This window comes from Shewanella sp. M16, from assembly GCF_018224605.1.
Classification (GTDB): Bacteria; Pseudomonadota; Gammaproteobacteria; order Enterobacterales; family Shewanellaceae; genus Shewanella; species Shewanella oncorhynchi.
On the sequence record NZ_JAGTUL010000003.1, the window covers coordinates 1 to 115343 of the forward strand.

The window sequence follows — 115343 nt, forward strand, 5'->3', positions numbered from 1 at the left end:
TATAAGTAACGTGGGCTCGGAAATGTATATAAGAGACAGATTTAATTGCATGAAAATGTCTACTTTAGCAACGACTAAAGCGAAGTGATGTTTAATACTATTCGCAAATGAGATATGTTGCATGGCGCAGTGAAGGATTATGCAAGGCCGTCAATCAATTTAGTCATAACAAGCCGTGGTAAGAGATGCACATTGGCAAGAAAATAATGGTATTTATTGCGGGCTTTTGTCTCCCTGCGGTGGTAATTGTCTCCTATTGTCTTGGTTATTGGTACGACCATCGCGTCGAGCTATTACGTCAAGATAGTGCTAACCGTGAGCTTGCCAATATCCAGCAGCAGTTTCAAATTGATGTCGATCGCTTAACCTTTCTCACTAATATCTATGCCTTACCTTTGTCTCAATTAGATGAAGACCAACTTAAAAAGCTTGAATCCTCGTGGCGCGATAGCTCAATGTCAGCCAATCTGAGTTGGTATATTCTACGGCAGGGTGAATTGCACCCTTTTTTCCCCAATGAACGCCCCTTTGAGAATGATAAGTTACGAGAAATCGCCAGTGCTATTGTCAGTGCCGATAAGCCCAGTGTTGCTGGCGCTTATTTGATGGGTAAGTATGCTTATGTCGTTACTTCCGTGGCTTCTGCGCCCAATGAATCTGTGCTGCTGGTACGCCAACTGACTGATAAAGACTTACTGGAATATGCTCAGGCCTTATTGGTGACTAAGGTGAGCATGAGCCATTCTCGCGAAGTTACACCAACGGTTGATGGTGTGCACAGTGACGCGATTAACATTCCAAGTCTGTTAAAAGATAAGCCTGTCTACCTGCAAGTGCTGTTTTCCGATGGTCCCTTTAGAGAGGTTAAATTTCAACTCGATTGGGTATCGCTCGGATTTATTCTCTTTGGTGTGTTTATTGTTGGTCTTGGTTATATTTGGCTGCGTTCGGGCTTACTCAAACCCTTTAAAAATCTGATGCATCAATTGGCGCTGGTCGATCCTATGTCCAGTGTCTATCAACCCGTTACAAGCGAGGGTAATGAAGAATTAGAAGTGCTCGCCAGCCGTGTTAATAGCTTGCTGGCAAGAATTTATCAGCAAAAAGAACGCGCGAAAATCACCTTAGAATCCATTGCTGAAGCGGTGATTTTGACCGATGTCGATGCCAACGTGATTTATATGAATCCGCGGGCCGAGTTGCTTCTCGATGTTGCTAGTTGCTATGCCATAGGTCAGAGCCTTGCGAGTCTGTTAAAGGCTGGGGAGCAGTTGAATCAGGCGGTTTTTACCTGCATTCGTCTCGAAGAATCAGCGCCGCAGGTCGAGAAAATCAAGCTATTAACTGCTTCGCCTCGGATTATGGAGCGCAGTATTAGCAATCTGCGTAATCACGATAAAGAAATTGTTGGTACTGTCGTGGTATTGCGGGATATCACTCAAGAAGAGTTGCTTAAACACCAGCTACAAAAAAGGGCAAATTTCGATAGCATTACAGGGCTGCTAAACCGTCAGGCATTTGATGAGCAGTTACCCCAATTTGCCGCCTCAGCTAAAACCATCGCCGTTTGTTACCTCGATTTGGAGCAATTCAAGTTGATTAACGACAGCTGTGGCCATACTGCAGGCGATCGTATGCTTGCTATGGTGGCTAAGGCAATGCAGGCTTGTCTTGGGCCACAGGAGCTATTGGCGCGCCTTGGTGGCGATGAGTTTGGGTTAGTGATTTGTAATCGTAGTGCCTTATCTGTGGCGCAATTACTGAAGCAAATGATCGCACAAGTCTCCATGCAAGTGTTGAACGATAAAAACTGTAATTATAAAGTTGGTCTCAGCATAGGTGTCGCTTTTGGTCGTGCGCCCTATATTGATGCGCAAGAATTATTAAAAGACGCTGATATCGCCTGCATTGCCGCTAAAGCTAAGGGCGCCAATCAAATTCATTTTTACGATGATAAAGATAAAGAACTCACCTACCAAAGAAATGCGCCTAAGTGGGCGGTACGTATCGCGCAAGCGATTGAAGAAAACGAGTTGATCCTGTATTACCAACCGATCCGCGGACTAGGCAGTGGTCCGCAGCGACAACGAATGGAAATTCTGTTACGAATTCAAGAACCCTGCGGCCGTATTTTGGCGCCTGCGCAGTTTATTGCCGCGGCTGAGCGCTTTAAGCTGATGCCTGACATAGATAAAGAAGTGATCCGCAAAGCCTTTTTATGGTTGTCTTTGCACCCCGTGCTTTGGCCTGATCATTGTATTTCGATCAACCTTTCGGGCAATAGTTTAGGCGCCGAAGGTATGGTGGAATATATCGCCCAGCAGCAACACATTTTTGATATTCCAAGCCAATGTATTTGTTTTGAAATTACTGAAACCACCGCGATTCAAAATCGCAATCGTGGTATGGAAATGTTGAAGCAGTTACGTAAACTCGGTTTTTCATTTGCACTGGATGATTTTGGCAGTGGTTTTGCCTCTTATGGCTATCTGCGTGAGCTGCCGGTGGATTATGTCAAAATCGACGGCTGTTTTATTAAGAACCTCGCCGTGAATGCTAAAGACTACGCCATCGTTAAATCGATTCAGGATGTTTGTCGGGTTATGGGAATCGAGACTGTTGCTGAATTTGTTGAGAATCAGGATATTATTGACAGGTTGTTGAGTATAGGCATTAACTATGCGCAAGGTTATGCGATAGGGCGCCCGCAACCCTTAGCTAATTATCGTGAGCAATACGAGATGAGGCTTGCACAACGCGCGTGAAGGATTGCGCTTTTAGCGTGATTATGCCAATTTAGCAAAAGGCGTAATTAACATAGCGATAACAAAGGAATGACTATGGATGGACTCACAGGCAAGGTCGTGATCATCACGGGTGCCTCAGAAGGTATTGGTCGGGCGCTCGCAGTGGCAATGGCGCGAATGGGCTGCCAACTGGTGCTCAGTGCGCGTAATGAAACACGTCTCGCCTCACTCGCTTTAGAAATCGCTAATTATGGTCCGCCTCCTTTTGTATTTGCCGCCGATGTCTCCAGCCCAGAACAGTGTGAAGCCTTAGTTGAAGCTGCAGTTGCGCATTATGGTCATCTCGATATTTTGATTAACAATGCTGGCATGACTATGTGGTCACGTTTTGATGAACTGACTCAGCTCTCGGTGCTTGAAGACATAATGCGGGTGAATTATCTTGGTCCTGCGTATTTAACCCATGCCGCGTTACCGCACTTGAAAGCCAGTAAAGGCCAAGTGGTGGTTGTGGCGTCAGTCGCTGGATTAACGGGCGTTCCTACTCGCAGCGGTTATGCCGCTTCTAAACATGCTGTGATTGGTTTTTTCGATTCTTTGCGGATTGAATTAGTGGATGACAATGTGGCCGTAACTGTCATTTGCCCCGATTTTGTGGTGTCACAAATTCACAAACGCGCCCTTGATGGTGCAGGTAATCCTTTAGGCAAGTCACCGATGCAAGAAGCTAAGATACTGACGGCTGAGCAATGCGCTAATATGATGTTGCCAGTGATTGCAACTCGAGGCCGTCAACTGATTACTTCACTTCGCGGTCGTTTGGGGCGTTGGCTTAAGCTGATCGCACCAGGCTTAATCGACAAAATTGCCCGTAGGGCGATCGCCTCCGGGCACTAAATTTTTTGCCATTACAAGCTATTTGCCACTCTTATTGAGATGCTTAATGATGGATTGTTCAGCCTCACTTTGGGTCGCTTTGTCCCCATTGATATCGATAGTCACAGTCGCGTTATGGCCCGTCATATCCTCTGCAATATGAAACCAATCTGGATGCCAGTAAAAGCTGGCTCCTTCTAGGGTTTGCCAGTTATGTACGCCTGATTTTTCACCTTGATAAATAAGATCTTTTATCGAATAACCCATATATTTACCCCATTAATTTCATGATTGTTAAAAATATAAGAAGCTAGATGGTGCACGTCATCTGAACCTAGGTATGTGCTTTACATCACATTTTCAGGCAAACATAAACCCCGCCAGAGCGAGGTTTATGATCTTAGCGAGATTAAGGTTTAGCACACTTATGGTTTGGTGCACTGGGTTGGCGAACCCACGCCTTTCCACTGTGTAGTGCCATCAGTGAGTGACAGGGGCACAAAGGTCAAACCTTGGCTCATATTGGCGGGTGGCAAGTCGGTTTCTAACTCATACATGCCCATGGGGATAGCCCCTGATGTGGCATTGGCGGCAGTTTGCGAGGCCGCAAGGCTTGAGTAGTGTAGGCCTAACATATCGAAATGGCTGCGCCAATCTTTGCCTGTGAGTTTACTCAAAGACACCAGCATAAAGTCGTTGCCCGGAATATCTTTCACCGTTTTGCCACCGTAGACACTATTGCCTTCAAACGAAAATTGGCCAAAGCCCAGTTTGCTACGATTCGCTTCCCAATCACTGGCGTTATTCGCATATTTACCGAAAATACGACTGTGTTGATACAGCAAGGTAAAGAGATTAAAGCCATTGTTCAGAGTGGTGCCGTCACTGAGCGTCATGCCGTGAGCCTTAAGCGCCATTTGGATGTAAAACGCCATGCGATAACCGTTATGCACTGCATAAGCATTGCTGGCCCAAGGCGCAGTGTATCTGTCTTCACCAGCATCGAGCACCTTACAATTGGCGCCAAACACTACGCGTTTACCACTGGTGTCTGTTGTACCTGCGGCATCGGACATAAACACATAAAAGAGATCCTTGTGGTTCATGTGACCATCGGTCACTGTGCCTGTATTGCCGTCGCGCAGATAATGGGTTTTCCACTTCACCACATAGGGGAAAATATTGTTGGAGTTTTCCCCTGCGCGGCTGCCATAACCTGCCCAGATATCATGATCACTTGCCGCAGCATATTGCACATTGAGACGGTTAGTTTGTAGATTGTGGCCTAACTCATGGTTATCACCCCAACCCGTTGGGTCGATATTCCATGCTGCGTCCCAAGGATTACCGCTACAACCTCCACCACACTGGGCATTTTGGTCATAATTCGCGTGTTGAATGATAGTGCGGGTATGCAGACTATTATCGATACAGTTGTCGCCAAACAGTCCTTTGCAGACCGCTAGTACATCGGCGGGTAAGGATTCACTTAAGCTCTTGCCTTGGATCTTAAGTCCCGCAAGGGTGTAAACGCTGTTGATATGGTCATCGACAATACTTTTGAGTAGCGCATTTACATCGGGCACATCCCCGCCGATGGCGTTTAAAAAGCGGTCGCGACGCAGATGCTGCTCGGCACCATCGGTACGCAAGTCCACATGGGGTAATTCGGTATTTTGGATGCGATCGTTAAAGGCTGCTATTTCTGCAGGGTTTGAAAAATCCATAATGGTCGGATGTTTAGCCACATGCTCAGCGTTGACTTCGACACTTAACGCGCCGCCATCAGCACTCGAAGTATCACCACTGATATACAGATAAATCGGCCCACCGTAGGGGGAAGAAAATTCAAGACTTTGTCCTTGAGCTAAGCGTAGGCGTTGCTGCGCCAACTCCAATGGACCGCGGTAGATTTTCTGCTCATAGGCACGGTTAGTATTACGTCTGTGGTAGTTGAGTTTGATCTCCACATTTGCAGCGCTGCTATCGAGACGAGTCAGTTTAATGGTTTGTCCTGGCAGCGCATACCAGCCCGTGGTCGTCCATTGGCCTGCATAGGGCACGCTAATGGTTTTACGTTCAGTGACAGTCGCAGGATAAGCGTAGTGTGCATTGCTGCCATTGCTGAGGTTAGCTCTGTCGGTAACATATTCACCTAAATCTGGCTGGGCTAAGTTATGGCTACGGGCATAGCTGACGGTCCAATCGGCAAATAGGGCCTGCTGCCATTGGGCGTATTCGCTGTAGGCTATGGGGTAGTCAATCTCGCTGCGATACTTATCGGCGAGCAGCAGTCCGGCCTTCATCAAGGGGAAGTCTGCTTTGGTAAACACATCGATAGCATGGTTATCTAAGGTTTCAGCATTGGCTCGATACCAATCGGCACCCGCTTTGAATGAGTCAACAAAGGCGGCAGTATTACAGCTCAAGTAATTACCGCCGCAGTCGTTGAGTACTGAGGTGTCGAAGCGCCCTTCGTTAAGCTTACCGAGCAAATTATTCACCTTGGCCAGGGCGGTGTCTTCGACCAAAATATCGGTCACACTGAGGTTATTGGCATTGAGTTTTGACCAGTAATTGCCAGAGGTAGAAAGCCCCATCTCAAGGTAAAGTGGCGACAGTATTGGGCTTTCATTACGCCAGTAGTTAGAGAGCAACAAGGGAATTCCTGCCGCTTTGGCCTTGGCGATCGCGGCTTTTATGCCTGCAAAACCGAGTGACTGACGGTCTAAGTCACTAATGATAATCAGATCCGGTTTCAGTGTGTTGATACAGTTGCTTAACTCGCTGTAGTCACAGGTATTTGCTGTATTAATGCTATGGGCTGCGGGGTAGTTGTTTGTAAGCCAAGTGCGGATCCCTTCATTATGGGGAAAGTACCAACTGTCAACCTTGCTCGGCATTTGGGCGGTCACTATGCTGAGGCCGTCTTTTTTATCGGCACCTTTGGTCAGCCAGCCTAAAAGATTTTTCAATAAAGTATCAGTTTGCGCCGAAGTGTTGACAGAAAATAGATTTCCTCCCATGGCCGCATATCTTTGCCCCTGTTGCTCGCCCGCCATCACTAACCCACGAACGGCGCTTTCCCCACTGCCATCGACATTTGATGGCAAGACTGTAAAAGTGTTCTCCGGCATAAAGCTCGAAAAGGTAATTGAGTCATGGGTTGGATGCCAAGAGATGCTGCTACCGACACCTTGATATAGCTGATTTATCTGGGCTTTACGTTTGATGTCGATATTAGCGAGTTCGGCGATGCTGAAATCAATTAACTCACTCGCATTGGCAAGCCTGTGGTCTTGGTGCTTAATGGCATTTTCGGCATTACTGATAAATGTCGGCGTGATAGTGCAATCGGCCGTCATGGCCGCAGTGGTGTAAGTCAGCACATTGAGTGTGCCACCACAGCCAGTAATGCCCTCAAGTGTAAAGCCGGTATCGGCTGTAATGCTAAAAATAGCGCTTTTGCCAGACTCCACTTTTTGGCTGCTTGGACTCAGTGCGCCACCTATTACCGATAGGCTGCTGGCGGTGTATTGCACCAGCGCGGGAGGTTGGACTGGCGGCTGAGTGGGTGTTGTCGTGCCAGTATCTTCTGAGCCGCCACCGCATCCGCTAAGCAGTATGGCAATGTAGGCATAAAGTAGTCTAATCCTCATGGGGAGTCCTTGAACCTTGTGTATTTAACATTTGGTTGACATTGTATCTTGTTGCTCCTGTTTTCAATAGAATTAATTATATAATTTTATTGAAAATCATGATGTTATATTTGACGCTTGTCAAAAAACAGGCACAAAAAAACCGGCTTCTTGCCGGTTTTTTAATAGAGATATTAATTAATCTTGCTGTTCACGTGCGATTGCGCGATAACCAATATCGGTACGGAAATACACATCATCCCAGTGAATTTCATCAACCAATTTATAGGCGGCTTTTTGCGCTTCGGTGACTGTGTTACCCAGTGCCGTCGCACACAATACGCGACCGCCGTTGGTAACGACGTGGCCGTTTTTCATCTCAGTGCCCGCATGGAACACTTTGCCATTGTTATCGCCAAGGCTGAGACCGTCAATCACATCAAATTTGCGATACTCATCTGGGTAACCGCCAGCGGCCAATACCACGCCCACGGCTGCGCGCTCGTCGTATTCAGCTGTCACTTTATCTAACTCGCCACGGGTGGCGGCTAAACAAAGTTCCACTAAGTCAGACTTTAAACGCATCATAATCGGCTGAGTTTCTGGATCGCCGAAGCGGCAGTTGTACTCGAGTACTTTGGCGCTGCCATCGGGCGATATCATCAAACCCGCATACAGGAAGCCTGTGTAGATATTGCCTTCTGCCGCCATACCATCAACCGTTGGGCGAATGACGTTCGCCACAGTCCAATCGTGTACCGCTTGGGTTACCACAGGTGCTGGCGAGTAAGCGCCCATGCCGCCCGTGTTTGGGCCGTAATCGCCGTTATCACGGGCTTTATGATCTTGGCTGGTGGCCATTGGCAGAATGTTTTTACCATCGACCATCACGATAAAGCTGGCTTCTTCGCCCTTGAGAAACTCTTCAATCACTACGCGCGAACCCGCCTCGCCAAACTTGTTACCGGCGAGCATGTCATCAATTGCGGCATCGGCTTCAGCTTGGTCTTGGGCAATAATCACGCCTTTACCTGCGGCTAAACCGTCGGCTTTAATGACCACTGGATAACCAGTGGTGGCCGTTAATTCACGCACGAAGGCTTTAGCATCGCTGATTTCAGTGCAGTTTTTGTAACCCGCTGTTGGAATATTGTGGCGGGCTAAAAAATCCTTAGTGAAGGCTTTTGAACCTTCGAGTTGGGCTGCGGCCTTAGTTGGGCCAAAAATCGATAAACCTGCGGCATTGAAAGCATCGACGACACCGATCACGAGCGGCGCTTCAGGGCCGACTATGGTCAGTTCAATCTTATTAGTTTTCGCAAAATCGAGCAGAGCAGGGATGTCGGTGGCGCTGATCGCCAGATTTTCAACATTAGGTTCTAGGGCTGTGCCCGCATTGCCGGGTGCTACATAAACGGTATCAACTTGAGCCGATTGAGCGGCTTTCCAAGCTAGGGCATGTTCGCGGCCGCCGCCACCAATGATTAACACTTTCATGGTTAAAACTCCCACACATCGCAAAGGAAAAGGCCCTAATCGCTAGGGCCAAGTTTAATTTAAGTTGTTATCAATGACGGAAGTGGCGCATGCCTGTCATCACCATGGCCATGCCGTGCTCGTCTGCAGCAGCGATGATTTCAGCATCGCGCATTGAGCCGCCCGGTTGGATGATACAGCTAATGCCCGCAGCCGCTGCGGCATCGATACCGTCACGGAAGGGGAAGAAAGCATCGGACGCCATCACAGAGTTCACCACTTCTAAGCCTTCATCTGCGGCCTTGATGCCGGCGATTTTAGCGCTGTAAACGCGGCTCATTTGGCCAGCGCCGACACCGATAGTCATGCCGTCTTTGGCATAAACGATGGCGTTAGATTTAACGAACTTCGCCACTTTCCAGCAGAACATTAAGTCTTTCAGTTCGCTTGCAGTCGGTTGACGTTTAGAAACCACTTTGATGTCTTCTAAACCGACCATGCCTTGGTCGCGATCTTGTACCAGCAAGCCGCCGTTAACACGTTTGTAGTCTAAGGTTTGGGTCTTAGTATTCCATTGACCACATTCTAATAAACGCACGTTGGTCTTTTTCGCAACCACATCGCGCGCCGCTTGGCTAACGCTTGGGGCGATAATCACTTCAACGAATTGACGCTCAACGATCGCACTCGCCGTCGCAGCATCTAATTCGCCGTTGAAGGCGATAATGCCACCGAAGGCTGAGGTTGGGTCAGTTTGATAAGCGCGGTTATAGGCATCGAGTAAGTCTTTACCTAAGGCCACACCACAGGGGTTAGCGTGTTTAACGATAACACAGGCGGGTTCCAAGAATTCTTTTACGCACTCAAGGGCGGCATCGGTATCGGCAATATTGTTGTAAGACAAGGCTTTGCCTTGCAACTGAATCGCGGTAGCCACAGAAGCTTCATCAATTTTAGTGTCAACATAGAAAGCCGCTGCTTGATGGCTGTTTTCGCCATAGCGTAAGTCTTGTTTCTTCACTAATTGGGTGTTGAACGTGCGTGGGAACTTAGAATCAGCAAAGCATTCGTCCGTGCTGTGTGCAGGAACCATAGTACCGAAGTAGTTGGCGATCATGCCATCGTAACCCGCAGTGTGCTCAAAGGCCGCAATCGCTAAATCGAAACGCGTCGCATGGGTCGTGCAGCCATTGTTAGCCGTCATTTCTGCAAGTACGCGATCGTAATCGGCCGCATTCACCACGATAGTCACATCTTTATGGTTTTTCGCCGCAGCGCGCACCATAGTTGGACCGCCAATATCGATATTTTCGATAGCGTCTTCTAAGGTACAACCGGCTTTAGCCACAGTTTCAGCGAAGGGATAAAGGTTAACCGCAACTAGATCGATGGCATTGATATTGTTATCGGCCATCACGCTTTCATCAAGACCGCGGCGCGCTAAAATGCCGCCGTGCACTTTAGGGTGCAGCGTCTTAACGCGACCGTCCATGATCTCAGGGTGTCCTGTGTAATCAGATACTTCGATAACAGGCACGCCGTTATCCGCTAACAGGCGAGCGGTGCCGCCAGTTGATAACAGCTCCACACCTTGGGCGTGAAGTGCTTTGGCGAACTCGAGAATTCCGGTTTTATCTGAAACGCTTAACAGCGCGCGACGAATGGGTCTGGCATTATTTGCAGCAGTCATTTGGGTACAGGGTCCAGTTATTTTAGTTTCAAGGATCTTTCGGAAAACAGAACAGCCTTAACGCTGTACTGCTTTCCAAAAGTCCCTTGGTCCTATTTTTACTTTATTAGTTAACTTTTTATCCCTTCGTCACAGCGCGCGTATTCTAGCGTAAAACTCGATTTACGGGTGTTTTTTCTGCGTGATTTCACAATATTCATATCAGAACAAAGCGGCATTGCCGTCTTGGCTTTCAGTAAAGTTAAAATTACCTCTTGACCTTGGAGTAGGCTCCAAGGTTTATACTTGCATTATTGAGTTGTATGCTGGAAATGATCCCTGAGTTGTGGGCTATTTCGCAAAGGATGAAGACATGTATCGTATTGGTGAATTGGCGGATTTATGTGAGGTGAAAGCCGACACGTTAAGATTCTACGAGAAGCACGGCCTACTCGCGCCGTCGAGCCGTACTGAGTCTGGCTATCGAGTATATACCGAGGCCGATGCTGCGCGATTACGCTTTATTTTACGGGCGAAAGCTGTGGGTTTTACCCTCAATGAAATCAGTGAATTGCTGTCAATTGAACTCGATAAATCTAACCGAGTCTGTGCCGATGTAAAAGGCATGGTTGATTGTAAATTGGCTCAAGTACAGGCCAAAATTGCTGAGCTGAATCATTTTCAAGCGAGTTTACAAAGCTTGTCTGATGCTTGCTGTGGTGGGCCACGTAGCGCCGAACATTGCTCTATTTTAGAGGCGTTGGAGTCCAGCACTGAGCGGGTACGCGTTGAGCATCACTCTCATAATGTAAATCAGTACCAAGCGCACCAGAATCATCACGGCAAAGCCATTTATGAAGAGTCAGGGAATTAATTATGTTACTGAAGAATTTTATTGATCTGTTTTTAGACTCGGCGCCTTGGCTGTTACTAGGCCTGATTTTAGCTGGGCTATTAAAAGTATTCGTGCCAATGGCGTGGATGCAAAAGCAGCTCGGTGGTCACGGTTTTAAAACCGTAGTGAAAGCGGCGCTGCTTGGCGCACCTTTACCTTTGTGTTCTTGTGGCGTTATTCCCGCAGCAGTTGGACTGCGTCGCTCTGGTGCATCTAAAGCGGCCACCACCTCCTTTTTAGTCTCAACCCCTGAAACGGGCGTCGATTCCATCGCGGTTTCTTATGTGTTACTTGGCCCCTTTATGGCAATCATTAGACCGATTGCGGCCATTACCAGTGCGATAGTGGCGGGCTTACTCGTTGGTCGCGATGATGACGATGGCAAGTCAGTGGTTAAGGTAGATACTCAATCAGATAAGCCATTAGAGGGGGAGGCATCAGTGGCGTCTTGCTGTGCCTCAAAATCAGTGGCTCAGCCAGAGATGGTAAAAGCCGAAGCGGTTAAAAGCTGCTGCTCATCGACTACGCCTACGATAACGCCCGTAAAGTCTTCCTGCTGTGGTAATGACGGTGTTGATGCTCCTGCAGCCGAGCCAAAGCCGAAGATCAAAATGACGCCTATGGTGGCGCCGAGCTTAATGGCAGGTTCTTCAAGTGTTATGGCTGTTGGCGGTCAAACCATGGGATCTGTTCAAACTATGGGTTCTGTGGTTAAGGTTAACGCTGCTAAAGCAGAAAGCGTGGGGTCATGTTGTGGCAGTCAAACCACAGAGCCTGAAAAAATAGTGGTGGTGAAAAAAGGCGCTTGCTGTGGTGGCAGTGCTAAGGATGCTGAGCAGGTTAGTGCTAACACTGCAGGCGATAGCTGCTGTGCGTCTACTCAAGATATGGCGACTGAGTTTAAGTCGCAATCGGTACTCAGTCGTGTTGGAATTGGTCTTAAATATGCGGCAACGGATTTAGTGCGTGATACTACGCTGTGGCTGCTAGTGGGCTTATTTTTCGCAGCTCTGGTACAAACCTATGTGCCGGCTGACTTTTTAGCTAAATGGGGCGATGGCATTCTGGCTATGCTAGTGATGGTGCTCGTTTCTGTGCCTATGTATATTTGCGCGACCGCATCGACACCGATTGCCGCTGGATTATTATTGGCGGGTGTGTCACCGGGTGCTGTACTCGTGTTTATGATGGCAGGTCCGGCAACCAATATCGCGACTTTAGGCATAGTGGCTAAAGAGCTAGGTAAACGTGCGCTGTGGGGCTACCTTGGCGGTGTGATTGGCGTGGCCTTAGTGGCCGGTATGTTGGTCAATTATCTGGTTAATACCTTTGGTTTTGTGGTGATGCCACAAATTGGTGAAGAGCACCAAATGTTACCTCAATGGTTAGTGGCAACCTCTGGCATAGTGCTGGCGTTACTCATGGCAAAAGTGGTTTTTGAGAAGATCCCAAGAAGCTGGGTTCGCCGCAACGATTGCTGTTCTTAGTCGATTCATATTCCGCTAAGCAGTATCAAACACATAAACATCCCAGTGTTGTTGCTAACACTGGGATTTTTTATGGGATTGATTTGCAAACCTATCAGTATTTGTTTGCTTTTTTAACGTCGATAAACGTAGGCGGCCTGTCGGCTTCAGCCTTGTTAATTGATTAGGATGGGAAGGAGCTTATCTCTGCCAAGGTTAAGTTGCGCCATTTCCCTACATCGATATCTAAGGCCACTGCGCCAATTTGCGCCCTGTGTAGGGCAACCACTTTATTGCCCACGGCGGCAAACATCCTTTTGACTTGATGAAACTTGCCTTCGGTGAGCGTGAGTAGCACGGTTTTTTCATCCACTTGCTGCAGTGTTGCTGGCAGAGTGAGGGCGGTTTCGCCCTGTAGATTTAGCCCTGCGGCAAACTTTGCGGCTATGGCTGCAGTCGCTTCGCTGTTGAGTGGATCTCGCAGTTGGACACGATAGATTTTTTCGCACTGATATTGAGGCGAGATAATATTAAACGACCAGCGGCCATCGTCAGTCAGTAGCACTAAGCCTGTGGTATCAGCATCTAGGCGGCCAACGATGTGCAGGTCAAATGCGCGATCGATATCGAGCAGATGAAATAGCGAAGGGTAGGCTCCATCCACATTTGAGCACAAGGTATTAGCTGGTTTGTGCAACATGATATAGCGAGATGGGCGTGGCGCTAGCGGCTTTCCATTAAGACTGACAGTATTATTTTCATGCACTTGCATTGCGCAGTCTGTCACGATAGCGCCATTGACTGTGATTGAGCCGCTAAGAATGGTGACTCTTGCGGCTTTGCGATCAAGATCTGTGCTTTTACAGAGGAATTTATCGAGGCGCATAGTGAAATCTCAGGAAAAACAGTCAGCACAGGTGTTTAAGTAAGCTGCATTATCGCGACTTAGGGAGGATAAGCAACTGCTCTGTCTGAATGTTAAAACTAAGCGTACTGATTTTTAACATTATGACCTTTGTGGATCATCTTGCTGTTCGTTTTGTGTTGATTTGACCGCAGATGTTTTCTATTTGAGCCACTCGATGAGCATATCGTTCATTAAGTGGCTGCTTATTGAGTTGCAGTGCAATGTATTTTATGGGACTTGTTAAGGCGAGGAAAAACTTGGCTTAGTGTTAATAAGTAATTGAGCAAAAATGTAAATACTGCTCAGAATACAGCATATTCCTAAATAAATGAGTAAGCCGAACTCCGTTTGGCCAAAACTGCTGGCCACTAATGGGCCTATCACTGACCCCACCGAATAGCTCAGTAGCATCACTTGAGTCGCTGAAACAATTTGGCTAGCAGGCAAGTCGTCACAAGCTAAGCTGATTGCAATCGGGTAAAGGGCAAAAGCGCTGGCGCCAAGCAAGAGAAATCCAATAATCAGTGTCATATTTGAATGCTGAGTGAGTAGCAATAATGCTGCGACACCCAGTAGGCAAAAGCTTACTATCAAGCCACTTTTGTTAACTCGAGGAGATAAATAACTGACTAAAGGTTGTACCAGCATGCCACCTACAATGATGAGGGCCATAAATTGTCCTGTTTGCTGATCAAGCCCCATATCCAGTGCCACATAGATGGGAAGTAAACCATAGATAGGGCCAAGCAATAATCCAGAGACTAAACATCCCATAATGGCAGGCTGACTTAGGTTTTTTAGCGCAGACAATGACATTGATTGTTGTTCGCTTACCTGAGGTTGACCACGTTTTACCAGTAGTGCGGGTAAACTTGCCGCGGCTAATAATCCCATGATCACTAGGTAAGGTAGATTGCCCTTTGTACCTAAATAATCAATGGCTAATTGTCCTAAGGCAGTGCCTCCATAAAGCGCTGTCATATAAAGTCCAAGCCGCTTAGCGCGTTGCTTTTGGGTATCGGCCATTAATAGCCATGATTCAACCACCACAAAAATTCCTGCAACCGCAAATCCCGCTATAAGTCGAGAGGCTAACCAGACTCCACTTTTGGGGATTAATATCATAGCGACAACGCTGCAAAGAAGGATATTCAAAAAAAGGATAAAGGCTTTACTGTGGCCGATACGGGCAACAACAGGAGCAATACAAGGCGCCCCCAGTAATAAACCTAAATAAAAAATACTGGCCAGTAATGGAGCAAGTGAGGTGCTGAGTTCGAAAAAAGTGAGCGACAGTGGGATTAAGCTCATCAGGTAGCCTGATGCCAAAGCAAACAAACTTAACCCTGCTACGGGGACGAAAAGGCTGGGCTTTTGAGCCGACTGAGTTAAGGCAATTTTTTCCACGGCGGTTCCGAAAACAGACAAATATTATACGCTAGGCGGGGTTGCGGTCGCGACTTTAGGCTGGATCGCTGACAGGGTAAAGTGAGTTAGATTGACTGTGGTGGTGAATAATATTTGTGTTTACTATTCATGTAGATATTGGGTTTTCTATGTTGCCTTGTTGCAATACGTTTGTGTTGGTCGCTTGCTGTTCACTGCGTCGCAGTTTTAGTGCACATTCAACGATACCTAGATTCGATTTAGCGCTACACACATTCAATTTTGTGCCAAATTTGGGGAATAATACCTAATCCTACCAATGATCAGAAGGTATGATTAATTAGTTGATTATCACCTTGGTAGAAAGTGTGGCGTGATCTATATCTCAGTTTTAAACATTAATTAAATTACAACGTGGGCAAGGTTTTGTTCGATCTTTGTCCGTTTGAAATTTTAAAACAAAGGTGTCGATCAGAATTTGGTGATTATTGTCGCTAATCGGCCGTTTGTGCGTGCTAGCCCAGCAATAAATGTTGTTGCCAAGTGATAAAATTACAAAATAAACCGCTTTGCCAAGTGTGATCTATGCCCTAAATTTGCGTCAAAATAAAATGGTATTAAGGTTGTAACCATGTCTTTAACAGATTCAAGTACTGCTCCACCTAATAAAGCTCCCGTCAGCGAGGGGCTCGATAAGAAAAAAATGCTGATCCTAGTGGCTGATATTGTGCTGTTATTTGCACTTTATTACGGTTTACCTTTCGAACAAGGGGTGAATACTGGGCTGGCCATTTTGTTCTTTGCAGCGATTCTTTGGCTGACCGAAGCGATTCACATCAGTATCACTGCGATTCTCGTTCCTATACTCGCCGTATTCTTTGGGGTGTTTGAAACCAAGGAGGCGATGAGTAACTTTGCCAATCCCATCATTTACTTATTCTTTGGTGGTTTCGTATTGGCTGCGGCCTTGCACCATCAAAAGATTGATACCCTCATAGCGCAAAAGCTGCTGCTAGCCTCTAAGGGCAAACTCAGTATCGCTTGTTTGATGCTGTTTGGAGTAACTGCGCTGCTATCTATGTGGATCAGCAATACCGCGACCACGGCGATGATGTTGCCATTGGCACTCGGGATTTTGCAGCAGCTCGACCGCGAAAAATACCACAGCACCTATGTATTCCTTCTGCTTGGTATTGCCTATTCGGCCAACATAGGCGGTATCGGTACTTTAGTGGGTAGCCCACCGAATGCGATTGCTGCGGCTCAAGTGGGCTTAAGTTTTAGTGATTGGCTGAAGTTTGGTATTCCAACCGTTATCCTCATGCTACCTATGATGTTGATTGCCTTGTATTGGTATTTTAAGCCTGATCTTTCTGCCAAATTCGATGTGAATGTTGAAGCTCAGAAGCTGACATTTCAGGGGAAATTTACTCTGCTTATCTTCCTGACTACCGTATGTTGCTGGATTTTCAGTGTGCCGTTAGCCAAGGCATTAGGTGGCATCACTCAGTTTGATACCATAGTCGCCTTAGGGGCCGTCGTTTTACTCTCGGGCTTAGGTTTGGTCGGCTGGAAGAAAATTGAATCGACCACAGATTGGGGCGTACTCATATTGTTTGGTGGTGGTTTAACACTGAGCGCAGTACTAAAAACGACTGGCACCAGCGTATTTTTAGCTCACTGGATGACAGATATTTTCGGTAGCACTCACATGTCGTTGTTCGTTTTTGCTGTGATTGCTTTTGTGGTGATGTTGACTGAATTTGCCAGTAACACCGCCAGCGCTGCACTATTAGTGCCTGTATTTGCTGCGATTGCTGAGGCATTAGGCATATCGCCTGTAATGTTATCTGTGCTGATTGGTATTGCAGCTTCTTGCGCCTTTATGCTGCCGGTGGCGACACCGCCCAATGCTATCGTTTATGGTTCTGGCCATATCAAGCAATCGGAAATGGTGCGAGTGGGTATGATCATCAACTTTATCAGTATGATAGTCTTGGGTATTATCGCCCATACCTTCTGGGATATTTAACACTGATATAGTTCATGGAAACTTTGTGTTTTAACGTTGCCGCTATAATAGTATTCGCCTTATGAAGAGCATAGGGCGGATACGCATTTTGTTTGTAGCAGAGTCGTTGTACCGAGTTTTTGGGCTTAGTGTTTCGAAGCTTACTCTATGCTTATGTTTTGCACTTAATTTGAGGTTAAGTTGCGACTAAAAGTATTTGCGCTATAAATTGCTTGATGTTGATAACGTAGATAAAAGATTTCTTTTACGTTGATGATATCAATCTGTTCAATATCATTTTTATATAATACGGGAGTGGTATCGCCTTCAGTGACAGTAACGGCTTGTAAAATAATAGGCTTATCTGTCATGGCAAAAAACACTTCTGCTTGCTGTAAATTCTCTGAAAGATAAACATAAGCTGTCTGCGGCTCGGCAGAATTATGATCACTGCGAGTAAAGGCGATCCCTTGCTCGAATGGGCGAATGCATTGCTGAGTTTCATCGTTCCAAGTCCCTCCCTTGTCGAGACAAGTATCAATTGTGAGATGTTGTTGTAAACCCCATCCTGTCACCACTAGCAAGAGTACTGCGCCCAGTAAGAACATTGCTTTTTTCAATTTTCGTTACCTTTACAAAATTAGCTCGGCTGAGCGTTTGTATCTTAGCTCAATCCTCTTATTTATAGGCATTTAACCATTGGTTAAACGCTGAGGAGGGTAAAGCTCCGGCTTGCTGGGTGAGTATGTGGCCTTGTTTAAAAATCATTAAGGTTGGAATAGATCGAATATTAAATTGAGCCGCGAGGGCTTGCTGTTCTTCAGTATTGATTTTACCGAAGCGAAATTGAGGCTCCCAAGTTTTAGCTGCTGCAGAAAATATTGGCGCAAAACTTTTACAGGGCCCACACCAGCTGGCCCAAAAGTCAACGACAAGGGGAAGCTCTGATTTATTAGCATGGTTGGCAAAGTTTGCGCTATTGAGTTCAATTGGCGCAGCCGTAAAGACACTGAGCTTACATTTACCGCAAGTGGGTTGTTGGTTTAAACGCTCATCGGGAACGCGGTTTAACGTATCGCAATGGGGGCAGGCAATAATCATGGCAAAGCTCCAAAATAAAACGTTTATATGACTTATATATTGGGCTAACCGACAGTAATTTAAAGAGCGAGTGATGATGTTATCGCCCATGATGACCTTATTATTAAGGATAAAGAAGTGAACCGAGCTGCAGAAATGTTTAGATTGCGCCGACAAGCCCGCTCTTCGGTGATAAAATCCTGCGCAAAGTTGAATATCACGCCCTAAGTGCGAACAAGAAAAGAGAATGAAGATATGACTGAATTAGAAGTAATCGATCTGCAAGTGGGCGAAGGAAAAGAAGCGGTAAAAGGCGCACTAATCACCACCCAATATCGTGGATTTTTGCAGGATGGTACCCAATTCGATTCATCCTATGATCGGGGTCAGGCGTTTCAATGTGTAATTGGTACTGGCCGTGTGATTAAAGGCTGGGATCAAGGTATTATGGGGATGAAAGTCGGTGGCAAACGTAAGTTGTTAGTCCCAGCTCATTTAGCCTATGGCGAGCGTCAAGTGGGGGCACATATCAAACCAAATTCTGATCTCACCTTTGAGATCGAATTGCTCGAAGTGCTGACTCGCGACTAAGCGTGACAGGACTGCGAGAGTCTGTGTAAGCTCGATTGAGCCAATATGATTCTGGCTCATCTTGTACTCCTCGCTATGTTGCTTCGGCATAGGGTGATTTACACTAGACTCAATTTTCCCACTTAAAGGAAAGAGATTTGTCGTGGCTTCGGATACTGCAGCAGAGTTAATTGCGCAACTTCAGGCTGAGATCACTCAGCTAAAAAGTGAAAACGCTCATTTAGCAGCGTTGAATTATCGTGCCGAAGAAAAACTCTTTGCGGCCCTCGATGGTAATGGTTTATGTCTATGGGAACAGCATATTCCAAGCGGAAATTTAACCATATTTAACATGCGCTGGGGTGAAATGCTCGGGTTTAGTCCTGAAGAGTTTGTTGCCCATGTTGATATCTGGAAAAGTAAATTACACCCCGAAGATAAAGAATGGGTGATAAAAGCCTTTGAAGATCATGTGAATGGTCAAGCCGATTACTATCAAGCAGTTCACAGAATGCTACACAAAGATGGCAGTATAACCTGGGTGTCCGATCGTGGGCGTATTGTCGAGCGCTTAGCTGATGGAACACCATTGCGAATGATGGGCAGCCATATCGATATTACTCAAGAAAAGCGCTACGAAATAGATTTAGCCCGCTTAGCCCACAGTGATCCACTCACCAACTTAATGAATCGCCAAGCTATTGCCAAAGTATTCGATGAATCCTCGCAACCAGGTATTCGCGGTGCGTTATTTTTTATCGACCTTGATGGTTTTAAAGCGTTAAATGACCGTCACGGCCATAAGTTTGGTGACAGCCTGTTGATGCACGTTGCGCATACTTTGGTATCTCATGCAGGTGAATTTGCGCATATCGCACGGTTAGGGGGTGACGAGTTTGTGATATTACTGCCGTCATTTGATCGTGAATCTTTAGGGGCACTCGCACAATCATTGCTCGATGTTTATCGAGATAAATTCCTGCTAGAAGGTTGTGAAGTGGAGGTAGGCCTGAGTATCGGTATTGATATATTTGGCTCTGGTGATAGTTTTGCCGAGAGTTGTGATCGCGCGGATGCCGCCATGTATCGCGTGAAACACCAAGGAAAGCATGGATATTGTTTTTATCAGTCGTCGGAATAATGTTCCAAGCCTGCTGATCTTAGTAATACTTAATTTAGATTTGATTACAGTGCCTTATTCGAACAAAAAACCACCTTTAATGGTGGTTTTTTGTTTTTTAGCTTTTTAAGCGTAGTGTCATCAGCTTATGGAGTTACAAAATTAAATGGTTGATGGCAACTGACACAATAGTTTTCAGATTTTTTGTGTACATGGTGGCACTTACTGCAATCAGTTTCGGTGTCGAAGTGGCGATTTTTATGGGGATTGGTTGGTTTTACATCCGCCGTTTTTTCCGCTAATTTCTTAGTGTTGTGGCATTGTACACACTTGAGCATAGGGACTGCTTGTCGTTCTTCTGCACCATGGCAGCTTGCACATTTAAGGCCTTTCGCCATATGAGTTTGATCGAGTAAAGTACTCTCTTTAGCGAACGCGCTGCCAGCGAAAATACCCAAAATAATAGCCAATATAATTGTTAAGTTTTTCATTGTTTGATCCCATTATTCATTTCACAGGATGCCAAAATGTGAGGCATCCATTATTGATGACTATGTGTTCTATAGCTTTGCTACATATTTGCCAGCTAAATAGCCGAAGGTGTAGCAGCGACCTAAAGACAAGCCAAATACCGTTAATGGGTAGTCAACGCCACCGTAGAAACCTGCTCCTAGGTTACCAACAATGAATAAACCTGGAATTTCCTTACCATCGGCATCAAGTACTTGGTGGTTGTCGTTAACGAGAATTCCTGAACATAAAGTAGAAATACGCATACGACGGTGAATACCGTAAAACGGTGGTTTGAGCACTGGTACCATTTTGCTTCTAGGTTTACCGAAGTCCTCATCTTTACCTTTTTTGCACAGCTCGTTATAACGGTTAACGCTGGCAACAAAGGTTTTTGGATCGCACTCTAACTTCACAGCCAATTCTTCTAATGTGTTAGCTGAATGGGTGTTGATCAAAGAGGGAAATACTCCTGTTTTCTCATCAGGAACTTCAGGCATATAAACTTTAAGCTCTTCAGGAGAATAGAGGTGGCCAGGCCAATCCTTCGCTTGCGTCATATAGTCAGAATCAAATACTTGTGAGTAATGCCCCGCATTCTGCTCATCTTTCAAGTAGTTATTCATTAGAGACATCTCAACCTTCTCATTCACAAAGCGCTCACCTTTACGGTTTACCGCTAAGAATGGCATGTCACACATGGAAGCCGGGCCGGCATCGAAGTCGTGCAACATTTTGGTATGTCCAACAGGTTCAATAACGCCGCCAGCCCAATAGGCCATAGCAAAACCGTCACCGGTACGATCCATTTGTTTACGTTCAAAGTTTTTCAGTTCGGGGATGAAGAAGTCACACATGGCTTTGTTATTTTGATAGTCGCCAGAGGACAGAATGACACCTTTCTTCGCCATGTATTTGTGGTACTTACCATCACGAGTTTGAGCAATGACGCCGATGACTTTTCCTGACTCATCCTGGATTAATTGTTGTGCAGGAGTATTAAAGAAAAACTTAACGCCTGCTTTTTCCGCTGTTTTAGCTAATGCGCGGATAGCATCACCCGTGGTGTAGGGTTTAGGGCCGCAGAAAGAAGTGATAAAATTTAAACGGTCATCAGTATCAGCAATTCCGCGAATACCGTGCTGCACTTTAGTTCCTTGGTCAACAATCTGGCCGCCACCTTGTTTAACTCTATCGATAACCCAAGTGACAGCTTCACCTGAATTGTAAGCCCATTGCTTAAGAAGACCGGGATGTGAACGGTGCGCGTTATCCGCCATTAAACGGCTAACTAAAGCTTCAATTGCTGATTTATCACTGTTTTTCAGGTCAATCCCTGAACCAGTGTTTCCTTGAGAGACTGGAATGGCTTGCTTTTGTAAACACGCAACGGTTGCACCACTTTCTCTGGCGGATAGAGCCGCAGGCACACCAGAGGCTCCAGCACCGACGACGACGACATCAAAGGTTTGGGTTGTTGCAATATCTTTATCAGCAATAGGTTTTGGCTTAGGTAGAAAATTGAGCGTTGCGCCGCCAATTTCGCCATATTCAGTGCCAACTTGAAGTGGTGCAGCACTCGCTGAAGCAATACCAAGACTTGCAAAGGCTAAGCCACCACTTCCCACTGCAGCTCGAGTTAGGAAACTTCTTCGAGATATACCATTCTGAAGCACGCTAGCAGTGTATTGATCGATTTCTTTCGGTTTCTGTGAATGCTCTTTACTCATTTTGATACTCCTTGGGTCCTCATTGCTAAGGTCGATATGACATCGTTAGCAACGACAATGGATCTGGCCATAACCGCATGTGATTTGTTTGCTTTAAAAACTAGAAGTGCAGTTGCGTGAAAGTGATTAAATTCTCATTCATTAACAACATACGTTTAAATGTATGACATATGACAATAAACCAAAAGAGGTATTAATTACATCTTTGCAGTGCTTCACAAAATGCTGGCATTTTGAGCGATGAATGTGATTATTCTTTTTAAAACAATCTAATATAGGACTTTATTGAATGAATAAGTTTGGCGACGCGGGAAATATGAGCGTCTGATTTTATGCATGTTTAAGTAGTTAACAAATAGGGACTATTTATAAATAAACATGATTTGAGGTAGGCCACCTCAACAATATTGAGGTGGCCTTTGGGCTTTAATGCCCTAGGGATTATTTAGGTGTTACACAGGTAAAATTGGCGGCATCTTCAATATTGCCTATGCCATTATATTTTGCGAATTGGGGGTATGGGCAGAGGACCCGAGTTCTGCTTTTTGACCAATCACTGGGTAATTCGGCATTTTCAGGGCGGACTGAAGCCGTGATGTTTTGGGGTTCGACTCCTTTTTCAACCCAGTCAACCAATGCGCGGATCATGTTAAATTTATCTGTGGTAGGACCGCTGCCGCAATGATTCATCCCAGGGATAAGGAATAAACGGGCGAAGGTTTCTGCGTGCCCAGCATTGGCCTCGGCTAATTCGTTATACCAGTTCACTGTATCATTGGCTGAAAATACGGGGTCAGATGTTCCATGGAACAACATCATCTTAGCGCCGCGATTTTTTATGACCGAAAGATCCGTTGGCTGGGGCGGTGTCATAAAGTCTATACCCGATTCGGAGTAAATCGAATCCGTGGCATAGATCCGTTGGGTATCCTCATCCATGCTAAATGATTGCACAAATTCCAAACTGGATTGTTCAGTTGCACCATTAAAGGGGGTTGGTGGCGAACTAAAAATAAAACCAACGGCACCAGGGTCTCGATTGAGCGCCATGTTATATTCCCAGGAAGCCCAACCAGATGCGCCGATACCCGCATCGTATGGGAAGTCAGTATAAATGGCTTCACCTGTCTTGCTGTTATGGGGCCCTGCCATGATATTGCCGAGTACCTGCTTTTGCTCTGCTGTTAAGCAGGTATTATCTCTGTCACTTGAACAGGTTGGAACATCACGTTCAAGGTCAAAGGTCTTTTGACAGGAATAGGTGTCGGTAATAATGCCATCGCTCACACCGTCAAGGGCATCACACTGCTCGAGGACTTTTTGGGAAACGAGGGAGAATTCTTCAGGGGTAATGGCGGTTTGTAGTGTGGCTAAAATATCAGGACCATCAAATTCAACCAGCTTTGAATACTCTTGAACACCATACATTTGCGCTACTGCAGCTTTAGGTAAGTTAAATCCAGGGTTGCCTACTAGAAAGCCATCGTACATATCGGCAAAACGACTGGCCGCGACCATAGTGTGTCTACCACCGTTAGAACAACCGGCAAAATATGATCTATCAGGTTGCTTACCATATGCTTTTTCTATTAAAGCTTTCGCCATTGGCGTTAATTCGGCCACAGCATTGTAACCATAGTCAAGCCTTGCTTGAGGATCTAAACCAAAGAAAGGGATTGGTGCTGGATGCCCCATATCAGAACTTATCACAGCGAACCCTTCATTGAGGGCGGCAGAATCTGGGCCTGCGGAAAACACTAAGCGGCCAACCGCCTTAGCGATCGAACCGTCGAGGCCGCCATTGGCTTGATAATAGAATCGACCATTCCAGTTAGTGGGTAAACGCATTTCAAAGCCGATCGCATAGCGGGTTTCTCCCGCAATGCCAGTTCCCATCCTTTCATTCATATAACCCGTCACTAAACAATGTTCTGGTGCTCGGTAACGTTCAGTAGCGCTATATTCAACATTGCCAGCCGCAATAATTTGTGAGTTCGTTATCACAGTATTTTTGAAATTATATTGTGAAGCAATTTCACTACATAGATTCAGTGTGGCGGGTGTGGCCGAGGCTAACTGTGGTAATGGGGTTTCGGCGTTATCGTTATTTCCACATCCGCTAAATAAAAAACATGACATAGCAACGGCTGGAATAAGTAAGAAATTCTTTGTTTCCATTTAATCTCAATCCTTAAGTCAAAGTGTTTACCGCAACTTTTAGTTGGGTATGGGTAATTTTGCGGTACAAAAATTGGGTGTATCGAACAAGGCTGATACACCCATATAAGTTTTGGTGCAGGGGAGTTAAAACTGATGAACTATTTACCTAAGGCAAATTTATAAGTGACATATAAACGCAGATCGTCAAGATCTTCAGCTTGATCAAAATCGACCATGGCATAACGCGCCTTAAGACCTAGGCCCGATAACATGCCTGAAAATTTATAGGCGATTGAAAAGTTTGTTTCATTAAAATCTGACGCAGTCCCCTCTGGCACATCGTACTGCCCATAGAAGGCATAGGCTTCTAATCCACTCGCCCCTAATTTTTCAAAGTCATAGGCCAGCTTTAACGCGTTGACCTCTTCATTCGCCCGTGCAGATTGATATACCTGTTGAATGACCACTTTTTCATCGCCCCATGGGGTCAGCACTGTGTCATCCCCGGTTTTGGCGTACATATAAGTGAGATCTGCCCCCGCCAATTTGGCGCCTAGATGGAAGCCATATTGATAGGTATCGAGTGGGCCGCCGGTTTCTTCACCTATTGCCTGTTGAGTTAAATAGGAAGGTGTTAAGTACAAATTCGTTGGACCAACATCAGCGGCTAATTTCACTTTGGCATAGGTTTGATTGAAAACATCTTCCATGCTGTAGTGCCAAAGATGGGCTTCAGTTTGGACTGTCTTAAAGGGCAATTGATATTTAGCACCTAGGGCATAAACTGGGTTATCGGCAACATCTGCCACAATACCCGCTCTTGCTAATTCGCTTTGTACCGCCTCTTTTACGGATACGAAGCTATTGTCAGACCACCCCATGGAATCTGTAATATAGAGTGCTGATAACGTTAGATTATCAACACTCTTATTTTCTGCTGAAAAGCCGCGAAAAGTTCGTGGGATCGCACGAATGTCATGGGGATTCATCATTGGTGTGCGCAGTTCTTGTGCACCTAATTTGAATTGAGTATCCCACCAATTACCTTGGACAAAATACTCCTGTAAACGGTTGACGTTGTCATGATCGCCAGCGGCATCGCGAGCAACTAGGCCGTAGACATCATCTGAATCATTGGTCCAAATGGGATTTGCAGATGCGAAGCTGGTCCCAAAACTGAGGCCATTCACTTTTGCGGTATTGTAATAAAACAGTCCGCCAAATGACGTATCGTGTTTAGTGTTCGTCGTATTATCAAAGTCACGGGTAAAATCGAATAAGCGTAATTCCCCTTTTAACGTACCTTGGCTAAACATTTGATCAATGCTGGTATCTGCTGTAGCTGGAATCGCTAGCGTAGATAGCACAAGCAAAGATAAATAAGATTTTTTCATCATCATCTTCCCTATTATTAGTAAGCCCTGATCAGAATTGTCTGAGCTAGTTAAAGAAATTATGTTTAACATTCTTAGGTTAAATGTATGACGTATGACTAATGCCGACAACGAAGTTAAGATGAATATGAGAAACTAGTTACGAAATTCGCACAGATGTTACTTGGATCAACAAAGATGAATGTTTTTTAATCACTAATGTAGGAAAGATGAGAGTACTTTTTCTGCGTTAATGCGGTTTTATGCTAGTATGGCGACACTAAGCATATTTGGGATAATCAAGTGCATATCTTCAAGCCAATTAAGCAGATAAGAGCATCGAGTGAAGTCGGGCAGCAACTGAAAAATGCTATTTTAGACGGCGAATATAAGGCTGGCGATAAATTACCCTCTGAGCGCGAATTAATAGAATTATTTCAAGTTAGTCGCACTGTGGTGAGAGAGGCGATCAAAAGCCTCGAAGCGGGTGGATTAGTGGAGATTCGCCAAGGTGCAACAGGCGGCGCATTTGTTAAGCACTTAACCTTTGAACGTTTAAGTGATGCTTGCCAAGATTTATTTCTAATGGGGAAACTTTCCCTTCCTGAACTGTGTCAAGCACGCATGCTGATTGAGCCGCAAGTGGCTAGAATGGCTGCTAAAAATTGCACTCCAGAGCAAGCTAAAGCTTTGCAAGAGGCGAATAGTCATGAAAGTGACTCATTGGCTTATCCCGAAACTGTCATATTGCGATCTCAAGTACATTATTTGCTCGCTGAAATGTCTGGAAATCGCTTTTTAGAAGCGATCGTAAAATCCTTGTTGGTTTTATTAAGTAATCAAACGACTAAGTTTCAGCCACCGACTGATGAAATTCATCCTTTAGGTTTGCATGATGTCATTGTCGAAGCGGTTATCGCAAAAGATGGGGCGAAAGCTGAGGCCGAAATGTTTGCACACCTTGAGGATTTTAATCGGCGCCTAATAGAAATTGAGCGTAAATATATGGATAAACGCGCTTAAGGCAAAGAGTTGCAACCCCAAAGTTCAACCGCGGCTGTTTGTTTGTTGGGTACGCCAATCCAATGACTCATGGCTTGGCATTGCACTTTTCCTGAGATTTGAGTGAAGCAAAGTTCAAAATCCCCTGCTTCGGGCGTGCGACCTAAGCGCAACACAGGCAAAATGGGCAGCTTGGGCTGATAATGCCAGCTGCCATTTTTAAGATAGGCATCATCTGGGATTTCCATTCCAGCACCCGTACCTTTCACTCTTGCTTCGACCAACACTAATCCTTGTGGCGTGACGTTATAGTCTTCCTCCCAGCGAATTTTTTCTATGCTGTGGTTCCATGCCAAGGTGAAGTTGTCTGTGGGCACTTGTGCCCACAGTGTGCCCGCTAGGCCTAAGCACAGGCCTAGCATCTGTTTACCTTCAATGGCTGATTAATAACCAATAATATCAAGGGCTTATCCTTGCTCTGCAAGACGTTTGAGTTTGCGTGCTCGCCAGCTGTGTTGCACGATAAATAGCAGCGCGAGCCCAAAGCCAATTTCATCACTCAACGGCGTAGCAAGAATTAAGCTCGCACCCGCAAGGAAGCCGATAACGCGTTCCCACCAGTAGAGTTTTTGTAATAGATATCCGGTAAAGATGACGCCCCAAATACCAATACCCACAGTCGCTTTTAGCAAGACAAACCCAGTGGCTAACCAGCTATCACCTTGAAGCATCAAAGCGGGATCGTAAACCGCCATAAAGGGGATCACAAAACCTGCAATGGCGATACGGATTGCCCAAAGGCTGATCTTAAGGCCTGATTCCTTCGCGATTGGTGCTGCGGCAAAACAGGCTAAGGCAACGGGAGGCGTGAGATCGGCCATGATGCCGAAATAAAATACAAACATATGCGACACAATCAGTGGCACACCGAGGTCGAGTAATGCGGGAGCGGCAATCGAGCTAGTAATAATGTAGTTAGGGATTGTGGGGATCCCCATGCCGAGCACTAGGCAAGTGACCATAGTTAACACGAGTGATAAGAACAAGTTATCTTGGCCAACGGCAAGAATATAGCTCGCGAAGGTCGAGGCAATTCCTGTCAGTGACACTATGCCGATAATTACACCGACTAAAGCACAGGCGATACCCACAGGCACGGCATGACGGGCGCCTTCTACCAGTGCATGCAAGCAGATGGTGAGAGTATCTCTGCCGCCTTTAATAAACCAACAAATGGCGACTAATAAGGCGATAACCCCAAATACGACCCCGATCCCGAGTTGGAAGAAGCCAGCGCAAAGGATGCCAAGGGCAATCCAAAAGGCAATGCGCATTGCCATTGAGGAAAGCCGCAGTACTATGGCTGAGCCTAAAATTACTATCGATGTGAGGGCGAGTCCTACCATGCCTGAGAACAGCGGCGTTCTACCCGAAAACAGCAAGTAGACTAAAATAAACAAAGGGATAAGGAGATACCAACGCTCTTTAATTGCCGCCCATGGATTCGGGCACTGATCTTTAGGCAGGCCACATAGATTGGCGCGTTTGGCTTCTAAATGCACCATCCAAAATACGGAGCAGAAATAAAGTAGCGCAGGGATCAATGCCGCTTTGGCTATCTCGATAAAGGGGACGTTAATGGTTTCGGCCATGATAAAGGCCACTGCGCCCATGATCGGCGGCATGATTTGGCTGCCCATACTCGATGTTGCCTCTACCCCGCCGGCGAAGGCTGGGCGATAACCGAATCGTTTCATGAGTGGAATGGTAAATTGGCCCGTTGTGACCACGTTGGCAACACCTGATCCTGTAATCGTCCCCATCAATGCCGATGACACTACCGCAACTTTTGCAGGACCGCCGAGCTTGTGGCCAAATAATCCCATGGCAAAGTCGGTAAATAAACGGATCATTCCGGCTTGTTCTAAAAAGGAACCGAAGAGAATAAACAGGAATATATACGTCGCCGACACATAGGTTGGTGTGCCGTATAGCCCTTCGGTACCGAAGGCTAATTGATTGATGATCTGATCGAATCCATAGCCGCGGTGCATTAAGTCACCGGGTAAATATTGGCCAAATAAGCCATACATCAAAAAGATGCTACAGATGATAGGTAGCGCCCAGCCCATGACTCGGCGCGCTGCTTCAAACACTAATACGATCAAAGTGATACCTATCACTATATCCGCATCGGTCAGATCGCCTGAACGTTGAATTAAGTCGGCTTCGAAATACCACTGATAAGCCGCTGTGGCCATGCCAGCTAGACCGAGTAGCCAAGCGAGTGGCTGCCAAGGCTGAGATTTTCCTTTAGCGGGATAACTTAAAAAAACCACTAACAGTAAAAAGCCCACATGGGTGGCACGCAGTACTTGAGTCGAGACGGGATGAAAAGCGGCAGTGATGATTTGAAAAATAGAAAAAATTAAGGCTGTATAAAATAGAGCCTTGGGCCAATCGCCAGTATTTGCGCTGAGACCTTGTTGGGGATCACTCATATTATGCCTCACAGCATTAGACTACAGAGATGATATAAACGAGATGCCGTTATTTAACGGCATCTCAATTGCTTAGTTTGGAATAGGATGCACAGATATCAGTAAAACTTAGAGTGCACCAACTTCTTTGTAATAACGTTCTGCACCTGGGTGCAGTGGTATTGGCAGATTTTTCGTCGCTTTATCTACGCTGATGGTCTTCGCGGCGGAGTGCGCGTTACCGAGTCGGTCTAAGTGCTCGAACATGAGTTTTGTCATCTGATAGGCTAAATCATCCGATACACCGCTTTGAGTCACCAGTAAATTTTGAATGGCGACGGTAGAAACGTCGGTGGTTTGGCCTTCATAGGTCGATGCTGGGATCACGCCATGTTGATAGGCGGGATTGTTAATCTTAGCGATCACATCTTCTGGAATTTCAACAAAGTTGATTGCCATAGTCGCAGCTAAGTCACGGATAGCAGCCATGCCGAGACCGGAAGATTGTAAAGTGGCGTCTAATTGACGATTTTTGATTAGCTCAACGGATTCGGCATAGGGTAAAAACTCGACTTTCCCCATGTCTTCGTAACTTAGTCCCGCAGCCTTGAAAATCGATCTGGCATTGAGTTCTGTCCCTGATTTAGGGGCACCCACTGAGATACGTTTTCCCTTTAAATCGGCCAAGGTTTTAATACCAGACTCTTTATTGGCGACGATTTGAATGTAGTTAGGATAAGCCGAGGCAAGTACTCGGATTTTATCCAGCGGCGTTTTAAAGCCTGCATCAATATCACCTTGATATGCTGCTGCGACTGAATCACCTAAAGCGAACGCTAATTCACCACGACCCGCTTGCAATAAATTGAGGTTTTCTACTGAGGCTTTAGTTGCTTGAACTGAGGTTTTAGAACCTTCGATTCCGGTGCCGTAGAGTTGCGACAGCGCAACGCCAATAGGGTAATACACACCACTGGTGCCGCCTGTGAGAATGTTGATAAAGGCGGGGGCAGCAGCCATAGCGGCAGCACTGAGTGTGAGAGTCACTGCTGCGCCGACGGCGACAAAACGTTTTTTGATTTTCATTATGAAATATCCTTATTTTTTATAGTGTTATGTAGGGTCTTTCGAGCGGTAAATACCGTAATCAGCTCAATATAACTACATAAAACCTGAAAAAGGTCAATTAGGCTATAGTCGATAGCTGCTACTTTTGTATCACAAAACTGAGATCTGAGACTGTTTTGAGCAAGGTTGTATTGTGAGGTAAAACTTGGTTGGTTCAATGAAGCGGGCAATAAAAAGGGCTAACCTAAGTTAACCCTATTTGTGTTATTAGAGGACAAACCTCCTAATAACAAGACATTATTTAGTGTTATCTAAGAAACCTTTAGTTGCGTTTTTCGCATGTTTTGCTGCTCTTTTCTCTTTAGGAGACATCAGCGGTTGTTTCTTCGATTCTTTACGGTTTTTTTGCTCTTTACTCATATAAAACTCCATGTACTCTTTGGTTATTCATCAGGCTAATCATGTAAGCCGTACTTAATTGAACCTATTCCATGACGTCCTGATTGAAGCGAAATTTTTATCTCGAATTACAACATTTTAAATTACAAATATCTAAAATCATTGATAATTATCTGTGAATTTATTTGCCTCAATGAGCGATTACAGCAAAATAATCTTATCACCGAATTCCGTACCATGATCCATCTATCACTTAGAATAATTAATGCTAATGCTAGCGTTAACCTGTATAAGAAATATGCGAACAAGGACACAGTACCTCTATTTTCGTCATTGTTTGTGGTTTTAGTGGGCCCTAATTGGAGGCTTAACTAAGTACCATATGCCTAACGTCTGCTCGATTTACCTAACATGCCACCTAATATACCGCGCAAAATTTGTTTACCTAATTGGCTTCCAACCGTGCGTGCCGCTTGTTTTGATAATGTTTCAGCTAACCCTTGACGGCGCTTATTACCAAAAATAAGTTCACTGAACCAACCTTGTTCTTCGGCTTTTTGGCCCGTTTGAACATCACTTGCTGTGGATGTGGTGTCGCTGGTGGCGTTACCAACTCGTCTTTGGTTAAGGCGTTCGTAGGCCGATTCGCGGTTGATTAACTGATCGTATTTACCTCCAATCGGGCTTTGGGCGCGGACTTGTTGTAACTCCTCACTTGTGGCGGGTCCCATGCGGCAACGTGGCGGTGCGATGAGCGCGCGCTCGACCATAGTTGGCACGCCTTTGTCGGCTAACATAGACACTAAGGCTTCACCTACAGCGAGCTGGGATATGACGTCGCTAACAACCAGTTTGGGGTTAGGCACAAAGGTTTCTGCGGCGGTTTTAACGGCCTTTTGATCCCTTGGCGTGTAAGCTCGCAGGGCATGTTGAATACGATTGCCTAATTGTCCGAGAATTTCGTTTGGGACATCATCAGGAAATTGCGAGCAAAAATAAACGCCTACGCCTTTTGAGCGAATTAGGCGCATGATCTGTTCGACGCGTTTTAATAAACTCGGTGGGCAACCCTCAAAGAGTAAATGCGCCTCATCGATAAAAAACACTAGCTTAGGTTTTTCGGGATCGCCGACTTCGGGCAGATTCTCAAATAATTCTGAGAGTAGCCAGAGTAAAAAACTTGAATATAAACGGGGAGTTAAAATCAGTTTGTTTGCTGCTAATAAATTGATAATGCCGCGCCCTTGCAAATTAGTGCGCATTAAATCTTCAAGCTGTAACGCGGGTTCACCAAAAAAGTCTTTGCCACCATCGCGCTCTAATCCTAGTACCGAACGTTGAATTGCTGCGAGGGATTGGGCGCTGATTAAACCATATTTGGCGGAGATTTCTTTGCGTTCCTCGGCAACTAAGGCCAGCATGGCCCGCAGATCATCTAAGTCGAGCAGTAATAATCCTTGGTCGTCCGCTAGTTGAAAGACTATGTCTAAAATACCGCTCTGGGTGTCATTCAATTCTAAAATTCGGCCGAGTAAGGTTGGGCCCATTTCGCTGATGGTGGTACGCAGTGGATGGCCTTGAACGCCCGCTAAATCCCATAACACCACAGGATTGGCTTCGTTGTGATAATCCTCAATGCCAATTTGAGTTGCCCTTTGTAATAGCTTTTCACTCGGAGTGCCGGCCATCGCTAGACCCGAGATATCGCCTTTAACGTCTGTGATAAAAACTGGTACGCCTTGGCGTGAAAAACCTTCGGCAATACTCATCAGCGACACGGTTTTGCCTGTCCCTGTGGCACCGGCAATTAACCCATGGCGATTGGCATACTTAAGATTTAAGTGAACCTGTTGTTCACCTTTTCCTATTAATAGCGTATTCAAAGGCATTCCTTATGTTAACGGTAGGGCTTATATTGGAGTCGTTGCAGCATCCTTATTTTAGCCACTGTGTATTTAATCCACTTTAGTGTCGTCGTTCATGCGTATAAAAATTCATCATTGAGTGTTGGCCTTAGCGTAATTTATGTCAACATGGGGCCTGAATAAGCTTGATATCACTTAGCAAAAATGTGTGATTGACAATATGGGCGTTACCTATGAATAAGGTGTGTTATTTTTGTCATTCACTGAGGCGTGCTTGATGGTGAAATTCCCTTTGATTATGCTGCTCTTGTTCTTTACTGTGCTGACATCTGCATGCACCGAATGAGTCTGTGGTGCAAGAACCTGTGTTGAATCTTATGAGCCTATGCGAGATAAACAGCGCTGTGTTGCTGAGGTGGATAAAAACCTTTATTTGTATGAAAAACTAAAAGCATTAGAAGAAAATCAACGGCTGAAAATGGCCATAGAACAAGCCACTCAAAAATCGTTAATGTAGAAAGGATATCTATGAAAGGTGCGGGCGGAACACAGGGCGGGACGGGACAATTTTTTATGGGTCTTGCCATGATGTGTGGCGGATTTTATTTATTGTTCAATGCAATACAGGTGAGCTCTAGTTTTGGACTGGGCTATGGCTTATATCGAGTGAATGCCTTTGGGCAAGGCATGTCGATTACCACAGGCATGGTGATGCTACCGTTTATTATCGGTATTGTGATGGTGTTTTTTGACGCTAAGAGTAAGTTAGCTTGGCTGTTGAGTTTAGGTTCGCTTACGGCCTTGGTTGTGGGGGTTATCAGCTCGATTCAATTCCACTTTAAATCTATGTCGGCCTTTGAACTTATCGTGATCCTCGTTTTGGCCTTTGGTGGTTTAGGGTTGTTTTTACGCTCACTGAAAGACGCGCCCACAAGCGATACACAAGCGAAATAACCACTGGACACTTAATCACTAGGCTCTTAACCACTAGGCGCTAGAGTGCAAATACGAAATCAGAGTTTTGCATCTAAGCGACTTTAATAGCGGTTTAATGAAAGTTTTAACTACAGAGTGAAGGAATGCGATGCGCTGGCGTGACACTGATAGAAGCTCCAATATCGAAGACAGACGCGGCCAGCAAATGGCATCTGCGGGTGTGCCGAGTGCCTTGTTACTCAGGTTCTTGCCCTTTTTGCTGAGAACTAAACTTGGTCGTGTGGTGTTGCTCATCGGCGGCATTTATATTGCTTTTCAGTATTTTACCGGTGGTCTGTCACTCGACCCGAATACTCAAGCTCATCTTAGCCAATCCCAATCTAGCTCAACGACCGCGGTACAGGATGAGAATGCCCAGTTTGTGGCGGCCATTTTAGGCACCACAGAAACCGTTTGGGGCCAGTTACTCAAAGGGCAATATCGAGAGCCGAAGTTAGTGCTTTATCGCAATATGACCTCCACTGGCTGCGGTATGGGACAGGCGCAGTCTGGGCCTTTCTATTGCCCCGCCGATAGCAAGGTGTATATCGATCTTAGCTTTCTTGATGAGCTTAAAACCTTAGGCGCGCCCGGTGATTTTGCCTTTGCCTATGTGATTGCCCACGAGGTAGGCCACCATGTGCAAAACCTGCTGGGCACTAGCACTAAGGTGCGCCAAGCCCAGCAATCTGGCAGTAAAGTGCAGGCGAATCAATTGAGTGTCGCGCTTGAATTACAAGCAGATTGCTACGCAGGTATTTGGGGGCATTATGTCAATCAACAACTTAACTTACTTGAAGCGGGCGATTTAGCGGAAGGTATTGCCGCCGCCAGTGCTGTGGGTGACGATCGTCTGCAAAAGATGGCGGGTCGCGCCGTACAGCCCGATGCTTTTACCCACGGCAGTTCGGCGCAGCGGGTGAAATGGTTTAAGACAGGGTTTGATTCGGGTAATCTCGCCAGTTGTAATACCTTTGCGGCGAAGTGATTTTGTGTGATATCTCAAATACGTACCGAACAGAAATGCAAGGATAACTGAGTGGCCTTTAACGATACCTTTAGATTGAGCAGCCACGCGGTTATCACTAATGCGCAGGGACAAGTGCTGTTGCTTAAGGCCAATTACGGTAACTTTGCTTGGGGCTTGCCCGGCGGCGCACTCGAGCCCGGTGAAACGATTCACGAGGCTTTAGTGCGCGAATGCCAAGAGGAATTGGGGTTAAGTGTGCGGGTTAACTATTTGAGCGGCGTGTATTATCACAGTGCCTATCAATCCCAAGCTTTTATCTTTCGTTGTGAACTGTTGTTGCCTGATGGGCCTGAGGTGGCAAAAAATGTGGCAGAAGGTGAGCCATTGCCGATCCACTTAAGCCACGAACATTCAGAGTTTGCCTTCCACGATATCGATACCCTTAGCGCGGTGCAGCAGCAAAGAATTAAAGATTGCCTCAATTTCAACGGGATTGTCATGAGCGCAAAGTTTTAATGCTTTACTGGCAAACCGCCGGCCGTTAATCGGCTTGGGTTTGCGCGAGCAAGGTTTCTAAGCAATGTTCCTTGATCCCGTAATAGGCTTTGATGTCAGCAATTTGCGCGAGGATTGCGGCGCTGTCTTTCTGATTATTTTGTGGCTTTTTAACGGCCAAAATCATCTTATTTTTATTGGTATGTTCTAGGCTGATAAATTCAAACACCTTAGTCGCATAACCGTTGGCTTCCAAAAATAGCGCACGTAATGAATCCGTCACCATTTCAGCCTGTTGGCCCATGTGCACCCCATATTGCAGCATAGGTTTAAACAATTCTGGGCTGTGCATCTGCGGTCGAATTTGTTTATGGCAGCAAGGCGAGCACATGATGATGTCGGCATTGGCGCGAATACCATAATGAATCGCATAGTCAGTGGCGATATCGCAGGCGTGCAGGGCGATCATCACATCGGTTTGCTTAGGCGCATGGGTTCTCACATCGCCGCAGACAAACGACAATCCTTGATGATCGAGCGTTGCCGCCGTTTCATTACATAAATCGGCCAAGGCTTGGCGTAATTCCACCCCAGTCACCTGCGCATCATTGTGAAGGCTGTGGCGCAGGTAATCATGGATTGCAAAGGTGAGATAGCCTTTGCCTGACCCAAAATCGACCACATTGATCGGTTGGTCATTCTTGTGGGGTGAGGCTTCGAGTGCTTGACTGAAAACCTCAATAAATTTATTGATTTGCTTCCATTTACGCGACATCGCAGGGATAAGATTATGTTGGCTGTCCGTCACCCCTAGCTTGGTCAGGAAGGGACGTTCGATATCCACAAAACGCTTTTTCTCACGGTCATGTTCTAACTGCGCCGCGACAGCTTGTTTAACGTTATGTGTGCTGATTTGGACTTTGCCTTTTTTGCTGATCTCAAGCTGAACTTCTGCCTGCGCCGTAGCTAAGTGGGCACTTTTAAAATCGCTACCGAGTAACAGTTTTATGCTGGCTAACCCTTCGTCATAACTCAGGTTTTTAGTGATGTGATTTGTCTGGTGTTGGTACACAAACGACAGCACAGGTTCATTCTGCAAACTGATCGGCCGAATCGTAATGCGCTGCAGGCTTTTATCAGCCCCTCGGTACTTACTCAACAATAGTTTGATCAGACTATTCTTCGCCAAGCTGTCAGCCAAAAGCTGGTAAAAATCATCAAAAGAATTAAGCGCTGAATGGGACATTATTGTTTCCGAAAAAGTAACCAAGAAAAACAGGGTGAGTATTCTAACCGCGATCCGCCGCTACCTAAAGTTATTCTCATCGAGAATGAGGGTTGAGGCAGAGCTTCGCTGCTGATCTATCTGTTGAAATTCGTAATCTCGTGTAGGTTTTTGGCAAGCGGGATTTTGTCCCAACTCTTGTTTGAATTATTTAATCAAAGTCAACGTCGTGGGGCTTCACCCCACCCCCGACCAAGGAGGACTGCTCGTCCTATCCTCCTTGGATGCTCCATGACGCCCCCAACGGAGTTGAAAGCCCCTTGCTCTGCGGCAACTCCGAGGGTATGGCGTATTCCGTCGATTTTTGAGTTGTCTGATTGGTCACTTAAAGCATTAAAGAGTTGTGGATGTCCTTTTCTTTTTTTTGGAGAAGCTATGCAGCGTCCAAGCGCTTTGATTTGTTATTAAGCGCTCACGGCCTCAGTGAACATTTTCCTACTAATTCCCCAACAATCCAACAGACAGCCAACTACACTTCTTACCTCAATGGAAGACTCAGAGTGAGTTCTAAATAGTCTACTCATGGCCAAATTCTCTAGCTCTTTCGCTGATGAGAAAGTTGTTTTTCCAACTTCTGCTTTAGAAAAGTATTCGCCAAGTATGTTGGTTGGTAAAGAATCGAAATCAGCCATTACCTTAGTACGGACTTGCGAAGATATAGCTTTTCCTTCTGGTGCAAATTGCTCGACCAATGACAAGGATAGAGATAACATTTTGGCAACTCCATTTCTTCCTTTTGTTCCAAATGTAAAGCCTTCAACAAGCTTACTCACTCTATTGTCATGATCTAAAAATGATAACTCCTTTAGAACAAAGTCGACACCAATACAAAATAATGATATCGAATAATAAAAACACCTAATAGCAACTTTTAGCTGACTTGGTTTCGTTAATATTTGCTCTGCAAAAAATCTAGACACTTCAAGCCATTGGTTACATTCATCGAAACCAATCTCTTTAGAGAGCAGGCTCTTGCATTTAACTATTTGCCCCTTCCAATCGCCGTCAATTTTTCCAAGACTGTATTTTTCTATCTCAGATATAAACTCTTCATCAGAGAGCCGATTATTCAAAAAAACTTCAGATCTAGTTAGTTTGGATAAAAACGTTCCATCTAAAACTAATACATCTAAGTCAAAACCGAAATCTTTAACTTCTTTTCTTTTATCCGTTGTAGCAACAATTACTTTATTTGCTTTAACTGCCTTAGCCAACCCTTTAGCCCAGAATATTCTTTCTATTGCTTGTGGTGTTTTTTTATTCTTCACATCGACAATAGTAATGCTTCTAGTAAGTGATGACTCTCTACTGTAAAGCCAGAGATCAATATCGGTTACATCAAAACCTTCATAAACGAATGGAACTCCACGTACAACAAAGTAACCGGATTGTAGGAAGTAATTTCTAAGTTGCTCTTCCATTTCGAAGCCTTTAGGTAATTTATCAGCCATTAGAAATGACCTCCTGTTCTTAAAGCACTAATCATATCGTTAGTCTCAAATGGGCTTCTTTGTATTTGCTCTCTCCTAATTATTTCGCGATTAGCTTCCGGTCCTCTAAATTTAGTAATTGCAGCACCTGGCAATGATAGGATTGATTGCTCGCTAACATCCCCTTGCCTTATAGCTTGCAAAGCCAACTCTCCTACTTCTTTTTTCAGGAGTCTCATAAGTGGACCGCTGCGGCCACCTTTCGACCCATGTCGTATTGCAACAACTCCCTTTAACTCTAAAATCTTATAGTCTTGACCAATAGCACTTACTGGACCAACTTCTCTGCCGTCTATTAATGCTCCAAGTAAGCGATCAATCATGGAAATTTGACCCCGTGCATAATGGCTTTTAGTCATACCATAAGTCAGGGAAGCCACAAATGCTTTAGCCAAATCGAAAGCATCATCAACCATAGAGCTACTGTATTTTGAAAATGCTGAAGGTAATGTCAAATAGCCAACTTCTTCTTGGGTGTTGCTCACTACATTTATGTCAAAAAAACCTATTGAATTTACCTTTTTAAATAGAGGTTCACCCAAAATTCTCACAGAATCAGCGTATGATACACATGCATTTCTCTTCATAATATCAGTTAGTTCTACAAGAGATGTTCGTTCTTGAACGTTTAAAGAATCTAATACGTTCTTAGTTTTTATCGCAGAATCACGTCTAAACAAGTTACCATTAAAGATCAAATTCTCACTTTTAGTTATGGGCTCGACATCAATAAATCCAATTTTCTCAGAATCGTAAAATAACTGTTTTACTTCGTTGCTCGCCAACTTATACGTGTCTGAAAGTTCTTCCGAAACCTCACTGCTGCTTACAGGTTTATTTGAAGCGATTTCTGCTAGTTCAATAGCTGAAAGCTCAATACTTTTGGGGTTAAGTGATTCAAAGATATTTGCTGTATGTTGGAGAGCAGATATTGTTGTTATACCCAAGACTCCTACACCATTACCTGTTACATCAATCAACTCCTGATCTTTTAGAATATCGAGTAGTTTAGGAAGCTCAAAAGCTGTATTGATATTTGATGCATTTGCTAACACAAGCAGTCTTTCATTTGTTACAACACTTTGATTAGTTTCTGATATTGCAGATAGCAAAATGCCAGCTTTTCCGGCAACAAAAGTATTCTGGTACTCACCTTGATTAGTTACATTCTGCAGCTTATTTGTGTGGTGAATTAACCAAGAACCTTGTACTTTTTTATCCATTTAGCACATCCCTATTTTAATGGCGCTTCAACGCCTTAGTATTTATGTGCTGCACTGTTTGCAGGGCATAAATCGCTTGTTGGACTTGGTCGCTGCCACATCCATGTCAATTGGTATAAATGATGCTATAGGAATCTGCTATTTTGCGGTAGCGGTTTTTTATACAGTTTGATGGGTAATCACTTGATATCGTTTTAGCTTTATCATTCTTTGCAGACTGGCAGAGATACGCAAAGGTTAATAGGATTAAGCACTGTCATGGAAGTGACCGTTGACGGCATGGATGTCGTCGTCGAGCCCTCAGGGATGAGTTAATGGCGTGTCACTGGAATGACAGTGCGTAATCGTTGAAACAGAATGATGAACACTCTCTCTATGAGTAATTAATACAGCCTTGCTCTTGTTTAATACCTACCCTAAACAAAGATCTAACGGATAGTTGTTACTTAAAAGCTGGATTCCCGCCCACAAGCATTGCGTGAATGACAGTGCTTAATCAATGTAGTTCGACATCAGTGCAAATCAAGGTGCGGCAACTTGTCATTCGTCTTGTGGCTCTTGTCTTGTGGATCAAACGCGCAGGCGGGTTTTCTTCTGTTATAATGCCTCCTCGATTTTTTGGAGGCGAGAATGGACGTATCTTCTTTACTAGACGGCCTGAATGATAAGCAGCGCGAGGCTGTCGCGGCACCGCAATCTAGCATGTTAGTGTTGGCGGGCGCGGGCAGTGGTAAAACTCGGGTGTTGACCCACCGCATTGCGTGGCTGATGCAGGTCGAACAGCAGAGTCCTTACTCGATTCTTGCGGTGACGTTTACCAATAAAGCTGCGGCTGAGATGCGCGAGCGAGTTGAAAAAGTCGCTGGCACCAATATGGGCCGCATGTGGATTGGCACTTTCCACGGCTTGGCGCATCGCTTATTACGCACTCACTTCCAAGATGCGGGTTTACCGCAAAGCTTCCAAATTCTTGATTCTGACGATCAAGTACGTTTGATCAAACGTATTCTTAAAAGCCTGAATTTGGATGAGAAACAATATCCTCCACGCCAAGCTCAGGGTTATATCAATGGTAAAAAAGACCAAGGATTACGCCCTAAACATATCGATGCGGGCGGTTTTCCGCTTGAGCAAAATCTGTTAAAAATCTATCAGGTTTACCAAGAGTCTTGTGACCGCGCGGGTTTAGTCGATTTTGCCGAAATCCTATTACGTGCCCATGAGTTATGGCTCAATAAACCGCACTTGTTGGCCCATTATCAAGACAGATTTAAGCATATTTTGGTGGACGAGTTCCAAGATACCAACGCGATCCAATATGCGTGGATCCGCGTGCTTGCCGGTCAAACTGCCAATGTGATGATAGTCGGTGATGACGACCAATCGATTTACGGTTGGCGTGGTGCTCAGGTTGAAAACCTACATCAATTCTTAAAAGATTTTCCGACGGCGACCACGATTCGCCTCGAACAAAACTATCGCTCTAAGGGCAATATTCTTAAAGCGTCCAACGCCTTGATCGCCAACAACCCAGAGCGTATGGGCAAAGAGTTATGGACGGATGAAGCCGATGGCGATCCGATTTCGCTCTATTGCGCCTTTAATGAAATGGACGAGGCGCGCTTTATCGTCGGTCGAATTAATGATTGGCACGAAAAGGGCGGCAACCTCAGTGATTGTGCGATTTTATATCGTTCTAACGCTCAATCGCGGGTATTGGAAGAAGCCTTATTACACAAAGGCTTAGCCTATCGAATCTACGGCGGTTTACGCTTCTTCGAACGCCAAGAAATTAAAGATGCCATGGGTTACCTGCGGCTGATTAATAACAAAGACGACGATGCTGCGTTTGAGCGTGTAGTGAACACGCCGCCCCGTGGCATTGGTGATCGCACTTTGGATATTTTACGCTCCACTGCGCGCCAGCATGAATTAACCCTGTGGCAGGCGAGTGTACGTCTGCTCGACGAGAAAGTGCTTGCGGGCCGCGCGGCAAATTCTGTGCGTGGTTTCATGGACTTAATCATGACACTGCGTGAAGACACCCAAGATATGGTGCTGTATCGCATGGCCGATACAGTGATCCAAGCGTCTGGCCTTAAGGCCATGTATGAAGCCGAAAAGGGTGAAAAAGCCCACGCTAGAATCGAAAACTTAGAAGAACTCGTCACGGCGGCGCGTACTTTTGAGCTACCAGAAGAGCTGGAGGACATGGGCGAACTTAACGGTTTCCTATCCCACGCGGCGCTCGAAGCAGGTGAAGGCCAAGCCGATGCCTTTACCGATGCGGTGCAGCTAATGACACTGCATTCTGCCAAAGGGCTAGAGTTCACTATGGTGTTCATGGCGGGGGTCGAAGAAGGGATCTTCCCGAGTAAAATGGCGCTCGAAGAGGGCGATAGACTTGATGAAGAACGCCGCCTCTGTTATGTGGGCATGACCCGCGCCATGGAAAAACTCTACATTACCTATGCGGAATCGCGGCGCATTTATGGCCGCGAAGATTACGCGCGGCCGTCGCGTTTTATCAAAGAGATCCCGCCGCAATATGTGGATGAAATTCGTCTTAAGGCACAGGTTTCAACGCCGATGGCGAATAATCGTTTTAGCGCCCCAAAATCGGCTGCGACAAACGATACGGGTTTTAACGTCGGCCAACGAGTCAATCACCCTAAATTTGGTGAAGGTAAAGTGACCAACTTTGAGGGCAGCGGTGCCCAAGGGCGAGTACAAGTGAGCTTTACTGACTTTGGCAGCAAGTGGTTAGTGGTGGCTTACGCTCGGTTAGAGGCGCTTTAATACCAGCCCTGAACGCGATGAATGTCAGCTTTTTATGACACGCTTTCAGGGCGTAAATTCGCATCGGGAGAAGCATGGGTATATGATGCTAATCCTGAAACCGAGTGGAAACTTGAGGGTATTGGGAGTACCTAGTTAATGAATTTAAAGCAGAAGTGGGATGTGTATTCCCGTCTTACTCGAATCGACCGTCCCATAGGTACGCTATTGCTGATGTGGCCATGCTTGATGGCGCTGATGTTAGCGGCGGGTGGTATGCCCGATCTTAAGGTATTGATCATCTTTATTATTGGCGTGGTGATCATGCGTGCCTGTGGCTGCATTATTAACGACTATGCCGATCGCGATCTCGACTCTTTTGTGGAACGCACTAAATCTCGGCCGCTGGCCAGTGGCGAAATCAGCACTAAAGAAGCCTTGATACTGTTTATCGTTTTAGGTTTATCTGCTTTTGGTTTAGTCTTATTACTCAATGGATTAGTGGTTAAATTATCCGTTGTTGGTATTATCCTCACTATCATTTATCCCTTCACTAAACGCATCACCAATATGCCGCAGATGTTTCTAGGCGTGGTGTGGAGTTGGTCTATCCCTATGGCTTACGCCGCGCAGACGGGTGAAGTACCCATCGAGGCTTGGTGGTTATTTGCGGCCAATTGGTTTTGGACTGTCGCCTACGATACCATGTATGCCATGGTCGATAGGGATGATGATTTAAAGGTGGGCATTAAATCCACTGCAATTTTGTTCGGTAAATACGACCGCCAAATCATAGGTTTATTTCAGCTTGCTGCGCTGGCTTGTTTTATCGCCGCCGGTTGGAGCGCCGATCGTGGTTTACTCTATGGCCTAGGTTTACTGACTTTTGTCGGTTTTAGTACTTACCAGCAAATGCTGATCTTTGACCGCGAACGAGCCCCTTGTTTTAAAGCCTTCCTCAATAACAATTGGGCAGGACTCGCATTATTTGTTGGGCTGGGCGCCGATTATTTAGTTTAGTGAGCATCATTTTTGTTGTGGAAGATCCTGATGGATCATCCACTGATTCTGTGGCGCTAATATTTGTTCTAAATCAATCTGGTGGATGTTGTCTTGGGAGATAACCTTGATAACAGGGCTTACTCTGTGGGGATAAGGCGCACCTTCGAGTGCGCGTATTGCGAGATCGATGGCAATCCGAGCCTGCAATACTGGTGAGTCGCTGACCGTCGCGAGTAACTGTTTTTTCTGCACTAATTCTATGGTCTGTGCATTCGAGTAGAATGCGATGACTTTTCCCGTTTTATTCCTACGCCCGTCTAAATAGCGCGCCGCGAAAGTGGCGGCAACTGCATTGGCGATCACATAATCTACACTTTGTTTAGTAAGCACTTTTCGCACTAAATCAGCTTGAATAAATAACTCCGTAGTGCCAAACCCTCCTTCAATCGTGTCGAACTCTTGTTTGGCTGCCGCCCGCCTAAATCCTTGTTCCGCCGCCATAACCCAAGAGGCATCCTTAGGCCCTGGAAACCAAGCAACTTTAAGTTTCGCAGGCGCTTTATCGACAGGGTCTCGTTGCTGCGATGCAATATACTCAATCGCCGCCGCAGACATATCTTCAAAGCTGACTAAGGAGCGACTCGTGAGTTTGTCGGTCGCGATACCATTCACTAAATCAATAACAGGAATACCCGCAGCAGAGAGTTGTTCGATATCCGCAATCAGTCCGTCAGCCGTATTTGCAGCAATAATATAGGCTTGAGCTTTGAGGGCTTGGCAATCATAGAGTTGTTGTTTTTGTTGCTCAATATTGTCATATCCTCCAGCATCATAAATGCCGAGAGTTACACCTTGGCGCTCGGCTTCCTGCGATAACCCAAAGGCGACGCCCCACCAATATTGGTCTTTACCATGGGGAAGTAAGGCACAGATCCGCCATGGTTTATTGGCTTGAGTGAGTGGTGTGTATGCCGTTTTTTTGCCATCAGCAATCACATCGGCGGGATACCAAGTTGCCTGCACTGCAAAGGCGAAACTATAGAGGATTAAGGTGAGGCAAATCCTGAGGGAGTAAGCGAAGAATGCAGTAAAGTGCATAGGATCATCATGTTAAGTTAACAATAGATTAAGCATAGATGAATGATCCATAGTTGCTAAGTCGATGCTAAATAAAGCTGATTTATTCTTAATAACCAGTGCCATGAAGTGTTATGGCACTTTTATGATGGGCTGCAGAGTGGTTGAAATTGTAGGGGCGTATTACATTAGCAGGCTTTACGCTTTGACTTGTTCACTGAATGCTTAAGTTTACATTTCACGCTTAAGGCTTAATTGCCACAGCTGGTTTTTGCTATAGTGCTTAGTCTATAGTCATTGGCTTATAGTGGTTTTTTATGATCAATTTCATGCTTAGGTAACAAGGAATCGTTATGTTTATTCCGTCAGGATTTGCACGGGTTAGCCCGTATATGATGATCGCTGATGCTGATAGTTTAGTGGTTTTTTTACAGCAAGCCTTTGATGCTAAAGCGCTACATATTTCCCGTCGGGCTGATGGCAAAATAGCTAATGCACAGATGCAAATCGGCGACTGTTTATTTATGTTGAGTGAGGCGAGTGAAGCTTTTCCGCCTATGCCCGCATCCTATTATTTATATGTGGAAAATGCCGATAAAACGGTGGCTCAGGCACTCGCCGCTGCGGGTGAATTAGTGATGGAAGTGGCGAATATGCCCTATGGCGATCGCCAAGGTGGAGTGCGGGATCCCGTGGGCAATCTGTGGTGGATCTCCCAGCGTTTAGCCGCAGGGCCATATCAGGATTGAGCATCAAGTGATAACAAGTCAAAGGAGGTGATGTATGCCGTGCAAGTTAACCCGATTATTTGGAATCGAATTACCGATTATTCAAGCGCCGATGGCGGGTGTTCAGGGCAGTGCCTTAGCGATAGCTGTGTCGCAAGCGGGTGCGTTGGGATCTTTGCCCTGCGCCATGTTATCCCTCGAAGCCTTAGATACCGCTTTGACACATATTCGCACCCAGACGACTAAGCCCATCAATGTAAACTTCTTTTGTCATCACGAACCTGAACCGCAAGCAGCGAAACAAGCCGCATGGCTTAATCAACTCGCGCCTTATTTTTCTGAGTTGGGTGTCAATCCTGATAGCCAAACCGTGGGGGCACAACGCGCGCCATATACCAGCACCCAGGCTGCAGTGTTAGCTAAATTTAAACCTGAGGTGGTGAGTTTTCATTTTGGCTTACCGAATGAAGATTTGTTGCTGGAGATAAAGTCTTGGGGTTCAAAAATCATTTCGACAGCGACAACTGTAGAAGAAGCCCTATGGCTTGAAGCGCGTGGTGCGGATGCCATTATTGCGCAGGGTTTAGAGGCTGGAGGTCACAGGGGGCATTTTTTATCCGATGATTTAACCGAGCAATTAGGCACTTTTAGTCTATTGCCGCAAATCATTGCCGCCGTTGATATTCCTGTTATTGCAGCGGGTGGCATAGTCGATGCAAAGACAGTGCGCGCCGCTATGGCGATGGGCGCCTCGGCGGTGCAAGTGGGGACGGCATACTTACTCTGTCCCGAATGTACCACCAGTGATATTCACCGTGCCGCCCTGCAAAGTGAGGCCGCGCAGCATACGGCTCTGACTAACTTATTCACTGGTCTACCCGCCCGTGGAATTATGAATCGTTTTATGGCAGAGCTTGGCCCCATCAATAATGCCGCACCGGATTTTCCGCTCGCCTCAAGTGCCGTCGCAGTATTGCGAAGCGCCGCTGAACAACAAGGATTTGGTGATTTTAGCCCACTTTGGTGCGGCCAAAATGCAACAGGTTGTCAGGCTATTCCCGCCGCAGAGCTGACGAGGCAATTGGCGTTAGGTTTGATGGTCTAATGATCAGTTTGAGCGTTTTTAAGCCAGCATTGTATTCATGGTTTTATCCATCATGTTATTGATAAGCCAAGCTACTTTTTTGGGTTTTCATTATCGCATAGGCTTGGCTAGATCAACTGACAAGGATGTTAAATGCTAAAAATTCGACTAAGACGCCCAGCTAAATATCGAATTTATTTTCTCATTTTGATGATTATTGTGTATTGGCTTGGGTTTAATTTACTGCCAGAACAGTTAACGCAAACAAGTGAGCAGTTGCCCTTGGCACTCGTCAGTGCGCTATATTTTGTGTTGTTACCTCTGCTCTATTGGTATTGGATTATCAAAATTGGTGCGCAAAAAAGCTGGAGAATATTGGTTATTCTAAGTTTGAGCAGCCTAATGGCTCGCCTCAGCTACCCTCCTCAAATTGCAGAGTATTTCGAGTTTGTCGCTTGGCTGCGTTTCCCTATTATTGCGATATTGTTGCTCATCGAATTGTACTTGATGGTGAGTATTATTAAGGGATTGTGGCAGGCGAGGAAGGCTTTAGGCGATCCAAGATTAGCGATCATTGCTCAGTATGCTGAAACAGTGGAGCAAGAGAAAGGTGATGAGGCGAATGAACTTAGAACACTTAACATTAAGGGTGCATCAAACACTGATTTGCCAAAGAATCAAATGCTTGACGATAAAAAGCTGACCTTAGGTTTAATACTCGCCACTGAACCCGCGAGCTGGTATTACGCTATTCCTTATTTTTCCCGTCGCCACCCTTTATCCATTACGCCGCTTAAGTTGCTCAGTGCCCAGCCTTGGCATGCATTAGTCATCATAATATGTTTAATAGCGGCTTCGATAGTGAGTTACACACTAGTCGATAATGTGAGTCATATTGCTGCCGTATTCGTTTCTGGTTTGATCTTGTATTCAGTGGTATTAATTGCTGCCAATTACCGTATCAGTCGTTATTACTCCCTGTATCAAAGGGAAGGTAAGCTCATTATCAATAATGGTATCTGGGGTTTTATGTCGATCGATTTAACCCAGATAAGTGAACTGAAATTGGGAACATTTTTGACTCATTTACAGCCACTGCAAATGGGGGGGAAATCGGTAGGTGATTCAACTGCAATCAATGCACCAGAAATCTTGACGATAGGACGGGGTGATACCGCGAATGTGCAGCTGATTTTTAAGCTGCCCCAAACTTATTATGGTGGCATGGGACAATTGCCTGAGTCGTTGACAGTGATCAACTTAGTCGTGGATGAACCTCAAGTGTTAGCTGATGCATTGGGCATACTCCAAAATTACAAAAAAGTTTCTTAGAATAGATTTATAACCATGAAATTACATGCTAATTAGATGATTTATCGACCAATCTGAGTTAGTCTGCTTAGCGTTTATAAGAGTGTATTTGCGCGCTCAATGTGGCGTATAGCCTATTGTTTAATCATCTAAGTTTTTGGGAGCCGTACCACTATGACGCCGATTTTCAGTAATGCCGCTATTGGTCGTAGTTTGTTGGTTTTGCTCTTGTGTGCTGGCGTATTCTTTTTTATCGATTTTTTAGTGCCCGCCTTAGCTGCATTGATTGTGTGTTTTTCAAGTTGGCCTCTCTATCAAAAACTATTGGCAAAATGCGGTGGTCGCTCGGCGTTGGCGGCAACCATTGCCCTATGTTGTATTGTGCTCGGGCTGATTATTCCGCTTGTGTTTGTATTTTCCTATGCGTTACAAGAGATTAGAACTTGGGTTGATTGGTTGGTGTTTACTAACCAATACGGTTCGCCCGTGCCCTTGTGGATCAAAGATTTACCTTGGATGGGTGAATGGTTAACCCTGCAATGGCAGCAGTTTATTGGTGAACCCCATGAATTAGGCCAAATTATCAGTGCCATTAGTGGCCAGAATTTGAGTGGCATTTCCCGTTGGGTGCTTCAATTGGGTTGGAATACTTTAGGGTTGTTATTGACCTTACTTTTTATGCTGATCACTTTGTTTTTCCTCTATAAAGATGGTCCGCAAGTGGCTAAACAGTTGGATATCGTGGGTGAGCGAGTGCTGCCTGCTCGCTGGCATAGTTTTTCCCGTGTGGTGCCTGCAACAGTCAGTTCTACCGTGATAGGTATGACGCTTATCGCAATTGGTGAGGGCATAGTGCTGGGGATTGCCTATTGGATTGCGGGTGTACCTTCAGCCGTGGCTTTTGGGGTGTTAACCGCCTTTATGGCCTTGGTTCCCGGCGGCGCGCCAACCATGTTTACCTTGATTTCACTCTATCTTGTCGGCACTGGCGATATGACGGCGGGGGTCGGCTTGTTTCTTTGGGGCAGCATAGAGTTGTTTATTGTTGATAAAACCCTGCGGCCCAATCTTGTCGGTGGGCCGATTAAATTGCCTTTCTTACCGACTTTTTTCGGTCTGATCGGCGGCGTAAAAACCATGGGTTTTGTCGGTTTGTTTGTTGGTCCAGTATTGATGGCCCTGCTGGTGGCCATTTGGCGTGAGTGGTTAAGGGAAGAGCCCGAAACGATACCATTGGATAAACAGGCAGATAGATAGTCGCTAAAGCTTCATTTCTCTAAGGTATTTTTGCGCTCATCGGTGTAAAACCACCAAGGTTTAGGATCTTCACCTGCCATAAAACGGGTGATGGAGATAAACACATCGAGCATACAGGGGTCGTGTCTCTGGCCCGTTTTGTCGCACAGCGTTTGATACAGCTCGTAGGGGTTTCTATCTAACAGCTGCTCAGGCTTATCTATGCCAAGCAAACGTAAATCCGCCGCACAGGCTTTGCCAATATTGGGTAAATCAGTCAATTGCTTAACCTCGGCACGCACGACTTTTGCTGGATTCATTTTTATCTCTTGGGGTGTAGTCATACTTGATAGATTAGTCTATTGGCCCACAGTTAACCGCGTTAACCTGTTAAGATATTTCGCCTTCCTTGGCAAAATTGGTGTAGCACTTCTAACGCTTTATTAAGGTTACAGTTTTTCTATATCAACATTTAAGCTATTAAGATGTTCAAGCAAAGCTGGATTGACATTATTATCCACTTTTCCGCCTAAGTACTTACCAAAGAAACGTTCAGTCGCAATTATCGAGGCGAGCTTGTTGGCACGTTTGATAAATCCATGACCTTCATCTTTGGCGAGTAAGTATTCAACGGGTAACGATTTTTGGTACATCTTTTTCGCAATATTATCTGATTCAACTTGAGTCACTCGCGGATCATTCGCTCCTTGGATAAGCATCAGCGGTGCTCTTATGTTATCGACAAAATTAATTGGGGAGCGGTTCTCCATATCTTGTTTTTGTTCAGGAATTAACGGGTCTCCCACTGATTCAAACCATTGACCTAAATAGGGGCGCCAGTAATCGGGGAAAGACGCCATTAGCGTGACTAAGCTTGACGGCCCCACATAGGCGATCACGGCTTGGTAAAGATCTGGGGTAAAAGTCGCGCCGGATAAAGCCGCATAACCACCGTAAGATGCGCCAAAGATCCCCAAGCGATTTTTATCCGCAATCCCTTGTTCAACCAAGTAATTGGCACCATCAGTCAGGTCATCTTGCATACTGCCAGTGCCCCAATTGTTATTGCCTAAGTTGAGGAAGTGTTTGCCAAATCCTGTCGATGCGCGAAAGTTTGGCTGTAACACGGCATAACCACGGTTGGCATAGAACTGAGCAATCGCATGGAAGTAACCAGAGTCTAGCGCCCAGTAGTCCCGAGCCCAAGGGCCGCCATGGGGCAGAATGATGGTGGGTAAATTGCGCTGGTTTCCCTTTGGTAATGTCAAATAAGCCTGAATTTTTACACCATCCCTTGCGGTATAGACTAGGGATTGTCTTGGTGATAGCAGTTCTGGTTGTATACTTGGAGGAATATCCGCGAGTAAGTGGATATCACCATTAATGGCATTGTATTGGTAATCTAAGCTCGATGCCCTATCGCTCGCGACGTTGATCTGCCAGAGATTATTTTTCTCGTTACGTTCGGTAATGGTTATTTCAACATCTTGATTAAAATGCTTATTGATCACATCCCAGTGCTTAGCAAACTCAGTATCAAGTGGATAGGTTCTTAAGCGACCGCCGTAATAGGAAATGGCTAAAGGTTCACCAGCATCGTTAAACAATACCTGATAAACATCCGCTTCATCCTTAGGATCTTTATGTAAGGTTTCATATTTTCCCGTCATAAGATCAACTTTGAGCAGTTGTTGTTTATCCCGCTCACCGATGTTGGCACTGATATAGGCGAGTTTTTTCGCATCGTTTACTTTTAAGATATCAATGCTTTCACCCTTAGCTGTGTGGATTATTTTACGCCAAGTGCCATCAATGAGTGTGTAGAGGCTATAGCTGTTATCTAGATTAGTGCTACTGCCAATAACGGGATGCCCTTGTTTGTTAAACTTCATTTGCACTAAGTTTAAGTGGTTTTCAAAAATAGGCGTTAGCTTGGCATCATGGGTGTTGAGCCAATAGATATCCATCCGACTCGATTCATCGTGGTTCGCCATCACAACCAGCTGCTCAGGGTTATCCTTGGGCTGTTCCATGACGCTGTATTTCACCTTGTCATTGTGCGTCAGTTGCTGCTCTTTTGGATCTATTTTGCCTTGGGGAGTTTCAAAGCTGAGTTTAAAAATTTGGGTGTTTTCATTTCCCCCTTTATCTTTCATAAAAAAGAGTTCGTTACTGTTTGATGACCATTCAAATTCTTTAATGGGTTCAATGGACTGCGTTAAGAGTGTCGCACTTGCAAGATCGCTTTTATCCGCCATTACATAAATATTGCTCGCACCTTGGTATTCCTTTGTGAAGGCTAACCATTTACCGTCGGCGGACATTTTTAAATGGTGAATATTTTGCTCATTGAAAAAATCTTCGATGGGAATGAGCGGCACTTGGGCTTGCTGGCTGTTAAGCCTATCCGTATTGGCTTTTTGCTCAGTGGTTGAGGCTGAACAGCTTGCGAGTAGCATAGCGGCAATAGCAGCACTGCATAACTGGCTTGTGAAGGAGGATAATCGCATTGTTGTAACCTTGAGTTGTTAGAAGTGACATCATGTTAATACGAAAATTAATTATCGTAAAACAATAAAATTATATTTCTTTGCAATATATTTTACCGAACGAGTATACTAGCCAAGGTTAAAGAGCACTGGGATTGGATTAAATTTAGGATTGAGTGATGAATAAAAACATAGAAAAGTTAATAAAAATCAGTGCATTTTTCCGGTGGGTGATTTTGTTGGCCGCTACGATTGTGGTGGTGTATCTGGGTTATAGCTACTTAGTCCATGATGAGATACGTTTTGGATCGAATAATGGATTGTTCCAAGCGCTATGGGTATCGCCTGATGCGAGTCAAACCCTGTTGCTGTTAATGTTAAGTCCATTGTTTATCACGTTTTTACTGGGTGTTTATTGGCTGCAAAAATTATTAGCCTACTATCAAGACGGCTTGTTTTTTAGCGACGAAAGTATGCATTGTTATCTGTGGTTGGTTTGGCTTAAGGTTGCCGCCTTAGTGATAGAGATACTGCAAACCTTAGGCGTAGGTTACTATCATAAGTCGCTTTTTGAGGATACCCGTATCGACTTGGCGCTCGATTTTGGCAATATCACCACGATTTTATTGATGTTGCTGATTGTTTATTTGCTTAAAGCTGCCCGAGATTTTGAGGCAGAAAACAAAGAGTTTGTGTAATTTTGGACATTATCGTTAATTTAGACGTCATGATGGCGATACGGAAGGTGAGTTCTAAGGAGCTTGCCAAAGCGGTTGGCATTACCGAAGCGAATTTATCCCTGCTAAAACGCGGCAAGGTGAAAGGCGTGCGTTTTGAAACACTGGCGAGTATTTGTGAGTACCTGTCGTGCCAGCCTGGGGATATTTTAGAATATCGTAAGAGTGATACATCGGACTGAGTTCTGCCGTTTTAGCCTTGTTCAACGCATCCTAGGACGCACTTAGTTAAGTGCTATCCTAGGCTTGCCGTGGTTAGGCTTTAACCAGTGTTGTCAGATCCGCTGGGCGATAGTAAACCGATTTTAGTACCTTGCCTTGGCGAACCACTTTACCTGCCATTTCCACATCTTTAGCGCATTTGGCTATGATGAAATCACCTTGCTGACTACCGACAATTTCAACACCTTGTTTGGCATAGAAGGCAATGGTCTCGGCCAGTTCTTGCTCGTTACGGCACACTTTACTCATATTGCTCGAGTGGACTTCATCCCAGCAGCGAATAAAGTCGATTTCACGGTTTTGAGCCACGCAAAGCAATAAGTCAATCAGGTAACTGATTTCGAGTCTGTCGGTCATGGCCTGTGCGCCTAAATGCACCAAACGCCCCATTAACACATATACAGAATCGACTATGGCATCGGCCTGTTCGATACGGCTATCGGCTTCTGCAAGTTCAGTTAACTCCTCAATAATCAGTGAAGTATGTAAGGTATCGGCCTTGTCATCTAAAGAATCAACATCATTAACGGGCAAGTCGAAGGTGCTACGAAACTCACTGATATCACGATATAAGTGGTCATAAATAGGTTGAGTTAAGCGGGTGAGTTTCATCTGATTTGCCTTGAAATAAAGAGTTTGGCGGCAATTTTAAAGAAATGCGTCGCAGAATACAAAGATGGGGTAGAGATAAAAATACCCGCAGCCAAATCGGCGGCAGCGGGTTTCGGTAAATTTTGGCGGATGACCGAATGGAGAAATATATTGTGAGCCTGTGCCTCCCGCTGAATGAACAGATATTTAATACGATTGGTATTATTGGCCGTATTTTGCAATCAGTTGATCAAGATAAGGGCCAACGTCTTTATCAGCCCAATCGAGATATCCCCGCACAAAACCGACAAGATTACCTTTAGCATCAAAAATATAACTGGCGGGTACGACATTCGCGGGAATGATTTGTTCTATGTTTTGCTCCGGGTCAAGCCAAGTGGCATAGCCGCTAAAGCCATGTTGGTTAAGAAAAGGGCGTACATCTTTAGATTCTTCATCGATAGAGATTGGAATGATGGCGATATTCTTCCCTTGATACTGCTGCTTAAGTTTTTGGAGTTCTGGAATTTCCCTTAAACAGGGGGCGCACCAGGTTGCCCAAAGATTAACTAAAACCAATTTTCCTTGGTGCTGTTTTAGGGTTTGGGTTTGTCCTGATTCATCAATAAAGGGAACTTCTGGTACGCCGCGTGCGTGCTGCATTTCTATAAAACCAGTCATCACAAGGGGCTTAGGGAGGGGCTCTCCCGTACTGTAGAGTTTATTGTCTAGTGAGTGGGCTGAGCTGCTATTAGAAAACAGACCTAAACACGCGAGTAGAACAAAGGGAAAATAGTGTGATTTCATCTGGTTATCCTTTACTTTCAAATAGTCGTTTGTGTTTTTCTACGGGTTACCAATGCGAGACACAACCCAATTCCAAGCACTAATAACAGCAGTGGCCCAAGCCAAAGTGCGAAGGTGGAGGCCTTAAATTCAGGTTGATAACGGATTTTTTGACCATAGCGTTGCACCATAAAATCGATAATCTCATCTTGGCTTTGCCCCTGTTCTAGCATCGAGAATATTTGTGCTTTGAGCTCGTTGGCGATAGGCGCCTGTGATTCAAATAGGCTTTGATTCGTCGCCATAGGGCAACGCAGCACTTTACTGATATCCATTGCCTGTTGCTGGTGGGAAAGGCCAGATATGGACTGTTCCTGCGCCATGGATAAGCATGGGATCCCTATCCCACATAAGGTGATAGGGAGCAGTAAGACTAAAAAGCGCAATATTGGATTCATTAGGCAAGCGTCTCCTGTGGTTTGTGATGGGATAGGGTAACTAAGGTTGTTAAATCAGCTTGGTAGCTAAAGCGGCGAGTAGGCCAAGCGGCAATCGCTCCACCTAGCATCATAAATAGGGCGCCCAGCCAGATCCAACTCGCAAGGGGTTTATAGCTGATACGGATAAGATATTCGCTGTCACTTAATTGCAGCCCCATAGACACATAAATATCCCGCCATAATCCATGATCGATACCCGCGTGGGACATTTCCATCCCATTGCTTTTAAAGGTTTGCCGTTGTGGTGTGATATAGCCTAAAACCCGTTCATCATTCGCTGCATCGCGGATACTGATATTGGCCTGAATGGCGGTAAAGCTGCTCGTTTCAACATTCTCAGTGCTTTCATACACTAAGATATAACCCGCCAACGGTTTACCTTGGCCAGGGCCCATTCTGAGGAGGGCTTCCTGTTCAAAAAAGGAGACGGATGTTGCTCCAATAATAGTGATAGCCACCCCAAAGTGAGCGAATAGCATGGCTATAAACCCTTGTTTTGATGATTTAACGGGAGGATTTAAGCCGTGCTCATTGCGGTTTTGGGTTAATTGCCGGGCATATATTCGTCTCCCTAATCCCGAGGCTGCCAATATCGTGAGCAATAAACACACTAGCAACCAAAGTGCTGCGGCAGTGCCAAGGAGTAAAAATAAGCTACTGCCCGAGGCGGCCTGTAAGCTTACCCAGCCTGCGACGGCTAATATCACTAGGCTAGGAATGAGCAAGGAAGTGATACGAGTCTTTGAGGCATTTTGCCATTGCGCTATTTGCCATTGCACTATTTGCCATTGCACTAAGGGTGCAATGCCCATTAACAGGACAAGCAAGAAAGTGAGGGGGACAAATATAGCGTTGAAATAAGGGGCACCCACTGAAAGTGCACCTAAATCGAGTAGCTCATAGATCAAAGGGTAAAATGTACCGAGTAATACGGAAAACGCTGCTACGACTAAGATAACGATCCCGAGCAGTAACAGCGTTTCCTTACTGAAAGGCGCGAAAGCCACATCCTGTTTTAAATGATGGGCTTTGAGTGCAAAAATGAGTAACGCAACCCCAACAAAAATCACTAATAAGCAGAGGATTGACATGCCACGGGTCGGATCGGCGGCAAAGGCATGTACCGATTGCACTATGCCGGAACGCACCAAAAAGCTGCCGAGTAAACTGAGTGAGAATGCCAATAAGCACAGCAGTAAAGTCGTGAGTTTAAAGCCATGAGTACGTTGAGTGAGAATGAGGGAATGCACTAATGCTGTTGCCACAAGCCAAGGAATAAAGGAGGCATTTTCTACCGGATCCCAAAACCACCAACCACCCCAACCCAGTTCGTTATAGGCCCACCAAGATCCAAAGGCATTGCCACCCGTTAGAAACACCCACGCTAATAATACCCAAGGTCGTAAATAGTTAATTTGACGAGTATTAAAACCACCACCGAGCAGTGATGCTAACGCTGCAGCAAAGCAAACAGTGAGGCCAACATAACCAAGAAAGAGCATGGGCGGATGCAGTATGAGCCCTATGTCTTGCAAAATGGGGTTAAGATCTCGCCCTTCAATCGGAATGTTAGGTAATAAGCGGGCAAAGGGATTAGAGGTAAAGAGTAAAAATAAGTTAAAACCAAGGATCACTAATGCCAAAATGGCCAACAGCCTCGCAAAATACAGGGCGTCTTGATATTTATCGCTGGCCTTATCTTGAGTGCAATCCGCCATCTTTATGCGATAACTGATGATCGCGCCCCAAAGGGCAATCGCAAATATCCAAAACAGCATTGACCCTTCGTGGCTGCCCCAAACGGCGGCCACTTTATAACCCAATGCTAATTGGCTATTCGAGTGGTTTGCGACATAAGCAACAGAAAAATCATCAGTCATAAAGCAATAAATTAAGCAAAGAAGTGAAGCAAATACTGAGGTAAATATGGCTCTAAAGAGTGTCGGGCTTAATCCCACCAGATAGGCATTATTCTGCTTAACACCGATTAAGGTCAGTGCTGCAGAAAATAATGCCAATACGCTACTAATGATCAGTAATATATGTCCAATTTCTGGAAGCATAGTTGTCATTTATTATGCCTTAGAATAATGTGGTCGCGGTAATATAGTGTTTACAGTTGGCTATTTTACCTATGTGATTTTCACATGCTGATTTTTATTAAATTCGCTCAGAAACTTGAGTTATTTTCTTATGATTTTAAATGTACATATAAGTTATTCGTAGTAAAAGTCAGTTTAATCACAAGCTTTAATCACTGTTGATTTTAAGATTAGTCGAGTTTTGCATTTAATAATGTGATCTTATCCGTTATTAAATCATTCCTTTTTACGCTTGATATTTTTTGAAAAATCAAACGAATTTTTAGTTTTTTTTATAACTGAAATGTGCTTTTTAACTTCTAAAAAATAAATGACATTAATTTTGTAAGTTATTGTATTTAATTTGTTTTAATTGATTTTATTCATCTTGATTTATCAGCGGGAATTTAGTGTGCTCTAGCTCTGATTTTTAATGGTTTTTTGCCTCCACCATGCTGTAACTGGTCAATTGTTTATGTCGTTCAGTGAGCAGTTAGGTTCAGTGGAAAATATAAAACTAATGATAATTAGGAGTGAATGATGAAACGATGGAAATCCAAAATAGCACTCAGCGTGCTGTTTTGTTTAGGTACTATCGTCAGTGTGGCCGGAATAGCATCCGATGCTAAACCGGGTGAGATAAAGCCTGGCTATGGTAATAAACAACAGAGTGCGGAAGCTCAGGGAATTATGGCTAATCCCGATCTAACACTAGAGTCCCGTGGTGTAAGAACACTGCAGGATTATATTGTTCAGGAAAAAGAGTTGTTTGATTTTCTTTTTGAAAATCATCCGGTATTTAAATATGCCGAGCAAGGTCGTTTAAAAGGAACCTATAAGGTCAGTGACCGTGGTGAAGAATACTTACACGGTGGTGATAGCCAAAAATATAGCCAACATCAAGAGGGCAATCGCCCTATGGCATTGCAATATCGCCTTGGTGCCAAGTCGATTTTGGATTTCCCAAATAAGTTTGTTGGTCCTGAAAAATGTGGTGAGTGCCACGGCCCACAATATGAAAAGTGGAAACGTTCACGCCATTCAAAAACCTTACGTTTTCCGGGGAGTCATCCCGAAGTCGATAACGATTTAAACAAAACCATGTATGGCACTAAGGATACTTCTATCTTGCCAGACGGCATTACCCCTGATGCAATTTATGCGACGGTGGGAACACCAAGAACCAAATACGGCTTTATCGATAGCTACTTAGTACGCGGTACTTTCCATGTGAAAGACGGTTTACTCAAAGATGGTACTGGCACTATGGTCGCCGGTGGTAACCAATTCTCCCGTGGTTGGGCTGAATGGTTAACCCCTGAAATGGCGAAGAAAATTCAGAAAGTTATTCCTGAATTTCCAACTAAAATGGAAGATTTTGGCGCGAGTGGTTCACACCAGTGGGGTATGAGCTCCTATGGTGCTAAATACGAGAAGGAATTCTTATTCCAACCTGCGAGTTCCTATTGCGAAATGTGCCACACCTTTAAGTTTGATTTTAAAACTAAAGATGAGTTTTTTGCAGCCCTTGGTAATCCTAAAGAGCTCCAAAAACATACAGTGTCACTCGGTATTACCTGTGAAGAGTGTCATGGCGCAGGTGGTCATTTAGACGGCGGTATCGGTGGTGGTATGCCTTCTAACTGTGAGCGTTGTCACCAGCGTTTTAACTTCGTAGAAGAACTTGCGCAAACCCCACAGGGTAAAGAAAAACTGGAATATGCCTTTAACGTGAAGATGAAATCTTCGTGCCCATCTTGTGGTACAGAAGGTTCGCAAATGTTTGCCTCATCTCACTACGATAAGGGTATGCGTTGTTCTACCTGTCATGATCCACACGAAGTGACTGATGGTGATTGGAAATCCGGTATTACTAAACCAAAACTCATCAAAGAATGTACCGATTGCCATACGGCACAGGCTGAAATTGCGAGTAATACCAAGACCCACAGTAAACAAACTTGTCAAAGCTGTCACATGCCAAACATGGGTAGTTGTGAAAACTTCACCGCGATCCAGTTCCCTGATATGGCCGGTTTCGACAACGTTCGTAAGTCGCACATGTGGAAAATCGATGTCGATCCATTGCGTAAGACGCTTAACCCACCTGAAGGTAAGTCTCGCGACTCATCCACTAAGGGCTGGACTGTGGCGAAGGACGAAAATGGCCATAACTACCTCGATCTCATGTGGACCTGTGCTCGTACTTCCGCTTCTGATCACGATGTAGTGGATAACAAAGGTTGCCATAGCCAATTCCAATCTAAGTTGGGTGAGGGTCTGCACTTTAAAGATCAACAGCAAATCTACGGCAAAGTTCAGAAGTGGCAAAAACCAGTGAAAGAAACCTATGCCAAAGTAGAAAAAGCCCTTATTAGCATCGATAAGTCGCCCAATATGGCGAAGTTATCGGTAGAAGATAAGACGCAAGTGCTGTTGTTGACCGATAAAGCTCAAGATGTCCTCAAACTGATTAAAGCCGATGGTTCATGGGGTGTTCATGGTGCGCGTTACTCACAAAAACGCTTAGATGCCGCCTTGACCTATGTGACCCAAGCCCAAGCCATTATTGATGGTAATGCGCTGAGTGCGAAGAAAATATAATTTAACTTGAGTCCTAGTTATCCCCGACACCTTTGGGTGTCGGGGAATATGAGAGCCTAATTATGCATAACATGCTTCGTCAAAGTGTAAGCCGAATATTGATGGTGTTGGCCTTAGGCGTGACTGCTATGCCAGTCATCGCCGGTGGTGGCTCAGAAATGTCTGAAGTGCCCTATAACGAAATCCAATTAAATCCCATTTCGATGATGGAAGCGGAAACCTTAGTCGGCAAACAAGGCGTTTATTTTTTCGACGTAAATACACTGGAGATATGGGCAGAAGGTTTTATCCCCGGAGCAGTTTTTTTCAATGTTCAGAATTGGAGAGAGTTACTTCCAAAGAATAAAGATGCAGTCATGGTGTTTTACTGCGCTAACCGCCTTTGCACCAGCAGCAATATGGCGGCGAGAGAAACCATGAAGCTAGGTTACACAGGTGTGCGTCATATGGCCGATGGCATTTATGGCTGGCGTATGTCAGGTCGAGTAACAGAAAAACCTTAGTAACACACAGGACCGATGTTTTATCGGTTTGGTTTGCAGGGCCAAAAGGCGAAACCCACAGGGTTAACATTGTAGAGAACATAAAATGAAAACACGTATGCCAGCTTCTTTTATCCCCAAAAGCATCACAGTGGCGACTTGCGCCGCATTATTTGTTTCGGTAGCCAGTTTTGCTGGCACAAGTTTGAAAACCGATGCAGATAAAACCTCTTACAGCATTGGCGCTTCTATTGGTAATTACATTTCTGGTCAAGTCTACAACCAAGTTGAATTGGGTTCAGAGGTGAATGTCGACTTAGTCGTGCAAGGTTTTGTGGATGCGCTTAAAGATAAACAGCAATTAACCGACGAAGAAGTGCTGACCTACCTGAACCAAAGAGCAGAACAACTCAATGCCGCAAGAACTGTCGTTGCTGAAAAACAAATGGCAGAAACTAAAAAGGCAAGTGCGGCATATCTTGCTGAAAATCAAAAAAAGTCTGGCGTTAAAGTCACCGCCTCTGGTCTTCAATATGAAGTCTTAACCCAAGGTAAAGGTCATAAACCCAATCCAGAAGATGTGGTCACAGTGGAATATGTTGGCACTCTTATCGATGGGACTGAGTTTGAAAATACGGTTGGACGTAAAGAGCCCACTCGGTTTGCATTAATGTCGGTGATCCCCGCTTGGGAAGAGGGATTAAAGTTGATGCCTGTGGGGTCTAAATACCGTTTTGTGGTACCTGCAAGCCTTGCCTATGGCACTGAAGCCGTAGGTATTATCCCTCCAGAGTCAGCACTTATCTTTGAAATTGAACTGAAAAATATTGAGAAACCCAGCGAAATGAAAGAGATGAAAAATAAAAAGATGATGCCTGCACACGGTTAATCTGGCTCCTAAAACGAGTTGTTTGGAGAGTGAAATGGAGACTGGAATGGTGAGCTTAGGACTAGGCATTGGCATCAGTTTACTGTTGTTTGTTGCTTACATTTATTGGCAGCACATGCGTCTAAACCTAGTCATGGGAATCGCACAGTTGCCAAACATGTCGAGCAAAGTGCCCTTTGCGATGGGAATCGTTCTAGTGCTGCTGACCCTTGCTATCTACAGTCAAACAGGCCGTTTTAGGGATTGGGATCAAGGTCGGCTTGATGAAAATATTGATTATTTAGTGGCGGCCGAGATCACCAAAGCCAGTCGTTGGGCTCAGAGTGAGCCGCAAAACACCTTGGCACTTATGTCATTAGCTCAGGCTTACAATGCGGGAGGTTTGTACTCAGATGCGGTGCTGACCTTAGATAAATTACTCGAAATAGGGGGAGATGATGCCGAAGTGTTAGGGGCAAAAGCTAACGCGCTTTATTACCGCGAGCTTCGGCAAATGACACCTGAAACCCAAGGGGTGATTGCCAAAGCATTAGCACTTTCTCCCTTTGAGCCTCAAACCCATATGTTACTCGCGGCAGATGCTTACTTGCATGCTCGTAACCAAGAGGCCATTGACCATTGGCAGCTCCTGCTCAAACACCATGGGGACAGTATCAACCGTGAAGCAATCGATAATGCGATTGCAAAAGCACAAAGCAAAATGAATGAAAGATGAAACCCGTTTCTATCAACCCTCGCCGTAAAGATCTGTCCCTGCAAGGAATCTGGCGAGGCGTTGATATTTTAATAAAAGGATAAATAGGATGAAGAAATACTATGCATTGTTGCTGTTAGTGCCCTTGCTATTTGGCTGTAATAAAAGCGAGGCCACAGACCATGTTCATAAAGCCGAGATGATCCACGAGCATGACCGTTGCCATTTATGCGGCATGGTGATCACTAAATATCCCGGACCTAAAGGGCAAGTGCACCTTAAGGCCGAGAAAATGGTGCCTAAGTTCTGTTCTAGCCGCGATATGTTTAACTTTGCATTACAGCCTGAAAATAAAAGACAAATTGATTACATGATGGTGCATGACGCGGGCACGACCGATTGGGATCAACCTGACGATGGCGCCTTTATTGATGCTCAAAATGCCTTCTATGTTTACGGTACGACTAAGAAAGCTGTGATGGGACCTGCCGTTGCCCCTTTTAGTACCAAAGCTGCCGCCGAAGCCTTTGCTAAGGAATACGGTGGCCGAGTGCTGAGATTTGATGACATCACCCTAGAACTGCTCGCGGGTGATAAATAAGGTTGTGATGATGAAGCTGCGTCTCGTCCTTATCTGGCTGCTGTGCTTTGCCTCTTTCGGTACTTGGGCAGCACTTATTCGGGTAACAGATACAGATTCACTCACTCTTGCCCTTAACAAAGCTCAAGAAGGTGACACCCTAGTGCTGGCCACTGGGGTGTATGAAGGCTCCTTTAAGGTGACGCAATCCATTTCGCTAAAGGGGGAAGTAGGCGCGACATTAGATGCACTGCGCCAAGGCAGTGCATTGGTCATTGAGGCGCCTCAGGTGAGTATTGAGGGGCTCAATATCCGCCACTGGGGACGGGATCTGTATTACCGTGATGCCGCCATTTTACTCAAAAAAGGGGCGGATAATGCGTTGATTAAGGGAAACCGCTTGGTGGGTGAGGGTTTTGGTATTTATGGCGAACAGCTAAACTCACCCATCATCACGGACAATAGTATTAGTGGCAACGGTGCCATTCATGTGCTTGATCGGGGTGATGGCATTTATCTTAAGCATGTTAATTCGCCACAAATTGACCGAAATCAGCTCATTTTTGTCCGTGATGGTGTGTATTTAGAGTCCGTTACCCACAGCCGCATTTATGAAAATCAATTCACTAAGCTTCAATATGGCATTCACTACATGTATACCCAAGCCGACGAAGCGTGGCAAAACCAAGCGATTGCCGTCGATGGCGGTTATGCCCTAATGAATTCAACCCATATTTACCTGCACCACAACCGTGTGACTCAGGCGCGGGACTTTGGCATTTTACTCAACATTACTGAGGCATCCCATGTGCAAGCCAATGTTGCGAGTCAAATCCATAACCCTAAGGGCACTGTGGAGCTTGGCAATGAGGGGAAAGGTATTTTTATTTACGCTGCTCAACATAACCGTATTCAAGATAACGAGTTTAGCCACAGTGATACTGGGATCAGTATGGCCATGGGCGGAGAGGAAAATCGCCTTTGGCATAATCGTATTATGGCCAATCAAACCCAAGTCAAATATGTCGGTGAAAGCCAACTTGAATGGAGTTATCAGGGGCAGGGGAATTACTGGTCGGAATATCAAGGCTGGGATCTGAATGGCGATGGATTAGGGGATATTGTCCATAGGCCGAATGACAGTTTAGATAAACTGTTTTGGCTTTATCCTGAAGCCAAACTGTTGATGGAAAGCCCTGTTGTGTTGTTACTGCGCTGGGTGGAACGCCAATTTAAGCCCCAAGTGACGAGCGGTATAAGTGATAGTTTTCCCCTAATGCAAAGTGGCGCGCACGTACTGATTGATGGAGGTTCGCGATGAATCATCAAACTTTGACCTGCTCAGCAAATAAGCCTATAGCGAGTGCTGATGTGGTTGTTAAAGCGACAAATATCAGTAAATGCTATGGCAAGTTTAAGGCTCTGGATGATGTGAGTTTTGAGGTGTTAGCTGGTCAAGTGATCGCACTCCTTGGGCATAATGGTGCGGGTAAATCTACATTACTCAAGCTTATTTTGGGATTACTTACCCCCACAAGTGGTCTGCTCCAAGTTCAAGGTCATAGTGTGAGCTCCCAACAAGTGCGGCAGAGTTTGTCTTTAGGCTATTTACCTGAAAATGTGAGTTTTTATGACAATATGACCGCTAATGAGCTGCTGCGATATTTCGCTAAGCTTAAGGGCGTTTCCTTGCCTAAAGTACATGAATTACTCGCTGAATTTGGTTTAGAGGCCGCTAAAGATAAGCGTTTGAGTACTTTTTCTAAGGGGATGCGGCAACGTCTTGGGCTCGCGCAGGCGATATTGGCTGAGCCTAAGGTACTGTTACTCGATGAACCGACAGTTGGCTTAGATCCCTTGGCATCGGCTTTCCTGTATCAAAAAATCGCTCAGCTCAGGGCGCAGGGCTGCGCCATTATTATCAGTACCCATGAGTTGGGATTAGTGCAAGATCAGATGGATCGCGCTTTGATCTTAGGTCGAGGGCGAATGTTGGCTTCGGGAAGCTTAACCTCCCTGAGGGCGGCGACTCAGTTACCAAATCATATCTTGTTGCATTTTCTATCTAATACTCAAAGGCAAGCATTGCTAGCAGATCCCATTTTAGCGGCATGTGTTAAGGCAAATGCGGGGCAGGGACTTATGCTAGCCGTGCCACAGGAGCAAAAGTCAGCCGTGTTAAATCACTTATTACAAAAAGTGCCCGCGGGGGATTTTTCTATTGAACCTCCTAGTTTGCAGAGTGTGTTTCATCATTACATGGAAAGTCTTTGCCCCCTTCAGTCGTCAAAAATGCCTACAAAGACTATTAACATAACAGATATAAATCAGGCGATTAATTTGGAATCAGTCCTATGAACCGTTCTGAGGTTTTGCACCATCGTTTAAGTGCTCTGAGCATAGTGAGCACCATAGCCGCCAAAGAGTTTAAGGATAATTTACGTAATCGTTGGTTATGGATGATGGCGGGAATCTTGTTGCTGCTATCTCTGTGTGTGAGTTTTATGGGCAGCGCTGTGTCCGGCAACTTAGTGGTATTTGAGCCTGCCCAGATCCTTTCTGGGTTAGTCACTTTATCGGTATTTATGCTCCCTTTAGGTGCGATTTTATTGAGTTATGACAGCTTTGTTGGTGAAAAAGAATCCGGCACTCTGCTGTTACTGCTGACCTATCCATTAGCACGTTGGCATCTGGTGTGCGGCAAGTTTTTAGGCCATGCCTGCGTGATGACCATTGCCTGCATTTTGGGCTTTGGTTTAACAGGATTAATACTGATATCACTGGGCGATACTCTGGCCCAGTTATCCATAGCTATCGGGTTTAGCCATTTGATTATGAGCAGTATTTTACTGTCATTAGTGTTCGTGCTCTTGGGTTATTGGGTTAGCTTGTGTGTGCGAGAAAAAGCCAAGGCACTGGGGATATTACTCATTTTATGGTTTGTGTTTGTGCTGGTTTATGATCTTATTTTACTCAGTGCTGTGGTTGGAATGAGTGAGATGTTTAATCGTACAGTATTCAATCTACTGATTTTGTTGAATCCTACTGATCTGTTCCGTGCTTTAAATTTACTCGTGACTCCCTCGGATACACTCGCGGCTAAAAGTAGTCTCACTCTGCTTGCTCAAACTGGGCTTGGCTTACCCTTAATGTATGGTTTGCTGGGTGGCTGGATTGGTGCATTACTTTTGTGTTGTTCTTGGATCTTTAAATACCAAGAAATCTAGTTTAGCGACCTCTGTATTAGTCTAACTTTGTACTTATTAAACAATGACTAAACTGAGTATAGAGTCACACTCTTATATGTTGTTAAAAGGTAAAATAAACCATCTTGACTTGGTGATTGCATATCATCGTTTTCTTGGAAAGAAACAATGTCACATGATGATTGCATGTTGTTAGTGTAATCAAACTTTATCAGTATTGGCTGATCTTTCAGGCGTTTAACATGCATAAAATCACATCTTATTTAATGTTAGATGAACAGGCTAAGGAATTAGTCGATCATGTGAATGGGGCAACCATCAGCCTGACTTTTTCCGAAACGGCCTTATTAGTGCTGCTGTTATCATCCACGAATGCCATTTTTACTAAGGAAGAATTGCTGCAGGTCGGCTGGCCTGAAAGGGTGGTTGCTCCTACCTCTTTAACGCAATGCATCAGTACCTTACGTAAAAAGCTCGAACCCTATACCGAAGTGCAGCTTAAAACCGTGGCACGCCGCGGGTATCAATTGCATATCTCTGAACAATCCCATGTAAAGATGCTGGCGATCAATGATGCGAATGCAATTCGTGATGCCTTAGTGGGGGTGTCGGTTTGGACTAAAGTTGCTGGTATTGCCCTTTTGTGCGCTATCTTGGCAATCGTTTGGTATGTGAGCGACCACCATGCGGTGGTTAAACAGGTGGCTAAGTGGCATGCCGATAAATATATCAGCCTCAATATTGGTGGCACGCTGGGGACGGCGCGAACCTTCTATATTGGTGATGAGGATCGTTTACATCCTTCATGGTGGCAAAAACATTTAGCGCCAGAGGGAAATCACATCAATAACCTTAATTACTTCAGTGCATTTACCTCAACTGATGGCAAAAATTATTCGATGGCGATTTGCCCTGAGCTGGACGCCGATGCCTGCAGTGGTCACGGCATCATCAATATCACGGCGATAGATGCAAAACCCGCAGGATTAAATATGGCGGAGTTTATTCCGCTGAGCCAAATAATGGAGCAGCGCATTCGCTATAACCGTATCGTCCTCCCTGCGGATGATAAAGGAATGGGCGAGTTACTTGAGCATAATTACCATGCGGATATTTATTTTCCCGTCGCGGGCGAACTCCTAGTTCGTAACGATCTCAGTATGTCTCTGGTCTATGAAGGGCAAAATAAGGGTAAGTTTTATTCGACCTCCTGTATTACAGATCAAGATTGTTTAACGACACCGATTAAATACACTATCCGCGGTGAGTTTGAGCAGTACCAGACCACAATTGATGACCTTAAAGTCGATGTTTTTCACGTTAAAGTGTTACAAAAAGAACTGACAAAACCGGATGAAGTCAGCCATTCTGCTATGCAGTTCTACCGTGAAATTCGTAAGCATGATATCCGTGATGAAGATTTATTTTATTATCGTGTTTATCAAAATGAGCACACGGCAGTATGGATCATTCCTCAGATGGGACAAGTACTTGCGTGGACTCAGTACACTCAGATCAAATTATAAAGTAGTCGTTAGCCAAACTTGATTAAGCCGACATAGCGTCGGCTTTTTTGTGCCTGCAGTTGAGCGCGGTCGTGATGATGCTAAGCTGCGTGTTTAAGCGTCTGGCTCAAATTGTTTGCATTAACTTTCTATCATAAAAATTGGCTTTGTTTTACTTCTTCATTCAGTGCCAGTTACACTGCCAAACTTAGCAATCACACTATAAATACAATAATAAAAAAGAGAGGAGTCATTCATGTCGGACCGTCTTATTCCCGTGCTATTACTGTCAACTTCAGTACTGGCTGGGCTCACTGCTTGCAGTGATAACACCACAGAAAACACCGTAAAAACCAGCGAAAACGCGCCAAAAAGTCAAGACGTTGCGGCTCAAATGCCGATTGGCATTAATGTCGCGGCTATGACGCCAACGGTAAAACCAGGGGATGATTTTTATACCTACGCCAATGGCGAGTGGATGAAAACGACGATGATCCCAGCCGATCGCTCCAGCACTGGCGCTTTCCTCGTTGCCTTTGAAGCAACCGAAAAGCATAAAACCAGTTTGATTGCCGATCTGGTGAAAGCGCAACATGCGGTGGGGAGCGACGAAGCGCGTATCGCCGATTTCTACAAGGCTTACACAGATACCGCCGCTATTGATGCCGCAGGAATGAAGCCTGCCGAGGCGGATATTGCCCGTTATGAGGCCATTGCGAGCAAGCAGGATTTATCTGCGGCGTTAGGCGGAAATCTGCGCGCCGATGTCGATCCTCTCAACGCGACTGACTTTTATACCGAAAACCTATTTGGGATCTTCGTCACCCAAGGTTTAGCAACGCCGGGCGAAGTCTTACCTTACTTTTTACAGGGCGGTTTAGGCTTACCTGAGCGTGAATATTACCTGTCTGCCGATCCTAAAATGGTCGACATTCGCACCGCTTACCGCGCTTACATTGAAATCTTGCTCAAAGATGCTGGTGTGAGCGATGCCGCTGTTCGTGCCGATCGTATTTTTACCCTTGAAAACAAGATTGCCGCGGCCCACGCCAGCCGTGAAGCAAGCGAAGATTTTACCCAGTCTTCGGGGGTATGGAACCGTGCTGACTTTGATACCAAAGCACCGGGCATCGATTGGACTGCCTTTCTAGCGGCGGCGCAACTGGGTAATCAGCCTAAATTTGCGGCCTACCATGCAACGGCGATTACGGGACTTTCTGCGCTTGTGGCCTCTGAGCCTTTAGAAGCATGGAAAGATTGGCTCGTGTTCCACCATATCAACAGCCATGCTGATGTGTTGCCATCGGCAATCGACAACGCTTCGTTTGCCTTTAATGGCACTAAGCTTTCTGGCACGCCAGAGCAGCGCAGCCGCGATAAACGTGCCTTAGCGGCACTCGACCAATATTTAGGTGATGCCGTAGGCCATGCCTATGCCGAGCAATATTTCCCTGCTTCGGCCAAAGCAGAAGTCAGCACTATGGTGGATAACATAGTGGCCGCCTTCGGTCAGCGAGTGGAAAAACTCGATTGGATGGACCCTTCAACCAAGAAAGAAGCCCTAGCAAAAGTGGCCACTATGGCAGTGGGCGTGGGTTATCCCGATAAATGGCGCAATTACGACAGCTATGCAGTGACTGCGACCAATGCCTACGCCAATGCCATCAATGGCGAAAAAGTGGAGTACAGCCACCAGTTAGCCAAGATTGGCAAACCAATGGATAAAGGCGAGTGGTGGATGACGCCGCAAGTGGTGAATGCGGTGAACTTACCGGTGCAAAATGCGCTTAACTTCCCTGCGGGTATTTTGCAACCGCCATTCTTCGATGCTAAGGCCGATGCTGCTTACAACTATGGCGCGATTGGCGCTGTGATTGGTCATGAAATCAGCCATAGTTTTGATAACAATGGTGCGGCCTTTGACTCGACTGGTGCTATGCGTAACTGGTGGACGCCCGCTGACTTTGCTCAATTTGATAAGCAAGGCGATGCGTTAGCGCAGCAGTTTGATGCTTATGCGCCTTTCCCTGATTTACACGTGAATGGCAAGTTGACCTTAGGTGAAAACATTGCCGACGTAGCAGGTTTAGCCGCCGCTTATGATGCTTACCATGCCTCGCTGAAAGGCAAAGATGCCCCTGTGATTGGAGGCTTTACGGGTGATCAACGCTTCTTTATCGGCTTTGCGCAAACCTGGGCCACTAAGATGCGTGACGAAGCCCTGCGTGCTCGGGTGGCAACCGATGGACATGCCCCCGGCATGTACCGCGCACTGACCGTGCGTAACTTAGATGCTTGGTATACTGCATTCGATGTTAAGCCTGGCGATAAGCTGTATTTGGCTCCAGAAGATCGCGTTAAGATCTGGTAAGTTTACTGGGTTGATTTGAAAGGAAGGGGAACACTAGCGTTCCCCTTTTTATTAACGATTTTGCAGTCGGTTGTAATCCAGCCACCCACTTTCTATCGGGTGATTGTCGAAAAAGATCTGATTGAGTTCATCACTAAAGGCCCAAAATTTCGGATCAGTACGGCGTACACCCACCATATCTAACAGTGCCTCATAGTCTTTTTCAGTTTGCATTTTCTCTACTGTCGCCAAGACGTTAGGCAAGTCCTGTTCTTTCACTCGCCAAAATGCCTCAGGATAACTGCCCAATAAGCCATGCACTAAAGTGACGTCATCTTTAGCGGGTTCGCGGTTACTCGCCTCATTAAACAGGCTCGAAATATTCCGATGGGCGCTATTGCGAACTAAGGTAAATATCTCAGCTTTACCCGCTTTTTCAGGTTCGACCATGATCATAGTTAGTTCAGGTAACAGGGTCGCTTGTGTGCCTTTTAATCGATCTAATGTGTGTAAAAGTGCTTTGCTATGTATTTGCAAGCTACTATTTTCTATGTGATATCGATTGGGTTGAACCTTAGCAACCTTCTGCCCGAGTTTTTGATACAGCTCGCCCTTTAGATCGTCACTAAAGTAGAGTACGCCCGTAGGCTGATGAAAGGTGTTGATATCCCCTGCGATAAAGGCCGTGAGTTGAGTTCCAGCCCCTTGATACCAATCACTCAACTGCTTGCGCCTTTCCTCCTGTGGCAACAGGGTCAGGAAATTCGATTCCCCCTCCATACGTAAAAAATCCATGTATAAGCGAGTTAATAGCTGGTGGCCGTAGTTACCATAAACATCGAAACCCGCGACCAATAAATAGTGGATACGCTCCAGCAAGGCATAATCGATAATCCAAGCCGTTTTGGGCGGTTCGCCTACTAAGCCTTTGACCACAGTGGCATTGTCGAAGTGGCGCAGTACTGTCAGGCTGGCATTATCATTGGTGTCGTCGCCATCCCAGAGTCCGTCTATGGTAAGGTGCTGGCCGTTTTTGAATTTCTCGTTCAAGAACTGATTACGCGCCCGCATATATTTGCCTTGCTTGGCGGCATATTTCACCCAAGTTACTGCGAGTGCAGTGCTTTCTTCCTCCGCTGGCATACGTAGGTTTTCAAGTTGGGAATGGTAAAAGGCGCTAAAGTCAGTGTCGTCCATATAATCTGGAGTCACAAAGTACACCCAGAATCTATCGTTAATGACATTGAGCGCCACCTGACCACGGCACACTGGGCCTTTGATAAAGCCCATAATGGTATCTTGGGCGCGGGTCAGCATAAATCGATAGCGCGCACTGGCAGGAATTTGAATAAAGGCTTCAAAGGGATTGGCCGCAACGCTCGGCTTGTAGCTCGGCAGTTGAGTGACTGAGTAATCCGCATCGATAAACCATTGTTGCCAGTTATTTAGCAAGCCGGTATTTAAAACGTAGGGGATGTGGGTTTTATCGACTATGGTTGCCCGATAAGGCCGAAAGCGGTAATAGACTCGCTCCACCTTAGGATCGTCGAAGGGACGACGGGAGGCGATAATATCCAGCGCTTGCCCCGGCGGCGTCCGAGAACGCACTAACTCGAAGAATAAAGGCTGGGCGTTCGGTTGATTTAAAGACTCAAAATATAAGTGGAAGGCAAACAAATGCTCATAAATGTAACGTGCACTTAATTGGCTTTTTAAACTGTCGCCGTTTAAAAACGTCTCCCAGTGGGTTATTTCTGCAATAAATTCAGGTGTAAGCGCCTGTGCAAATGGCAGTGGTGCACCTTGCTCAAGCCAGTGCATCAACACTTGATGTTCATTAGCATTCAGTGCTGGCAAGCCATAAGGCATACCTGCAAGGGGCTGGCTTTGCTCGTATTTGTCCATTTCCTCTAGGCTGGCGCACTGTTGAACTCTGTCTAGGCTGAAATCAAAACGCTTATCTAAAATCTTGTCTTTGGGCAGAGGATGCATTTGCTTAAGCGTGAGCATTCTGGCTAATACTGAGGCTTGGGTATTAGCTTCTGGGGTTTGATCGCGCTCGTTTAGCATGGGGTAAAACCCGCGTTGACGCCAAGCTTCAGGGGTAAAGGCATCGACAAGTAAGCGATTAGGTGTGGCAGCGACTAAGCGTGTGCCTTGGTAAACCTTTTCCTTACTCGCCCCACGCTCCATACCTTCGCTTGAGGTCATTTTTAACTGACAGGGGGCATCGTAACAGGCATGACATACCACGCAGCGGCTATTGAGAATAGGCTCAACTTGTGTGTGCACAAACTCGGCTTGTTGAATAAATTGGTCGTTAAGCTGTGCATTTTCGACGCGTTTTTGCGGTGAGCTAGTGCCAAACAGGCTATTGAAATCGATTTGCGCTACGCTGGCACAACCTGTCGCTAACAGCACTGCGACCAACAATAACCTCTTCCATCCCCCTTTTATCGCGTTCATTCACCGCTCCTTCATTTGCCACATGCTATTTAGCAGAGTTAGGCTTTTTAGCCCACTGATAAGTATCACTTTAGCAGAAGAGTGTGTTGGATTTGAAATTTGCAGCCAGATGTTGTTCAAGGAGCTGACTTAAATTGCCCTACAGACTTTTGGTCGCTGCTCGAAACTTGGGTAAGATAGCGGCTATAAAAGCGTACCTGTGATGGCTGTATTAATTGCACCAGTATTGTTGTGGCAATAACAAAAGGATGAAGTATGACTGCTGATAACCGCTATTTTTACGAACCGAGCAAAGGCCATGGCCTTGCACACGATCCTTTAAATGCGATTGTGGGGCCTCGACCGATCGGCTGGATTTCATCACGGAATGCCGAGGGGCAACGTAATCTCGCACCTTACAGCTTTTTTAATTGTTTCAACTACAAACCGCCCATCATCGGCTTTGCCAGCACAGGCTGGAAAGACAGTGTCGCCAATATTGTCGAAACAGGGGAATTTGTGTGGAACCTCACCACTCGCGGCTTAGCCGAGCAGATGAATCAAACCTCCGCCATGCTGCCACGCGGTCAAGATGAGTTTAGTTTTGCCGGACTCACGGCTAAAGCTGGCACCATTGTTAAGGCCGATTTAGTGGCTGAAAGCCCAGTAAACTTCGAATGCAAATTGTCCCAATGCATCCAGTTAACAGCCGCGAATGGCGACAAGATCGATACTTGGTTAGTGTTAGGTGAAGTGGTTGCCGTGCATATTGCTAAGCATTTACTCAATGCCGAGGGGATTTATCAAACTGCCCTTGCCGAGCCCGTATTACGTGCTGGCGGCCCATCGGCTTATTATGGGATCTCCGAAGATCTGCGTTTCGATCTACATAGACCACAAGTGTAAGGGGCTGCTCAGGTGCCGCAGGGCTGTGGGTTTTCAAACTTCGTTTGAGTTTTTAATTCATGAGTTTGTTATCTCATGGCAGAGCAATCTAAAGCTTAAGCTTCTTTTTAAAATCAAAGTCGTGGGGCTTCACCCCACACCCGACCAAGGAGGACTGCTCGTCCTATCCTCCTTGGATTCTCCAAGACGCCCCTAGCGAAGTTACATGCATTAGTTACCTGTCTCATACTCCAATAAAAATCGCCTAACGGCTCAGATGGCACATCCATGTGCCCCCGAGCCTGCGCCATCATCCATGATGTCTCCACGGCATTTTTATCTACGTATTTCGACAACTTCGCAGGGGAAGGGGAACTCCTGAGGTTTCGGTGCAAACTGTTAATCTCAAAAGAGTTCTGCCTGTCCTTTAATTTTTCATTTTGCGAAAATCATTGATTTAAATCGACCTAGGGAGTTTGTATTCTGTAACGTGCATGGTGAATGTATGAAAAAAATCTGCCCTAGCTTTCACACAAATATTATTTATAATAAATACCCTTGTGTTAGCCTTATCCAATTTGGTTTAAGTGAATATTATGTCTAATACTAAAAAGCCAGTGCCTACACCTAACATTGATTTGGCCATAAAATCGACTACAACTCTTGATTTAGAGGGGTTTGAACTCGGTAATAGGATTGTTGTTTCGGATCACTACATAAGTGTCAGTCTAAAAAATAATCCGAATCAGTATGCATTTAAGATTTATATAAGACTAAATGCAAAAAAGATGCGCTTTGAAAATATATCTTTCCAGCACTGTATTTTTGAATCTTGTTATTTTAACAACTGCGTATTTGATTCATGTGATTTTACCGGATGTAAATTTATAGGATCAAACCTTCATCAATCAGCATTTTCTGGTTGTAAATTTGAATATGCAACTTTTGAACGCTGCCAACTTGACGATGATATTCTAGTTGGCGAAGCACCAAAAGAAGAAAATCTAAAGATGAGGTTTGCCCGTTCACTACGTATGAATTTCCAACAGATTGGTGATGCTAAAGCTGTAAATAAAGCTATCTCATTAGAACTTGATGCAACTGAAAAATATCTAAAAAAGTCATGGTCTTCGAGTGAAAACTATTATAAAAATAAATATGTAGGTTGGAAAAAAATTGTACAGTTTATAAAATGGTTAGAGTTCAAAGCATTAGATATGATATGGGGAAATGGCGAAAATATTTTCAAACTGTTACGAACAATTATCATTGTTCATCTAATCATTGCTATTTACGATACTTCAGCATTTGGTGACCAATGGAACTTACGAGACTATCTAAACAGTCTCATTGCTTCGCCAGGTGTATTTTTTGGTATTGGTTCCCCACATCAATACCCTATTTGGTTTTCATCATCAGTTGCAGCAATGCGTTTAATTGGCTTTGCTTTTCTTACTGCAATTCTTGTTAAACGCTTTGGACGTAGATGATGAATAAAATGCACATCTACGCATTTGGTTCTGTTTGCAGAGGAGAAATAGATCGCGGTTCCGATGTAGATCTATTAGCGTGCTGCGCATCAACAACAAATGAAATAGATAAAGATAAGTATTCAATATACCAATACGAAAGATTAAGAGAACTATGGTTTGAAGGTAATCCTTTTGCTTGGCACCTATTTCTTGAATCTAAACTTTTATTTACACCTGACGGTTCTGATTTCATAAAAAACCTTGGCTCTCCAGCTAAATACAAAACGATTGAAGCTGATAGCAATAAGTTTAGATTGCTTTTTGAACGATCTTATAACGCATTATTAAACTCATCAAATAGCCAAACCTTCCATTTATCATGCATTTATTTGGCAATAAGAAACTACGCGACTTGCTATTCTCTAGCAGCAGAAAAACCTATATTCTCTAGATATTCAGCGCTAAAAGTATTACCAAGCTTACATTTGGAGAGCGGAGTTTTTAACATCTTAGTGCGTGCTCGTTTGTTATCTACAAGAGGTTTTGGAGATAATATTAAGAAGAATGAAATTGAACTTGTGATTAATTCTATTTCTCAAGTTCCTGCTTGGATGGATTCATTACGGAGAAGCATAATAAATGAGTGAGTTTAACAACAGAATTGATGCACAACGAGAAATTCTTAGTATTATCAATAACTCTAAGTGGAAGGAAGAACTTAATGGATTATCTAGAGGTGCTATTGAGCGATGGCTTTTAATAAACAATGTTAGTCATACTAGTGAAATAGCTACAATTATTCATGAAGCAGCTGAAAAACTTTTTTTCCTTGCAAATAAAAGCCAAGAACAAGTTTCCAGCGAATATCTTGATAAATCAAAAGAAATTGCAAAACTTACAAATAAACTAAGATGCCTTTCTTTATAAAACAGAGCAAACTTGTGCTTTATGTAAAAATAACAAAAAAAACCGGACATATATGGTCACCTCGGGTTTAGCAAGGCAATGTCCTACTTTGTTCCCGAATTCAACTCCGAAGTGCGATTTTTGCCAATTAAGCCGCTAGCAGGTGAAACATGATCACTGGCAAATTTAGTAAGCCACCATTGTTAAATTTTCAGCAATCATGGCAGTAAAAAAAGACTTTCAGGTTTCTGAGGGGTTTAGGGAGATTAAGCACTGGCATGTAAGTGACCGTTGGCGGCATGGATGTCGCCGTCGAGCCTATAGGGATATATTTACGGCGAGTCACTGGAATGACAGTGCTTAATAACTACATTATTCGCTGACTTGAAAATTTCTAGATCTTTAGAACACACTAATAAGTGAAATACGGCGTAACGTAAAAACAAAACCCCAGTAAAAACTGGGGTTTATTATTTGCAGCTCAACTGGCAAAGATTAGCCTGCCAAGCTAACAAATTATCGCGTTATTTGATAAACGCGAACGCATCACCGTAGAGATGTGCTTCCTCTACACCAATCTCGCGGAAGATTTCCCGTGCTGCACCCACCATGTCGAAACGGCCGGCGATGTAGATGTCATAGCCATTTAAGCTGACAAAATCTTGTTTGATTTGTGCTAACAGATTGGCGGTTTTGCCTTGCCAATTAGCGGGAGCTTCTTCGATGACTGGCACGAAGTGTAACCAAGGGTGAGCGTCGTGCCACTCGCGGGCGATGGTTTCAAAATACATGGCATCTTGGGTGCGACAACCCCAATACAGCATAGTTTCAACCTGTTGGCCGAGGGCGATTTGGTGCTCGATGATACTTTTAATGTAAGAGAAACCTGTGCCGCCGGCGATTAACAGGCGAGGGCGAATGCTTTCGTGACGCAGGTGGGCTTCGCCGCCTGGGGCTTCGATGTCGATAGTGCTGCCATCAATAGCGCAGGCTTTCAGGCGCTCGACCACTTGCATTGGGTAGCTTTCACTTACAGCGGCGCCAATGTGTAATTCGATCAGCTCGGCGTTTGGCGCTGATGCGATAGAGAAGGGGCGTTTATCTTTTTCACCCATGACAACACATAAGTATTGCCCCGCTTGGAAATCGAAGGCGGTTTCAGGCCTTAACAATACTTGATATACGGCATCGTTAAATGGGTTAACTTTCTCTATCTTACAACGTATGGTTTTCATCAAACTTCCTTTGCACCTTTCTTCAACAGTATGTGTCTAGGTGTCGCTTTAGAGGCCTGTTATTGGCCTATTCTCTTGGCTTAAGCCGATACTTGAGTAATGGCTTAAGCTGAATTATAGGGTTGGGCTGTCGTCTATGCCTAACTCATCCCAGATTGAGTCGATCTTTTGTTTTACTTTTGGATCCATCACGATTGGCGTGCCCCATTCGCGGTTAGTTTCACCTTCCCACTTATTGGTGGCATCGAGTCCCATTTTTGAGCCTAAGCCCGCAACGGGTGAAGCAAAATCGAGGTAGTCGATCGGGGTGTTTTCGATCATCACAGTATCGCGTTTAGGGTCCATGCGGGTGGTGATCGCCCAGATCACATCCTGCCAGTCACGGCAGTTCACATCTTCATCCACTATGACAATAAACTTAGTGTACATAAATTGGCGCAGGAAAGACCACGCGCCCATCATCACTCGTTTGGCATGTCCCGGATATTGTTTGCGAATGGAGATCACTGCCATGCGGTACGAACAGCCCTCAGGTGGCAGATAAAAATCAACGATCTCAGGATATTGCTTACGCAAAATCGGCACAAACACTTCGTTTAATGCAACCCCCAGCATGGCAGGCTCATCCGGTGGACGGCCAGTGTAAGTGCTGTGGTAGATGGCATCTTTACGCTGAGTGATGTGAGTAACGGTAAATACTGGAAACTTATCGGTTTCGTTGTAGTAACCCGTGTGATCGCCGTAGGGCCCTTCTTCCGCCAGTTCCTCAGGATCGATATAGCCTTCGAGGATGATTTCACTGGTGGCGGGCACTTCTAAGTCACAGCTTAATGCCTTACAGACTTCGGTACGTTCACCGCGCAGTAAACCGGCAAAAGCGTATTCGCTCATGGAATCGGGGACTGGGGTGACGGCGCCTAGAATGGTCACAGGATCGGCGCCGAGTGCGACCACAACCGGATAACGCTCACCGGGGAATTGTTGTTTAAAATCAGCAAAATCTAACGCGCCGCCACGGTGGGACAACCAGCGCATAATCAGCTTGTTTTTACCCAGTAATTGTTGGCGATAAATGCCTAAATTCTGACGACTCTTACGCGGGCCTTTGGTGATGGTTAAGCCCCAGGTCACTAGTGGTGCGACATCGCCCGGCCAGCAATGCTGAATAGGCAATTTAGTTAAATCGACCTCATCGCCGGTTTTGATGATTTGTTGGCAAGGCGGATTACGCACTGTTTTTGGCGGCATATTCAAGGCTTGCTTGAACATAGGGATCTTAGCGATCGCGTCTTTAAAACCCCTAGGTGGTTCGGGTTCTTTTAAAAAGGCTAACAGTTCACCCACTTCGCGCAGGGCTAATGGGTCGTCTTTGCCGAGTGCCATGGCCACACGTTTTGGCGTACCGAACAGGTTTACCAACACGGGCATGTGATGATTTTTGGGATTTTCAAATAATAGCGCAGGGCCTTGAGCGCGTAATACGCGATCGGCGATCTCTGTCATTTCTAAATGAGGATCAACTGGGTAGCTAATGCGTTTGAGTTCGCCATTGGCTTCTAAGTGATCAATAAAGCTGCGTAAATCCTTAAAACTCATGTGGAAATAGCCTCTGCGGTGAAAATCCGTGTGGCGCGCACTATAGCATTTTTCTGTTTTAGGGTTAACCAATTCAGTGATCTTCAAGCTTAGGAAGCGTAAAATGGTTACCAGTAAGTCGCGATAGATCTCGCTTACGCCCTTTATTTCGAGGTTTATATGAATATTCCTGTATGGTTTGCTCAAGAAAAGTGTGTTCAAACTCAATCACATGGCGCGCATAAGCGGTCGCTAAAGTGCTTAGTTTTATCGCTTGCCGTGGGGATCTCACTTTTGGGGGCGCTCAGTGTGCCGACTGTGGCGGTGGCCGGAAATAGAGGCTATTCGGATCAAGACGAACGTCACGGTCATCGTGATAGCCACAGTCGTGGCGACAGTCATTACAACAATCGTCATGACAATTATTACGACAACCGCCATGTGCGTAAAGATAATCGCCATTATCGTCCCTATTATCGACCTTATTACCCTTGGGGTTTAGGACTGGGTTTAGGGCTCGCTACGGGGTGGGGATCGGGTTGGAATGTCGGTTATGGTGTGAACACCCATTGGAACAATGATTGGGGTTGGAATACATCGCGTGACGCCTACGCTCGAAATTACTGGAACTCGCCCTATTCGGGCATAGGTTTGTCGATTCCTATGGCCTACGACGATGAACCTGTGGCCATTTCTGCACCTGTACGGGTAACAACCAGTATGCAGTATTCTGCGAGTGAAGGCCGTATGGTGTCGAGTATGCCTGTAAATATGGCCGGACAATCGACTGGGCAACTGGTGTCGAAAACTAGTAACGTCACAGGCAAAACAGCTGCGACTCCGCGTCCACGCGCACCGCACAGTGTGTCTAGCTTGCCGAGCAATGCTAGGGTTGTGCAGCAGGATGGTCGTACACTTTACGAGTGGCAAGGCACGCTTTATGCCTACGACTGGAACAGTCAAACCTATCAAGAACAGTTAGTCAGATAGATTTACATTACGTAAATGACTGAGAAATTGGAGCCCCTTAGTGGGCTCCAATTTATTTATCATCTTTTATTATCTTTTTATTAGTTATTTATTAGCTAGTTGTCGTTTTATAGCATAGCGGAGAAGAGGTTTGAATACTGTTAGAAATCAGGCTGCCCAAAATCAGCATAAGGGCGCCAGTACATTATGGGTGTTACTTGCCTTAGCACTCGGAACATTCGCTTTAGGCACCACAGAATTTGCTTCCATGACCTTAGTGCCTTATATCGCGAGCGATTTAGGGGTAGAGGTTGCCCATGTGAGTTATGCCATTAGTGCCTATGCGCTGGGGGTTGTGGTCGGTTCGCCAATTATCATGGTGCTGGCCGTTAGGGTCAGACGGCGAACACTCTTGATTGCTTTAGCCGGGTTAATGGCGGTGGCCAATGGCTTAAGTGCGTTAGCGCCATCATTGAATTGGTTAATCTTTTTTCGTTTTCTCAGCGGCTTGCCCCACGGCGCTTATTTCGGCGTGGCTATGTTGCTCGCTGCCTCTTTAGTGCCGCCAGAAATGAAGGCCCGCGCCGTATCGCGGGTGATTATTGGCCTTACGCTGGCGACGATTATCGGTGTGCCGTTTGCGACTTGGATGGGGCAAACTGTGGGCTGGCGCTCTGGCATTGGCATAGTGGCAATTCTGGCGACCATTACCGCGATAATGGTGTATTTTTTAGCACCTAATCAAGCCGTGCCCGCTGATGCGAGTCCCAAAAAAGAGCTACAAACCCTTAAAAATCGTGAAGTCTGGCTGACGCTCGGTATCGCGGCCATTGGCTTTGGCGGTATCTTCTGCGTGTATACCTATCTGGCTGAAACCTTAATCCAAGTGACACAAGTCGAGCCGTTTAAGATCCCAATCATGATGGCGGTATTTGGTATTGGCGCAACACTCGGGACATTGGTGTGTGGTTGGGCGGCGGATAAGTCGGCCTTAGCGGCTGCGTTTTGGTCGTTAGTGTTAAGCACTGTGGTGTTGGCTATTTACCCGAGTTTGACCGGACATTACTGGGCGCTGATGCCCGTGGTATTTTTTGTCGGTTGTGGGTTAGGGCTTGCCACTATTGTGCAAGCCAGATTGATGGATGTGGCGCCCGATGGGCAAGCCATGACAGGCGCTTTAGTGCAATGCGCCTTTAATCTTGCCAATGCAATTGGGCCTTGGGTGGGCAGTTTAGTGATACTGTCTGGACAAGGCATTGCCGCGACAGGTTATGCGGCATCTTTGTTGTCATTGGGAGGACTGCTGATGTGGTGGCTGACCCACAGAGAAAGCCGTCGCGTCGTTACCCTAAACACAGCGAACTGCGCCGACTAGCGAGTGCTAAGGAAGAGACGCAGTGGTCATATTCTGCGTCTCGAATCCACACATTTAGCCCCTTTGTATGGTGATATCGGCGATATAACCATGCTCTGTGGCAACTAAGGCTTGTTTGAGCATGCTAGCCGCTTCATCGGCGGACATAAAGCTTGAGGTATCTAAAGCCTTACCGCTACTGGGCCAAAAGCCTGTGTCCATGCCGCCGGGATACACGGCAATCAACTTCATTGGGCTTTGTTTAAGCTCTAATCGCACCGACTCGATAAATCCCCGCACCGCCCATTTTGCCGCGCAGTAAGTGGATTCTCCCGCCTTGGCGGCCAGTGCTGCGGTGGACATGACCACAACCACAGTGACCGCTTGATCTTTATAGCGTTTCACTAGTTCGCGCACTAACAAAATCGTCGAGGTGACATTGTTATTGAGCAGGCTTTGGATATCGCTCGCCCCTTGGGTTTCAATCGCTCCAAAGTAGCCGCTGCCCGCGCAGTGGATCACGGTTTTAGGGGCTTGTGTTAGGCCATCGAACAGGGCTTCGAGACTCGATTCACTGGCGAGATCGGCGGTGATAGCAGCGATAGTTTTGTTGGAGAAGGGCGTTAATGCATTGGCGACGGTTTGTAGACGCTCGGCATGGCGGCCTGTGAGTGTCAGTGCTTCATTCTCTTTGGCGTAGAGCGATGCGAGCGCCGCGCCTAAACCACTGCTGGCGCCGGTAATTAATATCATAGTGACCTCGGTTAATGCTGTCTTGGTTTGAAAACCGCATCTTAAATCTAAGTGCGCTTCAATTCATGGGAAGGCGAGCGGTTAGATTAAGGTAAATAGCGGCTGATCGAATGCCACTTCATCGCCGTCTTTGGCCCAAATAGCGCTGACCACGCCATCGCGCTCGGCTTGGATGGGATTCATCATTCTCATCGCTTCGATAATGCAGATCACTTCACCTTGGCTCACTCGTTGACCGACTTTAACCAGCGGCACATCATCGAGTTCTGCCGCCGCGTAAAAAGTGCCGACCATAGGCGAGACTTGCACAAAACCTTCTGTACTTGGCGAAATGCTTGTTTGCTTTGCCTGTTCATTCAAAGGCGCCACAGGTGCTCTGGGGATCGCTTGCTGCGATTGAACATTGGCTGGCATAGGGCTGTAGCGGGTGATGCGAATTGATTCTTCACCTTCGGTGATCGCCAGTTCTGCTATGTCAGATTCTTGTACTAACTCAATGAGTTTTTTAATTTTACGAAGATCCATTGCCATTTATCTGCCCTTGCAAAGCACGCTATTGAATGGGATTACTGTGGCTGGTTGAGCCGTTTAATGGCCGCTGCCAGCGCAAACTCATAACCCTGTGAACCGAAACCGCAAATCACACCTATCGCCTTATCGGAAAAATAGGAATGGTGGCGAAAGGCTTCACGGGCGTGCACATTGGATAAATGTACTTCAAAGAACGGAATTGCCACGCCAAGCAAGGCATCACGCAGGGCGACGCTGGTGTGAGTAAAGGCGGCGGGATTGATAATAATCATCTGGGCATCGGTCGCATGAATCGCATTGATTAGCTCAAATTCGGCGTTGGACTGAATATGTTCGAGCTCAACTCCCGCCAACTTTGCCTGCTGATTTAACTCCGCCACTATGTCGGCTAAGGTTTGATGACCATAAACGCTGGGCTCGCGGCGGCCTAAGAGGTTGAGATTGGGGCCATTGACGAGCAAAATTTTGTGACTCATTGCGCTTTCCTTTACGACATGCCTTGGGATTAATGCTGGGATTAAAGTTGGAAAAATTTATTTCAGTTTTCTACATAGGCCACTAACTTAACCTGTTCAAATCGATTTTGCATTATCCGTTAGTCGATTGTGTGCGAGCTGATCATGTGCGAGCCGATTATACCTTTGGCATCTTGTGCCATTGTTGGTTGGGTTCAACTGCGGTTATTTCTCTGGTACTGAGTTAGCAATTGCCTAAGTTGGCTGTCAGTTGAGTTAATTGTCATCTAAGTTAACTGTCACCTAAGTTAATAGTCACTCTTCTGTTGACGCATGGCCTTAGTGGCACCTTTTTGTTTCTTGGTCTCTAATCGCCGCGTTTGGCTGCCTTTAGTGGCGCGGGTGGGGATGCGTTTTTTCTGCACTTCACCGATACTGGCAACTAAGGCGATAAATTGCTCCAACGCGGTTTGGCGGTTGGCATCTTGGCTGCGGCTCGCTTGGCATTTGATAATGATTTTGCCGCTTTTAGTGATGCGGTGATCCGCCTTGTTGAGTAAGCGTTCTTGGTAAAACTCGGGTAATGATGAGCTTTTAATATCGAAAATCAGCTGCGCAGCGGTGGACACTTTATTTAAGTGCTGGCCGCCTGCACCACTCGAACGGATAAATTGCCACTCGATTTCATTTTCCTGAAGTTCCACACGGTTTGAGATTTTTATCATGGCAAACTTAGGCATTTTTCAGCATGGATTGAGAAGCCATCAATAATGACTTATGGCTTTCCAATAGATTTGTTATCATCGGGCGCATTCTTTGCCGCTGCATTGGCTAAAGCCATTGCTTGCAAAAGTGTTCTCGATTCGGAGTGCCTCTATGTTATGCCAAATCCCCGATATTGCTAAGGGTGTTATCAGTCTTTTTGCCAGTGGCCGACTATCCTCTACCGATTATCGGACCCGTTTACAGCCTGCGATTAAGAGTTATCGTAAGGATTGGGGCCAAGTTTGCCTGTATATTGAGGCAGATGTGTTACTCGAAGGCTGGGAATTTGAGTCGCTGACCGGTAGTGGTGAAGTCCAGTTACCGAATTTTGAAGCCTTAGTGTTTGTGGGCGGCCCTGATTGGGTAGGAAATGCGGTGCGCTTACTCGGGCCTTTTATGCAGGGCGAAGTGGCTTGGTTTCCACTCGAACAGAAAGCCAAAGCGATTGCTTGGATCACTAAGCGTTCGAATATTTAATGGTCTAATTTAGGCCATGTTTACAAGGAATTAAGTATGTCATTATTGAAATCGCGCTCTTTTTCTTCACTGGCAGTTTCTAAGGTCAGTGCGATTGCGTTAGTGTTGGCATTTACCGCTGGACTGAGTGCCTGCGCGCCAGAAGTGGGCAGTGATGCTTGGTGTAAACAGATGAAAAATAAGCCGTCTGGCGATTGGACTGCTAACGAAGCCGCTGATTATGCTAAGCATTGTGTATTTAAATAAGCACTGGGTGTTTAAATAAGTGCTGTGTTTAAGTCAGCGTTAGCCTTTAGAGATCACAGCTTGAAAGACTTTGCTTGCGAGCTGTGAACTTATGTTTATCATACGGGTCAGATGTTCCGTTATCCGTTATCCGTTATCCGTTATCCGTTATCCGTTATCCGTTATCCGTTATCCGTTATTTGCTATAGGTGATATTTGAATTCTACCGCTAAGCCATTTTTTACTCGAATGGTGACCTTACTGATAGCCATTATCGTGCTGCAATTTGCTGGCGCGAATTTGGGTGCGCATCAGTTACATGCGGGCAATGGCGCGGAAGAAGCCGACAATCATCCCCATCTGCAATTTAGCGCCCAAGTGACCACTTTGGCGCAATGTGTCGATTGCGTTTGTCCAAGCGAGCAAGCCTTAGGCTTTGCGGACTCCACGGGTGTCACCAGTAATCACGCGGGTGAAAACCAAAGCAGCGAATTGCATTCCCACTTAGTGAAAACCACTGAAATACAAGATTTTGACTTATGCCTCGACTGCCAATGCCATGGCGGTCATGTAGCGCTGTTATCTCAGGCAGTGAGTCAGCCTGTACAGGCGCTAGAAAGCGTCTATCTGCCTACCGATGTATCCTATTTCCCGCCTGAAAATTTACCTAAATACCGCCCTCCTATCGCTTAATTCTCCAATATTCGGCTTATTTCTCGGCCTAGGACGATTGATTCATCTGATTGGATCTCATTCTATTTTGCCGCGTGATAAGCCCGTTATGTTCATCCCTCAAAAGATACGCTTGAACTGATGCTCGCAGCGTTAACTGTTGGAGCCGTCATTGGCTTTTTAGCCGTTACTGTATTGCTTGGCGGGATGATTCGATCGGCGCTTATTTGCCATGTCCAGAACGATATGATTGCTTTGCATTGAGCTATTTAAATGAAGCTCACATCTAGCCGTTTCGCTTTGGGCGCAAAAGCCAGCCGATCCACATTTGATATTGTTAGGATTTGCGATGAAAAAAACGATTCTCGCCCGTACTTTAGTTTGTCTGTTTAGATCGGGCTTGTTTAGCTGCGGATTAGTATTGGCCGCCGGATTGGTAGCCTTTGCCCTCGCGGCAGAAAATGACTCTCTTGAAGTCAACGTCCTTGAAGTCAAGGTCCTTGAAACCAAAGCCTCTGAAGCTAATGCCCCTGAAATCAAAGCCGCTGAAGTTGAGGCATTTAAGGCGCAATCACTGGGCTTACCCGCCAAAGAAACCGACACGGCACATGTCAACTTTGGCCAATGGTTGCCTGAGTTACTCACACAGTTCAATCAGTTACCTGAAGTTCAGGCACAGCTTGTAAGGCAGCAACAGGCCAAACTGGCCATTCAGGCGGCAGATCGCGCTGTGTATAACCCAGAACTTGGGCTTAATTATCAAAATGCTGATACAGATGCTTATAGCTTAGGGCTGAGTCAAACCCTCGATTGGGGTGACAAGCGCGGCGTGGCGACACAGCGTGCCGAGCTTGAAGCGCAAATCCTTTTAGCAGACATAGGGTTAGAGCGTAGCCAAATGTTGGCCGAACGCTTACTGGCCTTGGCAGAACAGGCGCAAAGCCGTAAGGCGCTGACCTTTGCCGAGCAGCAATTAAGGTTCACCAAGGCGCAGCTCAATATTGCTGAGCAGCGATTGGCGGCGGGGGATTTATCCAACGTCGAGCTGCAATTGATACAACTCGAAGTCGCCTCTAATACTGCCGACTACGCCTTAGCCGAGCAGGTGGCCTTAGTGGCCGATGGCAAAGTAATTGAATTACTGGGGGATAATAATCTCGCTTTTAGTGAGTTTATCAAGGAGATCCATTTCTTTGTGGCTCAGACTAAGCAAGCGCCAGCAGCCGAGTTGAGCACCTTAACATCCACTTTGCCGGCTCTGGCTAGTGCCTATCAGCAAGTGCTGCTGGCGCGAGTCAATGCCATGCAAGTCAAGGCCGATACGTCAGCAGACCCGACCATTAGTCTAGCCGCCGAAAAGGAAGGTACGGACAATAAACTTGGGGTTGGTGTGTCGATTCCTCTACAAGTTCGCAATAACTACAGTGAGTTACAGGCAGTGGCCGATAAGGGAATCGCGATCGCGGAGCAAGGCTATCTTGCCCGTGAGCGAGTGCTTACCGCTAAGCAGAAACAATTCCTCTATGCGTTACCGCGTTTACTTGAACGTTACCAAGACTGGCGTGAGTTAGTGCAAGTGTCAGGTGCTAAAGCCGCTAAATCCTTAAGCCAACAATGGCAGGCGGGGGATGTGAGTACGAGTGAGTACTTACAGAGCCGTCGTCAGTTAGCCGCCAGTTATTTGGTGGGCTTAAACCTAGAAACGGCTATCTATCAAAGTTGGTTAACTTGGATGGGCGAAAGCGGCCAGCTTATGCCTTTTATCGAAAAGCTCATTATAGAAAAGCTAAATGCAGCCCCTTCGATAACATCTAATGCCGCCGCACGCACAGTAAACCCATGAGGTCACAATAATGAATTCAAATACTCACCACGAAAATATCCTTCAACTGGATGCTGTAACGACGTCTGAAAAGCGTCGGTTTAACCTATCAAAAATCGCTCTCGCATTATTCGTGCTGAGCACGCTGGCCTTTCTCGCTCAGCCTGTATTGGCTGGCGGTGATCACGCACCCGTCGCTAAGGAAAGCGGCGATTCGGTAACGCAAACGGCGTCGACGGATGAACACGGCGAACAAGCGCTGAAATTGACCGAAGCGCAGCAAGCCTTGGCGGGGATTAGCTTATTACCTTTGTCGAGCGATAGCTTGAACCTAGCCAATTTGAATCTCGATATTAGGGCGACGGCGACCTTAGTGGTGGATCGCGATCGAACCGCGACCCTTGCGCCGCAGCTCGATGTGCGTGTGTTGGCGCGCCATGTGGTGCCGGGACAAGAAGTGAAAAAAGGTGAGCCTTTACTTACCTTGGGTGGCGCAGCCGTTGCGCAGGCACAGGCGGACTACATTAATGCCGCTGCCGAATGGAGTCGAGTCAAACGCATGAGTGAAGGTGCGGTTAGCGTCAGTCGGCGGATGCAGGCGCAGGTGGATGCCGAACTTAAACGGGCGATTTTAGAGGCAATTAAGATGACGCCCGCGCAAATTCGTGCACTGGAATCGGCACCCGAAGCCATAGGCAGTTATCAACTCTTAGCGCCAATTGACGGCCGAGTGCAGCAGGATATCGCCATGCTAGGTCAAGTGTTTAGCGCGGGCACGCCCTTAATGCAACTGACCGATGAATCCTATTTATGGGTCGAGGCGCAGTTAACCCCAACTCAAACTACGCATATCCAGGTTGGCAGTTCAGCCTTAGTGCAAGTAGGGGATAAGACGTTGGCGGGCAAGATCATCGGTCGCTCCCATGAACTCGATAGCGTGACGCGCACCGAGCAAGTGTTAGTGAGTATGCCCAATCCTGACCATGTGCTGCATGCGGGGCAATTTGCTGAACTCTACTTTGCTGGCTCTACTACCGATCCAAACGGCAGTGGCATAGTGCTGCCCGATGCGGCGCTGACCCGTGGCGGCGATGGCGACTGGCAGATTTTTATTCAAGATGAGGATGGCTTCGAGTCCATTGAGGTAGAAGTGGTGCAGCGTCAGCGCGGCCTGAGTCTAGTGCGTGGACCTGAGCTTGAAAAAGCCCAGCAGGCACAGCTCAAGGTCGTGGTGGCTGGCGCGTTCTTCTTGGCATCCGAGCAGGCGAAAGCAGGCTTCGATATTCACGCCCACTAATATGAGCGCCCTCATTTTGGAGATTTTCTATGTTGCAAAAGTTAATCGAAGCCGCGATTAAAAATCGGCTGTTAGTGGTATTGGCTCTGCTCGCCGTGATTGTGGGCTGCGTGGCCATGCTGCCTAAGTTGAATCTCGATGCCTTTCCTGATGTGACTAACGTGCAAGTGACCATCAATACTGCGGCCGAAGGCTTAGCCGCTGAAGAGGTGGAAAAACTTATCAGTTATCCGGTGGAATCGGCCATGTACGCCTTGCCAGCAGTGACTGAGGTGCGCTCGTTATCGCGTACTGGTTTGTCGATTGTGACTGTGGTATTTGCCGAGGGGACAGATATTTACTTCGCCCGTCAGCAAGTGTTTGAACAGTTACAGGCGGCGCGGGAGATGATCCCAAGCGGCGTCGGAGTGCCTGAAATCGGCCCGAATACTTCGGGATTAGGGCAGATTTATCAGTATATTCTGCGTGCAGAACCTAACTCTGGCATTAATGCCGCCGAGCTGCGTAGCTTAAATGATTATCTGGTGAAGTTGATATTGATGCCCGTGGGCGGCGTGACTGAAGTCTTGTCTTTTGGTGGCGATGTGCGCCAATACCAAGTGCTGGTCGACCCGAATAAACTGCGTGCCTATGGCTTGTCTATGGCGCAGGTGACCGAAGCGCTAGAGAGCAATAACCGCAACGCTGGCGGTTGGTTTATGGACCAAGGCCAAGAGCAACTTGTGGTGCGCGGCTATGGCATGTTGCCCGCAGGAGACGCGGGATTGGCGGCGATCGCGCAGATCCCTCTGACCGAAGCCAGCGGCACGCCAGTGCGTATTGGCGATATCGCTCAGGTGGATTTCGGCAGCGAGATCCGTGTCGGGGCTGTGACTATGACGCGCCGCGATGAATCAGGCCAAGTGCAAAATCTCGGTGAAGTGGTGGCAGGTGTCGTGCTCAAACGCATGGGGGCAAACACTAAGGCGACGATTGACGATATTGGTGCGCGGGTGAGCCTTATTGAGCAGGCATTGCCCGATGGCGTGTCCTTTGAGGTGTTTTACGACCAAGCGGATCTGGTCGATAAGGCTGTGACCACAGTGCGCGATGCGCTGCTAATGGCCTTTGTGTTTATCGTGGTGATCTTGGCGTTGTTCCTCGTTAATATCCGCGCGACCTTGTTGGTGTTGCTGTCGATTCCAGTGTCTATCGGGCTCGCACTTATGGTGATGTCCTATTATGGTCTGTCGGCAAACCTGATGTCGCTCGGCGGCTTAGCAGTGGCGATTGGTATGTTAGTCGATGGCTCTGTGGTGATGGTAGAGAATATTTTCAAACACTTAACCCAACCGGATCGCCGCCATTTACCTGAGGCGAGGGCGCGTGCCGATGGTGAGGACGATCCCTATCACAGTGAGGAGGATGGCGCTAAAGCCAGTGGTGATGTCAGCAAATCGAATATGGTTATTCGGATAATGCTCGCGGCAAAAGAGGTGTGTAGTCCAATCTTCTTCGCCACCGCCATTATTATCGTCGTATTTGCGCCGCTGTTTGCACTCGAAGGCGTTGAAGGCAAACTGTTCCAGCCGATGGCGGTCAGTATTATTTTGGCTATGATGTCGGCGCTGCTGGTGGCGCTGATCGCCGTGCCAGCCCTTGCCGTGTATCTGTTTAAGCGCGGTGTGATGCTTAAACAAAGTGTTATTTTAGCGCCACTGGATGCCGCTTATCGCAAGTTACTGACGGCAACGCTTGCTAGGCCAAAGGTGGTGATGCTCAGCGCCTTGGTAATGTTCGGCTTGAGTCTATTATTGCTACCAAGGCTGGGTACCGAATTTGTGCCTGAACTGGAGGAAGGCACGATTAACTTGAGGGTGACGCTGGCACCGACGGCGAGTTTAGGGACTTCGCTCCAAGTCGCACCTAAGCTTGAGGCTATTTTGCTAGCATTTCCAGAGGTGGAATATGCCCTGAGCCGCATTGGTGCGCCTGAACTGGGTGGCGATCCTGAGCCTGTGAGTAATATTGAAGTCTATATTGGCTTGAAACCGATAGCAGAGTGGCAGTCGGCAAGCTCGCGCTTGGAACTGCAACGCTTGATGGAGGAAAAACTCAGCGTGTTCCCCGGACTCTTGTTGACCTTTTCGCAGCCGATTGCGACTCGGGTAGATGAATTACTTTCGGGGGTAAAAGCCCAGTTAGCGATCAAAATCTTCGGCCCAGATTTAGCAGTATTGTCACAGAAAGGCCAAGCGCTTACCGATCTTGTCGCGAAAATCCCCGGTGCCGTCGATGTGTCGCTTGAGCAAGTGAGCGGTGAGGCGCAATTAGTCGTGCGCCCCAAACGCGAGCTATTGGCGCGTTACGGCATCAGTGTCGATCAAGTGATGAGCCTCGTCAGCCAAGGTATTGGCGGCGCGAGTGCAGGGCAAGTGATCGATGGCAATGCCAGATACGACATCAATGTGCGACTCGCGGCCGAGTTTCGCCAAAGCCCTGATGCGATTAAAGACTTATTACTCAGTGGTACAAATGGCGCCACAGTGCGCTTAGGGGAAGTCGCCAGCGTCGAAGTGGAAATGGCGCCGCCGAATATTCGCCGTGACGATGTGCAGCGCCGTGTTGTGGTGCAGGCCAACGTGGCGGGACGCGATATGGGCTCGGTTGTAAAAGATATTTATGCTCTAGTGCCAAAGGCGGATTTGCCTGCGGGATATACAGTGATCATTGGCGGCCAATATGAGAATCAGCAGCGGGCGCAGCAAAAGTTGATGCTAGTGGTGCCGATTTCTATCGCTTTGATTGCCTTGTTGTTGTACTTCTCCTTTGGTTCATTCAAGCAAGTGTTGCTCATCATGGCGAACGTACCCTTAGCTTTGATTGGCGGCATAGTGGCCCTGTATGTCAGTGGTACTTATTTGTCAGTGCCTAGCTCTATTGGCTTTATCACTCTATTTGGGGTAGCGGTGCTCAACGGTGTGGTGCTGGTGGATTCGATTAATCAGCGCAGGCAAAGCGGCGAAGCACTCTATGATTGTGTTTATGAGGGCACGGTTGGGCGTTTACGGCCGGTATTGATGACGGCACTGACCTCGGCCTTAGGTTTGATCCCGATTTTATTGTCATCGGGTGTCGGCAGTGAGATCCAAAAGCCCTTGGCAGTGGTGATTATCGGTGGCTTGTTTAGCTCGACGGCGCTGACCTTACTCGTCTTGCCGACCTTGTATCGTTGGCTATATCGCGGCGATAAGCGCATTGATGAGCTCGGTTAATCACAAGTAAGCCGTCATCGTGGGCAATAACTTGTTATGTTTCGGGTTATTGCCTTCGTTGTAGACAGGGTTATCACATTGACTAAAACTCTAAAAATCAGTGAGCTAAAGAGTGATAGATGGGCTAGTCTTAGAGTCGACATTAAGGACATTCATTTCTGGAGAACATTATGATTGCGGTAATTTTTGAAGTCATCCCGACAAAGGAAGGGAAGGAAGAGTATCTGCACGTGGCGGCTGAAATGCGCCAATATTTAGAAGGCCGCAAGGGATTGATTTCGATCGAACGTTTTCAGAGCCTAACCGACGATGGCAAAGTACTGAGCCTGTCGTTTTGGGAGGACCAAGCCTCTATTACCCAATGGCGCAATCAGATGGCCCACAGCATTGCCGAGCAAACGGGTATAGTGCCCTGTTTGTTTAACTCTTATTGCATTCGGGTGGCAGAAGTAGTGCAAGATTACAGTGAAACTGTGCATGTTGAAGCTGAGTAATCACTTATCTCGCTGATGTAAAAAACAAAACCCATCTCTAGAGATGGGTTTTTTATGCGTGACACTTAAGTTTGAGATTATTTTTCTTGTTGAGCTTTCAATAGATCGCGGATTTCAGACAGCAACTCTTCTTCTTTGGTCGGTGCTGGTGGCGCTTTAGGCGCATCTTCTTCCTTGCGTTTTAGGGTGTTAATGGCTTTTAAACCCATAAAAATGGCGAAGGCGATAATCGTAAAGTCGATAATAGTCTGAATGAATTTGCCATAGGCAATGACCACAGAAGGCGCATCACCTTGAGCTGCCTGTAGCACTATGCTCAAATCACTAAAATTCACACCACCTAGGATGATACCAATCGGTGGCATGATGACATCGGCTACGAAGGACGAGACGATTTTGCCGAATGCGGCACCTATGATGATACCAACGGCCATGTCGATCACATTGCCACGGGACGCAAAAGCCTTGAACTCTTTAATTAAGCTCATTAGGTTTCCTCCAAAATTGAGATTAAATGTTAAATTTTATTGTGCAAACTGTATCAGGAAAACCTAAGGTCTTTTGCAGCCTGTTACCTTGCCAAGCTTATAGGGGCTTATGGATTAAGGCAATTCTGACATAGAGGATTTATCCTCAAGGCAATGATTTACACTTTACAAAGTAACAATTGTTACTGTTTGGGGTATTCGATTTATTCATCTAGATCGGCATGGCCGATAAAATCAGGGACTTCTAAGACTTGCGATCCCCAACGTTTAAATAGGGAGCTATAGATGAATTCGATAAAGACGCGGTATTTTCGCGGTAGATACGCCCGCTGTGGATAGCTAAGCACTACCTTAGTTTGCACCATTGGATAGTCATCTAGTAGCGGGATTAAATCGCCTTTTTCTAATGCGACTTGGGCTATGATGGACGGCACCGCTGTGATCCCAAGCCCCGCAATGGCGGCCTCGCGAGCGAGGGTGACATTGTTTACCGTCAGTTGAGTCTTGGGCTCGGCGACAATCCAAGTTTTACCATCGAATAATTTCCACGCACCTTCGATATGCGCCGACTGCAAGCGAATCGCTTTATGTTTGGCTAAGTCCTGTGGCACCTTGGGTGTTCCATGGGCAGCTAAATAAGCTGGGCTTGCCATGAGCGATTTATGGGCGTTGACTAAGGCATAGCTTTGTAAGCGAGTGTCGCCAGAATCGGCAATTTGAAATAACAGATCGATGCCTTCTTCTATCACATCAACCTTTCGATTGGTGAGTTCAGCCTCTATGGTGATTTCGGGATAAAGCGTTAAAAACTGCGCGAAAATTGGCCCTAAAAACAATTGGCCTAATTCAATTGGGCAGACAATTTTTAGATTGCCTTTAATCAATTGCTGTTGGGCGCTGAGCTGATGTTCTGCGCTCTGCAGATCGGTGAGGATCTTATTGATCCTGTTGTAATAACTCGATCCTGCTTCGGTGAGTTTTAGGGCTCTCGTGGTGCGAAACAGCAGTTGTGTGCCGGTATCGGCTTCGAGCTCGGCTATCTTGCGACTGACGGTTGCCTTAGTGAGCCCAAGGGCTTTGGCGGCACCCGTAAAGCTGCCTTGCTCGACCACTTGAGCGAAAATTTGCACGCGATTGAGATCCATCATTGTTACACCTGTGAAACAGTGGGTTGATTTTTTACTGACTAATAAACTTAGTGAGACAGTAGTACACTAGATATCACTAATCAAGGAGTCATTCATGTCCAAAAGTAAACTCATTATCGCCGTTCCACTGTTACTCGCTGCAGTTGCAGGAGGCGGTTATTACTGGTGGACACAGGTACGTTTTATCGAAACCACGGATAACGCTTATGTTGAGGCCGATATTTCCCATATCAGCGTGAAAGTGCCTGGCTACGTTGTGTTAAGCGATGTAACCGATAACCAGCATGTGCAAAAGGGTGAGTTATTAGCTCAGCTAGAAGATAACCAGTTTAGTGCCAAAGTGAGTCAAGCCGAAGCCTCACAGGCGAGTGCGAAGGCGGACTTGCAAACCTTAGCTGCAAAGGTGGAGTTGCAACGGGCGTTAATCACTCAAGCCAGCGCAGGCGTGGTGGCGGCAAAGGCCGATAAAATACGGGCACAACAACAATTGAGCCGTTCAAAAAAGCTTAAAGTCAGTAATTACAGCTCCCAAGATGATGTCGACCAACTACAGGCCGGATTTGATTCTGCCGCCGCCCGCCTCGATGAAGCTCAAGCCGTGTTAGTGGCAAAGCAACGGGAGTTAGCGGTTTTTAATGCCCAATTAGATCAGGCGGGTTCAGTAGTAGAGCAGGCCGATGCGACTTTAGAACTGGCGAAAATTCAATTAAATGATACCCGCGTGACCGCACCTTTTTCTGGGGTGATTGGTAAACGTGGCGCTATGGTGGGGCAGTACGTGCAGCCCGGCCAAGCACTCTACAGTTTGGTTCCGGATGGGGCAGTGTGGATCACGGCGAACTTTAAAGAGACCCAGATCCAACACATGCAACCAGGACAGTCGGTGCAGGTCAGTCTCGATGCGTTTCCCGACAAAACCTTTATAGGTGCTATCGATAGTCTGTCACCGGCGTCCGGAGCCAAATTTAGTCTATTGCCAGCGGAAAACGCTACAGGTAATTTCACTAAAATCGTCCAGCGTATTCCCGTGCGTATTCGCTTAGATTTGTCTGAGGCAGAAACACGCATGCTACCGGGCTTAAGTGCGGTCGTAAAAGTGGATACGGCGTCGGGTCCTGCAATATCGGCAATCGCTGCAAATACAGGTCGTTAGTATGAGCGCAACTGGCTCTATCACTGCGTCTGCCGATATGGAGGCGCAGGGCATCAGTGTACCTAAAAAGCCTACCGATTATGAGCGTGGCAGTCGCCGTTCATGGATTGCGGTATTTGGTGGTTTGATTGGCGCCTTTATGGCGATCCTCGATATTCAAATCACTAATGCATCGATGAAGGAGATTCAAGGCAGCCTTGGGGCAACGCTCGAAGAAGGCAGCTGGATTTCAACCGCGTATCTGGTGGCTGAGATGATCGCGATCCCGCTCTCTGGCTGGCTCAGCACGGGATTGTCGGTCAGGCGTTATCTGTTATGGACCACGGCTGCTTTTATCTTTGCTTCTGTGCTTTGTTCAATCGCGTGGAACTTAGAGGCCATGATCGCCTTTCGGGCGCTACAGGGTTTCTTTGGTGGCGCACTAATTCCGCTGGCCTTTAGGCTTATCCTTGAGTTTTTACCCGATAACAAGCGTGCCGTCGGCATGGCGTTATTTGGCGTGACGGCGACCTTTGCGCCTTCAATCGGCCCGACCTTAGGCGGTTGGTTGACCGAGCAATTTAGCTGGCATTATCTGTTTTATATCAACGTGCCACCGGGCTTGTTGGTGATGGCGATGTTGGCCTACGGTTTAGAAAAGCAGTCGGTCGTTTGGGATAAGCTGAAGAATGTCGATCTGGCGGGCATAGTCACTATGGCGCTGGGGATGGGTTGCCTTGAAGTGGTGCTCGAAGAGGGTAACCGCAAGGACTGGTTTGGCTCGGAGCTCATTCGTAATCTGGCCATTATTGCCGTCGTGAATCTGGTGTTATTTGTTTGGATCCAGCTAAGGCGTAAAGAGCCGTTAGTGAATTTGCGCCTGCTCGGTAAGCGTGATTTTGTGCTCTCTACCGTGGCGTATTTTTTACTGGGCATGGCATTATTCGGTGCTATTTATTTGATCCCGCTTTATCTATCACAAGTCCATGATTACACACCGTTAGAAATTGGTGGTGTGATTATGTGGATGGGATTTCCGCAGCTATTGGTCTTGCCTTTAGTGCCGAAATTGATGGAGCGCTTCGATAGTCGTTATCTCGCTGCTTTTGGCTTTTTAATGTTCGCCATTAGTTATTACATGAATAGCCAGATGACCGCAGATTATGCCGGACCGCAGATGATCGCTTCGCAAGTAGTACGGGCATTAGGTCAGCCTTTTATTCTGGTGCCAATTGGAATGCTTGCGACCATGCATTTAAAACCCCATGAAAATGCCTCGGCATCGACGGTATTAAACGTGATGCGTAACTTAGGCGGTGCTTTTGGTATCGCGCTGGTGGCGACCCTGACTGACACTTTGTCGCGCGGGCATTTGGCTCATATTAAGGAATCTTTACCCGCAGTGAGCACGCAAGCACAGGATTATTTAACCCAAAGCGCAAGTATGTTGCAGGCGGGAGGTTCAGATCCCTATACCGCCGCCGCGCAGGCGAAAGCTTTACTTGGCAAAACCATGAGTCAGCAAGCTTATATTCAGGCCTATAACGATGTGTTTTACATCATGGGCGCTCTGCTACTCATCGCCGTATTCGCTGTGCTGCTGATCCGTAAACCGACAGGGCCTGTGGCCCACGATGCCATGGTCGAGTAATAACGTTTTCGTTATCCTGTTGTCGCCATAGATTTCCCCAGATCTATTGGTTTGCGCAACAGCTTTGCGCCTTAGTCCTCGTGGATTAAGGCGCTTTTTTATGGTCTTTATGCTGTGGTAGACTCAAAGCTCTTTTTTGATGATTTGCAGAGGGATATCGTTTGCAGTGGCAAAATCTTACATTTAATCAATTAAATGCCAATAGGCTATATGACATATTGAAGCTAAGAGTCGATGTGTTTGTAGTAGAGCAGGCCTGTGCGTATCCAGAGCTTGACGATAAAGATAGGCACCCAGAAACCCAGCATTTATTCGGCTTATCGTCAGACGGGGAACTGCTTGCCTACGCGCGTATTTTGCCGCCGGGATTGAGTTATCCAGAGGCGAGTATCGGCCGTGTGGTGGTATCGCCAGCGGGACGAGGCAAAGGGCTAGCCATGCCTTTAATGCAGCACGCCATTGAATCGGCACTGACGACTTGGCCCGATGCGGGGATCCAAATCGGTGCTCAAGATTACCTCAAAGCTTTCTATCAAAAACTCGGCTTTGTCGCCTGCTCTGAGATGTATTTAGAAGATGGTATTCCCCATTTAGATATGCGCTACCAATCAGCATAAGCGGCTATCAATATGAGTTATCTACATCAATTATCAACATAAGCGATCAACAAAAGCTTGGCACATAAACATTCAACATTAAGCCAATAAGGAACTGAGATGTCGACTTCAACGGACTATAGAATCAATCAACAACAAATTGCCTGCGTGGCGAGTTTTCTGGCTAAAGAGGGCAAAACCGAAGCGCTAATCGCTGCGCTCGCGAGCCTTATTCCTGATACGCGCCGCGAAGCGGGTTGTATTCGTTACGAACTCAATGTGAGCCGTGATGAACCACGCCGCGTGACGTTTGTAGAAAAGTTTGTCGATATTGCCGCCTTTGATGAGCACTGCGCTAAAGATGCGATTCAACACTATTTCCACCAAGTTATGCCCGAATTAGTCGAGTCATACCATGTGGAAACCTATCATCAAGTGATTGTTTAACCATGAGATAAACGATTAGGAGCTTGCAGTGTTGATTAACGCTATCGAGCCAGTATTTAGATCTCTATCCGAATGGATCCCATTGATACTGCAAGTGACTAATGGCCGTATTAGGTAAGGATAAGGCGAAGTTGCTGGCTTAAGTTGCATTTGTCATCAATGTACCGAGTAGTTATCTACGACAAGAATGACAATCAGGACCTTGATTGTATGACTTCACTGGGATTAATAAAGCTGCCTTGCTACTTTACTTAATTAAACTCATTTTAACTTCATCGCAGAGTGAGTTTTATATCCATTTCAATCTAAAAAGCCGAGTGGTTTATCACTCGGCTTTTAATATATCTTAGATATCGCTTTATTTAGTGAAAAACACTAATGTCCAAGGGACTACGTATGCTTGGAGTACTGTGATCATGCCAATGAAAGTACAGAAAAATAGACTGTGCTTTAGCGTAAAGCGGAAAAGATCTGACTCTTTACCTGCCAATCCCGTTGCAGCGCAAGCAACGGCAATAGATTGTGGCGAAATCATTTTGCCCGTTACACCTCCCGTAGTGTTTGCGGCGACTAATAACTCCGGTGTTACACCGATTTGGTTTGCTGTATTGGCTTGCAGCGCGCCAAATAGGGCATTTGACGAGGTGTCTGAACCTGTTAAAAACACACCTAACCAACCTAAGAATGGCGAGAAGAAGGGGAATGCTACGCCAGTGCCAGCGAGCACGAGTGCTAAGGTTGAAGATAGACCTGAATAGTTAGCGACAAAGGCAAATGCTAATACTAATCCAATCGACAATATCGGGAATTTTAATTCAATTAAAGTGTCTTTAAAGGATGTCAGTGCATTACTTACTGACATTTTAAGGACCACAATTGAGATCATTGCTGCGATTAAAATTGCTGTTCCAACAGCGCCTAATAAATTAAGTTTATATATTGCTGCATAAGGGGTTTCCTTAGCGACAATAGGTGCACTTTTGATAACGAGATTATGTAAGTAAGGTACTTCAATACTGATAGTGGCAAAACTTAATGCCAGTTGTACATCTTTAAGACTCCACAGGGTTACAATCGCTGTGAGAATAATAAAGGGAGACCATGCTTTAAATATCTGGCTATGAGAAAAAGTAGATTTAGGGGTAGTAACTCTTTGTTTCATGCCTGAGAAAGTGAATATTTCTTTTGGTTGCCAGACTTTTAGAAATAACGTTAAACAAATTAGACTGACTAACGCCGAAGTAATATCGGGTAATTCGGGGCCAATAAAGTTTGAGGTCAAAAATTGGGTAATCGCAAATGAAACGCCTGCTACTAATGTTGCGGGCCAAGTTTGACGTATTCCCCTGATGCCATCCATCATTGCGATGAGCCAGAAGGGGACAATAATCGATAAAATTGGCAACTGACGGCCAGCGAGTTGTCCAATATGGAATGGGTCTAGTGATGAAACCTGACCTGCTACGATAATTGGGATACCCATAGCTCCAAAGGCGACGGGTGCCGTATTTGCGATTAAGCAAAGTCCTGCTGCATACAATGGATTGAATCCAAGCCCGACAAGTAACGCAGCTGTAATAGCAACAGGTGCACCAAAACCAGCAGCACCTTCGAGGAAGGCTCCAAATGAAAAGCCAACCAATAGCATTTGTAATCGTTGATCTTCCGTGACTGAGATGACTGACGAGCGAATAACCTCAAATTGACCTGTTTTAACGGTGATTTTATATAAAAATACTGCGGTAATAATAATCCAAGCAATTGGCCATAGCCCATAACTAAAACCATATATAGCAGAAGCAAGCGCGATACTAATAGGCATTTTGTAGGCGAGTATCGCGACTGCTAAGGCAATTAATAAGGTTAATGCCCCAGCGATATAGCCTTTAAGTTTTAATACAGTTAAGGCTAGGAAGAAAAACACAATAGGCAGTAAAGCAACCATTGCGGTTAGCCACAAGCTACCGAGTGGCGTGTATGTTTGGGTCCAGGTCATATGGAAGTTTCCGTATTGTTATAATATGTTGATAAATCGTGTCGCAGCCGCAACATAGCAGATACTAGTGTTTAGTGATGTAGGATCAATCTTAAATGTTGTAATAAGTGATATTGGTCACGAGATGTGTGGATAAATGATGACGGGGAAATATCTAAATAATAATCAAGTAAAATATTGCCTGTTTTAGCTGTATTCACCAAGCGTCTAATTTAGGTTGTATTAATATTTGTTGTGTTATCAAGATTATTTTTTGAGTCGTGAAATTAACTAGAGTATTGTGATTTTATGAAAAACTAGGCTGTACTTTTTTAGTTTTTTGGTAGTGTTTATAACAGATGGTTTATAAATATTTGTTTATATTTAGATATAGAAATTAATAGCAATCAATGCAATGCAACTAATAATGCAGTTATCTTATTGTGGCCTGAATTGAGCTATAGATGTTGCCATACTCTTGTCTATGAGTTTGCTTGGCTGGAAATTTACCTTGCTATATGTGGCTGCGAGTATGACAGTAGGTTGAAATTTTTAATTTTGCAGCACAGTTCGTTAAGGAAGTAACATGAAACAAGTCAAAGTATTAGGCAGTGGTTGCGCTAAATGTAGCAAAACCGCTGAGATGATTGCGGACATATCAGAAGAAATGGGTGTGGATGTTATTGTAAAAAAGGACACAGATCCTCAAAGCCTATTGAAATTTAAAGTGATGAAAACCCCAGCGGTAGTGATCGATGGTGAGCTCGTACATAGCGGCTCAGTACCGACGCGCGATGAAGTTGAGGGATGGTTAAGGGACTAGCTGTTGTAAATACAGGCTCATATTAGTGAGTTCGCTGAATAGTTGCACGGATTATGCTCGTTAGAAAGCGCTTAAGCTAAAAAATGCACACCATTGTCATCCTGAATCCTTGGCAATGGTGGTGTAATATCATCAGTATACGATTAATGATGTTAAATATAATGTTTTTAAAAACAATGCATTGATGCTTTGTGTAGTCATTTTATTATGGGGTTTTATTGGCTACGGTTTAGTCGGCATTGCATTATCTGGGCGAGTTTATTGAGTCTATGTCGTAGGAGATTGTTTGCAGATTTCGACTTCTTTTATCAGTATCACTGCTATGATTTTGATTCAGTGACCTCGTCAAGTTGCGGGATGAGTGCCAATGCAAAAGTGGCTTAGGGTATTAACACGTTTCTACAGTTGGTTATTTTTTACTGCACGTCTGTTTCGTTTAGGGCTTTTTCTAACGCTAAGTTTATTAGCTTTACCTTTATTTGCTGCTCAAACATCTCCCGGATTAACCCAAGTATTAACGCCCGCTACGGATTGGAAAAACTCCGCTTATATCACCCAAGCATTTAGTGAAGTCGCCCTACAAAATGAGTATGACCTTGCTAAACATAGCGTGCGTAAGTGGCGCATACCAGTACGAGTGTTTATTGAGCATCAAGTGGGTGATAAGGCGCTGCACACTCAATTAGTGTTGATGCACTTAACACACTTAGGCCAGATCACCGGCCTCGATATTCAACGGGTTGATACGCTCTCAGAGGCGAATCTGCACTTAGTGTTTACCCGTCAATCCCTATGGGCAGGTGAGGTGATGCGCTTAATGGGACCGAGCTCGGCGAAAAATGTCCATGGCTCTGTGTGTATGGCAAAGTTTGCTCTCAATTCACGGCAAGAGATTGAACGTGCTTGGATTATTATTCCTGTAGATCAAGCCAAAATGCACGGTAAGTTAGTGGCTTGCGTAGTGGAAGAGATTACTCAAGTGCTTGGTTTACCCAATGATTCAGAGAAAGTATTTCCCTCCATCTTTAACGACAAAACCCCGCAGGACTTACTTACCGGACTCGATTTCATTTTGCTTAAATTACTCTATAGCCCAAGTATTAGCGCTGGAATGACGGCCGCAGAGGTCAAGCAGCCTTTGCAGATCTTGCTCGAACAATGGCTGCGCGATGGCACTATTGCTAACGCTGGCAAAACGGTACGTCAAGGTCAGTTGTACCCATTGTTAGGTTATTGATGACTAAGCATTACAGCTAAAGTTGACATTGCTCGCACGTGACTAATTAATCCTTTTTGTTTTAGGAATAAGGGCATAGTCTATCTTTATATGAGATAAACATCTTGGAGGGACACCATGCGAATGACATTGCAGTTTTTAGGGGCGACAGAGGAAGTGACGGGTTCGTGTCATTTACTCTCGGTTGATCATGAACACTTATTGCTCGACTGTGGTTTGATCCAAGGCGGTAAATCTGATGAGTTGCGTAATCATGATCCCTTCGCATTTGATCCTGAGTCTATTTCTGCTGTCGTGCTTAGCCATGCCCATATCGATCATTCTGGGCGTTTACCACTTTTAGTCAAAGCGGGTTTTGATGGGCCTATCTACACCCATAAAGCCACGGCAGAGCTGTGCGCCATCATGCTCAAAGATGCGGCTATGCTGCAGACCCGCGATACCGAAAGAGTCAATAAAAAGCGTGCTAAACATGATCTTGACCCCCTAGAACCGCTATTCACCGTTGAAGATGCTGAACTCGCGATAACCCAATTTGTACCATTGGAATATGGTCAAGTGACTCGGGTTATTCCCCATGTGGATATTTGCCTCTCAGATGCAGGGCATATTTTAGGTTCCGCCTTAGTCGAATTGTGGTTAGGTGAGGGAAAATCCCAGAAGAAAATCGTCTTCAGTGGCGATCTTGGCCGTGCAGGTATGCCGATTTTACGTAATCCTACCTTAGTGGATACGGCAGATTTAGTCTTAATGGAAAGCACCTATGGCAATCGTTTTCACCGCAGTTGGACGGATACCTTAGCCGAATTGAAAGCCATTTTTGCTAAGACAGTCAACGAGAGCCAAGGCAATATATTGCTGCCCGCTTTTTCGGTTGGACGAGCACAGGAGTTATTATATCTATTTCATTTATATGCTAAAGAATGGGATCTCGGCCGTTGGAAAATCTGCCTAGACAGCCCGATGGCAATTGAGGCGACCCGCGTCTACGTTAATAATTATCCGCTGATGGATGAGGACTTTAAACGCTTTACCCGCCAACATCCTGGGCAGCATCCGCTGTTGTCGAATGTCGAATTTATCCAAACGACCGAAGAGTCGATAGCGCTGAACGACGTGCATAAGGGATTGATCATTATTGCAGGGAGCGGCATGTGTAACGGTGGACGTATTCGTAGCCACTTAGAGCATAATTTATGGCGCCCAGAATGTGATGTGATTATTTGTGGTTATCAAGCGCTTGGAACACCGGGGCGCGCCCTCGTCGATGGCGCTGAGGAACTGTCTATTCATGGTAACAGCATTAAAGTCGCGGCTAAGTTACACACAGTGGGTGGACTTTCAGCCCATGCGGATCAAGCAGAGTTATTACGTTGGTATCACCATTTTGAAGGCCAACCGCCGTTAATTTTAGTCCATGGAGAACCCGAGGCGCAGCATGGATTAGTCGATGTGATTAACCAAGATCCTCAGACTAAACCAAAGGCTATAGCAATCGCGACCCAAGGTGATCGATTGGATTTAAATGCACTGCCGCAATTAGTGTGGAAGCCTTAAAAGATTTGAAAGTACAAGTTAAAAAGTTGGGTGGAAATGCCATTATCTTCTACACGTGTGGCAAAGCGAGTTATCCTGCCTGTGAGTTGTATTATGAATGTAATGGTGAAGGTTTTTCTATCGAAGATTAGCGTTTAGTTTTATAAAAAGCTCACATAGTTGTGAGCTTTTTTTATTTTAAATCAATCTAGTTACTGTATTAGTCCGAGTTGTTGTCAAATTCAGTATCATCGAGTAACTCAAAGGCGGGGACGACATTTGGTACGTCTTTAAATAAGCGAGTGAAATGGCGCTGTACACCTTTCAAATCGATTCCTGCTAAACCTGATGCAAAACCAAACCAAGCATAAAGGCCACTAAAGTTATCAAACATGGGCGGTAGATATTTAGGCGTAGTTAGAATGCCCTCTTGGCAAGCTTGGTATAACACGGGGATATCTTCAATCGCCAATTTACCGAGGAATAGCATAGGGATGAGTTCAGGAAGGCCTGAGGTGATGGCGCTGCGGATAAAGTTAATGTTTTCCACATAGCCACGCACATAGGAAATATCCTTAGTGAAGAAACTGCCGCCTTCCACCATACCACCACGGAAAACCCTTTGGGTGACACGGTAACTGTCTGTCGCACTTAGATTCAATCCTCTGAAATAATTGAATACCTCTATAAAGTCAGCACCATTTTCAGCCATATCGACCGCGGCAACACGGTCACTAATTCGCCGAGCCCGTCCTGGATTTGAACTTAGCGTCAGCATTTCCAGTAAAACGGCTAGACCTTCTTGGGTTGCTGCTACGCGGGGAGAACCGACACTGAGCCAAGTGGCGTGGGGTTGAGCTCGGCCGTTTAGCGTCGTGCCGACATGCACCCAACCTTCGTGAACTTCATATACATTAAGATCCGATTCGCTGAACATTGCTTTGCTATTGAGCTTAACGGTATCGCCACCGACTGCAGCGTCAGAGACGATACCGTCACTAAGGCGTACACGCATATCATCGCTATGGAAGTACTTTTCTAAACGGTGGCTGAGCACGTTAACCGCTTCTGGCGCGCTAATAATTTTAGGGTGATGTTTATTCATGTGCCTCGCCGCGGGCAACGAGAAAATGTAGCTGAGTTTATCGCCTAACTGGCGCAAGGTATGGCGATCGCCATGCAGTTTATGGCTAGCACTGCCGTACAATTCTTGGCTGAGCTTACCAAAGGTTGGCGTGCCTCTGTTCCCCAACATATCGATGACAAGGCGATACTGATCGACGTTTGCCACTAATATTTTGCCGAGTTTGTCTCGTTTACCCAAACGTCTATGGATGTCTTGTTTTAGGGAGGCTAGCTCAGCTTGGGTTTTAACAGGATCAAAAGGTAAAGCAATGTTTTGATAAAACTCTTGCTTGATAGCCGGAAGTACCGTGCCCTTATTGGAGAGAAAACGTTCCTCCATTTCCCGCGGCCATTTAATGGCATCTAAGATTTTTATTGGCGTTTGAATGCGAATTAATTCATCGGAAAAACGGCGTAGATCTTGTTGATATTGGGCTAACGACTCAGACATTCCCGTATATCCTGCAGGTAATTTCAGCGAGAGAGATGTGGCTAATCATAGCCTTAAACCTCATTTATTCATATTGATTCGCAGGCTAGCTGAGAAAATATACCGATTAAATAAATTAGCTGTTATCGATTTTGTGAATCATTTTGGTGCACTTGTTACAATTCTAGCGCTATGTCTATGGGACATAAATAAGTAACCATCTGTTTAATAATATTTTATTGATATGACATTAAAGCTGCTTTGTTCTTGATATAGAAATAGATTGATTGGAGCAAAGCATGACAGCGATGAGTTATTTGAGTGTGTTCAGGCTGAATGCTTGTTAATCAAAACTCAAGCCGACAAGAGTGGTAAAAATGACCGTGATGACGCGATATTAAATCTGGAGGTTAGTGAGCTAGAGCAGAGTCAAACCCAGCACTGTTGGCTGGGTGAGATATTCGATTTTAGTGGGCCAAAACTCAGTGAGTTCGAAACAAATGATCACCGACTGAGATCATCATCCCATCATTTTGACCACTAGATAGCGAGATAGAATTGGCTAGAAAAAATCGTCATCTCCTAATGCACGTTTTAACTCCGCCCGCTCGAGGTAGTCTTCTAAACGCTTTTTGACTTCGCGTCTATGCTGCATTGCCTCGGCGGCTTTGCTGTTTCTTGGTGTGGTCATTGCCTCAAGTTCAGTATCGTTGGGCACGACTTCAGTAATATGAGCCATAACGAATTCCTCTTGTTGTTCCTAACGACTTTCTAACTAAAAAGAGTATGGTAGAAAAGCAAATAATTTTGTGAGTTAGGGTGAAAAATTCTTCCCGTGAGTCGGATGATTCAGCTTACCGCTGTTTTGCGTAGGCACTAGACTGCAATTGAATATTTGATTAATTTAGTTTTTGCTTATTTTGTGATTAAGAGCACGGTATCGTCATAGATATATTCGCGTTAATTCCGAGTTAAATAGTAGGATAAACTTGAATTTAGTCATAATTACAACAACACTTGTACCTGTGTTTGTTGTTAATCGTTTGCTAGGGAATTGGCTTACATGGACAAGGATCAGTTTTCTAAATCACTCCCCCCATCTAATAATATCTACTTTAGCGTGCTGAGCTCTAGCTGGCTGATGATAGTGGCTGCCTTACTTTTCATGGGGATCTCTTGGTATGTGCTTGAGCAATATCTTAGGGATAGAGGTGAAGAGCGTTTCGAAAATAGCGTTCAAGAATTAACAGAAGCCGTGAATCGCAGAATGCTTGCCTATGAGCAAGTCTTACGTGGTGGCGTTGGCTTATTATTATCCTCGAGTAATGTGACACGTCAGGAATGGCAAACTTATGTCATCAATGCTCATTTATCTGAGTATTACCCAGGTTTTCAAGGTTTTGGCTATGCTCAGTTACTTCAACCTGAAGCATTAAGTGCGCACATCCAACAAGTTCAAGCTGAAGGTTTTAAAGACTATAAAGTTTACCCAGAAGGAACGCGTGATCAGTATTGCGTGATTGTGTACTTAGAACCCTTTGATTGGCGTAATCAAAGAGCCTTGGGTTATGACATGTGCTCCGAGTCTAATCGATATAAAGCCATCACTCGCGCTATTACCACTGGACTGCCGACAGTTTCTGGCAAAGTCGTATTAGTTCAAGATACTTCTGATGATGCGAAAGCGGGCTTTTTAATGTATTTACCGCTTTATCAAGGCACCACAACAACAGAGGCTGAGCGTAAACAGCACGTGTTTGGACTTGTGTATGCAGCGTTTAGGATGGATGACCTCATGCAAGGGATTATGGGGGAGCGATTCTCAGGCTTGAAACTTGCCATTTATGAAAGTCCGCAGGCAAGCGCTGACAGTCTAATGTTTACCAGCAGCAAAGTGGCCCCGAATGAGCAGGATGTGTTTTATCACTCACAGACTGACTTAGTTGGAGGGCAGTTGTGGCGCTTAGACATTTCATCACAATCGCGTTTTATCTCGAGAGCGGAACAGACCCAAGGTATGTGGCTCCAATTTATCGGTTGTGGTTTTATTTTGGCATTGTTTTACTCAGTGTTAATTATGGCGCGTAATCGATATAAGGAGTCTTTACTGACTTCAGAGTTAATTGCTAACGAAAAACGCTTTAGATTAGTAATTGAAGCCTCTCCAAGTGCGCTATTTATGGTGGATAAATCTGGATTTATTACTTTAGTGAATACCCATGCTGAACGTTTGTTCGGCTATACCAGAGACGAGTTACTCGGTCGTTCCATCAATATGTTATTGCCCGAAACCCTAAGGGATGCTCATCAGCAGCACATGAGTAACTATTTAGTGCAGCCTATTGCGAAAAATATGTCGATGCGGGATGACCTGTTTGGCTGTTGCAAAGATGGTAGTCGACTCGCAATTGAAGTGGGATTGACGCCTATTCATTTTAGTAATGGCATTTCTATTCTCGCGACAATTAACAATGTCTCTGAACGTAAACGAATTGAAGTTCAGCGTGCAGAACATATGCTTGAGCTTGAGCGTATCAATCAAGAATTAGACAGGTTTGCCTATATTGCTTCCCATGATTTGAAATCCCCCTTACGTGGTATCGAGCAGCTAACCTCTTGGTTATCTGAGGATTTAGTCGATAACACCAATGAAAATGTACAGAAATACCTAGGGCTTATCCAAAGTCGTATTCATCGAATGGTATTATTACTCGATGGACTATTGATGTTTTCTCGGATTGGTCGTGTCGATACCGAAACCACTGAAGTGAAAAGTCGGCAACTGGTTGAAGACATGTTTGCGCTCGTCGCGCCGCCACAGGGATTTGAATTAGTCCTAAAAGGTGAATTTCCGAATTTTTATACCGTAAGACCATTGTTGGAATTAGTTATACGAAATTTAATCAGTAACGCCATAAAACATCATGACTTAGGTACAGGTGTGATTACGGTTTCATGTGAGGCGGTTGATCAGCAGTATCGATTCAGTGTGATAGATGATGGTCCGGGGATATCAAGCTCATATCATGAAAAAGTCTTCGAGATGTTTCAAACACTTAAACCAAGGGATGAAGTTGAAGGCAGTGGTTTAGGCTTATCACTTGTGAGGAAAACAGTTGAAAGTTTAGGTGGAGAGATTCAGCTCAAATCGCAGGGCCGAGGTTGTTGTTTTTGCTTTAGTTGGCCTAAGAAAATAGTGAAAAAGGAGCTTCTATGAGCGCAGCAAATCACTATCAACAGGTCACCATTTTATTGGTTGATGATGATGACGTGGATTACATGGCCGTGCAGCGGGCGATGAGACAATTGAGGTTACTCAATCCCTTAGTGCGTGCTCGGGATGGGATTGAAGCATTAACTATTCTAACTAGTTTAGACACGATCAAAGGTCCGTATCTTATTTTGCTCGATCTTAATATGCCAAGAATGAATGGGTTTGAGTTCCTTGAGCGAATACGTTCAGATCCTTCTCTTTCTTCGTCTGTCGTTTTTATGCTCACCACGTCGAGTACCGATGAAGATAGGATGAAAGCCTATAGCCATCATGTGGCTGGTTACATGGTTAAAACTGATATGAAAGACGGTTTTAACAATATTTTTAATATGCTTGAAGGTTATTGGCGAATAGTGGAGCTCCCATCCGCATAAGGTGAGTATATGGATTTACTACTGATCGATGATGATGAAGTTGATAGAACTGCGATCATCCGAGCACTCAGACAGTCAAAGTTGACTTTTAATGTGGTCGAAGCAAATTGTGCATTTGATGGTTTAAATCTCGCATTAGAACGTCATTTTGACGGTATTCTATTGGATTATTTATTACCCGATGCTAATGGCTTAGAAGTGTTGATCAAGCTCAATGCCATGACGCAAGACCAGACCGTAGTCGTTATGCTGAGTCGCTATGAAGATGAGAAACTGGCTCAGCGCTGTATTGAACTAGGGGCACAGGACTTCTTGCTTAAAGATGAGGTCAACTCGCGGATACTAACCCGTGCAATTCGTTATGCGAAACAAAGATCTTCAATGGCGTTGGCGTTACGCAATAGTCACCAAAAACTAAAAGAGCTGGCTGAACACGATTCGTTGACTAAGCTGGTTAATCGCTATGGTTTTGAACTTTGTCTTAATCGAGCGATAGCAAGGGCCAAACGTTGTCACGACTATTTAGCCGTTATCTTGCTCGATTTAGATGATTTTAAAGCGATCAATGACACTCTAGGCCATCAGACGGGCGATATTCTTTTAGTTAAAGTAGCCGCTCGATTAAGTGAAGTACTAAGAGATGGCGACATTATTGCCCGTTTAGGTGGGGACGAATTTGTCGTGCTAGTCACTGATAATGATTATAAATATTTCCCTATGATTGTGGCTAATCGATTGCTCAAAGTGTTTGAGGACGTGTTTTGTCTCGGTGATAACGATGTGCTTATTGGTGCCAGTATCGGTGTGGCTTTTTATAATGAAGCGGCTTCGAATAGTTCTGAGCTGATGAAATGTGCCGATATTGCCATGTATCGCGCTAAAAAAATGGGCCGAAACCAGATTCAGTTCTACTCAGAAGCTTTAGATAAAGAGGTGCGTTACCGTAATCATATCGAGTCGAGTTTGCGTACTGCCTTAAAAAGAAATGAATTTAAGGTTCATTATCAAGCGCAAGTGAATGCGAAAACCCATCAGCTGGTGGGGATGGAAGCCCTTATCCGATGGCAGCATCCTGTAGACGGCATTATCACCCCAGATCAATTTTTACCCATAGCCGAAGAGATCGGATTAATGGAGGACATTGATGATTGGGTGCTTGAACAAGCCTGTATTCAGGCACAGGTTTGGTTAACCCAATTACAGCCAACAGGGAGAGAATTTACCATTGCCGTTAACCTGTCTGCATCGCAAATTGGAAATGAGAACCTGTTTGATAAAATAGCGAATACGCTGACGAAGACAGGACTTCCTGCTGTAGCATTAGAGCTTGAAATTACTGAGAATTGCCTTATTGAAGATCCCCATGAACATGCCAAAATGCTCGATAGAATCGCAGAGTTAGGGGTGCGTTTTGCCCTCGATGATTTTGGGACGGGTTTTTCGTCCTTAGAACATATCAAATTGTTTCCCATTAGCGTGCTGAAAATCGATAAAAGCTTTGTCGCTTCCTATGATAAGGATGATAAAGACACTCGTTTGCTCGCTGCATTGCTTAACTTCGCCCATGGGTTTAATGTCATATCAGTAGCTGAGGGCGTTGAAACAATTGAGCAGGCTGAGTTTTGTACTTCTCGCCATTGTACTGTATTACAAGGTTATTTATTTTCTCGTCCCTTAGATGCAACGGAGTTTGAGGCTAAGTATATTTTGCCGCTGTTAATTTAAACGAGTTCCGAATGTGATAGGTCTTGAAGTATTTCATTAGCATAATGATTTCGTCTGGTGAGGAATATTTTCTTGCTTTACACTGAGCAATAGACAAATATCAGCCCCTTTTTCTGTCGCTGTGCTTTTGGTGCCGCAGAACGGTTTATTCACTCATGCTTAAGTTGGTCACTCAGCAATGAAAATAGGTATTTTATCCCAATTCCCCCAGTTGTATTCAACACAACGCTTAGTCGCGGCTTGCCAAAGTCGTGGACATGAAGCGGTCGTGATCAATACGCTGAATTGCTACATGAATATTAATTCTATTAAACCTAGCATTCATTATGAAGGTACTGAATTAGTTGGGTTTGATGCCATCATTCCGCGTATTCATGCTAGCGTGACTTTTTATGGTTGTGCCGTTGTACGTCAGTTTGAAATGATGGGCGTATATGCCGCGAATGATTCAATCTCCATTGCGCGTTCGCGGGACAAATTGCGGGCACTGCAACTACTTTCCCGCAAAGGGATTGGCATGCCAGTGACGGGTTTTGCCAATAAGCCAAATGATATCCCAGATCTCATCAATATGGTGGGTGGCGCTCCGTTAGTCATTAAATTACTCGAAGGTACTCAAGGGATTGGTGTCGTACTCGCTGAAACTAAAACGGCTGCTGAGAGCGTGATTGAAGCATTCTTGGGGCTCAAAGCGAATATCTTAGTGCAGGAATACATTAAAGAATCCAATGGTAGTGATATTCGTTGTTTTGTTGTCGGTGACAAGGTTGTTGCTTCGATGAAGCGTCAAGGCCCCGAGGGTGATTTCCGCTCAAATCTGCATTTAGGTGGTTGTGGTGAGGTGGTAAAAATCACCTCTGTTGAGCGTAAAATGGCTATTGCCGCAGTGAAGGCGATGGGATTGGTTGTCGCGGGAGTAGATATTTTACGTTCTAACCGTGGCCCACTGATCCTTGAGGTTAATTCGGCGCCTGGCATTGAAGGGATTGAGCAAACAACAGGGATTTCAGTGACTGAGCCCATTGTTGAGTATATCGAGAAAATGGTTGCGGCCCGTAAAACGAACAGGTCAATTATTGCCTAGTAGGTGATGGTGATAAAACGACGCCACTTTTTAAGGTGGCGTTTTGTTATGCTTAGAGCCTATAGATCAAAACTGTAGGAATATCCGAGTACTAGTTTGGCATCATCATCGGTGAGATCGGTATCTGAGACCATAAATGACACTGTGCCTATGCTGGTATCTGCACTGAGAGTCACGTTATAGTCGGCATAATTATCTTCGCCAAACCAAGATTGGACGACATCACCGTTTGAGTAACCATAGTGCACTGATAAACTCAGCTTTTCAGTGAGAGGAACGGATACCGTCGCGGCAAGATAACTGAGATCTTTATTATCTAAAGGATCGGCGGCCAGATCGTCACCGGCATTGATGACTTGGGAGTAAGCAAGTTCGAGCCATTTCCACGTGACAGCAGCATGGAGCTCACCAAAATCAATACTGCCTGGCGCGTCTGGATAGGCGTAGTAGAGATAGCCAAAGTCGTAGCTGATGTCTTCGGTAATACTGCCGCCATAACCCGCATATAGATCAAGCTCGTAGCTAGTATCATCACCAAAATCCACATTCGATGCCCAAGTTCCCGCATAAAATCCAGAATCGTGGCTGTAGTCAAGGCCACCTTGGATTGCGACCGCATCTTTAGTTTGGGTCGCACCGCGCCATAGATAATTAGAGGTACCGCCAATGTTGCCTGATACGGCTGCAAAGGCGTTGCCTGCCAGTAACATTCCCGTCGATAAGGCCAAAACGCTGTACAGTGATTTCTTCATGCTCATCCCCTCGATTGACTTATTTATCGATTCACCATTGGCACACTCAAAGTCAGCTGTGTTCATTAGTGCATCTTGGTTTTTTTCTAAGGAAGGATTTGCTAATCACATGCCACTATTACAATGTCATATAAAACAAGGTATTAGAACTCACAATGTTAATTAAATGTTTTTATTTGCCAGTTTGTGGGGCAGAGGCGCACTTTTGTTGTGCAAAAAATATTCAGTGCTTCACTGGGGTTGGGCAAAAAAAACGCCTCACAATGGAGGCGTTGTATTGAATTTTATAACTTAGTTTACGCTGTCACGTAGGGTTTTACCCGCTTTAAACTTAGGCACTGTCGCTTCAGCAATTTGAATTTCTTTACCCGTTTGTGGGTTACGGCCAGTGCGAGCGGCACGAGTCGCTGTTTCAAAAGAACCGAAACCTACGATGGAGATTTTGTCACCATTTTTCATTGATTCGGTAATAGCTGCTTCAAAAGACTTCAATGCGCGTGCTGCTTCTACTTTCGTTAGATCGGCATTTTCTGCAATTTTGGCGATTAGTTCAGTTTTGTTCATTTTTATTGTCTCTTCTTTCCGTAGATTTATTTGAAATAAGCGTGCCTAACATGCCATAAGGTTTAACACTTGGAAAGCCTTTTGCGTCTAGCGTGCAGCAGGATGTTCAGTAAAGCGCAGAATATTTACTCAGTTCGTGACTTAAGTTTTATTCTGGTTTTATTCTTCTAACAGTTGATAGAGTAATTTTTTAACAAGTTTGGGTTCAAAGGGTTTGTCACATAAGGCATTTACACCCGCTTGGGACACATTGCTGAGGTGGGTATCGTTGGCTTCGGAAGACACCATCAAGATGGGAATGTGCGATTGTTGGCTTTCATTGCGGATAAATTGTGTCAAAGCTAGCCCATCTACACTCGGCATATTGTAATCAGTGATCACTAAGTCGAACATATTGTGTTTCATTAACGCTATGGCTTGCGCGCCATCCTCGGCCTCGGTAATTAGCTTCATCCCTAAGTTACCAATCGTACGTTTAATGACGTTTCTTGCCATACGGCTATCATCGACCACTAATACGCGCACATCTTGTACATCGAAATTACTCAGGTCGAGTTCATCGTGGCTGAGTAAATCAATCGTGGCATTCAATGCTGTACCTAAATGGTCGGCACTGAAGGGTTTAGGTAGAATCGCTACTACACCCGATTGGCGGAATATTTCAAGTTGCTCACGGCGGCACTCACTCGAGACCAGCATAAATTGGATATCTTTGCAGTCAGCGTTGGCCCTTAAGTAGCCCAAGAGATCGATGGCAGTGCCATCATCGAAATGCATGGCGCTCGCAATAAGGTCAGGTTTATGGCGAGCAATAATATCTTTAGCCGCTTCTATGTTTTCTGCGGTTTGAATGCTGAGAATGCCTTCTTGTTGTAAGCGCTGAATAATAATTCGACGCTGTGTCTCTGAAGGTTCTACTAAAAGAATGGAAAGTTCGCTGGGCGATAAATGGCTCATAGTTTACTTCAAGTTAAGAGTCGTAAGTATTTTACTGGGTCGCTAAGCTACGCTATTGATAACAGCTTAGCAACAAAGTCCATTACTGAGTTTGGCGGGTCAAATAGTGTCTCGTGACCTTAGAAAATGCGATCCAATACTGCACGAGTAAAATAACAATAATGCTCACTGTGAGTGGCAACATAGGAATGTTGTGGCCAGAAACAACCACTTTTACATCCTCAGGGGTAATGCGATAGGCAATAATTGCTGTAATCCCCAGAGCCGAGAATCCTAAGGTTTGCATGCCAATATAAATCTTCAACACTAAGCTAGACCACGGCGCGCGTATGAGTATGCCAACGAGCACGGGGAGGACACCTAGGGTGAATACATCAAGGGATTGAGTCATCACAGTACGCCAAAGTGCAGCAATGCTGAAGAGGCAATATAACGTGATCAGTAGTATAAGACGTTTAGGCATAGATTGAAGTGCACACCAGTAGCAAAGAAGATGAGCAAGTGTAGGAAATGCCCTAATCCGAGTCCAGTATAACCGTAATATCGTGTAGAATATGCCTTTTTGCTAGAGGCTCTAATAGGTGACGTTTATGACAGAAGTTGAGTTTTGGGGTTTAGTCACGCGAATGGAAGCGGCGCAATCACAGGAGTCTTTGACTCAAGCACTGAAGCAGAAACTTGCCGAATTGAGTAATGAAGAGTTAAAAGCTTTCGATAAAATCTTTGGTCAGCAGATGCGCCGTAGTTATCTGTGGTCTGTTTGGGGGGCGGCTTACATTATTACGGGTTGTGATTCTGAATATGCTTTTGCCGAGTTTAGGTGTTTTTTGATTTCGCTTGGTAAAGAAATTTTCGAAGGTGTGGTTAATCAGCCTGACACCCTAGCACGTTTAGTCGCTTGGCCAGAGCGAGATGCCTATGCTTACCCTTTTGTAGATGAATACGACCTTATCGCAGGGCAATTATACGAAGATAGAACCGGTGAGGAACTGCCCTTTATGCCATCGGGCAAGGCGACGCCCGTGGGTAAAAAATTTAGCACTAAGCCCAAGGATTTAAAGCTGCAATACCCTGAGCTGAGTGCCCGTTTTCCATTTTAATCTTGGCAATACCTTACGAGCGTAAGCAAGCGTTGGTAGTGACATCGAAGGTCATGCCGTATTTAGGGCAGATGTCGCTCATAAACTCATGTTCTTGCGCGGTTAATTGTTGACTAAAATCTTGCTTAAGCAGCTCTGTCATTTGATGTTCAGCCGCATTTTGCGCCTGAGCCAATTTGTTCAAATGAACAGTAACAGCTTGTTGCTGGCTGATGGTCAATGGTGCGGCATGGCTTGAAAGGCTGATACTCGTTCCAATTGTCAGCAGTGCCAATAAAGCGAGTTTTCGTGAATATGGGTTGAATAGATAAGCCGTTTTTAGGTTCATAGGTAAGCTCCAAGTTAAAAATTACGTTTAACACGTTAGTTCTAAATCGTGCATCCTTAGACGGTAAAGAAAACGAGTTTTACTGTGAGGAGCTGAGTTTATTGTATAAATATTGAACCTATGCTGAATGGTTAGTTAGTGCTCATTCTTCATTTCTTCGCATTGAAATCCTTGCTTACGAGTATCGAACTGGCACATAGATCCACATTCCCAAGGCACATTGTCGTAGAAGGCAGATTGTTCGCGTGCAAAATCGCGGCAGGTATTATAGCTGTCAAAGTTATCAGTTTTTTTATACTTTCCTGAATCATAGCCATGGTTGTAGATAAAGGCTGACCAAGTTTTAGGGCCAGTATTTTTGTCACTCGGGGAGATAAACCAAATCGCACTTACGACGCAGGTAAACAGGATAAGAATGAACACAGGTACAACAGGGAATTTCATTTTTTATTAAGTGGGCAATGTAAACAATAGCGGAAGGATAACGCTTTTTTTGTCGTTATGCGCGTGAAATGTTCACAAATTGATAACTATGCACTTACTTGGTGCAATTCCGATACAAAAAGATACGTATCGGTTGTGATGGTTAAATAATATTTACTCAATTATACAAAAGCTTACGGCACATTTGCTGTACTTATATCAGTTTTGCGTTAAGCTCTAGTTCAGGTTAGATTTTGTACTGTGGTTCTCAGAAAGTTATTTAGGCCTTGGAGGCAAACATGAAAATTCAGTCCCTTTTACTCGCAGGTGTATTAAGTTGCAGTGCGGCTTGGGCGGCCGATGAAGCGCCTGTGGATCCCGTCACCGAAGATGGTGTGGTTAAAATTGTTTGGCAAAGTCCTAAAGATTATCGCGATATAAAATCATCAGGGGAGCTCCAATCCCGTTATGAGAAACGCTTATTTGAGACCTTAACTGAAAACATCAATAAAGAAGCTGCGAAGATTTTAAAGCCAAATCAAAAGCTTGAAATGACCATTACCGATGTTGATCTTGCGGGTGATATGCGTCCAACATTTGGTGCGACCGCCAATGATTTACGCATTATCAAAGACATTTATCCGCCACGTATGACTTTTTCTTATCAAGTCATGGAAAACGATAAAGTGATTATCGCGGGCGATGAAAAACTGTCGGATATGGGGTTTATGGGTGGGATCCAATCTTTAAATGATAAACCTTTTATGTATGAAACCAAAATGTTAACCGAGTGGTTAAAGAAGACGATTGCACCACAACTTTAATATCTCATATCGGTCGCTAATGCTGAGGATTTAAGCTGTTTAGCTATGCCGTTAGGGCCTGAGTGTCGATAATTAGATTATTTTCTAACAGGTAAAATCCGTTATTTGCGGATTTTGCCTGTTTTTTTGCCCTAGCGCTTAAGGTCGATAGACTATGTTCATGGGCGTTAAAGGTGAGTGCTGGTGGTAAAATGCCTACACACAGACTGATCAATTGATGGTAACAGGCTTCACCTTTTCTATCGTCGGCGAGCATTTCTTGGGCCAGCCAGTGCTCGGCGCTATAAAACAAATGCTTATGGGTTTCAAAATCCGCTAGAATTCGCTGGCAACGGCTGATCATATGCTCACAGGTGCTGATAATTACAAAGTCATCGCCGCCGACATGGCCAACAAAGCAATTGTCGCTTTTATACTTCAGTAACAGATTCGCCACTTCACAAATCACTTCATCGCCACGGCAAAATCCATAAATATCGTTATAAGGCTTAAAGTTACACAGATCAAAATAGGCTAGATAAAAATGTTTCTTTTGGATCTTAAGGCGTTTTAATTCCTCTTGAATGGGCACATTGCCCGGCAAGTCTGTCAGAGGATTCGCATGGCGGGCCATCTTAATTCTGTGCTCTGTGATCCTTTGCAGTAAATCTTTGGTGTGACCTATGCCGAGTAGTTTACCACGGCGAAGGATAATGAACTGTTGCGCGACCGTATTAGCACTCTCTGAGGTCAGTAATTGACTTACGGTGGATAAAGGTTCGTTGGCCTCAATCTGGATGACTTGCGGGTCCATCACTTCACTCACAGCATGATTTTCATGTAAGGCGCGACCATAGGGTGTGCTGAAGAGTTCAAGTAAGGTCGCACGGCTGATAATACCTAGTGGCAACAGGTTATCGACCACTACAACAGCCTGTAATGCAGGTTGCGAGATAAAGGTGTCACTTAAAAATTTGAGTTTAAGCGTGGGCGCTACGGTTATGGCGCTCGTGCACAGGCTCTCGGCCGATTCGCTGTATCTAGGTTGAATTTGAGTATTGCTCGGCACTAAGGTCGCTTTCATCGCGCGGCAGGGGAGCACTTCTGGACGACCGAGTAAGTAGCCTTGGCAATAGACGATACCCAGTTGTTTGAGTACGGCTAATTCCTCTTGCGTTTCAATTCCTTCGGCTATCACTTTGCAGGTTAAGCTTTGGCATAACTCCACAATCGAGCGGACAAATTCCTGTTTGACGGGAGTCGAATCAATCTGATGGATAAAGTGACGGTCGATTTTGACATAGTCGGGTGACAATTCTGACCAGAGTCTCAGACCCGAATAACCTGCACCTAAGTCATCGATCGCCGTTAAAAAACCTTGGCTACGATAGTGATTCAAGCAGGATTTGAGTAAATCGATATCATCGGCGGGGTATTGCTCTGACAGTTCAATCACAACCTGTGATGGCGCTATGCCGAGTTGTTGCAGCAGTTGTAAGGTCATGCCCTTGGGGTGGGCGGGATCTAATAATGCCTTAGGCGAGATATTGATAAACAGCTTGCCTTGAAACTGGCGCAACTTAAATTGCTCGAGTGAAATACGGCGACAAAGGGTTTCTAGCTCGCTTAATTTACCTTGATGTTCGGCGGTCTGAAATAGCGGGACTGGGGAGTATAACGGGCTGTGTTCAGGGCCACGGCTTAATGCCTCAAAACCATGAATTTTATGTTCTAATATATTGAAAATTGGCTGAAATAAGGGACTGATTGCCGCTTTAGAGATTATTTTATCGAGCTCTTTAGCCAGATCTAAACTTGTCATTACTTCAGCCCCTTCGTCTATGTGAGCGGAGTCTATGACTTAGAAATGACAAAATGATGACAGTTTTGGGGAAGCTTAGTGCTATCTATCTGTGTTGGTGGGCTTGATTAGATATGCCATGGAAAGAGCTGAAATCTAAGGTGAGTTTCAGCTCCTAATCTCGGT

Annotated in this window: 101 protein-coding genes and 1 pseudogene; 56 read left to right on the forward strand and 46 right to left on the reverse strand. The window is 45.5% G+C overall.

The window, feature by feature from the left end:
* Positions 1-185: 185 nt before the first annotated feature.
* Both KFE26_RS02535 and KFE26_RS02540 read left to right on the forward strand, forming a co-directional pair.
* Positions 186-2765 (forward strand): bifunctional diguanylate cyclase/phosphodiesterase, encoded by a 2580-nt coding sequence (locus tag KFE26_RS02535; protein WP_212599569.1) that lies wholly within the window; start codon positions 186-188, stop codon positions 2763-2765.
* Positions 2766-2840: 75 nt separating this feature from the next.
* On the forward strand, positions 2841-3644 hold the full coding sequence (locus tag KFE26_RS02540; protein WP_113941707.1) for an SDR family oxidoreductase: 804 nt from the start codon (positions 2841-2843) through the stop codon (positions 3642-3644).
* Between the two features lie 18 nt (positions 3645-3662).
* Here the strand turns inward: KFE26_RS02540 and KFE26_RS02545 are convergent, their stop codons facing one another.
* From KFE26_RS02545 to purH, 4 genes are all read right to left on the reverse strand, one after another.
* Entirely contained in the window at positions 3663-3890 is a 228-nt protein-coding gene (locus KFE26_RS02545; RefSeq protein ID WP_212599570.1) for a hypothetical protein, read from the reverse strand.
* Between the two features lie 158 nt (positions 3891-4048).
* The gene (locus KFE26_RS02550) at positions 4049-7282 is read right to left on the reverse strand and encodes an ImpA family metalloprotease (protein ID WP_212599571.1); all 3234 of its coding nucleotides are present in this window, start codon (positions 7280-7282) and stop codon (positions 4049-4051) included.
* Positions 7283-7459: 177 nt separating this feature from the next.
* On the reverse strand, positions 7460-8758 hold the full coding sequence (purD, locus tag KFE26_RS02555) for a phosphoribosylamine--glycine ligase (protein WP_212599572.1): 1299 nt from the start codon (positions 8756-8758) through the stop codon (positions 7460-7462).
* 70 nt (positions 8759-8828) lie between these two features.
* Positions 8829-10427 carry a bifunctional phosphoribosylaminoimidazolecarboxamide formyltransferase/IMP cyclohydrolase gene (purH, locus tag KFE26_RS02560; protein WP_212599573.1) on the reverse strand — a complete coding sequence of 533 codons (1599 nt, stop codon included), beginning with the start codon at positions 10425-10427 and terminating at the stop codon, positions 8829-8831.
* 352 nt (positions 10428-10779) lie between these two features.
* Between purH and zntR the strand changes: the two genes are divergently transcribed.
* Positions 10780-11280 (forward strand): Zn(2+)-responsive transcriptional regulator, encoded by a 501-nt coding sequence (gene zntR, locus KFE26_RS02565; RefSeq protein ID WP_131524203.1) that lies wholly within the window; start codon positions 10780-10782, stop codon positions 11278-11280.
* Between the two features lie 2 nt (positions 11281-11282).
* Positions 11283-12788: an SO_0444 family Cu/Zn efflux transporter gene (locus tag KFE26_RS02570; protein WP_212599574.1), complete on the forward strand. Its 1506-nt coding sequence runs from the start codon at positions 11283-11285 to the stop codon at positions 12786-12788.
* 163 nt (positions 12789-12951) lie between these two features.
* Here the strand turns inward: KFE26_RS02570 and KFE26_RS02575 are convergent, their stop codons facing one another.
* A complete protein-coding gene (locus tag KFE26_RS02575; RefSeq protein ID WP_212599575.1) occupies positions 12952-13653 on the reverse strand; it encodes a pseudouridine synthase in 702 nt (233 codons plus the stop codon).
* A 261-nt stretch (positions 13654-13914) separates the two neighbouring features.
* On the reverse strand, positions 13915-15081 hold the full coding sequence (locus KFE26_RS02580; protein ID WP_173496227.1) for an MFS transporter: 1167 nt from the start codon (positions 15079-15081) through the stop codon (positions 13915-13917).
* Positions 15082-15691: 610 nt separating this feature from the next.
* Between KFE26_RS02580 and KFE26_RS02585 the strand changes: the two genes are divergently transcribed.
* A complete protein-coding gene (locus tag KFE26_RS02585) occupies positions 15692-17092 on the forward strand; it encodes a DASS family sodium-coupled anion symporter (RefSeq protein WP_168827785.1) in 1401 nt (466 codons plus the stop codon).
* Between the two features lie 164 nt (positions 17093-17256).
* Here KFE26_RS02585 and KFE26_RS02590 read toward each other — a convergent pair whose 3' ends face one another.
* A complete protein-coding gene (locus KFE26_RS02590) occupies positions 17257-17691 on the reverse strand; it encodes a hypothetical protein (protein ID WP_212599576.1) in 435 nt (144 codons plus the stop codon).
* A 58-nt stretch (positions 17692-17749) separates the two neighbouring features.
* Complete coding sequence (gene trxC / locus KFE26_RS02595) at positions 17750-18172, reverse strand: thioredoxin TrxC (RefSeq protein ID WP_212599577.1); 423 nt, start codon at positions 18170-18172, stop codon at positions 17750-17752.
* A gap of 234 nt (positions 18173-18406) precedes the next feature.
* On the opposite strand from trxC, the gene KFE26_RS02600 reads away from it, so the two are divergent.
* Together KFE26_RS02600 and KFE26_RS02605 are read left to right on the forward strand one after the other, a co-directional pair.
* Positions 18407-18742: an FKBP-type peptidyl-prolyl cis-trans isomerase gene (locus KFE26_RS02600; protein ID WP_011845636.1), complete on the forward strand. Its 336-nt coding sequence runs from the start codon at positions 18407-18409 to the stop codon at positions 18740-18742.
* A gap of 142 nt (positions 18743-18884) precedes the next feature.
* Entirely contained in the window at positions 18885-19862 is a 978-nt protein-coding gene (locus KFE26_RS02605; RefSeq protein WP_212599578.1) for a sensor domain-containing diguanylate cyclase, read from the forward strand.
* Between the two features lie 125 nt (positions 19863-19987).
* Here KFE26_RS02605 and KFE26_RS02610 read toward each other — a convergent pair whose 3' ends face one another.
* The 4 genes from KFE26_RS02610 to KFE26_RS02625 all read right to left on the reverse strand — a co-directional run bounded on the left by KFE26_RS02610 (position 19988) and on the right by KFE26_RS02625 (position 25638).
* Positions 19988-20332: a cytochrome c3 family protein gene (locus KFE26_RS02610; protein ID WP_105250378.1), complete on the reverse strand. Its 345-nt coding sequence runs from the start codon at positions 20330-20332 to the stop codon at positions 19988-19990.
* Positions 20333-20401: 69 nt separating this feature from the next.
* Positions 20402-22081, reverse strand: coding sequence for an FAD-binding protein (locus KFE26_RS02615; RefSeq protein WP_212599579.1), 1680 nt, complete (start codon positions 22079-22081; stop codon positions 20402-20404).
* 441 nt (positions 22082-22522) lie between these two features.
* Positions 22523-24259, reverse strand: a complete 1737-nt coding sequence (locus KFE26_RS02620) for a tannase/feruloyl esterase family alpha/beta hydrolase (protein ID WP_173496228.1) — start codon at positions 24257-24259, stop codon at positions 22523-22525.
* Between the two features lie 140 nt (positions 24260-24399).
* Positions 24400-25638, reverse strand: a complete 1239-nt coding sequence (locus KFE26_RS02625; RefSeq protein ID WP_212599580.1) for an OprD family outer membrane porin — start codon at positions 25636-25638, stop codon at positions 24400-24402.
* Positions 25639-25917: 279 nt separating this feature from the next.
* On the opposite strand from KFE26_RS02625, the gene KFE26_RS02630 reads away from it, so the two are divergent.
* Complete coding sequence (locus KFE26_RS02630) at positions 25918-26637, forward strand: FadR/GntR family transcriptional regulator (protein WP_113939236.1); 720 nt, start codon at positions 25918-25920, stop codon at positions 26635-26637.
* On the opposite strand, the gene KFE26_RS02635 is transcribed toward KFE26_RS02630, so the two are convergent.
* From KFE26_RS02635 to KFE26_RS02650, 5 genes are all read right to left on the reverse strand, one after another.
* Positions 26634-27038, reverse strand: a complete 405-nt coding sequence (locus KFE26_RS02635; RefSeq protein ID WP_105250374.1) for a DUF1850 domain-containing protein — start codon at positions 27036-27038, stop codon at positions 26634-26636. The two genes, KFE26_RS02630 and KFE26_RS02635, sit on opposite strands and share 4 nt — an antisense overlap.
* Before the next feature lie 45 nt (positions 27039-27083).
* A complete protein-coding gene (locus tag KFE26_RS02640; protein WP_113939235.1) occupies positions 27084-29117 on the reverse strand; it encodes a TRAP transporter permease in 2034 nt (677 codons plus the stop codon).
* A 108-nt stretch (positions 29118-29225) separates the two neighbouring features.
* Positions 29226-30182 carry a TAXI family TRAP transporter solute-binding subunit gene (locus KFE26_RS02645; RefSeq protein WP_105250372.1) on the reverse strand — a complete coding sequence of 319 codons (957 nt, stop codon included), beginning with the start codon at positions 30180-30182 and terminating at the stop codon, positions 29226-29228.
* A gap of 279 nt (positions 30183-30461) precedes the next feature.
* On the reverse strand, positions 30462-30584 hold the full coding sequence (locus KFE26_RS24165) for a hypothetical protein (protein ID WP_105250371.1): 123 nt from the start codon (positions 30582-30584) through the stop codon (positions 30462-30464).
* A gap of 365 nt (positions 30585-30949) precedes the next feature.
* Positions 30950-32446, reverse strand: coding sequence for a helicase HerA-like domain-containing protein (locus tag KFE26_RS02650; protein ID WP_212599581.1), 1497 nt, complete (start codon positions 32444-32446; stop codon positions 30950-30952).
* Positions 32447-32705: 259 nt separating this feature from the next.
* On the opposite strand from KFE26_RS02650, the pseudogene KFE26_RS24295 reads away from it, so the two are divergent.
* From KFE26_RS24295 to KFE26_RS02665, 4 genes and pseudogenes are all read left to right on the forward strand, one after another.
* Positions 32706-32945: pseudogene (locus tag KFE26_RS24295) on the forward strand (hypothetical protein).
* An 11-nt stretch (positions 32946-32956) separates the two neighbouring features.
* Positions 32957-33382 (forward strand): hypothetical protein, encoded by a 426-nt coding sequence (locus KFE26_RS02655; RefSeq protein ID WP_107949438.1) that lies wholly within the window; start codon positions 32957-32959, stop codon positions 33380-33382.
* Positions 33383-33512: 130 nt separating this feature from the next.
* Positions 33513-34391, forward strand: a complete 879-nt coding sequence (locus KFE26_RS02660; protein ID WP_131524218.1) for a neutral zinc metallopeptidase — start codon at positions 33513-33515, stop codon at positions 34389-34391.
* 51 nt (positions 34392-34442) lie between these two features.
* Entirely contained in the window at positions 34443-34889 is a 447-nt protein-coding gene (locus tag KFE26_RS02665) for an NUDIX hydrolase (protein WP_173247816.1), read from the forward strand.
* A 25-nt stretch (positions 34890-34914) separates the two neighbouring features.
* Here the strand turns inward: KFE26_RS02665 and KFE26_RS02670 are convergent, their stop codons facing one another.
* The 3 genes from KFE26_RS02670 to KFE26_RS02680 all read right to left on the reverse strand — a co-directional run bounded on the left by KFE26_RS02670 (position 34915) and on the right by KFE26_RS02680 (position 38866).
* Positions 34915-36114, reverse strand: a complete 1200-nt coding sequence (locus KFE26_RS02670; RefSeq protein WP_212599582.1) for an SAM-dependent methyltransferase — start codon at positions 36112-36114, stop codon at positions 34915-34917.
* Between the two features lie 443 nt (positions 36115-36557).
* The gene (locus KFE26_RS02675; protein ID WP_212599583.1) at positions 36558-37604 is read right to left on the reverse strand and encodes a hypothetical protein; all 1047 of its coding nucleotides are present in this window, start codon (positions 37602-37604) and stop codon (positions 36558-36560) included.
* Positions 37604-38866 carry a hypothetical protein gene (locus tag KFE26_RS02680; RefSeq protein WP_212599584.1) on the reverse strand — a complete coding sequence of 421 codons (1263 nt, stop codon included), beginning with the start codon at positions 38864-38866 and terminating at the stop codon, positions 37604-37606. Before KFE26_RS02680 ends, KFE26_RS02675 begins: the two co-directional genes overlap by 1 nt.
* Positions 38867-39496: 630 nt before the next feature.
* Between KFE26_RS02680 and uvrD the strand changes: the two genes are divergently transcribed.
* Both uvrD and ubiA read left to right on the forward strand, forming a co-directional pair.
* Positions 39497-41665 carry a DNA helicase II gene (uvrD, locus tag KFE26_RS02685; protein WP_212599585.1) on the forward strand — a complete coding sequence of 723 codons (2169 nt, stop codon included), beginning with the start codon at positions 39497-39499 and terminating at the stop codon, positions 41663-41665.
* 138 nt (positions 41666-41803) lie between these two features.
* On the forward strand, positions 41804-42664 hold the full coding sequence (gene ubiA / locus KFE26_RS02690) for a 4-hydroxybenzoate octaprenyltransferase (RefSeq protein ID WP_212599586.1): 861 nt from the start codon (positions 41804-41806) through the stop codon (positions 42662-42664).
* A 6-nt stretch (positions 42665-42670) separates the two neighbouring features.
* On the opposite strand, the gene torT is transcribed toward ubiA, so the two are convergent.
* Positions 42671-43744 (reverse strand): TMAO reductase system periplasmic protein TorT, encoded by a 1074-nt coding sequence (torT, locus tag KFE26_RS02695; RefSeq protein ID WP_212599587.1) that lies wholly within the window; start codon positions 43742-43744, stop codon positions 42671-42673.
* 332 nt (positions 43745-44076) lie between these two features.
* On the opposite strand from torT, the gene KFE26_RS02700 reads away from it, so the two are divergent.
* From KFE26_RS02700 to KFE26_RS02715, 4 genes are all read left to right on the forward strand, one after another.
* Positions 44077-44472 carry a VOC family protein gene (locus KFE26_RS02700; protein ID WP_212599588.1) on the forward strand — a complete coding sequence of 132 codons (396 nt, stop codon included), beginning with the start codon at positions 44077-44079 and terminating at the stop codon, positions 44470-44472.
* 34 nt (positions 44473-44506) lie between these two features.
* Positions 44507-45556: a nitronate monooxygenase family protein gene (locus KFE26_RS02705; RefSeq protein ID WP_212599589.1), complete on the forward strand. Its 1050-nt coding sequence runs from the start codon at positions 44507-44509 to the stop codon at positions 45554-45556.
* A gap of 132 nt (positions 45557-45688) precedes the next feature.
* A complete protein-coding gene (locus tag KFE26_RS02710) occupies positions 45689-46867 on the forward strand; it encodes a hypothetical protein (RefSeq protein WP_212599590.1) in 1179 nt (392 codons plus the stop codon).
* Between the two features lie 153 nt (positions 46868-47020).
* Positions 47021-48103 carry an AI-2E family transporter gene (locus KFE26_RS02715; protein ID WP_212599591.1) on the forward strand — a complete coding sequence of 361 codons (1083 nt, stop codon included), beginning with the start codon at positions 47021-47023 and terminating at the stop codon, positions 48101-48103.
* A gap of 11 nt (positions 48104-48114) precedes the next feature.
* On the opposite strand, the gene KFE26_RS02720 is transcribed toward KFE26_RS02715, so the two are convergent.
* Positions 48115-48402: a helix-hairpin-helix domain-containing protein gene (locus tag KFE26_RS02720; protein WP_168827746.1), complete on the reverse strand. Its 288-nt coding sequence runs from the start codon at positions 48400-48402 to the stop codon at positions 48115-48117.
* Between the two features lie 129 nt (positions 48403-48531).
* Complete coding sequence (locus KFE26_RS02725; protein WP_212599592.1) at positions 48532-50592, reverse strand: prolyl oligopeptidase family serine peptidase; 2061 nt, start codon at positions 50590-50592, stop codon at positions 48532-48534.
* Between the two features lie 158 nt (positions 50593-50750).
* Between KFE26_RS02725 and KFE26_RS02730 the strand changes: the two genes are divergently transcribed.
* Complete coding sequence (locus tag KFE26_RS02730; protein ID WP_063883683.1) at positions 50751-51269, forward strand: DUF2975 domain-containing protein; 519 nt, start codon at positions 50751-50753, stop codon at positions 51267-51269.
* A 2-nt stretch (positions 51270-51271) separates the two neighbouring features.
* The gene (locus tag KFE26_RS02735) at positions 51272-51490 is read left to right on the forward strand and encodes a helix-turn-helix domain-containing protein (protein ID WP_063883682.1); all 219 of its coding nucleotides are present in this window, start codon (positions 51272-51274) and stop codon (positions 51488-51490) included.
* A 73-nt stretch (positions 51491-51563) separates the two neighbouring features.
* Here KFE26_RS02735 and KFE26_RS02740 read toward each other — a convergent pair whose 3' ends face one another.
* The 4 genes from KFE26_RS02740 to KFE26_RS02755 all read right to left on the reverse strand — a co-directional run bounded on the left by KFE26_RS02740 (position 51564) and on the right by KFE26_RS02755 (position 55479).
* On the reverse strand, positions 51564-52142 hold the full coding sequence (locus KFE26_RS02740) for a nucleoside triphosphate pyrophosphohydrolase family protein (RefSeq protein ID WP_212599593.1): 579 nt from the start codon (positions 52140-52142) through the stop codon (positions 51564-51566).
* Positions 52143-52343: 201 nt separating this feature from the next.
* A complete protein-coding gene (locus KFE26_RS02745; protein WP_212599594.1) occupies positions 52344-52928 on the reverse strand; it encodes a TlpA disulfide reductase family protein in 585 nt (194 codons plus the stop codon).
* A 17-nt stretch (positions 52929-52945) separates the two neighbouring features.
* Positions 52946-53365 carry a cytochrome c-type biogenesis protein gene (locus tag KFE26_RS02750; protein WP_212599595.1) on the reverse strand — a complete coding sequence of 140 codons (420 nt, stop codon included), beginning with the start codon at positions 53363-53365 and terminating at the stop codon, positions 52946-52948.
* Positions 53365-55479 (reverse strand): heme lyase CcmF/NrfE family subunit, encoded by a 2115-nt coding sequence (locus tag KFE26_RS02755; RefSeq protein ID WP_212599596.1) that lies wholly within the window; start codon positions 55477-55479, stop codon positions 53365-53367. Before KFE26_RS02755 ends, KFE26_RS02750 begins: the two co-directional genes overlap by 1 nt.
* 549 nt (positions 55480-56028) lie before the next feature.
* Here KFE26_RS02755 and sirA point away from each other — a divergent pair.
* The 10 genes from sirA to KFE26_RS02805 all read left to right on the forward strand — a co-directional run bounded on the left by sirA (position 56029) and on the right by KFE26_RS02805 (position 67819).
* Positions 56029-58092 (forward strand): cytochrome C, encoded by a 2064-nt coding sequence (gene sirA / locus KFE26_RS02760; RefSeq protein WP_212599597.1) that lies wholly within the window; start codon positions 56029-56031, stop codon positions 58090-58092.
* Between the two features lie 62 nt (positions 58093-58154).
* A complete protein-coding gene (locus tag KFE26_RS02765; protein ID WP_028761786.1) occupies positions 58155-58595 on the forward strand; it encodes a rhodanese-like domain-containing protein in 441 nt (146 codons plus the stop codon).
* An 85-nt stretch (positions 58596-58680) separates the two neighbouring features.
* Positions 58681-59463, forward strand: coding sequence for an FKBP-type peptidyl-prolyl cis-trans isomerase (locus tag KFE26_RS02770; protein ID WP_212599598.1), 783 nt, complete (start codon positions 58681-58683; stop codon positions 59461-59463).
* 34 nt (positions 59464-59497) lie between these two features.
* Positions 59498-60178: a tetratricopeptide repeat protein gene (locus KFE26_RS02775; RefSeq protein ID WP_249195574.1), complete on the forward strand. Its 681-nt coding sequence runs from the start codon at positions 59498-59500 to the stop codon at positions 60176-60178.
* A gap of 88 nt (positions 60179-60266) precedes the next feature.
* Positions 60267-60758, forward strand: a complete 492-nt coding sequence (locus KFE26_RS02780; protein WP_212599599.1) for a nitrous oxide reductase accessory protein NosL — start codon at positions 60267-60269, stop codon at positions 60756-60758.
* A 10-nt stretch (positions 60759-60768) separates the two neighbouring features.
* Positions 60769-62058, forward strand: coding sequence for a nitrous oxide reductase family maturation protein NosD (gene nosD, locus KFE26_RS02785; RefSeq protein WP_212599600.1), 1290 nt, complete (start codon positions 60769-60771; stop codon positions 62056-62058).
* Positions 62055-63095 (forward strand): ABC transporter ATP-binding protein, encoded by a 1041-nt coding sequence (locus tag KFE26_RS02790; protein ID WP_212599601.1) that lies wholly within the window; start codon positions 62055-62057, stop codon positions 63093-63095. Before nosD ends, KFE26_RS02790 begins: the two co-directional genes overlap by 4 nt.
* Positions 63092-63964, forward strand: a complete 873-nt coding sequence (locus tag KFE26_RS02795; protein WP_212599602.1) for an ABC transporter permease — start codon at positions 63092-63094, stop codon at positions 63962-63964. The genes KFE26_RS02790 and KFE26_RS02795 overlap by 4 nt, the downstream gene beginning before the upstream one ends.
* A 221-nt stretch (positions 63965-64185) precedes the next feature.
* Positions 64186-65469, forward strand: a complete 1284-nt coding sequence (locus KFE26_RS02800; RefSeq protein ID WP_212599603.1) for a winged helix-turn-helix domain-containing protein — start codon at positions 64186-64188, stop codon at positions 65467-65469.
* 235 nt (positions 65470-65704) lie between these two features.
* Positions 65705-67819, forward strand: coding sequence for a M13 family metallopeptidase (locus KFE26_RS02805; RefSeq protein WP_212599604.1), 2115 nt, complete (start codon positions 65705-65707; stop codon positions 67817-67819).
* Positions 67820-67870: 51 nt separating this feature from the next.
* Here KFE26_RS02805 and KFE26_RS02810 read toward each other — a convergent pair whose 3' ends face one another.
* Positions 67871-70264: a fatty acid cis/trans isomerase gene (locus tag KFE26_RS02810; RefSeq protein ID WP_212599605.1), complete on the reverse strand. Its 2394-nt coding sequence runs from the start codon at positions 70262-70264 to the stop codon at positions 67871-67873.
* Positions 70265-70519: 255 nt separating this feature from the next.
* Here KFE26_RS02810 and KFE26_RS02815 point away from each other — a divergent pair, with 255 nt between their 5' ends.
* The 4 genes from KFE26_RS02815 (at position 70520) to KFE26_RS02830 (ending at position 73527) form a co-directional block, all read left to right on the forward strand.
* Complete coding sequence (locus KFE26_RS02815) at positions 70520-71149, forward strand: flavin reductase family protein (protein WP_011845657.1); 630 nt, start codon at positions 70520-70522, stop codon at positions 71147-71149.
* Between the two features lie 575 nt (positions 71150-71724).
* A complete protein-coding gene (locus KFE26_RS02820; RefSeq protein WP_212599606.1) occupies positions 71725-72618 on the forward strand; it encodes a pentapeptide repeat-containing protein in 894 nt (297 codons plus the stop codon).
* Positions 72618-73247, forward strand: coding sequence for a nucleotidyltransferase domain-containing protein (locus KFE26_RS02825; RefSeq protein ID WP_212599607.1), 630 nt, complete (start codon positions 72618-72620; stop codon positions 73245-73247). The genes KFE26_RS02820 and KFE26_RS02825 overlap by 1 nt, the downstream gene beginning before the upstream one ends.
* Positions 73240-73527 carry a hypothetical protein gene (locus tag KFE26_RS02830; RefSeq protein WP_212599608.1) on the forward strand — a complete coding sequence of 96 codons (288 nt, stop codon included), beginning with the start codon at positions 73240-73242 and terminating at the stop codon, positions 73525-73527. Before KFE26_RS02825 ends, KFE26_RS02830 begins: the two co-directional genes overlap by 8 nt.
* A gap of 503 nt (positions 73528-74030) precedes the next feature.
* On the opposite strand, the gene fre is transcribed toward KFE26_RS02830, so the two are convergent.
* Both fre and ubiD read right to left on the reverse strand, forming a co-directional pair.
* Positions 74031-74741, reverse strand: coding sequence for an NAD(P)H-flavin reductase (gene fre, locus KFE26_RS02835; protein ID WP_063883664.1), 711 nt, complete (start codon positions 74739-74741; stop codon positions 74031-74033).
* Between the two features lie 114 nt (positions 74742-74855).
* Positions 74856-76337: a 4-hydroxy-3-polyprenylbenzoate decarboxylase gene (gene ubiD, locus KFE26_RS02840; protein ID WP_113939206.1), complete on the reverse strand. Its 1482-nt coding sequence runs from the start codon at positions 76335-76337 to the stop codon at positions 74856-74858.
* Between the two features lie 159 nt (positions 76338-76496).
* On the opposite strand from ubiD, the gene KFE26_RS02845 reads away from it, so the two are divergent.
* The gene (locus tag KFE26_RS02845) at positions 76497-77306 is read left to right on the forward strand and encodes a hypothetical protein (RefSeq protein ID WP_212599609.1); all 810 of its coding nucleotides are present in this window, start codon (positions 76497-76499) and stop codon (positions 77304-77306) included.
* Between the two features lie 130 nt (positions 77307-77436).
* Positions 77437-78660 carry an MFS transporter gene (locus KFE26_RS02850; RefSeq protein WP_105250336.1) on the forward strand — a complete coding sequence of 408 codons (1224 nt, stop codon included), beginning with the start codon at positions 77437-77439 and terminating at the stop codon, positions 78658-78660.
* Between the two features lie 54 nt (positions 78661-78714).
* Here the strand turns inward: KFE26_RS02850 and KFE26_RS02855 are convergent, their stop codons facing one another.
* The 4 genes from KFE26_RS02855 to arfB all read right to left on the reverse strand — a co-directional run bounded on the left by KFE26_RS02855 (position 78715) and on the right by arfB (position 81118).
* Positions 78715-79392: an SDR family NAD(P)-dependent oxidoreductase gene (locus tag KFE26_RS02855; RefSeq protein ID WP_173496245.1), complete on the reverse strand. Its 678-nt coding sequence runs from the start codon at positions 79390-79392 to the stop codon at positions 78715-78717.
* An 81-nt stretch (positions 79393-79473) separates the two neighbouring features.
* Complete coding sequence (gene accB / locus KFE26_RS02860; RefSeq protein WP_173496246.1) at positions 79474-79923, reverse strand: acetyl-CoA carboxylase biotin carboxyl carrier protein; 450 nt, start codon at positions 79921-79923, stop codon at positions 79474-79476.
* 35 nt (positions 79924-79958) lie between these two features.
* On the reverse strand, positions 79959-80399 hold the full coding sequence (aroQ, locus tag KFE26_RS02865) for a type II 3-dehydroquinate dehydratase (RefSeq protein WP_028759381.1): 441 nt from the start codon (positions 80397-80399) through the stop codon (positions 79959-79961).
* 287 nt (positions 80400-80686) lie between these two features.
* Positions 80687-81118 carry an alternative ribosome rescue aminoacyl-tRNA hydrolase ArfB gene (gene arfB, locus KFE26_RS02870; RefSeq protein ID WP_212599610.1) on the reverse strand — a complete coding sequence of 144 codons (432 nt, stop codon included), beginning with the start codon at positions 81116-81118 and terminating at the stop codon, positions 80687-80689.
* Positions 81119-81254: 136 nt separating this feature from the next.
* Here arfB and KFE26_RS02875 point away from each other — a divergent pair, with 136 nt between their 5' ends.
* The 7 genes from KFE26_RS02875 (at position 81255) to KFE26_RS02905 (ending at position 89384) form a co-directional block, all read left to right on the forward strand.
* Complete coding sequence (locus KFE26_RS02875) at positions 81255-81620, forward strand: STAS/SEC14 domain-containing protein (protein ID WP_105250333.1); 366 nt, start codon at positions 81255-81257, stop codon at positions 81618-81620.
* A gap of 36 nt (positions 81621-81656) precedes the next feature.
* Positions 81657-81866, forward strand: coding sequence for a DUF3012 domain-containing protein (locus KFE26_RS02880; RefSeq protein WP_212599611.1), 210 nt, complete (start codon positions 81657-81659; stop codon positions 81864-81866).
* A gap of 228 nt (positions 81867-82094) precedes the next feature.
* Complete coding sequence (locus KFE26_RS02885) at positions 82095-82538, forward strand: hypothetical protein (protein WP_212599674.1); 444 nt, start codon at positions 82095-82097, stop codon at positions 82536-82538.
* 328 nt (positions 82539-82866) lie between these two features.
* Positions 82867-84360 (forward strand): TolC family protein, encoded by a 1494-nt coding sequence (locus tag KFE26_RS02890; protein WP_212599612.1) that lies wholly within the window; start codon positions 82867-82869, stop codon positions 84358-84360.
* A gap of 10 nt (positions 84361-84370) precedes the next feature.
* On the forward strand, positions 84371-85636 hold the full coding sequence (locus KFE26_RS02895; protein ID WP_212599613.1) for an efflux RND transporter periplasmic adaptor subunit: 1266 nt from the start codon (positions 84371-84373) through the stop codon (positions 85634-85636).
* 29 nt (positions 85637-85665) lie between these two features.
* A complete protein-coding gene (locus KFE26_RS02900) occupies positions 85666-88890 on the forward strand; it encodes an efflux RND transporter permease subunit (protein ID WP_212599614.1) in 3225 nt (1074 codons plus the stop codon).
* Positions 88891-89060: 170 nt separating this feature from the next.
* Positions 89061-89384 carry an antibiotic biosynthesis monooxygenase gene (locus tag KFE26_RS02905; RefSeq protein ID WP_212599615.1) on the forward strand — a complete coding sequence of 108 codons (324 nt, stop codon included), beginning with the start codon at positions 89061-89063 and terminating at the stop codon, positions 89382-89384.
* A 77-nt stretch (positions 89385-89461) separates the two neighbouring features.
* Here KFE26_RS02905 and mscL read toward each other — a convergent pair whose 3' ends face one another.
* A complete protein-coding gene (mscL, locus tag KFE26_RS02910; RefSeq protein WP_105250328.1) occupies positions 89462-89872 on the reverse strand; it encodes a large-conductance mechanosensitive channel protein MscL in 411 nt (136 codons plus the stop codon).
* 203 nt (positions 89873-90075) lie between these two features.
* On the reverse strand, positions 90076-91020 hold the full coding sequence (locus tag KFE26_RS02915) for a LysR family transcriptional regulator (protein ID WP_212599616.1): 945 nt from the start codon (positions 91018-91020) through the stop codon (positions 90076-90078).
* A gap of 94 nt (positions 91021-91114) precedes the next feature.
* Here KFE26_RS02915 and KFE26_RS02920 point away from each other — a divergent pair, with 94 nt between their 5' ends.
* From KFE26_RS02920 to KFE26_RS02935, 4 genes are all read left to right on the forward strand, one after another.
* Positions 91115-92173: an HlyD family secretion protein gene (locus tag KFE26_RS02920; RefSeq protein ID WP_212599617.1), complete on the forward strand. Its 1059-nt coding sequence runs from the start codon at positions 91115-91117 to the stop codon at positions 92171-92173.
* A 1-nt stretch (position 92174) separates the two neighbouring features.
* The gene (locus tag KFE26_RS02925) at positions 92175-93803 is read left to right on the forward strand and encodes a DHA2 family efflux MFS transporter permease subunit (protein ID WP_212599618.1); all 1629 of its coding nucleotides are present in this window, start codon (positions 92175-92177) and stop codon (positions 93801-93803) included.
* Between the two features lie 161 nt (positions 93804-93964).
* Complete coding sequence (locus KFE26_RS02930) at positions 93965-94420, forward strand: GNAT family N-acetyltransferase (protein ID WP_212599619.1); 456 nt, start codon at positions 93965-93967, stop codon at positions 94418-94420.
* A gap of 99 nt (positions 94421-94519) precedes the next feature.
* Positions 94520-94846, forward strand: coding sequence for a putative quinol monooxygenase (locus KFE26_RS02935; RefSeq protein WP_113939190.1), 327 nt, complete (start codon positions 94520-94522; stop codon positions 94844-94846).
* A gap of 358 nt (positions 94847-95204) precedes the next feature.
* On the opposite strand, the gene KFE26_RS02940 is transcribed toward KFE26_RS02935, so the two are convergent.
* Positions 95205-96842 carry a lactate permease LctP family transporter gene (locus tag KFE26_RS02940; RefSeq protein ID WP_212599620.1) on the reverse strand — a complete coding sequence of 546 codons (1638 nt, stop codon included), beginning with the start codon at positions 96840-96842 and terminating at the stop codon, positions 95205-95207.
* A 565-nt stretch (positions 96843-97407) separates the two neighbouring features.
* On the opposite strand from KFE26_RS02940, the gene KFE26_RS02945 reads away from it, so the two are divergent.
* The 3 genes from KFE26_RS02945 (at position 97408) to KFE26_RS02955 (ending at position 100438) form a co-directional block, all read left to right on the forward strand.
* Entirely contained in the window at positions 97408-97644 is a 237-nt protein-coding gene (locus tag KFE26_RS02945) for a thioredoxin family protein (RefSeq protein WP_113939188.1), read from the forward strand.
* 367 nt (positions 97645-98011) lie between these two features.
* The gene (locus KFE26_RS02950; protein WP_212599621.1) at positions 98012-98881 is read left to right on the forward strand and encodes a DUF2927 domain-containing protein; all 870 of its coding nucleotides are present in this window, start codon (positions 98012-98014) and stop codon (positions 98879-98881) included.
* 117 nt (positions 98882-98998) lie between these two features.
* On the forward strand, positions 98999-100438 hold the full coding sequence (locus KFE26_RS02955) for an MBL fold metallo-hydrolase RNA specificity domain-containing protein (RefSeq protein WP_212599622.1): 1440 nt from the start codon (positions 98999-99001) through the stop codon (positions 100436-100438).
* A 199-nt stretch (positions 100439-100637) separates the two neighbouring features.
* Here the strand turns inward: KFE26_RS02955 and KFE26_RS02960 are convergent, their stop codons facing one another.
* Together KFE26_RS02960 and KFE26_RS02965 are read right to left on the reverse strand one after the other, a co-directional pair.
* Entirely contained in the window at positions 100638-101993 is a 1356-nt protein-coding gene (locus KFE26_RS02960; RefSeq protein ID WP_212599623.1) for a flavohemoglobin expression-modulating QEGLA motif protein, read from the reverse strand.
* A gap of 541 nt (positions 101994-102534) precedes the next feature.
* Positions 102535-102711 (reverse strand): PA3496 family putative envelope integrity protein, encoded by a 177-nt coding sequence (locus tag KFE26_RS02965; RefSeq protein WP_006079984.1) that lies wholly within the window; start codon positions 102709-102711, stop codon positions 102535-102537.
* Between the two features lie 324 nt (positions 102712-103035).
* Here KFE26_RS02965 and KFE26_RS02970 point away from each other — a divergent pair, with 324 nt between their 5' ends.
* The 4 genes from KFE26_RS02970 to rimK all read left to right on the forward strand — a co-directional run bounded on the left by KFE26_RS02970 (position 103036) and on the right by rimK (position 108429).
* Positions 103036-105189: a CHASE domain-containing protein gene (locus KFE26_RS02970; RefSeq protein ID WP_173247621.1), complete on the forward strand. Its 2154-nt coding sequence runs from the start codon at positions 103036-103038 to the stop codon at positions 105187-105189.
* Entirely contained in the window at positions 105186-105620 is a 435-nt protein-coding gene (locus KFE26_RS02975; protein WP_105250317.1) for a response regulator, read from the forward strand. Before KFE26_RS02970 ends, KFE26_RS02975 begins: the two co-directional genes overlap by 4 nt.
* Positions 105621-105629: 9 nt before the next feature.
* The gene (locus KFE26_RS02980; protein WP_105250316.1) at positions 105630-107345 is read left to right on the forward strand and encodes a putative bifunctional diguanylate cyclase/phosphodiesterase; all 1716 of its coding nucleotides are present in this window, start codon (positions 105630-105632) and stop codon (positions 107343-107345) included.
* Between the two features lie 178 nt (positions 107346-107523).
* Positions 107524-108429 carry a 30S ribosomal protein S6--L-glutamate ligase gene (rimK, locus tag KFE26_RS02985; protein ID WP_113939182.1) on the forward strand — a complete coding sequence of 302 codons (906 nt, stop codon included), beginning with the start codon at positions 107524-107526 and terminating at the stop codon, positions 108427-108429.
* 59 nt (positions 108430-108488) lie between these two features.
* Here rimK and KFE26_RS02990 read toward each other — a convergent pair whose 3' ends face one another.
* From KFE26_RS02990 to KFE26_RS03005, 4 genes are all read right to left on the reverse strand, one after another.
* Positions 108489-109181 (reverse strand): TorF family putative porin, encoded by a 693-nt coding sequence (locus KFE26_RS02990; protein ID WP_105250314.1) that lies wholly within the window; start codon positions 109179-109181, stop codon positions 108489-108491.
* Between the two features lie 291 nt (positions 109182-109472).
* Positions 109473-109745, reverse strand: a complete 273-nt coding sequence (locus tag KFE26_RS02995; RefSeq protein WP_006079990.1) for an HU family DNA-binding protein — start codon at positions 109743-109745, stop codon at positions 109473-109475.
* Positions 109746-109904: 159 nt separating this feature from the next.
* The gene (locus KFE26_RS03000) at positions 109905-110702 is read right to left on the reverse strand and encodes a response regulator (RefSeq protein ID WP_105250312.1); all 798 of its coding nucleotides are present in this window, start codon (positions 110700-110702) and stop codon (positions 109905-109907) included.
* Between the two features lie 82 nt (positions 110703-110784).
* Complete coding sequence (locus KFE26_RS03005) at positions 110785-111165, reverse strand: hypothetical protein (RefSeq protein WP_105250311.1); 381 nt, start codon at positions 111163-111165, stop codon at positions 110785-110787.
* A gap of 127 nt (positions 111166-111292) precedes the next feature.
* Between KFE26_RS03005 and KFE26_RS03010 the strand changes: the two genes are divergently transcribed.
* Complete coding sequence (locus tag KFE26_RS03010) at positions 111293-111802, forward strand: DUF4240 domain-containing protein (protein WP_212599624.1); 510 nt, start codon at positions 111293-111295, stop codon at positions 111800-111802.
* Between the two features lie 13 nt (positions 111803-111815).
* Here KFE26_RS03010 and KFE26_RS03015 read toward each other — a convergent pair whose 3' ends face one another.
* Together KFE26_RS03015 and KFE26_RS03020 are read right to left on the reverse strand one after the other, a co-directional pair.
* The gene (locus KFE26_RS03015; protein WP_212599625.1) at positions 111816-112130 is read right to left on the reverse strand and encodes a hypothetical protein; all 315 of its coding nucleotides are present in this window, start codon (positions 112128-112130) and stop codon (positions 111816-111818) included.
* A 135-nt stretch (positions 112131-112265) separates the two neighbouring features.
* The gene (locus KFE26_RS03020; protein WP_105250308.1) at positions 112266-112574 is read right to left on the reverse strand and encodes a hypothetical protein; all 309 of its coding nucleotides are present in this window, start codon (positions 112572-112574) and stop codon (positions 112266-112268) included.
* Between the two features lie 278 nt (positions 112575-112852).
* Here KFE26_RS03020 and KFE26_RS03025 point away from each other — a divergent pair, with 278 nt between their 5' ends.
* Positions 112853-113377 carry a DUF3016 domain-containing protein gene (locus KFE26_RS03025; RefSeq protein ID WP_113939176.1) on the forward strand — a complete coding sequence of 175 codons (525 nt, stop codon included), beginning with the start codon at positions 112853-112855 and terminating at the stop codon, positions 113375-113377.
* A gap of 43 nt (positions 113378-113420) precedes the next feature.
* On the opposite strand, the gene KFE26_RS03030 is transcribed toward KFE26_RS03025, so the two are convergent.
* The gene (locus KFE26_RS03030) at positions 113421-115178 is read right to left on the reverse strand and encodes a GGDEF domain-containing protein (RefSeq protein WP_212599626.1); all 1758 of its coding nucleotides are present in this window, start codon (positions 115176-115178) and stop codon (positions 113421-113423) included.
* Between the last annotated feature and the right edge of the window lie 165 nt (positions 115179-115343).

What these genes read in the sequence shown, in the direction of transcription:
- KFE26_RS02545 (WP_212599570.1), bottom strand. Translation starts at nt 3,890, where the DNA reads ATGGGTTATTCGATAAAAGATCTTATTTATCAAGGTGAAAAATCAGGC.
- KFE26_RS03015 (WP_212599625.1), bottom strand. Translation starts at nt 112,130, where the DNA reads ATGAACCTAAAAACGGCTTATCTATTCAACCCATATTCACGAAAACTC.
- purD (WP_212599572.1), bottom strand. Translation starts at nt 8,758, where the DNA reads ATGAAAGTGTTAATCATTGGTGGCGGCGGCCGCGAACATGCCCTAGCT.
- KFE26_RS02625 (WP_212599580.1), bottom strand. Translation starts at nt 25,638, where the DNA reads ATGATGAAAAAATCTTATTTATCTTTGCTTGTGCTATCTACGCTAGCG.
- KFE26_RS02880 (WP_212599611.1), top strand. Translation starts at nt 81,657, where the DNA reads ATGTCATTATTGAAATCGCGCTCTTTTTCTTCACTGGCAGTTTCTAAG.
- mscL (WP_105250328.1), bottom strand. Translation starts at nt 89,872, where the DNA reads ATGAGCTTAATTAAAGAGTTCAAGGCTTTTGCGTCCCGTGGCAATGTG.
- KFE26_RS02600 (WP_011845636.1), top strand. Translation starts at nt 18,407, where the DNA reads ATGACTGAATTAGAAGTAATCGATCTGCAAGTGGGCGAAGGAAAAGAA.
- KFE26_RS02765 (WP_028761786.1), top strand. Translation starts at nt 58,155, where the DNA reads ATGCATAACATGCTTCGTCAAAGTGTAAGCCGAATATTGATGGTGTTG.
- KFE26_RS02745 (WP_212599594.1), bottom strand. Translation starts at nt 52,928, where the DNA reads ATGAAATCACACTATTTTCCCTTTGTTCTACTCGCGTGTTTAGGTCTG.
- KFE26_RS02950 (WP_212599621.1), top strand. Translation starts at nt 98,012, where the DNA reads ATGCAAAAGTGGCTTAGGGTATTAACACGTTTCTACAGTTGGTTATTT.
- KFE26_RS02615 (WP_212599579.1), bottom strand. Translation starts at nt 22,081, where the DNA reads ATGAGTAAAGAGCATTCACAGAAACCGAAAGAAATCGATCAATACACT.
- KFE26_RS02550 (WP_212599571.1), bottom strand. Translation starts at nt 7,282, where the DNA reads ATGAGGATTAGACTACTTTATGCCTACATTGCCATACTGCTTAGCGGA.
- KFE26_RS02885 (WP_212599674.1), top strand. Translation starts at nt 82,095, where the DNA reads ATGGTGACCTTACTGATAGCCATTATCGTGCTGCAATTTGCTGGCGCG.
- KFE26_RS02905 (WP_212599615.1), top strand. Translation starts at nt 89,061, where the DNA reads ATGATTGCGGTAATTTTTGAAGTCATCCCGACAAAGGAAGGGAAGGAA.
- accB (WP_173496246.1), bottom strand. Translation starts at nt 79,923, where the DNA reads ATGGCAATGGATCTTCGTAAAATTAAAAAACTCATTGAGTTAGTACAA.
- KFE26_RS02810 (WP_212599605.1), bottom strand. Translation starts at nt 70,264, where the DNA reads ATGAACGCGATAAAAGGGGGATGGAAGAGGTTATTGTTGGTCGCAGTG.
- KFE26_RS02610 (WP_105250378.1), bottom strand. Translation starts at nt 20,332, where the DNA reads ATGAAAAACTTAACAATTATATTGGCTATTATTTTGGGTATTTTCGCT.
- KFE26_RS02640 (WP_113939235.1), bottom strand. Translation starts at nt 29,117, where the DNA reads ATGAGTGATCCCCAACAAGGTCTCAGCGCAAATACTGGCGATTGGCCC.
- KFE26_RS02820 (WP_212599606.1), top strand. Translation starts at nt 71,725, where the DNA reads ATGTCTAATACTAAAAAGCCAGTGCCTACACCTAACATTGATTTGGCC.
- KFE26_RS02980 (WP_105250316.1), top strand. Translation starts at nt 105,630, where the DNA reads ATGGATTTACTACTGATCGATGATGATGAAGTTGATAGAACTGCGATC.
- KFE26_RS02770 (WP_212599598.1), top strand. Translation starts at nt 58,681, where the DNA reads ATGAAAACACGTATGCCAGCTTCTTTTATCCCCAAAAGCATCACAGTG.
- KFE26_RS02920 (WP_212599617.1), top strand. Translation starts at nt 91,115, where the DNA reads ATGTCCAAAAGTAAACTCATTATCGCCGTTCCACTGTTACTCGCTGCA.
- KFE26_RS02990 (WP_105250314.1), bottom strand. Translation starts at nt 109,181, where the DNA reads ATGAAGAAATCACTGTACAGCGTTTTGGCCTTATCGACGGGAATGTTA.
- KFE26_RS02895 (WP_212599613.1), top strand. Translation starts at nt 84,371, where the DNA reads ATGAATTCAAATACTCACCACGAAAATATCCTTCAACTGGATGCTGTA.
- KFE26_RS24165 (WP_105250371.1), bottom strand. Translation starts at nt 30,584, where the DNA reads ATGAGTAAAGAGCAAAAAAACCGTAAAGAATCGAAGAAACAACCGCTG.
- KFE26_RS02825 (WP_212599607.1), top strand. Translation starts at nt 72,618, where the DNA reads ATGAATAAAATGCACATCTACGCATTTGGTTCTGTTTGCAGAGGAGAA.
- purH (WP_212599573.1), bottom strand. Translation starts at nt 10,427, where the DNA reads ATGACTGCTGCAAATAATGCCAGACCCATTCGTCGCGCGCTGTTAAGC.
- KFE26_RS02795 (WP_212599602.1), top strand. Translation starts at nt 63,092, where the DNA reads ATGAACCGTTCTGAGGTTTTGCACCATCGTTTAAGTGCTCTGAGCATA.
- KFE26_RS02715 (WP_212599591.1), top strand. Translation starts at nt 47,021, where the DNA reads ATGACGCCGATTTTCAGTAATGCCGCTATTGGTCGTAGTTTGTTGGTT.
- KFE26_RS02730 (WP_063883683.1), top strand. Translation starts at nt 50,751, where the DNA reads ATGAATAAAAACATAGAAAAGTTAATAAAAATCAGTGCATTTTTCCGG.
- uvrD (WP_212599585.1), top strand. Translation starts at nt 39,497, where the DNA reads ATGGACGTATCTTCTTTACTAGACGGCCTGAATGATAAGCAGCGCGAG.
- KFE26_RS02945 (WP_113939188.1), top strand. Translation starts at nt 97,408, where the DNA reads ATGAAACAAGTCAAAGTATTAGGCAGTGGTTGCGCTAAATGTAGCAAA.
- KFE26_RS02955 (WP_212599622.1), top strand. Translation starts at nt 98,999, where the DNA reads ATGCGAATGACATTGCAGTTTTTAGGGGCGACAGAGGAAGTGACGGGT.
- nosD (WP_212599600.1), top strand. Translation starts at nt 60,769, where the DNA reads ATGAAGCTGCGTCTCGTCCTTATCTGGCTGCTGTGCTTTGCCTCTTTC.
- KFE26_RS02645 (WP_105250372.1), bottom strand. Translation starts at nt 30,182, where the DNA reads ATGAAAATCAAAAAACGTTTTGTCGCCGTCGGCGCAGCAGTGACTCTC.
- KFE26_RS02970 (WP_173247621.1), top strand. Translation starts at nt 103,036, where the DNA reads ATGGACAAGGATCAGTTTTCTAAATCACTCCCCCCATCTAATAATATC.
- KFE26_RS02780 (WP_212599599.1), top strand. Translation starts at nt 60,267, where the DNA reads ATGAAGAAATACTATGCATTGTTGCTGTTAGTGCCCTTGCTATTTGGC.
- KFE26_RS02635 (WP_105250374.1), bottom strand. Translation starts at nt 27,038, where the DNA reads ATGCTAGGCCTGTGCTTAGGCCTAGCGGGCACACTGTGGGCACAAGTG.
- KFE26_RS02675 (WP_212599583.1), bottom strand. Translation starts at nt 37,604, where the DNA reads ATGGCTGATAAATTACCTAAAGGCTTCGAAATGGAAGAGCAACTTAGA.
- KFE26_RS02940 (WP_212599620.1), bottom strand. Translation starts at nt 96,842, where the DNA reads ATGACCTGGACCCAAACATACACGCCACTCGGTAGCTTGTGGCTAACC.
- KFE26_RS02755 (WP_212599596.1), bottom strand. Translation starts at nt 55,479, where the DNA reads ATGACAACTATGCTTCCAGAAATTGGACATATATTACTGATCATTAGT.
- KFE26_RS02995 (WP_006079990.1), bottom strand. Translation starts at nt 109,745, where the DNA reads ATGAACAAAACTGAACTAATCGCCAAAATTGCAGAAAATGCCGATCTA.
- KFE26_RS02975 (WP_105250317.1), top strand. Translation starts at nt 105,186, where the DNA reads ATGAGCGCAGCAAATCACTATCAACAGGTCACCATTTTATTGGTTGAT.
- rimK (WP_113939182.1), top strand. Translation starts at nt 107,524, where the DNA reads ATGAAAATAGGTATTTTATCCCAATTCCCCCAGTTGTATTCAACACAA.
- ubiD (WP_113939206.1), bottom strand. Translation starts at nt 76,337, where the DNA reads ATGAGTTTTAAGGATTTACGCAGCTTTATTGATCACTTAGAAGCCAAT.
- KFE26_RS02535 (WP_212599569.1), top strand. Translation starts at nt 186, where the DNA reads ATGCACATTGGCAAGAAAATAATGGTATTTATTGCGGGCTTTTGTCTC.
- KFE26_RS02660 (WP_131524218.1), top strand. Translation starts at nt 33,513, where the DNA reads ATGCGCTGGCGTGACACTGATAGAAGCTCCAATATCGAAGACAGACGC.
- KFE26_RS02800 (WP_212599603.1), top strand. Translation starts at nt 64,186, where the DNA reads ATGCATAAAATCACATCTTATTTAATGTTAGATGAACAGGCTAAGGAA.
- KFE26_RS02720 (WP_168827746.1), bottom strand. Translation starts at nt 48,402, where the DNA reads ATGAATCCAGCAAAAGTCGTGCGTGCCGAGGTTAAGCAATTGACTGAT.
- KFE26_RS02655 (WP_107949438.1), top strand. Translation starts at nt 32,957, where the DNA reads ATGAAAGGTGCGGGCGGAACACAGGGCGGGACGGGACAATTTTTTATG.
- KFE26_RS03010 (WP_212599624.1), top strand. Translation starts at nt 111,293, where the DNA reads ATGACAGAAGTTGAGTTTTGGGGTTTAGTCACGCGAATGGAAGCGGCG.
- KFE26_RS02670 (WP_212599582.1), bottom strand. Translation starts at nt 36,114, where the DNA reads ATGTCCCATTCAGCGCTTAATTCTTTTGATGATTTTTACCAGCTTTTG.
- zntR (WP_131524203.1), top strand. Translation starts at nt 10,780, where the DNA reads ATGTATCGTATTGGTGAATTGGCGGATTTATGTGAGGTGAAAGCCGAC.
- sirA (WP_212599597.1), top strand. Translation starts at nt 56,029, where the DNA reads ATGAAACGATGGAAATCCAAAATAGCACTCAGCGTGCTGTTTTGTTTA.
- KFE26_RS02935 (WP_113939190.1), top strand. Translation starts at nt 94,520, where the DNA reads ATGTCGACTTCAACGGACTATAGAATCAATCAACAACAAATTGCCTGC.
- KFE26_RS02750 (WP_212599595.1), bottom strand. Translation starts at nt 53,365, where the DNA reads ATGAATCCAATATTGCGCTTTTTAGTCTTACTGCTCCCTATCACCTTA.
- KFE26_RS02890 (WP_212599612.1), top strand. Translation starts at nt 82,867, where the DNA reads ATGAAAAAAACGATTCTCGCCCGTACTTTAGTTTGTCTGTTTAGATCG.
- KFE26_RS02965 (WP_006079984.1), bottom strand. Translation starts at nt 102,711, where the DNA reads ATGGCTCATATTACTGAAGTCGTGCCCAACGATACTGAACTTGAGGCA.
- KFE26_RS02805 (WP_212599604.1), top strand. Translation starts at nt 65,705, where the DNA reads ATGTCGGACCGTCTTATTCCCGTGCTATTACTGTCAACTTCAGTACTG.
- KFE26_RS02710 (WP_212599590.1), top strand. Translation starts at nt 45,689, where the DNA reads ATGCTAAAAATTCGACTAAGACGCCCAGCTAAATATCGAATTTATTTT.
- KFE26_RS02540 (WP_113941707.1), top strand. Translation starts at nt 2,841, where the DNA reads ATGGATGGACTCACAGGCAAGGTCGTGATCATCACGGGTGCCTCAGAA.
- KFE26_RS02680 (WP_212599584.1), bottom strand. Translation starts at nt 38,866, where the DNA reads ATGGATAAAAAAGTACAAGGTTCTTGGTTAATTCACCACACAAATAAG.
- torT (WP_212599587.1), bottom strand. Translation starts at nt 43,744, where the DNA reads ATGCACTTTACTGCATTCTTCGCTTACTCCCTCAGGATTTGCCTCACC.
- KFE26_RS02620 (WP_173496228.1), bottom strand. Translation starts at nt 24,259, where the DNA reads ATGGAAACAAAGAATTTCTTACTTATTCCAGCCGTTGCTATGTCATGT.
- KFE26_RS02725 (WP_212599592.1), bottom strand. Translation starts at nt 50,592, where the DNA reads ATGCGATTATCCTCCTTCACAAGCCAGTTATGCAGTGCTGCTATTGCC.
- KFE26_RS02830 (WP_212599608.1), top strand. Translation starts at nt 73,240, where the DNA reads ATGAGTGAGTTTAACAACAGAATTGATGCACAACGAGAAATTCTTAGT.
- KFE26_RS03025 (WP_113939176.1), top strand. Translation starts at nt 112,853, where the DNA reads ATGAAAATTCAGTCCCTTTTACTCGCAGGTGTATTAAGTTGCAGTGCG.
- KFE26_RS02815 (WP_011845657.1), top strand. Translation starts at nt 70,520, where the DNA reads ATGACTGCTGATAACCGCTATTTTTACGAACCGAGCAAAGGCCATGGC.
- KFE26_RS02875 (WP_105250333.1), top strand. Translation starts at nt 81,255, where the DNA reads ATGTTATGCCAAATCCCCGATATTGCTAAGGGTGTTATCAGTCTTTTT.
- KFE26_RS02700 (WP_212599588.1), top strand. Translation starts at nt 44,077, where the DNA reads ATGTTTATTCCGTCAGGATTTGCACGGGTTAGCCCGTATATGATGATC.
- fre (WP_063883664.1), bottom strand. Translation starts at nt 74,741, where the DNA reads ATGAAAACCATACGTTGTAAGATAGAGAAAGTTAACCCATTTAACGAT.
- KFE26_RS02705 (WP_212599589.1), top strand. Translation starts at nt 44,507, where the DNA reads ATGCCGTGCAAGTTAACCCGATTATTTGGAATCGAATTACCGATTATT.
- ubiA (WP_212599586.1), top strand. Translation starts at nt 41,804, where the DNA reads ATGAATTTAAAGCAGAAGTGGGATGTGTATTCCCGTCTTACTCGAATC.
- KFE26_RS02900 (WP_212599614.1), top strand. Translation starts at nt 85,666, where the DNA reads ATGTTGCAAAAGTTAATCGAAGCCGCGATTAAAAATCGGCTGTTAGTG.
- arfB (WP_212599610.1), bottom strand. Translation starts at nt 81,118, where the DNA reads ATGCCTAAGTTTGCCATGATAAAAATCTCAAACCGTGTGGAACTTCAG.
- KFE26_RS02790 (WP_212599601.1), top strand. Translation starts at nt 62,055, where the DNA reads ATGAATCATCAAACTTTGACCTGCTCAGCAAATAAGCCTATAGCGAGT.
- KFE26_RS02570 (WP_212599574.1), top strand. Translation starts at nt 11,283, where the DNA reads ATGTTACTGAAGAATTTTATTGATCTGTTTTTAGACTCGGCGCCTTGG.
- KFE26_RS02855 (WP_173496245.1), bottom strand. Translation starts at nt 79,392, where the DNA reads ATGATATTAATTACCGGCGCCAGCAGTGGTTTAGGCGCGGCGCTCGCA.
- KFE26_RS02775 (WP_249195574.1), top strand. Translation starts at nt 59,498, where the DNA reads ATGGAGACTGGAATGGTGAGCTTAGGACTAGGCATTGGCATCAGTTTA.
- KFE26_RS02960 (WP_212599623.1), bottom strand. Translation starts at nt 101,993, where the DNA reads ATGTCTGAGTCGTTAGCCCAATATCAACAAGATCTACGCCGTTTTTCC.
- KFE26_RS03000 (WP_105250312.1), bottom strand. Translation starts at nt 110,702, where the DNA reads ATGAGCCATTTATCGCCCAGCGAACTTTCCATTCTTTTAGTAGAACCT.
- KFE26_RS02925 (WP_212599618.1), top strand. Translation starts at nt 92,175, where the DNA reads ATGAGCGCAACTGGCTCTATCACTGCGTCTGCCGATATGGAGGCGCAG.
- KFE26_RS02845 (WP_212599609.1), top strand. Translation starts at nt 76,497, where the DNA reads ATGAATATTCCTGTATGGTTTGCTCAAGAAAAGTGTGTTCAAACTCAA.
- trxC (WP_212599577.1), bottom strand. Translation starts at nt 18,172, where the DNA reads ATGATTATTGCCTGCCCCCATTGCGATACGTTAAACCGCGTTCCCGAT.
- KFE26_RS02585 (WP_168827785.1), top strand. Translation starts at nt 15,692, where the DNA reads ATGTCTTTAACAGATTCAAGTACTGCTCCACCTAATAAAGCTCCCGTC.
- KFE26_RS02915 (WP_212599616.1), bottom strand. Translation starts at nt 91,020, where the DNA reads ATGATGGATCTCAATCGCGTGCAAATTTTCGCTCAAGTGGTCGAGCAA.
- aroQ (WP_028759381.1), bottom strand. Translation starts at nt 80,399, where the DNA reads ATGAGTCACAAAATTTTGCTCGTCAATGGCCCCAATCTCAACCTCTTA.
- KFE26_RS02740 (WP_212599593.1), bottom strand. Translation starts at nt 52,142, where the DNA reads ATGAAACTCACCCGCTTAACTCAACCTATTTATGACCACTTATATCGT.
- KFE26_RS02575 (WP_212599575.1), bottom strand. Translation starts at nt 13,653, where the DNA reads ATGCGCCTCGATAAATTCCTCTGTAAAAGCACAGATCTTGATCGCAAA.
- KFE26_RS03030 (WP_212599626.1), bottom strand. Translation starts at nt 115,178, where the DNA reads ATGACAAGTTTAGATCTGGCTAAAGAGCTCGATAAAATAATCTCTAAA.
- KFE26_RS03020 (WP_105250308.1), bottom strand. Translation starts at nt 112,574, where the DNA reads ATGAAATTCCCTGTTGTACCTGTGTTCATTCTTATCCTGTTTACCTGC.
- KFE26_RS03005 (WP_105250311.1), bottom strand. Translation starts at nt 111,165, where the DNA reads ATGCCTAAACGTCTTATACTACTGATCACGTTATATTGCCTCTTCAGC.